Source organism: Noviherbaspirillum album (assembly GCF_035916955.1).
GTDB classification, from domain to species: Bacteria; Pseudomonadota; Gammaproteobacteria; order Burkholderiales; family Burkholderiaceae_D; genus Noviherbaspirillum; species Noviherbaspirillum album.
Genome location: NZ_JAWIIV010000027.1, coordinates 1 through 89774 on the forward strand (window position 1 = coordinate 1; position 89774 = coordinate 89774).

Annotated in this window: 95 protein-coding genes and 2 pseudogenes; 31 read left to right on the plus strand and 66 right to left on the minus strand. The window is 54.4% G+C overall.

Annotated elements, in window-relative coordinates; all coding sequences use genetic code 11:
- Window positions 1-478: transposase (locus RY831_RS23835; RefSeq protein ID WP_437126322.1), on the minus strand; the 478-nt coding region annotated here is incomplete at its 3' end.
- 89 nt (window positions 479-567) lie between these two features.
- Here RY831_RS23835 and RY831_RS23840 point away from each other — a divergent pair.
- Window positions 568-876: a hypothetical protein gene (locus tag RY831_RS23840; protein ID WP_326508871.1), complete on the plus strand. Its 309-nt coding sequence runs from the start codon at window positions 568-570 to the stop codon at window positions 874-876.
- A gap of 42 nt (window positions 877-918) precedes the next feature.
- On the plus strand, window positions 919-1218 hold the full coding sequence (locus RY831_RS23845) for a hypothetical protein (protein WP_326508872.1): 300 nt from the start codon (window positions 919-921) through the stop codon (window positions 1216-1218).
- Between the two features lie 114 nt (window positions 1219-1332).
- On the opposite strand, the gene RY831_RS23850 is transcribed toward RY831_RS23845, so the two are convergent.
- Entirely contained in the window at window positions 1333-1854 is a 522-nt protein-coding gene (locus RY831_RS23850) for a hypothetical protein (protein ID WP_326508873.1), read from the minus strand.
- A gap of 160 nt (window positions 1855-2014) precedes the next feature.
- Here RY831_RS23850 and RY831_RS23855 point away from each other — a divergent pair, with 160 nt between their 5' ends.
- The 5 genes and pseudogenes from RY831_RS23855 to RY831_RS23875 all read left to right on the plus strand — a co-directional run bounded on the left by RY831_RS23855 (window position 2015) and on the right by RY831_RS23875 (window position 6920).
- The gene (locus RY831_RS23855) at window positions 2015-2401 is read left to right on the plus strand and encodes a hypothetical protein (RefSeq protein WP_326508874.1); all 387 of its coding nucleotides are present in this window, start codon (window positions 2015-2017) and stop codon (window positions 2399-2401) included.
- A 136-nt stretch (window positions 2402-2537) separates the two neighbouring features.
- Window positions 2538-3146 (plus strand): hypothetical protein, encoded by a 609-nt coding sequence (locus RY831_RS23860; protein WP_326508875.1) that lies wholly within the window; start codon window positions 2538-2540, stop codon window positions 3144-3146.
- Between the two features lie 231 nt (window positions 3147-3377).
- Window positions 3378-4508: an AAA family ATPase gene (locus tag RY831_RS23865; RefSeq protein ID WP_326508876.1), complete on the plus strand. Its 1131-nt coding sequence runs from the start codon at window positions 3378-3380 to the stop codon at window positions 4506-4508.
- A gap of 522 nt (window positions 4509-5030) precedes the next feature.
- Window positions 5031-5717, plus strand: coding sequence for a L5-gp82 domain-containing phage-derived protein (locus RY831_RS23870; RefSeq protein ID WP_326508877.1), 687 nt, complete (start codon window positions 5031-5033; stop codon window positions 5715-5717).
- A 204-nt stretch (window positions 5718-5921) separates the two neighbouring features.
- Window positions 5922-6920 (plus strand): annotated as a pseudogene (locus RY831_RS23875) (DUF3150 domain-containing protein).
- A 75-nt stretch (window positions 6921-6995) separates the two neighbouring features.
- On the opposite strand, the gene RY831_RS23880 reads toward RY831_RS23875, so the two are convergent.
- The gene (locus tag RY831_RS23880; RefSeq protein WP_326508878.1) at window positions 6996-7628 is read right to left on the minus strand and encodes a helix-turn-helix domain-containing protein; all 633 of its coding nucleotides are present in this window, start codon (window positions 7626-7628) and stop codon (window positions 6996-6998) included.
- A gap of 320 nt (window positions 7629-7948) precedes the next feature.
- Between RY831_RS23880 and RY831_RS23885 the strand changes: the two genes are divergently transcribed.
- The 3 genes from RY831_RS23885 (at window position 7949) to RY831_RS23895 (ending at window position 13643) form a co-directional block, all read left to right on the plus strand.
- Window positions 7949-8911, plus strand: coding sequence for a hypothetical protein (locus RY831_RS23885; RefSeq protein WP_326508879.1), 963 nt, complete (start codon window positions 7949-7951; stop codon window positions 8909-8911).
- An 89-nt stretch (window positions 8912-9000) separates the two neighbouring features.
- Window positions 9001-11355: a DNA topoisomerase gene (locus tag RY831_RS23890; protein ID WP_326508880.1), complete on the plus strand. Its 2355-nt coding sequence runs from the start codon at window positions 9001-9003 to the stop codon at window positions 11353-11355.
- Window positions 11352-13643: an HD domain-containing protein gene (locus tag RY831_RS23895; RefSeq protein ID WP_326508881.1), complete on the plus strand. Its 2292-nt coding sequence runs from the start codon at window positions 11352-11354 to the stop codon at window positions 13641-13643. The genes RY831_RS23890 and RY831_RS23895 overlap by 4 nt, the downstream gene beginning before the upstream one ends.
- Window positions 13644-13729: 86 nt before the next feature.
- Here the strand turns inward: RY831_RS23895 and RY831_RS23900 are convergent, their stop codons facing one another.
- The 3 genes from RY831_RS23900 to RY831_RS23910 all read right to left on the minus strand — a co-directional run bounded on the left by RY831_RS23900 (window position 13730) and on the right by RY831_RS23910 (window position 16580).
- A complete protein-coding gene (locus RY831_RS23900; protein ID WP_326508882.1) occupies window positions 13730-14707 on the minus strand; it encodes a hypothetical protein in 978 nt (325 codons plus the stop codon).
- 67 nt (window positions 14708-14774) lie between these two features.
- Window positions 14775-15968, minus strand: coding sequence for a methyltransferase (locus tag RY831_RS23905; RefSeq protein ID WP_326508883.1), 1194 nt, complete (start codon window positions 15966-15968; stop codon window positions 14775-14777).
- Between the two features lie 141 nt (window positions 15969-16109).
- A complete protein-coding gene (locus tag RY831_RS23910; protein ID WP_326508884.1) occupies window positions 16110-16580 on the minus strand; it encodes a GNAT family N-acetyltransferase in 471 nt (156 codons plus the stop codon).
- A gap of 548 nt (window positions 16581-17128) precedes the next feature.
- Between RY831_RS23910 and RY831_RS23915 the strand changes: the two genes are divergently transcribed.
- The gene (locus tag RY831_RS23915) at window positions 17129-17533 is read left to right on the plus strand and encodes a hypothetical protein (protein WP_326508885.1); all 405 of its coding nucleotides are present in this window, start codon (window positions 17129-17131) and stop codon (window positions 17531-17533) included.
- Between the two features lie 342 nt (window positions 17534-17875).
- Entirely contained in the window at window positions 17876-18907 is a 1032-nt protein-coding gene (locus RY831_RS23920) for a hypothetical protein (protein ID WP_326508886.1), read from the plus strand.
- An 842-nt stretch (window positions 18908-19749) separates the two neighbouring features.
- Here RY831_RS23920 and RY831_RS23925 read toward each other — a convergent pair.
- From RY831_RS23925 to RY831_RS23960, 8 genes and pseudogenes are all read right to left on the minus strand, one after another.
- Window positions 19750-20118, minus strand: a complete 369-nt coding sequence (locus tag RY831_RS23925) for a response regulator transcription factor (protein WP_326508887.1) — start codon at window positions 20116-20118, stop codon at window positions 19750-19752.
- Window positions 20119-20228: 110 nt separating this feature from the next.
- Window positions 20229-20852: a cation efflux transmembrane domain-containing protein gene (locus tag RY831_RS23930; protein ID WP_326508888.1), complete on the minus strand. Its 624-nt coding sequence runs from the start codon at window positions 20850-20852 to the stop codon at window positions 20229-20231.
- 164 nt (window positions 20853-21016) lie between these two features.
- Window positions 21017-22648: an apolipoprotein N-acyltransferase gene (lnt, locus tag RY831_RS23935; protein WP_326508889.1), complete on the minus strand. Its 1632-nt coding sequence runs from the start codon at window positions 22646-22648 to the stop codon at window positions 21017-21019.
- 89 nt (window positions 22649-22737) lie between these two features.
- The gene (locus tag RY831_RS23940) at window positions 22738-23238 is read right to left on the minus strand and encodes a protein-disulfide reductase DsbD N-terminal domain-containing protein (RefSeq protein ID WP_326508890.1); all 501 of its coding nucleotides are present in this window, start codon (window positions 23236-23238) and stop codon (window positions 22738-22740) included.
- 1 nt (window position 23239) lies between these two features.
- Window positions 23240-23758 carry a signal peptidase II gene (gene lspA / locus RY831_RS23945; RefSeq protein ID WP_326508891.1) on the minus strand — a complete coding sequence of 173 codons (519 nt, stop codon included), beginning with the start codon at window positions 23756-23758 and terminating at the stop codon, window positions 23240-23242.
- A complete protein-coding gene (locus RY831_RS23950) occupies window positions 23748-24686 on the minus strand; it encodes a phosphatase PAP2 family protein (protein ID WP_326508892.1) in 939 nt (312 codons plus the stop codon). The genes lspA and RY831_RS23950 overlap by 11 nt, the downstream gene beginning before the upstream one ends.
- Entirely contained in the window at window positions 24683-27619 is a 2937-nt protein-coding gene (locus RY831_RS23955; RefSeq protein ID WP_326508959.1) for a heavy metal translocating P-type ATPase, read from the minus strand. Before RY831_RS23955 ends, RY831_RS23950 begins: the two co-directional genes overlap by 4 nt.
- Before the next feature lie 111 nt (window positions 27620-27730).
- A pseudogene (locus RY831_RS23960) lies at window positions 27731-28171 on the minus strand (heavy-metal-associated domain-containing protein); the annotation flags it as partial.
- A gap of 215 nt (window positions 28172-28386) precedes the next feature.
- Between RY831_RS23960 and cadR (RY831_RS23965) the strand changes: the two are divergent.
- The 4 genes from cadR (RY831_RS23965) to RY831_RS23980 all read left to right on the plus strand — a co-directional run bounded on the left by cadR (RY831_RS23965) (window position 28387) and on the right by RY831_RS23980 (window position 31306).
- A complete protein-coding gene (cadR, locus tag RY831_RS23965; RefSeq protein WP_326508893.1) occupies window positions 28387-28827 on the plus strand; it encodes a Cd(II)/Pb(II)-responsive transcriptional regulator in 441 nt (146 codons plus the stop codon).
- 100 nt (window positions 28828-28927) lie between these two features.
- Window positions 28928-29680: a helix-turn-helix domain-containing protein gene (locus RY831_RS23970; protein ID WP_326508894.1), complete on the plus strand. Its 753-nt coding sequence runs from the start codon at window positions 28928-28930 to the stop codon at window positions 29678-29680.
- A gap of 235 nt (window positions 29681-29915) precedes the next feature.
- Window positions 29916-30293: a hypothetical protein gene (locus RY831_RS23975; protein ID WP_326508895.1), complete on the plus strand. Its 378-nt coding sequence runs from the start codon at window positions 29916-29918 to the stop codon at window positions 30291-30293.
- A 149-nt stretch (window positions 30294-30442) separates the two neighbouring features.
- Window positions 30443-31306: a sterol desaturase family protein gene (locus tag RY831_RS23980; RefSeq protein WP_326508896.1), complete on the plus strand. Its 864-nt coding sequence runs from the start codon at window positions 30443-30445 to the stop codon at window positions 31304-31306.
- A 170-nt stretch (window positions 31307-31476) separates the two neighbouring features.
- Here the strand turns inward: RY831_RS23980 and RY831_RS23985 are convergent, their stop codons facing one another.
- The 32 genes from RY831_RS23985 to RY831_RS33275 all read right to left on the minus strand — a co-directional run bounded on the left by RY831_RS23985 (window position 31477) and on the right by RY831_RS33275 (window position 58262).
- Window positions 31477-32499 (minus strand): arsenic resistance protein, encoded by a 1023-nt coding sequence (locus tag RY831_RS23985; RefSeq protein ID WP_326508897.1) that lies wholly within the window; start codon window positions 32497-32499, stop codon window positions 31477-31479.
- Between the two features lie 271 nt (window positions 32500-32770).
- A complete protein-coding gene (lpdA, locus tag RY831_RS23990) occupies window positions 32771-34207 on the minus strand; it encodes a dihydrolipoyl dehydrogenase (protein ID WP_326508898.1) in 1437 nt (478 codons plus the stop codon).
- A 33-nt stretch (window positions 34208-34240) separates the two neighbouring features.
- A complete protein-coding gene (locus tag RY831_RS23995) occupies window positions 34241-34951 on the minus strand; it encodes a thiol:disulfide interchange protein DsbA/DsbL (RefSeq protein ID WP_326508899.1) in 711 nt (236 codons plus the stop codon).
- Window positions 34952-35237: 286 nt separating this feature from the next.
- Entirely contained in the window at window positions 35238-35987 is a 750-nt protein-coding gene (locus RY831_RS24000; RefSeq protein ID WP_326508900.1) for a cytochrome c biogenesis CcdA family protein, read from the minus strand.
- Between the two features lie 42 nt (window positions 35988-36029).
- Window positions 36030-36635, minus strand: a complete 606-nt coding sequence (locus tag RY831_RS24005; protein WP_326508901.1) for a TlpA family protein disulfide reductase — start codon at window positions 36633-36635, stop codon at window positions 36030-36032.
- A 22-nt stretch (window positions 36636-36657) separates the two neighbouring features.
- Entirely contained in the window at window positions 36658-37509 is an 852-nt protein-coding gene (gene ccmI / locus RY831_RS24010; RefSeq protein WP_326508902.1) for a c-type cytochrome biogenesis protein CcmI, read from the minus strand.
- On the minus strand, window positions 37506-37985 hold the full coding sequence (locus RY831_RS24015; protein WP_326508903.1) for a cytochrome c-type biogenesis protein: 480 nt from the start codon (window positions 37983-37985) through the stop codon (window positions 37506-37508). Before RY831_RS24015 ends, ccmI begins: the two co-directional genes overlap by 4 nt.
- A complete protein-coding gene (locus tag RY831_RS24020; protein ID WP_437126323.1) occupies window positions 37982-38509 on the minus strand; it encodes a DsbE family thiol:disulfide interchange protein in 528 nt (175 codons plus the stop codon). The genes RY831_RS24015 and RY831_RS24020 overlap by 4 nt, the downstream gene beginning before the upstream one ends.
- Window positions 38506-40464, minus strand: coding sequence for a heme lyase CcmF/NrfE family subunit (locus RY831_RS24025; RefSeq protein ID WP_326508904.1), 1959 nt, complete (start codon window positions 40462-40464; stop codon window positions 38506-38508). Before RY831_RS24025 ends, RY831_RS24020 begins: the two co-directional genes overlap by 4 nt.
- A gap of 9 nt (window positions 40465-40473) precedes the next feature.
- The gene (gene ccmE, locus RY831_RS24030; RefSeq protein ID WP_326508905.1) at window positions 40474-40920 is read right to left on the minus strand and encodes a cytochrome c maturation protein CcmE; all 447 of its coding nucleotides are present in this window, start codon (window positions 40918-40920) and stop codon (window positions 40474-40476) included.
- Window positions 40904-41098, minus strand: coding sequence for a heme exporter protein CcmD (gene ccmD / locus RY831_RS24035; RefSeq protein WP_326508906.1), 195 nt, complete (start codon window positions 41096-41098; stop codon window positions 40904-40906). Before ccmD ends, ccmE begins: the two co-directional genes overlap by 17 nt.
- A complete protein-coding gene (gene ccmC, locus RY831_RS24040) occupies window positions 41095-41832 on the minus strand; it encodes a heme ABC transporter permease CcmC (protein WP_326508961.1) in 738 nt (245 codons plus the stop codon). Before ccmC ends, ccmD begins: the two co-directional genes overlap by 4 nt.
- Window positions 41832-42515 carry a heme exporter protein CcmB gene (gene ccmB / locus RY831_RS24045; RefSeq protein ID WP_326508907.1) on the minus strand — a complete coding sequence of 228 codons (684 nt, stop codon included), beginning with the start codon at window positions 42513-42515 and terminating at the stop codon, window positions 41832-41834. Before ccmB ends, ccmC begins: the two co-directional genes overlap by 1 nt.
- On the minus strand, window positions 42512-43180 hold the full coding sequence (ccmA, locus tag RY831_RS24050; protein ID WP_326508908.1) for a cytochrome c biogenesis heme-transporting ATPase CcmA: 669 nt from the start codon (window positions 43178-43180) through the stop codon (window positions 42512-42514). The genes ccmB and ccmA overlap by 4 nt, the downstream gene beginning before the upstream one ends.
- Window positions 43181-43810: 630 nt before the next feature.
- Window positions 43811-44167 carry a hypothetical protein gene (locus RY831_RS24055; RefSeq protein WP_326508909.1) on the minus strand — a complete coding sequence of 119 codons (357 nt, stop codon included), beginning with the start codon at window positions 44165-44167 and terminating at the stop codon, window positions 43811-43813.
- A 73-nt stretch (window positions 44168-44240) separates the two neighbouring features.
- Window positions 44241-44882 carry a GTP cyclohydrolase II gene (gene ribA / locus RY831_RS24060; RefSeq protein WP_326508910.1) on the minus strand — a complete coding sequence of 214 codons (642 nt, stop codon included), beginning with the start codon at window positions 44880-44882 and terminating at the stop codon, window positions 44241-44243.
- A 10-nt stretch (window positions 44883-44892) separates the two neighbouring features.
- Window positions 44893-46386 carry a cation transporter gene (locus RY831_RS24065; protein WP_326508911.1) on the minus strand — a complete coding sequence of 498 codons (1494 nt, stop codon included), beginning with the start codon at window positions 46384-46386 and terminating at the stop codon, window positions 44893-44895.
- Window positions 46387-46568: 182 nt separating this feature from the next.
- A complete protein-coding gene (locus tag RY831_RS33270) occupies window positions 46569-46694 on the minus strand; it encodes a cation efflux transmembrane domain-containing protein (RefSeq protein ID WP_437126327.1) in 126 nt (41 codons plus the stop codon).
- Window positions 46695-46855: 161 nt separating this feature from the next.
- Window positions 46856-47242, minus strand: a complete 387-nt coding sequence (locus RY831_RS24070) for a flagellar basal body-associated FliL family protein (RefSeq protein WP_326508912.1) — start codon at window positions 47240-47242, stop codon at window positions 46856-46858.
- A gap of 70 nt (window positions 47243-47312) precedes the next feature.
- A complete protein-coding gene (locus RY831_RS24075; protein WP_326508913.1) occupies window positions 47313-50417 on the minus strand; it encodes an efflux RND transporter permease subunit in 3105 nt (1034 codons plus the stop codon).
- Window positions 50418-50420: 3 nt separating this feature from the next.
- Complete coding sequence (locus RY831_RS24080; RefSeq protein ID WP_326508914.1) at window positions 50421-51545, minus strand: efflux RND transporter periplasmic adaptor subunit; 1125 nt, start codon at window positions 51543-51545, stop codon at window positions 50421-50423.
- A complete protein-coding gene (locus RY831_RS24085; protein ID WP_326508915.1) occupies window positions 51545-52114 on the minus strand; it encodes a hypothetical protein in 570 nt (189 codons plus the stop codon). Before RY831_RS24085 ends, RY831_RS24080 begins: the two co-directional genes overlap by 1 nt.
- Window positions 52111-53334: a TolC family protein gene (locus RY831_RS24090; RefSeq protein ID WP_326508916.1), complete on the minus strand. Its 1224-nt coding sequence runs from the start codon at window positions 53332-53334 to the stop codon at window positions 52111-52113. Before RY831_RS24090 ends, RY831_RS24085 begins: the two co-directional genes overlap by 4 nt.
- A 94-nt stretch (window positions 53335-53428) precedes the next feature.
- On the minus strand, window positions 53429-53785 hold the full coding sequence (locus RY831_RS24095) for a hypothetical protein (RefSeq protein WP_326508917.1): 357 nt from the start codon (window positions 53783-53785) through the stop codon (window positions 53429-53431).
- A gap of 52 nt (window positions 53786-53837) precedes the next feature.
- Window positions 53838-54176: a DUF3703 domain-containing protein gene (locus RY831_RS24100; RefSeq protein WP_326508918.1), complete on the minus strand. Its 339-nt coding sequence runs from the start codon at window positions 54174-54176 to the stop codon at window positions 53838-53840.
- A 24-nt stretch (window positions 54177-54200) separates the two neighbouring features.
- Window positions 54201-54794, minus strand: a complete 594-nt coding sequence (locus tag RY831_RS24105) for a methyltransferase family protein (protein WP_326508919.1) — start codon at window positions 54792-54794, stop codon at window positions 54201-54203.
- Between the two features lie 3 nt (window positions 54795-54797).
- A complete protein-coding gene (locus RY831_RS24110) occupies window positions 54798-55445 on the minus strand; it encodes a cation efflux transmembrane domain-containing protein (protein WP_326508920.1) in 648 nt (215 codons plus the stop codon).
- 119 nt (window positions 55446-55564) lie between these two features.
- On the minus strand, window positions 55565-56224 hold the full coding sequence (locus RY831_RS24115) for a DsbA family protein (RefSeq protein WP_326508921.1): 660 nt from the start codon (window positions 56222-56224) through the stop codon (window positions 55565-55567).
- Complete coding sequence (locus RY831_RS24120) at window positions 56221-56658, minus strand: disulfide bond formation protein B (RefSeq protein WP_326508922.1); 438 nt, start codon at window positions 56656-56658, stop codon at window positions 56221-56223. The genes RY831_RS24115 and RY831_RS24120 overlap by 4 nt, the downstream gene beginning before the upstream one ends.
- Window positions 56655-57248: an SCO family protein gene (locus RY831_RS24125; protein WP_326508923.1), complete on the minus strand. Its 594-nt coding sequence runs from the start codon at window positions 57246-57248 to the stop codon at window positions 56655-56657. The genes RY831_RS24120 and RY831_RS24125 overlap by 4 nt, the downstream gene beginning before the upstream one ends.
- A gap of 14 nt (window positions 57249-57262) precedes the next feature.
- Window positions 57263-57727: a copper chaperone PCu(A)C gene (locus RY831_RS24130; RefSeq protein ID WP_326508924.1), complete on the minus strand. Its 465-nt coding sequence runs from the start codon at window positions 57725-57727 to the stop codon at window positions 57263-57265.
- Between the two features lie 136 nt (window positions 57728-57863).
- Window positions 57864-58262, minus strand: coding sequence for a DUF2946 domain-containing protein (locus RY831_RS33275; protein WP_367576102.1), 399 nt, complete (start codon window positions 58260-58262; stop codon window positions 57864-57866).
- 154 nt (window positions 58263-58416) lie between these two features.
- Here RY831_RS33275 and cadR (RY831_RS24135) point away from each other — a divergent pair, with 154 nt between their 5' ends.
- The 4 genes from cadR (RY831_RS24135) to RY831_RS24150 all read left to right on the plus strand — a co-directional run bounded on the left by cadR (RY831_RS24135) (window position 58417) and on the right by RY831_RS24150 (window position 60160).
- On the plus strand, window positions 58417-58863 hold the full coding sequence (gene cadR / locus RY831_RS24135; RefSeq protein ID WP_437126324.1) for a Cd(II)/Pb(II)-responsive transcriptional regulator: 447 nt from the start codon (window positions 58417-58419) through the stop codon (window positions 58861-58863).
- A gap of 18 nt (window positions 58864-58881) precedes the next feature.
- Window positions 58882-59292: a toll/interleukin-1 receptor domain-containing protein gene (locus RY831_RS24140; protein WP_326508925.1), complete on the plus strand. Its 411-nt coding sequence runs from the start codon at window positions 58882-58884 to the stop codon at window positions 59290-59292.
- 494 nt (window positions 59293-59786) lie between these two features.
- Window positions 59787-59924 carry a hypothetical protein gene (locus RY831_RS24145; RefSeq protein WP_326508926.1) on the plus strand — a complete coding sequence of 46 codons (138 nt, stop codon included), beginning with the start codon at window positions 59787-59789 and terminating at the stop codon, window positions 59922-59924.
- 11 nt (window positions 59925-59935) lie between these two features.
- Complete coding sequence (locus tag RY831_RS24150; protein ID WP_437126325.1) at window positions 59936-60160, plus strand: hypothetical protein; 225 nt, start codon at window positions 59936-59938, stop codon at window positions 60158-60160.
- A gap of 498 nt (window positions 60161-60658) precedes the next feature.
- Here the strand turns inward: RY831_RS24150 and RY831_RS24155 are convergent, their stop codons facing one another.
- Window positions 60659-61144 (minus strand): hypothetical protein, encoded by a 486-nt coding sequence (locus RY831_RS24155; RefSeq protein WP_326508927.1) that lies wholly within the window; start codon window positions 61142-61144, stop codon window positions 60659-60661.
- A gap of 161 nt (window positions 61145-61305) precedes the next feature.
- Window positions 61306-62574, minus strand: a complete 1269-nt coding sequence (locus tag RY831_RS24160; RefSeq protein ID WP_326508928.1) for an HD-GYP domain-containing protein — start codon at window positions 62572-62574, stop codon at window positions 61306-61308.
- 386 nt (window positions 62575-62960) lie between these two features.
- Here RY831_RS24160 and RY831_RS24165 point away from each other — a divergent pair, with 386 nt between their 5' ends.
- Both RY831_RS24165 and RY831_RS24170 read left to right on the plus strand, forming a co-directional pair.
- On the plus strand, window positions 62961-63290 hold the full coding sequence (locus RY831_RS24165; protein WP_326508929.1) for a DUF4148 domain-containing protein: 330 nt from the start codon (window positions 62961-62963) through the stop codon (window positions 63288-63290).
- Between the two features lie 64 nt (window positions 63291-63354).
- The gene (locus tag RY831_RS24170) at window positions 63355-63585 is read left to right on the plus strand and encodes a hypothetical protein (RefSeq protein ID WP_326508930.1); all 231 of its coding nucleotides are present in this window, start codon (window positions 63355-63357) and stop codon (window positions 63583-63585) included.
- 180 nt (window positions 63586-63765) lie between these two features.
- On the opposite strand, the gene RY831_RS24175 is transcribed toward RY831_RS24170, so the two are convergent.
- The 15 genes from RY831_RS24175 to RY831_RS24245 form a co-directional block, all read right to left on the minus strand.
- Window positions 63766-64179, minus strand: coding sequence for a hypothetical protein (locus tag RY831_RS24175; protein WP_326508931.1), 414 nt, complete (start codon window positions 64177-64179; stop codon window positions 63766-63768).
- A gap of 271 nt (window positions 64180-64450) precedes the next feature.
- Entirely contained in the window at window positions 64451-64774 is a 324-nt protein-coding gene (locus RY831_RS24180) for a DUF4148 domain-containing protein (protein ID WP_326508932.1), read from the minus strand.
- 550 nt (window positions 64775-65324) lie between these two features.
- Window positions 65325-65522, minus strand: a complete 198-nt coding sequence (locus RY831_RS24185; RefSeq protein ID WP_326508933.1) for a hypothetical protein — start codon at window positions 65520-65522, stop codon at window positions 65325-65327.
- Between the two features lie 67 nt (window positions 65523-65589).
- On the minus strand, window positions 65590-66027 hold the full coding sequence (locus RY831_RS24190; protein ID WP_326508934.1) for a DUF411 domain-containing protein: 438 nt from the start codon (window positions 66025-66027) through the stop codon (window positions 65590-65592).
- Window positions 66028-66098: 71 nt separating this feature from the next.
- Entirely contained in the window at window positions 66099-66554 is a 456-nt protein-coding gene (locus RY831_RS24195) for a c-type cytochrome (RefSeq protein WP_326508935.1), read from the minus strand.
- On the minus strand, window positions 66551-67390 hold the full coding sequence (locus RY831_RS24200) for a sialidase family protein (RefSeq protein WP_326508936.1): 840 nt from the start codon (window positions 67388-67390) through the stop codon (window positions 66551-66553). Before RY831_RS24200 ends, RY831_RS24195 begins: the two co-directional genes overlap by 4 nt.
- A 157-nt stretch (window positions 67391-67547) precedes the next feature.
- A complete protein-coding gene (dsbD, locus tag RY831_RS24205) occupies window positions 67548-69485 on the minus strand; it encodes a protein-disulfide reductase DsbD (RefSeq protein WP_326508937.1) in 1938 nt (645 codons plus the stop codon).
- 27 nt (window positions 69486-69512) lie between these two features.
- The gene (locus RY831_RS24210; RefSeq protein ID WP_326508938.1) at window positions 69513-70109 is read right to left on the minus strand and encodes an SCO family protein; all 597 of its coding nucleotides are present in this window, start codon (window positions 70107-70109) and stop codon (window positions 69513-69515) included.
- Between the two features lie 11 nt (window positions 70110-70120).
- Window positions 70121-70870 carry a copper chaperone PCu(A)C gene (locus tag RY831_RS24215; RefSeq protein WP_326508939.1) on the minus strand — a complete coding sequence of 250 codons (750 nt, stop codon included), beginning with the start codon at window positions 70868-70870 and terminating at the stop codon, window positions 70121-70123.
- Between the two features lie 149 nt (window positions 70871-71019).
- Complete coding sequence (locus RY831_RS24220) at window positions 71020-71427, minus strand: copper-binding protein (RefSeq protein ID WP_326508940.1); 408 nt, start codon at window positions 71425-71427, stop codon at window positions 71020-71022.
- A 101-nt stretch (window positions 71428-71528) separates the two neighbouring features.
- Window positions 71529-71738 carry a hypothetical protein gene (locus tag RY831_RS24225; RefSeq protein ID WP_326508941.1) on the minus strand — a complete coding sequence of 70 codons (210 nt, stop codon included), beginning with the start codon at window positions 71736-71738 and terminating at the stop codon, window positions 71529-71531.
- Between the two features lie 91 nt (window positions 71739-71829).
- Complete coding sequence (locus RY831_RS24230; protein WP_326508942.1) at window positions 71830-75003, minus strand: efflux RND transporter permease subunit; 3174 nt, start codon at window positions 75001-75003, stop codon at window positions 71830-71832.
- The gene (locus tag RY831_RS24235) at window positions 75000-76529 is read right to left on the minus strand and encodes an efflux RND transporter periplasmic adaptor subunit (protein WP_326508943.1); all 1530 of its coding nucleotides are present in this window, start codon (window positions 76527-76529) and stop codon (window positions 75000-75002) included. Before RY831_RS24235 ends, RY831_RS24230 begins: the two co-directional genes overlap by 4 nt.
- 165 nt (window positions 76530-76694) lie before the next feature.
- Window positions 76695-77999, minus strand: a complete 1305-nt coding sequence (locus tag RY831_RS24240; protein ID WP_326508944.1) for a TolC family protein — start codon at window positions 77997-77999, stop codon at window positions 76695-76697.
- Window positions 78000-78104: 105 nt separating this feature from the next.
- Window positions 78105-78515 carry a hypothetical protein gene (locus RY831_RS24245; protein WP_326508945.1) on the minus strand — a complete coding sequence of 137 codons (411 nt, stop codon included), beginning with the start codon at window positions 78513-78515 and terminating at the stop codon, window positions 78105-78107.
- A 356-nt stretch (window positions 78516-78871) separates the two neighbouring features.
- Between RY831_RS24245 and RY831_RS24250 the strand changes: the two genes are divergently transcribed.
- From RY831_RS24250 to gorA, 4 genes are all read left to right on the plus strand, one after another.
- Window positions 78872-79237 (plus strand): copper-binding protein, encoded by a 366-nt coding sequence (locus RY831_RS24250; protein WP_326508946.1) that lies wholly within the window; start codon window positions 78872-78874, stop codon window positions 79235-79237.
- Window positions 79238-79487: 250 nt separating this feature from the next.
- Window positions 79488-80162 carry a heavy metal response regulator transcription factor gene (locus RY831_RS24255; protein WP_326508947.1) on the plus strand — a complete coding sequence of 225 codons (675 nt, stop codon included), beginning with the start codon at window positions 79488-79490 and terminating at the stop codon, window positions 80160-80162.
- Window positions 80159-81568: a heavy metal sensor histidine kinase gene (locus RY831_RS24260; protein ID WP_326508948.1), complete on the plus strand. Its 1410-nt coding sequence runs from the start codon at window positions 80159-80161 to the stop codon at window positions 81566-81568. The genes RY831_RS24255 and RY831_RS24260 overlap by 4 nt, the downstream gene beginning before the upstream one ends.
- Window positions 81569-81775: 207 nt before the next feature.
- On the plus strand, window positions 81776-83155 hold the full coding sequence (gorA, locus tag RY831_RS24265) for a glutathione-disulfide reductase (protein ID WP_326508949.1): 1380 nt from the start codon (window positions 81776-81778) through the stop codon (window positions 83153-83155).
- A gap of 179 nt (window positions 83156-83334) precedes the next feature.
- On the opposite strand, the gene RY831_RS24270 is transcribed toward gorA, so the two are convergent.
- Complete coding sequence (locus RY831_RS24270) at window positions 83335-83781, minus strand: MerR family transcriptional regulator (RefSeq protein WP_326508950.1); 447 nt, start codon at window positions 83779-83781, stop codon at window positions 83335-83337.
- A 117-nt stretch (window positions 83782-83898) separates the two neighbouring features.
- On the opposite strand from RY831_RS24270, the gene RY831_RS24275 reads away from it, so the two are divergent.
- From RY831_RS24275 to RY831_RS24290, 4 genes are all read left to right on the plus strand, one after another.
- Complete coding sequence (locus RY831_RS24275; protein ID WP_326508951.1) at window positions 83899-84081, plus strand: hypothetical protein; 183 nt, start codon at window positions 83899-83901, stop codon at window positions 84079-84081.
- A gap of 176 nt (window positions 84082-84257) precedes the next feature.
- On the plus strand, window positions 84258-84524 hold the full coding sequence (locus RY831_RS24280; protein ID WP_326508952.1) for a DUF2933 domain-containing protein: 267 nt from the start codon (window positions 84258-84260) through the stop codon (window positions 84522-84524).
- Between the two features lie 48 nt (window positions 84525-84572).
- On the plus strand, window positions 84573-87092 hold the full coding sequence (locus tag RY831_RS24285) for a heavy metal translocating P-type ATPase (RefSeq protein ID WP_326508953.1): 2520 nt from the start codon (window positions 84573-84575) through the stop codon (window positions 87090-87092).
- 9 nt (window positions 87093-87101) lie between these two features.
- A complete protein-coding gene (locus RY831_RS24290; protein ID WP_326508954.1) occupies window positions 87102-87476 on the plus strand; it encodes a cupredoxin domain-containing protein in 375 nt (124 codons plus the stop codon).
- Between the two features lie 541 nt (window positions 87477-88017).
- Here the strand turns inward: RY831_RS24290 and RY831_RS24295 are convergent.
- On the minus strand, window positions 88018-88275 hold the full coding sequence (locus RY831_RS24295; protein WP_326508955.1) for a hypothetical protein: 258 nt from the start codon (window positions 88273-88275) through the stop codon (window positions 88018-88020).
- Window positions 88276-88350: 75 nt separating this feature from the next.
- Entirely contained in the window at window positions 88351-88791 is a 441-nt protein-coding gene (locus RY831_RS24300; protein ID WP_437126326.1) for a four-helix bundle copper-binding protein, read from the minus strand.
- A 467-nt stretch (window positions 88792-89258) separates the two neighbouring features.
- Here RY831_RS24300 and RY831_RS24305 point away from each other — a divergent pair, with 467 nt between their 5' ends.
- Complete coding sequence (locus RY831_RS24305; RefSeq protein ID WP_326508957.1) at window positions 89259-89549, plus strand: hypothetical protein; 291 nt, start codon at window positions 89259-89261, stop codon at window positions 89547-89549.
- The last annotated feature ends 225 nt before the right edge of the window (window positions 89550-89774 follow it).

An 89774-nucleotide genomic window follows, 5' to 3' on the forward strand; every position in this document is an offset into this window, starting at 1 on the left:
CTTCGTCGGTGATGGTGGAAATCAGGTCTGGCGACACTTCGGTGCCGTACAGCTCCAGTAGATGGCCCTGGATCTCCCGGACCGTCATGCCGCGGGCGTACATGCTGATGACATGATCATCGAAGCCGGGCATGCGCCGCTGGTGCTTGGCCACCAGCTTGGGCTCGAAGCTCGAGAGCCGGTCGCGCGGCACATCAAGCTGCAGTTCGCCACCCGGTGCCAGTACCTTCTTGGGTGATGTGCCGTTGCGGTGGTTCTTGCTGGCTTGGCCTTCGTTGTCCAGGTGGTAGGTCAGTTCGGCGGCCAGCATGCGCTCGGCCAGCATCTTCTTGAGCTGCCCAGCCAGTCCGGACTCGCCAAGGATCGATTCGGCATCCTTGTTCTGCACGGTGGCCAGCAACTGATCAATCAGTTCGACAGGGAACGGTGGCGGTGCTTTCTGCTTTTTAGGCTTCTTGGTAGTCATTGCATCGGTCATGGAACATCCCTTTCGGTATTATTTCATGACCCCGCTTTACACAGAAATTCTGACAGGCTCAGATACGCCCAGACTGTAAAAGGTATTCAATGAGAGTTTCGATAGCATTAGTAATTGCGTTCACTTCATATTCCGGTGTCGCAAGCGCACAAACAATTCCACTCTATTGCAAGGATTACATCGTCTTAACCGAAACGGCTGTCCAACAGCGCGATTCGAAGATACCTAAGGCTAAATCACTCCAGTATCTTGGCAGCGATGATTTCATGACTAATCGCGACAAGAAGGTCGTTGGCCAAATGATTGAGCGTGTGTATCAGAAGCCGAACGAGGGCCTTGCTTACCACGTTGAACAAACAAAAGGCGAGTGTTCGACCAAACTTTCTAAGGCGCGATAATCCGTCCTGCCGCCAACGTCTCCGGTCGAGGAAATCGATACTATGAGCTTCGGTGAAAATCAACCGCTTCTAGATGCGACCACACTTCCGTTATACGAAACCTCCGATCCGGAGGTCATAGCTCGCTTCGGCGCTTCTGTACGAGCTATCGTCATGAGCAACACAGATTATGCGTATCGATATCGACACCTCGCCGCCAAGCATAAGATGATGCCACCTCCAAGTCACTCGCGCATCTTCGCCGGTTATCTCGTGGTGCGGAAACTGGGGCGCAAGGATGAGTACGAGACTTGGATGCCTGATCATGCCTTTGACGATTTATACGTGTTGCGGGTGGCATAGTCGTCATCCGAGTCTTCGCGATAGCTGGCTTGCGGCTATGGATTTACCTAACACCTATACCCGCCCGGCATTGAGTACAGCAGTCCATCCATCGGTCAAGGGACTACGAGGCAATCAAAACGACCGGTTGAGTGGTGGTATTTTGTTGAATGCAAATGCGTACTCGGTAAGCGCTACCTTCTCAACTAGTTCGGCAAGGTATGGGAAACCTGCACTGTTTTTCAACGCAACCGTGTAAATCACCACTTCGCCTTCGGCAATTGCGTTCCTTATCTCCGGAGCAATGTAATCGCAGTTCCGAGACCATTTGTGATATTTGAACCGGGGTACACATTCGACGCCTTTGACGCCAGGCTCGTATATCGAGCCGAGGTGGTGCCAAACCCGCCCGCCGATGTCTTTTTGACTCTTTCCGATGTACCAAACGTCATTCGGGTTGTCTTTTGCATCGATGCGCCATTCCCCTATACCGGGACGTGTGTATAGATAGAGGCCACCAGCTGCGCCATTAGGGACTTTCGAGCCACGGTCGTGATTGGGATGCCATGGCTTTCCAAACTCAACCTCGATCGGTCCGAGCGCAGAGTCCCGCTGCGCCAGATTGACGATCGTTTCGTAGACTTGCCGAACTGTCATTATCTTCTCTTGAATACCGTTCCCTCAGGTCAGCATTATGGCATTGCGCGTTAGCAATAACACATCGACCGCCATCATGGAGCTTATAGACGCTAGTAAGTCATCACCGGAGACCATGAAACGCAATCACGCTGTTTCTTTCTTCTGGAGATAACACACTATGAAAATCGCACTTTCACTTATTGCCCTTGCCATGTCGATTAGCCTCACCGGCTGCGGTGAGCAGACCATTGAACTGGTTGGGTACCACACTTCCGTAGCTCGCCCCGCGGCCTCGATAATTGTCCGCGGTGACAAGGGCGTTCTTACTGTCGAGAACAGCCCGCTAAACCATTTCCCCGAGGCTGGAAAGCAATGGGAGCTTGATACCGTCAAGATGCCGGGCCGGTTAGAACAGCTGGCGCCGGCATATCAGTCCGCAACAATGCGCATCGCGCATCTGAAAACGGAGTTACAGTTTGTTGGCGCCGCCGGATATCTACTCTGCCTCCCATGCAGTAGCATAGGTTTGCCGACAGAATGGCACTTTGCTTCCAAGAAAACGTAATTCACCCACCAATATAACCACCATCAAGCCACCCTCTCATACGAGATGCGGTAGCTTTCTTCACTTCTGTTTCTCATTACCTCGTATCCGGCCATCCCAGCATGTCGCTGGACGACCATACCTAAAGGAGAAACACATGGCTACCACAGTCGTTATTCAACGAGTCCGCGAACCTAGCAACGACGAGTATCCCGATCTACCTGCAATCTGCGATGTAACTCTGCTGCAGGGCTCCGTCAGCGAAGCCGCAAGGTTGATGGAAGCTGGGTTGGGTGCATTTTTCGATGTCCATGCATTCAATGTCACGATCGTTGATGACACCTCATTGACCTTTCGTACCTTCGAATTCATTAACCCCGGCAAGACCTTCACCTGGTCGCTTTCCTATCCAGTTGAAATGCTTGTACAACAGGCCCAAGCGCGCGTTTTCAATGTCATCGAACGCCACATGCTCCTCGCCAGATTGGCGCATGCTGACACGCGGCTGCATCCCTTTGCGCATAGCCATAAAACGGCCAAAGCCGCCGGGGAAGCTCCGGTAATCATGGACCGGAATGGGCATGCCATAGAGATCGGCGCCACGTGCAGATACCTGAGTCAGGCAACGGGGAGGGAAGGTACTGGATGGGTTTGCGATCTCTCCGAACATCCCCTGCGACCCATTTCGGTCCGTCCGGACGATACGATCGGCTATTGGTCTGTTGGGATGATGTCTTCCGAGGTCGAACTGCTGCCTTCGCTCTAAGCGCCATTCCCCATCTCGGTAAAAGCACAAAACGTTCTTTCGGGCCCATCTAACAGATGGGCCTTTCTATTGGCTACAACGCTTCCAGCGGCCAATAGTGGCGGAACCCGCTTCCCTTCTATTCCAATGTTCGCCATTTCCGACTACCAGGCTTCGCGAGCCATAGGTACTTCACGTGACTTACTAACCCCACTCAGGAACCCCGTGGGATAGTAACCACGGGGATGTAACATGGATACAATTATCAAAAAGACAGTAGAAGAGGTATTTGGCATTACCGATAGCCAGTTTCAGCGCGCCGCCGTGCGTATCTTCCCGTCCTCTCCCGCAACACCCAAGGCGATCAACGGCTTTAAGTTCACAACGGACAGCCTGCGCCGACTAATGATCTGGTCCGCCTCGGCCTCCATTCCCGAAGGTCATTTTGACGCAGTGATGAAGCGCAATCTGATGATTTTCGGCCCGACTGGCTGCGGCAAGACACAGTTGCTCAAGGAGTTCTGCGCCAGAACCGGTCGGCCAATGTTCCGTTATCAGTGCAGCGAAGATTCAGAAGTCTCCCAGCTGTTCGGCACTTGGAAGCTGTGCAAGCCAATCGCCAAGGATGATGTCGATCCCGAGGCAGGGTTGCTGGAGAAAGGCGCTCAGGGTATTGCCAAGGCAATCGAGCGACTTGCCGTCACTGTCAAGCGAATGACCGGTGTCGGACCTGAAATGACGTTCGTCGACGGCCCGGTGCTTCGTTGGGCCAGAACGCCAAACGCCATTCTTCTGCTTGACGAGTGGGATCAGCTGTCGCCTACGGTCGCCATGAGCTTGAACGGCATTCTAGACGGAGATGTCATCGAGGTGCCGGAAACGGGCGAGCGTATCGCCATTTCAAAAGGGTGCTTGATCGCCGCAACAGGCAACACGAACGGCCGCAATTCTGCTGGCGGCAACGGCGGAAGCGCTGCTCTTTATAAGGGGGTGAAACGGCAAAACATCGCCTCTCTTGATCGGTTCTTCGTCATCAACGCGACATACCTTTCAGAAGCAGAGGAGAAAGAACTCCTCGAAAAGCAGGTCAAAGTACCGCCTGCAGCCGCAACTGCAATGGCCAGCCTGGCAGCCAAGATCCGCTCGCAGTTCATGGGCCTCAACGAGGATGCCGGCGCCAACGGAGAGCCTCTTGAGTTCACGATCACAACGCGCAACCTGCTCAACTGGGGCATGGCGTGGCAACTGCTGACGGTCACCGGTATGGACCCTCAATCGGCCTTCAAGGAATCCCTCAACATGACTTTGCTGGATTTTGGCACCACAGCCGAACGAAAGGCTGTCCTCGATGCTTGGGACACCATCATCGGTGACAAGATCTAACAGCTCCGCAATCTAACCCACCCCTGGCCATCAAACCGGGGGTTTCTTTTTTTGTGGCGAATTATGCATCCCTGTTGATCATAACGAAGTACAAGGCGTCGTCAAGGAATCGTGACTTGACCATACCTCCCTTAACTATTGGAGCGCCACGGGATAGTAACCGTGCCGTCTTGCACATGTTTGATCATCAGTTTCATGCGTTGCCAGAATCAAACGTGTCGTTACTCGATCAGCATGCCTTGCAAGGTATGGAATTGGACTTACCACCTTGCATAAGCGGGTTGGTAGCGACAGAGCTGGAAGTAGAAGAGATTCACATCTTCCCCGTCGCCGAGTGATACACGACCCACGCCCACCCACACCCCGCTACATGCGGGGTGTTTTTTCGTCCAACGTCCTGCCTTCCACCTCGATGTTTGCCATACCTGGACGTAACGTCAAACCAGCAACGATCTTGGACGCCACAACGGCACAAACACTTTACACGTGGGTAGCAACGCTACGCACAGAAAAGGACAAACTATGCGAAACAGCCTCAGTACGCTAGACGGCTTCGATGACCTGTTCGGATTTACCACCAGGTCTATCGATTCCAATCGGCGCCCGACCATCATTCAGGACACCGAACACCCGCTCTATCAGCAACAAACAGTAACGATGGCCACGGATGACGAGGTCGCAAATGCACTGGCTTCCGACGCGACTAGCAAGCGCATCATGGCGAAAGGGTTGATGCCGGCGGAGGGTCAAATCGTTGGGGTTCGCTTGAACCTTAACATTATCAAATCCAAAGGCGTGGCAGTGCAAACCATCCACTCGGGCAATAGTTCTAACGGTTACATGCGCGGCAGGGGACTCTACAATGGCTCGGCGCTTGCATATCTGAAATACGCTTGCCTGATTGACGCCTACTTCAACGTCAATCAGGTGGCCAGGGAAAAGATTGCTTCCGCTGCTGAACCAAAACACTCAATGGCATCGGTCGACGGTACGTTTTCACTGGCAGAGCCGAGTTTTGACGGAGTTGAGATTCGATTCGATCCAAAGCGCATTCATCTCTTCTGTGACGCAGATAACCGGCCTATCCAATACGCGCAATTCGTTACGGTCTACGCCAGCCGCGTTTACGCACGTGGTCGTCTGGTTTTTTACGATGAAACGACGGCACCAGCCAAGGTCGGCGTTTCGCCAAGTGCGGTAAGGTTCTAGCCTTCTCTCACGGACCATCCCAAGCCCTCACGCCCGCGCAACCACCGCGGGCGTTTCTCATTCTGGCCCTACCGCGCCGAGTGATCCTGGACGAATCCGTCTCGGTGTTATTCATTTCACACAGCGAGGCCTAAGCAATGTGGCCCTTTCTTTGACATCTAACAGGAGCTGTCCGGAACCTCCGGATTGAAAACTATGAATGAAATGCAAATATTGGACGACGTCGTTCTCATCGACGTAATCGTTGGCGGATCCACTGGCGAGCGCACCGTCGAGTCAAATGACTTCATCCGTGAGGTGGGACGCATGCTCCCGAAAGGGACCTTCTCTTGGATCTCGAAGTATCGGTCCGAAGCCAAACGGGAAATTCTCAAAGTCGGCGTCGCCCGCAAGGTCGATACCCGTGTCATCGGCTACTTTGTACCATCGAAGTTCGCCAAACAGGTTTCGGAGAAGCTGTTGTCTATCCGTGAGCAATTTCTGGTGGAAAAAGCTATCTTCCTTCAGAAGGTCCCGACGCTCATTGAAGAATAGGCGTCCCATCCTACGAACGCGATCGCCAAAACCAGCGGGGTGCTCCAGGCCGACCTGATCCGCTTGCACGCGCCGCGTCCCTCGGAACTCGATCGCATGCTCAAGTTCGCAATGTCGGCAACGATGGTCAAATCCGCGGGTGTTTTCGGCGAAGCTGACTCATTAATCACCGAAGTCAAAGGCTTAGCAGGGCAGGCCGCTGCAGAAATTGCGGACGACATCAAGGTGTCGTGGAAAGGTCCAGCAGGAGGAAAAACGACCTCGCGGGTACTAGGTTTGGTTCGTCGTATCAGGAACAAAGCCGACGCAATGGCGATTCTGTCTCCTAAGTTCACCGACCTGCGCGACATGTGCGACAAAGTGATCCAGGCAGTGCCTGCAACAGGAACGATCGAAGGCATTGAGTTTCTTCAGGTGTCTGCGCTGCTTGAGTACTGCAGCAAGCCTGAAAACATCTTGACGGTTCATAGCGTTCCGTTCGATCCGCTCGACGTCGTTGTCCTAGAACCAGAGAGCCAGGTCGTTTCCGACCCGGGAACTGTTCAAATGCCTCTTGAAAGCCTTTCTCTCATCTTCGGCACGGCTGATTCCATCCCGCCGTCCGTTGAGACCCCTACGCCCCCGCCACCATCCGTGGCAAACACATCGGCAGCCTTCCTTGAGTTCTAGTAGCTCAGGTTCCTAAAACAACAACGCCTCAGAATCCCAAAGGATCTGAGGCGGTTTTCTTTGTAGCACGACGATTTAGAAAGTCTTCTTGGTCTTGACCATCTTCTCAGCTAGATCAGGATTTTCGACTTCTGCACGACGTAGAAGCGATTTTTGGTACACCGTCTCATACAACATGACAAAACCTGTCTTGGTCGGAATAGACAGCGAATCCCACTCCTTGGCCGTCGGTGCCCAAGCTGCCCAAGATGGATCGACCTTCATCTTCTCATAGGCCGCTTTGAGGTGTGCGTTCATATCGCCAGGGAAGAAGTCCGATGGTTCCAGATAGTCTGCAAGAACCATGACTTGGACGATAGGAATATCGAGGAATTCCGCGATCCGTTCCATCTTGCCCTTGTCGAGCGAATTCATCTTCCGATGGCCATTCGTCAGCGAATTCCAGTAGATCGGCGTGATGCCCATAATGTCGGCGATATACCTATCACCGACACCGAGTTCAGCGATGCGTTGCTTAAGTCTTGCAATCAGGCGAAACCCCGGAACACGCAACTTCTTACTGCCGTACCCTTCCGGGAGGAGGTCCTCTTGGTTATCTTCAACCTCCGGTTGCGCAGTCACTCGGGTCTTTGCACGTGTCTGTTTGGTAGCAGTTTTCGGGGCTGGGGCACCGCCCGCCGCCGTTTTGTTCGTCGCCTGTCGAGGCATAACCGATCCTTTTTATCCCAAACGACACTGGTCTCCATTTCCGCCGGCTATGCACCAACGGTTGGGCATACGAGTGTCGCATTCTGTATTCCCAGTATAGCAAACGTAATTCTATACATTTATGTTGATTTTGCAAGATTTGGGCCAGCCAAGGGCGGCGAGCACGTAGATAAGGAGCCCTATTCGAGCAGGCCAGAAAGCGGAAAGCCTGATCTGGCAGTAAACGTCAATCCTGTTAGTATTGTTTATAATCGTTTGCGGTTATTGGTAGCTGTTATGTATAATATTTCCTAGCAACTACAATCGGAAGGAGTGTTCCCTTGCTGCCCTTAGACGCCAAACGCAATACTGAATCGTATTCCTACCCTAACGGGATGTTGAACATCGGCTGGATTGCCGGCGTTCTGCGGCATCCAGGAAACGGTACCTGTTTCATTCAACAGACCGCATCGGAAAATCACATGATTCCGATCGAGTTCGATCCCCGCAAGTCGCCGATCCCGAGGGATGTCAAAGAATTGGACATCGTCATGGCCTACTGTCACGTCATTGGATTCAAGGACGGTGACCAGCGTTCTCTCCGCCTTCGCGCGATTCGCTTCGAGGCCGCGAATACCATGCACATGGATAAGCGTTTCATTGAGGATCTCGTCAAGAAATGGGAGACCAAGGTGCACGACGCTGCCAAACGTACTGCTACGCCAGAAGCTATCAAGGCATTACAAGCCGCACAGCCTCAGTCAATCCAAGAGCGCCTCAGCGCTTTCGATTGGCGCGTCATGCAAATGAACCGCAACGCCTCGAATCAGGTACGTTTGGCCGGTTTTGTGCAGGCTAAATCACTTGAGCGCAATCGTGTGATCGACGGTAAACCTGTCAATGACCGACTGATAGTCCTGCTGCGCCAGACAGAAGATCCTGATAAGTGCATCCCGATCCGGTGGTATTCCCGTAACCTTGAGCCGCTCGCGAATATGCTGCGCCGCGGCCTGCCGATTTCGGTCTCGGGCGAAGTGCGATTGGACGTGAAAGCAGTAGGTGCACCTGATCCTGAGACCGGTGTCGCACCTGTCTCCAAAGTGCCATTCATTCAGGCAAAGGACTTGCCGGGCCCAGTCCCTCCTGACTCAGATCTCATTCGTATCGACCCCTGGTGGGCTGTTGAACTTTTCAACAACCTCGGCAAGCCGACAGCGCCGGCTGCTCCAGTGCAGGATGAGGCCGCCAAGGCTGCTGACTTCGCGGCTCAGTTCCAGTCGGCGAATACACAGCCCACCACTTAAACAACGCAGCAGTAGACCATCGATCCAGCCGGCGCTTTCACGAGCTCACGGCTGGATTTGCATTTTTGCCCCTACGTCGGAGCATACATTTGAGTAAAACGCTGATTATTGCGGAGAAGCCGTCGGTTGCGAAGGACATTGCGGTTGCCTTGGGAGGTTTTCAGAAGGAGAAGACTTGGTTTGAGCGCGAGGACGCCGTTATTTCATCCGCAATCGGGCATCTCGTAGAGCTTGATGTACCTGAGGCCGCGACTGGCGGTCGAGACCTTTCAAGCCTACCTGTGGTTCCCGACAAGTTTGGCTTACGTGTCATTGAGCGTACGAAAGACCAGTATGCGTTGCTTGATCGCCTCATGCGGCGCAAGGACATCACCACTGTCGTGAACGCCTGCGATGCAGGCCGGGAAGGCGAATTGATTTTCCGCCTTATCTATGAAATGAGCGGCTGCCGCAAACCTACCAATCGGATGTGGCTCCAATCCATGACGCCCGGTGCAATCCGTGCAGGTTATGCCAATATGCGGCCTGGTCATGAGTTCAATGCATTGGCAGACGCCGCGCGTTGCCGAGGCGAGGCTGATTGGCTCATAGGTATCAATGGAAGCCGCGGCATCACGAAATTACGGGAGAAGGAGACCCGTACTGCTGAGCAGATGAATGCCGGAAGGGTCCAGACCCCGACATTGGCGATTCTTGTCTTCTTAGAGCAAACAATACGTAATTTTGTGCCCCAGGACTATTGGGAGGTGCATGGGACCTTCGGCGCCAAAGCCGGAAACTACGATGCAAAATGGTTCAACCCACAAGCGAAGGAAGAGGGCGAGGAAGGTTCCTCATTCCGCATCCTTGACCAAGCCAAGGCCGCGTCCATTCTCAGCAAATGCGTTGGTGTGGTACCGACGTCTGTCATTGACACGAGCAAACCGCAATCACGGGCCGCGCCACGACTATTTGACCTGACATCTTTGCAGCGGGAAGCAAACAAGCGCTTCAAGTACTCCGCAAAGAAGACGCTCGACATAGCCCAGGCTCTCTACGAAAAACATAAGGTGACGACCTACCCGCGTACTGACTCGACGGCGCTGCCCGAGGATTATGTCGGCAAGGCTGCGGCCGTCATGAAGTGCTTCAGCGGGACAGGCTATGCGCCCCTCGCAGACAAGGTGATTGAAAATCAGTGGGTCAAGCCAGACAAGCGGATCTTTGACAATGCCAAGATTTCGGATCACTTCGCAATTATTCCCAATGGGCAAAAGCCCCAGAATCTTGACGCGCACGAATCAAAGATTTACGACTTGATTGTACGTCGGTTCCTCGCTGCGTTCTTTCCACCAGCGATCTATGAACAGACGGTGCGCATCACGGTGGTCTCTGACGAGTGCTTCAAATCGACAGGTAAGGTGTTAATGACTCCGGGTTGGCTGGAAGTCTATGGCACTGATGTCGACGATGACACCAAGACCCCGCGCCTGTGTGTGGTTGATCGAGGTGAGGTAGTCAAGCCTATCAACATGTCTGTAAAAAGCCTCAAGACCAAGCCACCCGCCCGCCTCACCGAGGCGACTCTGCTCAGTGCAATGGAGAGTGCTGGCAAGTTTGTCGACGACGATGACTTACGTGAAGCCATGAAAGGCAAGGGCCTTGGGACCCCCGCCACCCGAGCATCTATCATCGAAGGCCTGCTGGCCGACCAGGATAGCAAGGGCAGGCCGAAAGAACCGTATATCAGGCGGGACGACAACCACCTGGTACCGACCGGAAAAGGAATGGGTCTTATAGACTTTCTAGTGCAGAACAATATTGAGGTACTTACCTCACCGCGCATGACAGGCGATTGGGAGCAAAAGCTGCGGCTGATGGAGCAAGGTAAGTATTCCCGACCGTCCTTCATGGCCGAGATCGGAAATATGACTTCCGAAATTCTGAAGGTCATCAAGGCCAAGGCATCAACAATCGTTCCTTCTCCCGAGGCGTCGCTCTCCACATGCTGTCCTCTTTGCGCCGCCGACCTCGCTGCGAGCGTGCGCACTATTGATTGTCAAGCTGGATGCGGCTTTCAACTGTGGCTGTCGATTGCCGAGAAACAGCTAACCCTGGAACAGGCCAATACGTTATTGCGTGACCGCGAGCTTCCGGTTATGAGCGGCTTTTACAGCAAAGCTAAAAAGAAGAAGTTCTCAGCTGGACTTTCCCTCAACGATGAAGGGAAGGTGACGTTCGTCTTTCCAAAAGAAGGTGAGACGACGAGCGAACAGGGCACTAAAAGCGGCGAGCCTGTTGAATGTCCGACTTGCCATAAAGCTATGCGTCGTCTCAAAGGGTCCAAAGGTCATTTCTGGGGATGCTCTGGCTATTCAGAAGGCTGCCGCACAACGATGGACGATCGAGACGGTAAAGCTGTTCCGCGCCCCACCTCGAAACCTTCAGTCACAACCTTTCTATGAGAATCTACAACAATCCTATCGTCAGGGACATCATCATAGTTGCAGGATTCTGGTGGTGTGTCCTGAGCGTCCATCTTGCATATCAGGTCTATGATTCCAGCTATTCACTAGTCGAGAACTATGAATATTATGTGAGCCTTTTTGCTGGCACTGCTTACCATATGAAAATGTGGTTCGCGGGAGCGGTCGTAGGCGCCATCTTCGGTCTGTGGATTATCCTTTTCAAACGCACACAAGCCTTGAATAGAGTGTCACCATCGTCCTATCTAGGTATCCATACGACGATGGGAAAGGTTCCCTTTCTGGCCAAGGCTGCCCCGCGCGTGAAAGGCAAGAAAGTATTGCCTGTCACAAGCAAGGTCATAACGGGCTGGCTAGATGCTAACCGTGTGAAATACCCTCATCATGTCGCGATGTTCCATGCGATATGGGAAACGTTATCCGCGCAGCCAGACCACCCTGCAAGTCCCTATCGGGGTGGCCATGGGGGATTGAGGCTTTGGCAGCATTCCCAAAACGTGGCAGAGCAGGCGCTCCTGCGGGCGAAGGACTGGAAATACGAGGGAATCTTTTACAAGGAGCGTCGGCAGCGTTCGCTCATCATCCCGAAGCGCGATCCAGATTACCTGTTCAACGCCAACGATCCCTTGATTCCTCTCATCGCAATTGCACACGATTTGGGAAAGCTGGAGGTCTACATCCCTCAGCCGGATGGGTCCATAAAGTCGCTGGAATCAGGTAAGGGCGGCATACGTCACGACGCGCGTTCCGCACAAATGCTTTCCCGAATCCCTGAGTTCTGGGCCATTCCTTCAGAAGACAGATGGGCTCTGGGAAGGGTCGTTGCGCAGTACCACAACACGCTAAAGATGCGGGTCGATAAGTCTGGTGCCTGCTTCGATGACCGCATTGGATCGCTCGTGCAATTCCTACTCGACGTTGACCAAGCGACTGGAATGATGGAATCTGGCGCCAAGGAAGGTAGTGAATTGGTCATTACCGACGAGGACGTCACAAAGATCTACACCGCATTTGTTGAAATCGTCACCGAGCATGGGCGCATTAACGGCACCGGCGACAAACAAAAGGATAAGCACATCAAGATAGGCCAAAAACACGATGGCATAATCTATATCCGAGAGCAGCTTATAAGAGAACTGATTCTCAGCAAAATCGGCCTGTCAAAGGAAACGGGACCTGCGAAATTTAAGCCTACGATTGCGCTTCTACAAGCGTTGGAACAAAAGGGGCTGTTTTATGCCACTGTGAACGGGGTCGATTTCCGAGATTACCTCCCCCTCCAAACAATTGCATTCCACGACGAGGCAGGCAAGTTTCTGGCAAGATGGCGCCATGTCATCGGTATCCGTCTTCATCCCGGCGCTTACGACCTTATGCCCTTGTCACGGTTACCGAATTGCACGTCGAAGGTTCGAGTTCAGGGCCACTTTTACGGACACCAGCCGCATGTCAAAGGCGACATACAGCTGCTGGAGATGCTCCGTGCCGCTTTCGGACAAGATATGCCAGAGTTGGGTGAAGATTGTGACGATCCTGTGGTTGATCCTGACGTGGATATCGGAGATACCTCAGCATTGTCTATTGCCCCTGCGGGTCAACCCAGCACCATTGCAGCAACGCCAAAGCCTACAACCATAGCTGTAACACCACCAGTGGCACCTGTCGGCGAAGAGCCAGAGGTAATCCTTGACTCCGTTGTTGTTCCGCAAAAGCACGCCACACCGATGATGGAACACCAAAGCCATGTTGATGACATACTCGGAGACTTACCTGCGACTGTCACGAACATTGATATTTTTACTGGTCGAACGTTACCTGCCTCATCGTCGGCAAAAACGGCAGGGCTTGAAACCGTGGTGGATACGGCAGGTAATTCGGTTACGCCTCCGACTGCGAGCGTACGTCCGCAGCTTGACCCCTTCATTGCAGCTTCTAAACCGATGGAGATGCATAAGGACAGAATCGACGAGTATGAAGCAAAGTTTAGTAAGTCGTTGGACGCTTGGAACAGTCGCAAGGTTGAGTTCTTCAGTGGAAGACGGAAGGCTCCAAAACGTAGCGCCGATTCCTTCGTTCAAATACAAGAGGCTATCGCAAACGGTCAGTTGTTTGTTCTTCATACCCATAACGGTAACCGGTATGTGGAGCTATCAAAGGTAGAAGCGCTATTTCCCGAAATCGATATCGGGAGCCTTCTTGAAGCACAACGTGTCACTAAGGTTGAAGTAGCGAACATTGTCGCACTCGGCGTGCCAGAGAGAGTATAGGTAATCCAGAACGGCGCCAGGGAATGCCTGTGGCAGCCTCATAGAAAAAGCCCTGCAGGCAAATGTGCATGCAGGGCTTTGAGATTTTATTGAATGCGCGTCACAGTGATAACGCGATTCATATCTGACACACGTACAGATTTTCCGACAGCGAGCAGGGCGACATCATACCGATCTGCGTAGTTGTACCCATTGGATGCACAGAAGTGGTTCAGAGCCACATCAAATGGAAGACTGGTCTCAGTTTCTCCTACTGCCTCACATCGGTACACACGGCTCAAGGTAGAGTCTTGAGCGTCTTCCGCCATGGCCATGTCAAGTAGTCGTTTGGCATCGAGGCTATCCCAATTCCAATCCTCACCGCCTGCGTGATAGAACATCATCTCTGCCACACCGGTACAGAGCACGGAAAACTCAGGCTCTTCGCCTTCGAACGGTGGCGAACCGACCGCCTGGATATGCCACGCAACCAGCTGTTCCGCAGACATCCTTGACGCATTCTGCAGGAACTGAAACTGCGTGATGGTAGGCTGGTATGAGTCGTTCAGTGCTTTGACGTATTCATAGTCTTCTGATTGACCAATATCGCTGATGTACTCCATATCTTGGTTATAAAGCGTCAAGGAAAACCGGGGCCTTCCTTTTATCTCTCGCTTCGATGGGTCTTTGTAATCAATCCAAAGCCGTAGGAAATAGCCGTTCCATAGCTTGCGGACAAAGGAAGGCATCGTATCGTTATGCCAGCTTTCGTCGGTAAAGCCGTCAGGCAAACAGACATCCAATTCGCCAAAGGAAGCAAATTCGCGCTGGTAACGCGGCATGTCTGCCAATGGCACTGGGGACTCGGCTATCGGTTCACCGTCGCGATAGGCCTTGGATAGCTGTATCGGGATACACGATATGTCATCGGCGCAGTACCATCCCGCCGTAAGTCCGTATTGGATAGCATGTCGATCGAGACCATCAGACAACGCCTTCTTTGCGCTCTCCGTGTCTTTCCCGTACGCCTCAAATGAGAAGTTCGAGGTTTCCAAGGCTGCTTTGTAGAAATGCACAGTTTCCATACTTTCCGTTTTTCGTTTGGTTTTGTTTTTGAGGGAAGGGCGGCCCGATAAAGGCCGCGCATTTACATCAGAGGGGTTTTTGCAGGACAACGGTGATCGTCCTGACGAGGGTGCCACTGCTGCGGAAGGATCCTTCCGGATTGTCGTAATAGCGGCCGTAGGCACGGACGAAATCACGGAACTCTGTGGTTCGGCGGTCCTGACGATATGCTGCACCGGCAGCCATGATCGAAGTGAGCTTGCCGCCGGGCGCCAGGAGATCCCAAGCGTGTAGAACGTGCTTTATGTCGGCCTGCTTTGCGAACGGAGGGTTCATGCAGATTGCATCAAACCTTTGTTCCGTCACGAACGCCATGAAATCACCCATGACTGGATCGAAGCCGAGCGTTCGCAGGACATCGACGTTCTGTTGCTGCAACTCGACCGTTGTTACGTTGCCGTGACCAGTAATTGCTGCCAGTTCGACTGCAATATTTCCTATGCCGGCACTGGGCTCGAGTACAGACATGCCCGGCGCAATTCCTGCCTCGCGCACCAGGTTGAGCACCAGTTCCTTGGGCGTCGGAAAGAAGCCATGATTATCTGGGCGCTCGTACGTGCCCGTCTGAATTACGTTATCTATCAGGTCAGCAGGGTCGTTAGCAAACACGTGTCCGCCAGCCTTTCTATTCCATTTGCCGCCGATGGCCCGCAAGATCCTGTCCACCTTGGCGTAAGAACCGCGGTCAAGCTGCCGATGGAACTTCACGACAGTCCCAATGACTTCTGCTTCGGAGAGCAGGCCGATTGCACCCTGGTCGAGATCCGCAGGGCTCTGCGGGGAAGAAATCAATGGGTCGGGTCGAACGCCAAGTCTCAACTCGATTGTCTCGAGCGTGGGGCCTATCTGATCTATCGACGCCGAAACAGAGGCGACCGAGTCGGGCCCGGACCGCTGATGCGACAAAGTTTCGGAAAGCTCTGCTGCAATCTCAACCCAGTTGACCTCTCCTTCAACCCAGTACGAGAGGAACAAGCGGCGGCCCATGACTCCCGCGCGATCGTCATCATCGTTGACGACCTGAACTGAAGTGAAATAGCTCGCAAGCTTGACCGGATCAATGTCACCGGTGGCATTAGCGAACATGGACAGGTTTTGATGGATCTTCGCCTCCTGACTGATATAGAGCGAGGCGCAGTACGTCGCAGAATTACTGTAGCCCTCGTAGCGCGGAGCGGCGGCGGCTTTGACTGCATGAACTTCCTGAATTGCGTTTTTCATAACATCTCCTGAGTAGTGATCGGACTGCCAAGGTCCGGTATGCGTGGCTCTAGGTGATGGGTCACATGGACAAGCAATCAGGCAAAAGAAAACGCCCTCGATCCGGGAGGAAGGAGGGCGTCTTGTGGCGATTTGGGTTGTTTAGACTACTGAGGCGATACACCCTGACGACTGAGGTGTATGAATGACCTTGCCGCATTCTCGAAGCTCAATGCTGAAGCATTCCCGTCGTAGCAGGTGTTGGAGGTACAGTTGTCCCCAGGCCGAGTAGCCGCTGACATCGAGCGCTTCCAAGCCACTGTCTTTCACGTAATCCCGGATCGCCATGACTAATCTGGTGGCCAGTTTGCGATTCTTGTACTCCGGGTCAACGGAAAGGTAGCTCAAGGTAAGCGCGTCAGGCTCAAGATTTTCAAGGCAACATGCCAAGGCTACGATCTTGTCCGCATGCTCAATACAGAAAAAGATCTCTCCACCGAACAAGACGGTAGAAAAATACTGAAGCCGTGTCGTCATCGACTCGGCAGGGGATTCTCGAACGTTCTTCGCTTCGCCGGCACCATACCTTGCCATGAAGGCGTTGCCGTCGAGTCGGAACACGGGTGTTTCCATGACATCTCCTTTGATAGGTAAGCGGATTACTGGGAAAATTCAGCAAACCTCGCGAGAGAGTGATGCACCACATCGAACTGCAAGCGATGCCTCGCCCATAGCCGCCCAACGTTGTTCCGGGATATATGCGGGAACGGTCGATTGTTTGCCTGCCTTTGGCGCGTCGGTCAGCTAAAGGCAAACACTGCTACGATGTTGTCTTTCCTGTATCCCTCACTTGTGATGTCAGACGTACCCCTAAATATGCCGGCAAAGACGGTATACAAGAAAGGCGACTTACGCCGTATGCTTAGCGTACTCGGCGCCATCGCTGAGTTAGAACATGCGACGCTGATCCGAATCGCCGCCAGGACGGGCCTTTCAAACAAAACCGTTACAGCGTTGATCGAACAGGCTCGGGAACAAGCGGGGGTCACTATCGAGAAGGTTGGTCCTCAATACCGAATCTCCGACTGGGGATTGGCAATCCGGCCTGAGGGTGCCGCTAGTGCGTTGACAGGTGCGTTAAACGCACCTAGCATAGGGAGCACTTAGTTGTTAGGATCATCATGGACCCGTTCACCGTCACCAGCGCGACAGAACTCGCGCCTTCGCTCGATACTCTTCGAGCCAAGCACAGATTAACAGCGCGTTATGGGATCTACCGTAACCGTCTCACAGACAATGCAACGCGACATGTGAGAGAAGATCTCCCATACCAAGGATTGACCTACAACGAAGCGATTGCCATACGGGACCAGCTTGATGCAGCGGCCAAAGCAGCTGCGGGGAACCCTGCTTCTTCATGGGGTTTGACCATGCACTTTCTTCGACTTGGGGTGATCGTACTTTGCATGCAAATTAGTGCGCTTCGCATTAAGTTTCTCAATCAAATCAATAACTTAAATTTCATTCCATTTTCTGGCTGTGTACTTTTTGTGTACATTGGTGCGGTTTTGCTTGAGAATCCATGACGGAAACCGGTGTTATCTCGTTTAGATTGTGTGCAATTAAATGGCGCGTAATTGTTATTATGTAAAATGCTTGAGTAGATAGGGCGTACATGGCATGTCCGCGATGGTCGTTCTATATTCATCAAGCCTGAAGTCAGCGGACAAGAAAGTACATCATGAATGGGCAAGAAAGTCCGAATATATTCTTGAGGGCATAGTTTTCGGGGCATTCGGACTTTGTTGCCCACTTCATTTCAGTGGACAGAAAATTTAGACTTTCTTGCCCGTTTTCGGCCACAAATCTTTCGACGGTAGTTTAATCATCCAACGGTTCGACGATAGCCCCAAAAACCAGCAAATTTTATGGATGAAGCCATAAATTTGGTAGCAATTGGGTTTAAACCATCATTATCACCGTTTAAAATAGGAATTCCTCCAACTATTGCTGACGCACGTTCGCCAGCCTGCCTAATGATCACAATCAGCACATCCAAAGGCCTTATAAAGGTAGAAAACTGGGATGAGATTCAAAACCGCTTCGGGTTCGTAAAGGATCTCGACGCATCAGCGCACAAACTAGACACCATCATTGGGCGCTATAAGTTTGAAGATAAGGTTGCTTGTGGTCTGTCGCACTGTCGTACTCTGCATTCACGAGGGTACATCGTAACGACCAAAGATGGTCACGAGACGAACATTGGCAAAGACTGCGGCAGGAAATACTTCGGAGTGGATTTCGAGATTTTGGCTAATCAATTCGACCGCGACCTCACCGAACAAGAAAACAGAGAATTTCTCTGGAATTTCAAGCTCCGGTTGCCAGAGTTGCGGGCCCGTATTGAGGCGATGCGAAAAGGAGCCAAAGGTGCAGATTGGGTGCATAGATATAGTGATCTACTGATTACTCCTTCCACGCGTTGTCCGAAAGAGATTTCCAGACAAGTAGCTGACATGGTGAAGACCAAGTCTAATTCCCTCATCATTTCACGGGAAGCTACGGAACAGGAGATCCAGAAAATGGAGAACGATCAGAAGAAGTCTTTACCAAGACCGCACTATGTTCATGAGACGATTGCCCAAATAGCAGGCCTCGAAGCACTATACCCGGAGAACAATCTCAAAAAGCTGCTGGTGCTGGACTTGGAAGAAAACATCAAGGCTCTTAACGACCTGAACATCGATCTACTGTCATTCGAGCAGTTAAGTCGTTGGAAACGATGGGCAGGAACAGTCGAGAATGTGCTTGAATCGGCAGCGTCCATTGTCAGTACAGGGCACGTACTTCTGACTTATAAAAATCTCAAGCCTCTTGTCAATGTGTTGACTGACCACCGTGAGATTCCGTTTTTCGAGGGTTTCCTCGCGGCCCTCAACGGGACACCGGTACATAGCTAAGGATTTGCGAGGCTTTTAGATTGGCGAATGGTTTAAAGGCCTCGTAGCTCTAGTGATGTTCCACAGTCACTTATTACAAAAGCCGCCTTGGTGGGAATTGGTAGCAACTTCGGCCGGTTTTTTGTGCGTTTTATCCAATTCGTAGTCCTTTTATGCTTTTCAACAGTTTTTAATAAGAACCCGTAACAGGCGTCATAAAACCTTCAAAGGTTAGTGGATACTTCTTTCTTACGCCAGAATTAGTGAAGGACTTTACATAAGGAAACTTCTATATTTTTTTACTTGCTGGCTCGCCCCAAGTTACGGCACCTGTCACCATTGGCCAGGTTGTCCGCATTAGAATCGCTGCTTAATTCCTGATCCAGATGAGTCGGTTTAATACCGGCCTCCCGCCATACCGAAGATTTACAGCGTATCGGCATTTTGCCTGCAATTGCAACTGCTCTTGCTCATCCAATTGAAACATCTTGTTCCGATCCAACTGCCAGCCTGCACGTTTGAGCAGCACGTGGATCCGTCACTAGCCATACCCGCACGCGCCAGCACACGATTTCACGCATGCGCTACCTCAGCGCCACCTACGGCTCGTTCAAGCTTGAGGACTACTGAGTGCAGCTAAAGCAGGGCGACAGATCCAATACCGTAGTCTTAAATTCTCGTCGCGGTACTGTCATGGTCGGTGCCATCGTGAGATGACCGACTGACTGTGAGGGTATCTTTGTAGTTTTCCGAAAGCCGGTACTTGTATTCCTTCGGCTAAATGGAAGCACCTATCCGGTCCGTCAATGCTTCCCCATTGATGATCCCCCCACAAATCAACGAGTGAAAGCTTGCAATTCATATTAGCTAGGGTGACGCTGTACCAGCGCTTTCAGCCGTGCCTCAAGCTCAAATAGCGAGTACGGTTTGACGAGATAATCGTTAGCTCCAACGTTGAATCCGGCAGCGATATCCGCGTCCATATCACGGGCAGTCAGCATCAAGACTGGAGTTGCGATGCGGTGTTCAGAGCGTAATCTTTGGCACACTTCCAAACCGTCCAAATCTGGAAGAGAAAGGTCCAGAAGGATTGCATCATGATGTTTAGCTAGAGCGCGCCTGAGGCCGATGGTGCCATTGTGTGCAACGTCCAATTTATAGTCTAGTGGCTCTAAATATGCTGCTAGGTTGGCAACGATATCTAAGTTATCTTCGATGATCAGAATATGCATGGGTTTAACAACTCCTTTACATCAAATTGTAACTTGCCTGCAACTATTGCAGTCGCTTGGCGGTAAGCCCGATGCGTTTTCAATATTCGACAGCCGTCTTTTGCAGAAAACTAGTTCGCGGCCTTGTCTGCATCACTGGCTTGCTCCAGGATCTCTTTACCGCCCAAAAAAGCCACCACGACGACCACCAAGCCAATAAGAAGGTCTGGGATGGGGGATTTGAAATACATGACGGCCAAGCCCGAGAGGGCGATGCCCGCGTTAGAGTACATGTCATTGGTGGTGAACACCCATGACGCTTGTAAATGCACACCTTCCCGCCGATGCGAACGCAACAAACGCAGGCAATAAAGATTGGTTAGCGCATTAGCGATCGCTGCAATAATCATTATCATGCCTGCGGGCTCTCCTCCGGAGAAAAACCGGCGCATCACTTCGATCAGAAGCCCGAACGACAGCACGAACAGAAATAGTGCCGACAGCCGCGCGACACGTGTTTTGGCAACGATAGTACGACCAACTGCGTAGACACTAACCGCATAAACAAGACCGTCCCCAAGATTATCGAGGGCTGCGCCCATCAGGCCTGTGGAATGAGCAAGCAAGCCGACGATCCCAATGACGATGGCCTGTCCAATGTTAATAAAGAGTACCTGCATTAGCGTCCTACGCTGTGCGGCATCTCTGGCATCCAATGCAATCTCACTCTCTTCGTCATCTCGTTTCTTATCCATTGCCATCCTTCATGAATGCCACTATTGATCAAACTTTCCACATGCCGCCCCGCCCCTGCTGCCAACGTCATGCATGCCTGAATTAGTAAATCGCCGGCTGCCTCATCGTTCCCCTTAGCAGATTGCAGATGTAACGCCTCTCCTTCTCTTATCGGCATTGGCGCTCAACTGCCTGGATCACTGGAGCGCGCCGCTGTGCAACGCGGCACTGCACGCTTGATTCGATGGTGCCACTTTACAACCACAAGCGCCAAGGCACCGAGCAAACCGGTCGCGGCAAACAGGTGGGCTGGAGTGTTGCCAAACCTGACAAACGGCGTCCTACCAGCGCGACCATGCGCCATGGCGTTCACGATCGACGCCTTATGCGCCGGCGCCTGACGTACCACTCGGCCCCGTTCATCAATGACCGCGGTGGCGCCTGTGTTCGTCGCCCGCAGCATATAGCGCCCCGTTTCGAGCGAACGCATTTGTGCTATTTGTAGATGCTGAGGGATCGCCAGGGAGTCACCAAACCAAGCGAGGTTGCTCATATTTACCAGCAAAGAAGACTGCGGAAGCGCAGACGCCAACTCTTCGCCGAAGACGTCCTCAAAACAAATATTGATAGCAACTTTTTCACCGGCCAATGACAACACGGATGGTGCAGGGTCGCCGGCCGACATATCACTAAAAGGAATCTGCAGAACCTTTAGCAGCCCGCCCAATATTGGCTTGGCCGGAATATATTCTCCGAAAGGCACCAAGTGCCGCTTACGGTACGTCTGCACCGCAGAGACACCCGTGCTGATGGCACTATTGTAGTATCGGCCATTTGTTTTCCCTGTGGTCCGCTCCACGACGCCTACAATGATATCGGCCTGTCGGCGCCGCGCGAAGTCGGCAAGATGCTGTCGGTATGCTGCCGGAATCTGGTCGGCATACAAGGGTAGCGCTGTTTCCGGCGTTACAATCAGTTTGCCGGTGCTTTGTTCAATCAGCGAGCGATATGCGTTCAACGTGTATTCCAGCTGCTCCGGCTGCCATTTCAGGTCCTGCGCAATATTGCCTTGAACAAGTGACACGGGAATGGGAGCACCTGAGGGAGTCGTCCAGGCGATTAGCTGCAATAACGCGCCTCCGCCCCAGATTGCGCATAGTATTGCAAGCAGCGACAGACGCGCTCGGGCCGACGCAGGTGACAAAAACGCATACGCCAGCATTGACCCGCTGGCCGCAACAATGGCGGATAAGCCGTACACACCCACGATCGGAGCGAATCCGACGAGCGGACTGTCAGGGACCTGCGAATATCCGACTGCAAGCCAGGGAAAACCGGTGAACAGCGTACCCCTCAGCAGCTCCGACGCCACCCATATCGATGGCATGACAAAAAAATATACAGCCTGTGACCTGTGGCGAACCAGCCAGCCAAGGACGCTGGCGAAGGCGATGAACAGAGCCAGATACGCACAAAACAAAGTTGTGATGACGACCGCAGCTGCGGTGTTTAATCCTCCATACTCGTGCAAGCTGACATAGACCCAGCTGACGCCAGTGCCAAACGTCCCCATGCCAAAGACAAAACCTACCAGCCCTGCAGCCCGCATTGACTCCTGTCGGGCTACAACAGCAAACAGGACGGCAAGAGCCAGGACCGGTACTGGAAAGGCATAGAAGGGAGCGTATCCTAGCACCGCGAGCATGCCAGCCAAGAAGGCATACGTGCTCCCGCGCACCAAACTAAGGCCTTTAATCTTGTTTATGCACGCACCTTGTCGTTTGACACACTGCTGAATGGCATTTGCGTGAATCATGCACACCTTTTGGCATTTGTTTACTGGTCAACTCTGGCATAGTGTGCCGCCGGCATCGAGTGTTGGTTTCCTCAAGGCTGCGTGTTCGGCTAACGCTTTGCCTCAACCGGGAGGGCCTTGGTTTCAGGCGGATAGCAAACACCGAGCAATTCATAACAGCCCTGGTATTTGGCGATAATGGCTGGTACGGCGCCCTTCCCTTCGAGATGCACCGTGACGACAAACGGCTTGGTATAGACCTCGGAGCGGCCAAACGTTTTGTCTTGCTTGATAACTCCCGGCGGGTAATCGATACGGCTAATACGTACTCCCTGTGCATTCTGAAGGGAGATAGCAAGACGTTCCCTGTACAGGTAATAATTCGGCCGTATCGAGTAATCCACGGCAATCCTTGTCGCATCCATTTGCCGTACCTTGACGCTGAAGGCTTCATCCGGCGAGACCGGTTCCGGCACACGTCCTGTTATCTTTTCGAATAGTGATGGAGTCTGTGCGAATGCGGTCGGAGCTACAGTAGTCAACGCCGCTGCACATAGTGCCGCTTGTAGCAACAGTCGCAGGTCACAGTGGGTAGACAGGCACGCTTTCATATCAGGTTTTCTCCAATTTCGGCGTCTCGCGCAAGGTGGCAAGTACCATGAGGGCAGCACCGCAGACAATTCCAATATCTGCGATGTTAAACGCTGGCCAATGCCACCCGCCAACGTGGAAATCCAAATAATCGACGACATAGCCGCGCAGACCACGGTCAAACGCATTGCCAAGCGCCCCTCCAAGAATCAAACTGTAGGCCACGGCCTGCAATTCCGGTAGCGCTTTGCGTAGCTCCAATGCGAGCCATATTGAAATGACGCAGGCCAATACGATAAAGAAGTATCGCTGCCACCCACCAGCATCGGCGAGAAAGCTGAATGCAGCGCCAGGATTACGGGCGTGCACCAAGTTGAAGAAATCTGTGAAAGGAATGGCTTGGCCATATGGCATCCAGTTATGGACAGCCGCCTTTGATCCCGCGTCCAATAAAAAGACCAGCAGCGCTACGACATACCACTGCAAGAACTTTCCCGTTGGGTTGTTACCGCGGGTGATTGTATAGACTTTATTGTTCATGATGTTCCTTAAGAATCGGCCGAATCCCAGTCGATTCGGGAGCCGGTTTAACTGTATTCGGGCTAGCGCTTTCCGGACTGCAGGCCGGTAGACGGCCAAGCAAGTGCACAACCGGTACTACCGCGATTCGTATCCCTTGTCCACGTATTTCGGCCCAATCGCTGCGGGCGATTGCCACCCGCAGCATCCACAGGTGCGCGACGAAGTGCGGGCCCAGTAATAAATGACCGGCGATATGTGCCTGCTGAAGCAAGGCAAGGGACCGGTCCAGGTTGCCCGCAGCGAAGGCAAGCTTCGCCTGCACGAGGAGGCGGTGGAAGTGAATTTGCGACGCGAGGAAATTGCCATCCTTGGGTAGGCGTAGTACCAGCCGGGTTGCCAACCATGCCGAGACCATCCCGATGAGCGCCCCGGTCACGACATCTGTTGGGAAGTGAGCGCCACTGGCAATACGTGACCAGCCCACCCAAACGGCGAAGATGGGCAGGATGCCACGGTACGCTGGTCGAAACAGTGACCAGAGTACCACGGACACCAGGCCGGCATAGCTGGCATGCCCGCTTGGAAAACTGTAGTGATCGGATGGTAAGCCGATGACACGTACTTCAGCGCCGAGGACAGTCAACGGGCGGGGATAGTCAAATCCCAGTTTCAATGTGGCTACAATACACCACGCCAGAACATAGCCGGTCATCAGGCGTCTGGCCGTCCACTGCAGTTGCACCGCTGTGTCATGCTGATGCCAATCGCTGGCCATCTTTGCGGTCAGCAGCAATATGCCTGCCAGAACCGGCATTGCCGCGTAATCGCCGACGGCATTTCCAATGGCAGCAAAACTGTCAGTAAAATCGCTTCCACGCTGGTTGATTGCCTTGAACAACGCCAGGTTCCAGCCATGCCAATCATAAAGCAGCGCCTTCAGGCTCATTTACGCAGCAATCGCAATCCATTGAACACCACCAGCAAGCTGGCGCCCATATCGGCGAATACAGCCATCCACATGGTTGCATGGCCGGTGAACGTCAGAATAATGAAGATCGCTTTGATGGCCAGGGCCAGGACGATGTTTTGCGTCAGGATGCCAGAAGTGGCACGGGATAGACGCACAAAGGAGGCCACCTTGCGCAAATCGTCGTCCATCAGCGCCACATCTGCCGTTTCAATTGCCGTATCGGTCCCCGCGGCACCCATCGCAAAGCCGATATCGGCCTTGGCCAGTGCCGGAGCATCATTGATGCCGTCGCCGACCATGCCAATGGTGGCACCGCGCTGGCCCAACTCTTCAACCACACGCAATTTTTGTTCTGGTAGCTGGTTGCCGCGTGCATCATCGATGCCGACCTGCCGAGCGATCGCAAGCGCAGTATGTTCATTGTCGCCAGTAAGCATGATGGTTTTCACGCCAAGCTCGTGCAGCTCCGCAATCGCCTGCTGACTGGTTTGCCGTACCGTGTCAGCCACACCAAAGAGTGCCAGAACGCGGTCTGCATTGCCTAGCATGACCGCGGTACGGCCCTGCCGCTCTAGCGCTTCGACCTTGCTCGCTACTTCCTCGTTCAGTTGGCCACGTTCATTCGCCAGGCGTTGATTGCCAAGCCAATAGGACACCTGATTCATCTTACCTTCAACACCACGCCCCAACAACGCGCGAAAATCATCGACCTCCAGGTGGGCGGCGGATTGTGCGTCGCCATAGGCGGCTACCGCATGGGATACCGGATGGTCTGAACGTGAGGCAAGGCTGGACGCAAGAGCCAACACCAGGTCTGGGCTCGAGGCTAGCGGTTGATATTCGGTCACGCTCGGCTTACCCAGCGTGATGGTTCCGGTCTTGTCGAGTGCCAGCCAATTCAGCTTGCGGCCTTGTTCGAGATAGACACCGCCTTTGATCAGGACGCCCTTGCGCGCGGCTGCGGCCAGACCGCTGACAATCGTCACCGGGGTGGATATGACCAGTGCACACGGACAAGCGACCACCAGCAGAACCAGTGCTCGGTACACCCAGTCATACCATGCTTGCCCAAATGCCAGCGGAGGCACGACGGCAACTAACAAGGCGACAAGAAAAACTGCCGGCGTATAGACCTTCGAGAACTGATCGACAAACCGCTGAGTCGGCGCCTTTGTTCCCTGTGCTTCTTCGACTGCATGGATAATGCGGGCCAGAGTCGTGTTGTCCGAACGTGCAGTGACTTCGAATTCGAAAGACCCGGCTTCGTTGATGGTACCGGCAAAGACAGGATCGCCGACTCCCTTCTCCACCGGTACGCTTTCACCGGTAATCGGTGCCTGATTAATCGTCGACTGGCCACTGACGACTTTGCCGTCCAGCGGGATGCGCTCGCCCGGCCTGACGCGAACCTGCGCGCCAATGGCAACCGTATTGGCGCTAACCTGCGTCCAGGAACCGTCAACCTGACGTACCGTTGCCGTCTCCGGTGCCATATCCATCAACCCGCGAATGGCGTTACGTGCCCGGTCCAGCGATTTTTGTTCGATCAACTCAGCAAGGGCGAACAAGAACATGACCATTGCCGCTTCCGGCCACTGCCCGATGATCAATCCACCGGTGACCGCAATAGACATCAACGCATTCATGTTCAGATTGCGGTTCTTGACCGCAATCCAACCCTTCTTGTACGTGTCCAGTCCGCCGGAAAAAATCGCTCCAAGCGCCAGCGCGATGACCAACCAGTTGGTACCCCCGTTAACCCAATGCACGACTTCCGCAGCCAATGCGGAGGCGCCGGAAAATGCCATCGGCAACCACGCATAACGAGACACTGGCGACCTTGCTTCGTTCTCGCTTGCAACCACGGAGGACTTTTTCTCCGCCGCAAGCCCAATCTCCTGTAATGCACGCATGGCGGCATCCAATGCCTCCGGTGCATGCGTCAGGGTCAGTGTGCGCTGCATCAGGTTGAACTGCATATCCTCGATGCCAGGCATGCCGGTGAGGCGCTTGCGTATCAACGCCTCTTCGGTCGGGCAGTCCATCTTCGAAATGACTAAGCTCGTTCGCGTGCCACGGTTGCCTCCAGTAACTTCTTGCGCTTTCATCCCGATGCCTGACAAGGCCTTCATCAGAGGTGCGGTGGATTGCATCGTGTGGCTAACCTTGAGGGTGCGCTGCATCAGGTTAAAATCCAGTCCCGTAACGCCAGACATCTTGCCAAGGCTTCCACGTATCAAGGCTTCTTCGGTCGGACAGTCCATGTTCTCAATACGGAACATCGTTTGCCTGTCGCCCGACTTCATGGTCGTCGGCCGACTCAGGGAAATGGCAGTCATGCCTGTGCAGCCACAGGAGTCTGCAGGAGACATGTCGCTGCTGCAGTTTGAAGCTTCCCCGCTGCCTGGCTTGATATGCCTGTCTGAGCCTTCCTGCGGTGCAAAGCCGATGCCGGTTAATGTCTGCCTCGCCCGTGCCAGCACCGCCGCTGTACCAGTCAATGTCAACGTACGTTGCTGCAAGTCAAATCTCAATGCATCGAGGCCAGGCTGGTTTTTCAAGGCGTCCCTTATCAGGCGCTCCTCGGTCGGGCAATCCATATTCGGAATAAACAACGTTGCTTCTTCATTCGTCAACGAACTTGTTACCTCGGACGCCTCTTCCGCGTTCATGCCCACCGCCGACAATGCGGAAAGCAACGGTAATGGCGATGGCAGCGTATGGGATACTGTCAGGGTACGCTGTTCCAGATCAAACGTGAGTTCGTGAACACCGGGGATATTTCCTAGACCATTGCGTATCAGCCGTTCCTCGCTGGGGCAGTCCATGTTGAAAATTCTGAACGAGGTCTTGGTCAAGGGTGCTTCCACAACCGGCTTCACCGAGCTTGATGCCGTAGGATCTGCCAATGAGGAGGTGCAAGTGGCCGCGCAGGCGGGGACCTCAGCGCTGTTCTGAGGTTGTGGCGCAAACCCGATATCAGCGAGCGCTTGCAAAATTCCATTATCCGCACCAAGGCTGTGGGTAACGACAAGGCTTCGTTTTTGCAGGTCAAATTGCAGGGCCTCGATCCCGGCCATCGTCTCAAGGCGTTTCCGGATCAACCCTTCTTCATTTCTGCAATCCATGTTAGGAATGAAGAAATTCGAAGTCACGGTGTTACCCGCCTTTGTGCCAAGTTCTCTGGCTTTCATGCCAATGTCAGACAGAGCGTCGAGCAAGGGGGCAATTGAAGAAAGGGTATGTGTTACCTTGAGTTGGCGTGCGGCCAGATCAAATTCAAGCGCCTCCATCCCTGAGACAGTCGCAAGTCGCTTCCGGATCATGGTTTCTTCAGAGCGGCAATCCATATTTTCAATATGAAATAGTGCCTGCTTCACCACGAGACTGCTATCCGCATCCGCTGTACCAGTGCAGCCACAACCGCCTGCAGTACTTTCTTTCGATATGCAATTATTCATCTATTAACTCGGTAAAGGCATAATTCATGCTGCCATTTAAAACCATGAAGCAGCTTCAAGGTCAAGCATCATTTCAAATTGAGCACTTTCGATCTCTATCCGTATGATATATATAGGATTTCTCAGCATCAACAGATCGTTAGAGTTCGTCAGCCGCTCTTGACTTTATCGTAAAAAACTATAAAGTGATTACAAGCTTTTGGTGGAGATGACAGGTGGCAACGGATCATTTGAAGATCGGCGAATTGGCAAAGCGCGCTGGGTGTACGACAGAAACCATTCGATATTATGAGCGACATGGACTGCTGCCTGCGCCGTCGCGCACCGATTCGAATTACCGGATGTACGGCAGTGAGCACATCGAACGTCTTTCGCTGATACGTCATTGCCGTTCATTGGATATGACGCTCGATGAAATCCGTACCTTGCTACGATTTCGCGATGCCCCCAATGAAAACTGCGCTGATGTGAACGCGTTGCTGGATGCGCATATTGCGCACGTCCATGCCAGAATAGAAAGCCTCAAAGCGCTCAAGGTACAACTCAAGGAACTGCGTCGCCTGTGTGATGCCACCAACGTTTCCAAGCATTGTGGCATCTTGCATGATTTGGCGCATGAAGCTACCACACTTGCCCGGTTGAAGACGGTGGAGTGAACGGTATTACCGGTGACCGGCGTTATCAGTCTCTTTAAGCTACTGCGTCGGTGAACCGAAAAAATGAGCTAACGGCTTGGTTAAGATTGGATGACTGGACATGGCCAAAATGAATTGGACCGGAAGCGCCTGGCTTCGTCCAGGACTTGGCGTATTTCGTGGCAACGCTGGAGACAATGCTCTTCATGCGCATTATGCACATCAAGTCGCAATCGCTCTCGAAGGTGAAGTCGAGGTAACATTGGCTGCCAGCCGTCTGCGGGGCGCTGGCATTGTGATTCCAGCCAATATACGTCACCAATTGGCACCGCAAAAAGTATTGCTTATTTACCTCGATCCGACCAGCGCGTCTGGACGTGCACTATTTGCTGAAGCAGGCCCGCTGCCAAAAGCACTCCCTGCGCCATACTGCAAAAAGCTTCTGACTGCGGCCCAGTCGCAAGCATTCCTACAGCAGGCATTAACCGGTTCATTCAGCACAACTGCGCCTTCAACGGTCGACGAACGGCTTGTGGCAATTGTGGCCAAGCTGGAAGCGTCACTAGGCTCTGGCATCGATGTAAATCGGGACGCACTCGCGGCAATGGTCAATCTCTCCCCTAGCCGCTTTTCACATTGGTTCGTCGCCCAAGCTGGCATGCCGCTTCGGGGGTATCGGAAGTGGCTCCGACTGCTTCTGGCCCTCAACAACGTGGCACAGACCGGGCATTTGACAGAGGCCGCACACGCCGCAGGGTTTGCAGATTCGGCGCATTTTTCCCGAACCTTCCGGCAAATGTTCGGCATCAGTCCCATGGCTGCGTTGCAGCAAGTGTCGCTGCATGCGGAGGCTAGTAGTGGGGTCGTCAGCTAGCAGCCGCACCAACACCAACCTGCAGAGTCCATTTATAGTGGACCTTTGTTTTACAATGACTCCATCATCCGTTTGCAAGAGCTTTTGGTCATCATCGACGAAGCTGATTCCCACTATTGCTGCCCGCACGTTCTAGGGAAGCTGACGTCTAAAAATTAGATACCGGCTTGCTTCCAAAATCGGATAGCATTTTATATTTGGCTCGCATGTGCCGGCGGTCGTGAAAGGACATGTGATGGGATTAGTTCGTCAATCGATCATAGCCAGGCTTACCGCGTTGATACAGTGTTTCTGGCGCATGGCCGTGCCATTCTGGCTTTTTCGCAACGCAGCATATGGCACGCCGGAGCAGCGTGCGGCCAATTATCGATACAACCGTTCCTGCCGTCACCGACTTCCCTTCTATATCCTGAAGTGGATAGGGATTAGCGTCTGCATGATGCAGATAATGCACCTTCTCTCAGCGCTGATGGCGATGACCGTAGCTGATAGCTGGGCACACCTGTTCGCGACGATTACTTGCATGGTTGCCGGCGTTGGATTCGCGTTTGCATGTGCGATGCTTTCCCTTCTTGTCGGCAGCTATCTTTATCTAATCTGCGTCAAACGCTAGGCCTTTATGGCAGGACTTCACAGCGATGCAAGAGCCGGGGACAAAATGAATCGGGATCGGGAAGCGGTCTTCCCCGACAATTAGCTCTTTCGTTCAAGATATTGATCTGAATGCGGTTTACCCTTGTCGTGTACTGATAAGGGTAAACAATGAAATATTTGACGATTCGCTGGCTGAGTTATCCCGTGATCATGGTTGCCATCGGCATTGGCATTACGTATGCGATTGCAACCGGGCTGTCCTATTGGCCTTGGGTACCCGCCCTAGCCCTGCTTGGCATCGCCTGTGTCGCCGTTCTGGAACGCATTCAACCCTATGAGCGTGCGTGGCTGGTGGATCACAAAGACAGTCGTACCGACCGCATTCATTTCGTAGTGAATGCGACCGTACTCTTTGTCAGTATCGAGTTGTTATCAGTATTGCGTTCGTTGGCTGCCACTGGCAGCGCGTGGCCGGTGTCATGGCCGGTCTGGGTCCAAATACCAATTGCGATGATCATCATCGACTTTGGATTGTTCTTCATGCATTGGCTTAGCCACCGTCACGAATATCTATGGCGCTTCCATGAGGCGCATCACAGCAGTATGCGGCTTTACTGGCTGAATGGGGAACGGCGACATCCGCTCCATGCGGTAATGATGGCCTCACCCGGCTTGCTCTTCATCCTCCTCGCGGGCGCGCCGCCTAATATCATAGCGGCTGGTTTGGCGATTCTCTCTGTTCATCTCGCATTCCAGCATGCCAATCTCGACTACTCTGTCGGCATCTTCCGACATGCTCTCGGCGTTGCTGAAACGCACCGATGGCATCATAAGAAAGAGTACGAAGACGCGCAGGTCAATTTCGGCGAGATGCTGATGATATGGGACCACTTATTTGGTACGTATCACAACCCAGTACGGCGGCTTGGATTTGACGAGATCGGAGTACATGATCCCAATGCCCCTGCCACGTATCAGGGGCAGTTACTGCGGCCGTTTATACGACCACATGCAGCGCGCGATGCGATGTGACACGCCCACTGGAATTGTCAAACCAAGGCGACGTGAGGAGCAGCATCAATATCAATGTATTGAATAACGAATGATGATGCGCACAGCAATCTCTGCTTGTTACTCCCCTAACCCTTTCCAAATACCCCGCTCGCAATGATGACGTGGTACGACGGCCAGCGCCGGCTTATTTAAGGGGCTGGCCGTGTCTCTGCGTGATCAATGCGGCCAAGTCTTGCAATCAACCGTACATAAATCAGCTCGCTCATCAGCTCTACCAATGTTTGCGTGACAACGATTGCTGGCAAAACAGGTATGGCCCCGGGCACAGCTAACGCAAGCGGCAAAACGACGAGTGAATTACGCGTTCCTGCACTAAAGGAAACAGCACGCCCGGTGATTGAATCTAGACGGAAAAGCCAGGCGATGCCCCACCCGATCAAGGGAGCGAGCACCGCAAAGACAATGTAGAACGGCATTACGATCAACGCCACCTCGGTCGCGGAGCCAAGCTGTGGTAACACCGATGCAACAACAATGAATAACACAAGCGCTGTGGCCGGCACCGGCAAGAAGCTTAATGCCATTCCCACTCGTTGCCCAGTCCAGTGTCGAGTTGCCCAAATTTGCATGACGCCGGCGAGTACAAGCGGAACAGCAATCAGCCAGATGAAGGCATGAACGAAGGGACCAGGCTGGACCAATGCTGCAGCTTCGGCGCCGAGGAACAAACCGAGATAGATTGGTAGCAATGCCATTTGCATCACAAGAAGTGCCGGTGTTGCCGCCAGCAGCAGGCGGGCATCGGCTCGTCCTAGTTGGGAGAATGTCACCACGTAATCAATGCAAGGCGTCAGTAGAACCAGCAGCACGCCGAGGCGCACCAAAGGTTCAGATGGCAGGAACTGCATCATGGTCACTACGAGAAAGGGAATCGCCAAAAAGTTCGTCGTGAGCAGTGCAGCAAGAAACCGGGCATGGGCAAAGGCACGGCCAAGATCGGCCAAGGGTACCTGCAGGAACGTTACAAACAACATAACAGCGAGAGCGGGATTAATGGCGTTTTCGAACACGGTAGTGCCAGGTAGCAGCGATGCTGTCAGCATGGCCAAGACCACTGACGCAAGATAAATACCGACTTGCTGCTTCTCGAGGAGCTCTTTCATGCTATTTCTGTATCTCGTTAACGCCGCAAAGACGATCGCTTCGGTCATGGCCATCGATGCAAGGGCAAAGTGTGCATCACGACGCCTCATCGTTGAAGCGGCTCAGATTAGCCCTTATATCTTACCCACTGCTTCTTGCCCTTGGCGGGCCACCGCAGTACGACAGGCGGTATGCACCACATAAAACACTGCATCAGCGACAGATAGCCACATTTTGCCTCGGTAGACTCGTCGCCATGCGTCAAGTGACCGTGGCGGACGAAGAACACTCATTTATGTCCTTGTCCGCGCGACCGTTTCAAACCGGCTCGGGGAAGGTTCACATGTTCAATGCCCGGTTATCGACCGCGAGTGCCGCTTCCCTGATCGCCTCATAGAGCGTTGGATGAGCGTGGGAAATCCGGCCGATGTCTTCAGATGACGCAACAAATTCCATCGCCATCACGGCCTCCCCGATCATTTCGGAAGCGTAGGTACTGACGATGTGTACGCCAAGTACCCGATCGGTCTTCGTGTCGGCCAAAACCTTGACGAAACCTTGCACGTCACCGTTTCCGAGTGCTCTTCCGTTGGCGGTGAACGGGAATTGTCCCGCCTTGTAAGAGACGCCTTCCATTTTGAGTTCCTGTTCGGTCTTGCCCACCCATGCGACTTCAGGGCTGGTATAGATGATCGACGGGATGGCGCCGTAGTTCACATGGCCGGCCTGACCCGCTATGATTTCGGCCACCATCACGCCTTCATCTTCAGCCTTGTGAGCCAGCATGGGGCCACGCACGACGTCACCAATGGCATACACATTGGGTAGCGCAGTCTTGCAGTGCGCATCGACATCGATGAACCCGCGTGCATTGACTTTCAGGCCAATCGCGCCAAGATTCAAATTTTCCGTGTTCGGCACGCGGCCGATAGCCACCACGAGCTTGTCGCATTGGAAAGCCCGCTGCTGGCCTTCACGGTCCGTGTAAGTGACCTGAACGGAGTTGTTTCCTGTTGTGACTTCGCCAATCTTTGCACCGAGTTCAAACTTCAACCCTTGGTTGCCTAGGATCTTAAACAGCTCCTTGGACACCGCTGCATCACAGCCGGGAAGGAAATCTGCCATGGCTTCGAGGACGGTCACGTCAGCGCCAAGACGCCGCCACACCGATCCAAGTTCGAGTCCAATCACCCCCGCGCCGATGACACCAAGTCGCTTGGGGACCTCGGTAAAATCGAGCGCCCCCGCATTGTCACAGATCGTCACATTATCGACTGGAATCCCGGGCAAGTGACGCGCTTTGGATCCGGTCGCAATAATGACATTTTTTGCGTTAATCACGTCATCGAACCGCTTGCCCCGCACTTCGATCCGAAAGCCAGCGTCAGTTTTCGCACTGAACCTGGCGTGGGCCTTGATAAACGTCACCTTATTTTTTCGAAACAGGAATTCGATTCCCTTCGTCATTTTGGTAACGATACCCGCCTTGCGCTCTACCATTTTCTCCACATCCATCGAGACCCCGTTGACCGAAATCCCATGGGCAGCTACATGATGGACAATTTTTTCGTATTCCTCGCTCGACGCGAGCAAGGCCTTCGACGGAATGCAACCGACGTTTAGGCATGTGCCACCCGGACGGGGATCACCGTTCGGATCGGCATAGGGGTTGGCCTCAATGCACGCCACCTTCAATCCCAGCTGACCAGCGCGTATGGCAGCAATATACCCTCCCGAACCGGCCCCAATGATTGCTATATCAAACTGGTTTTCCATGTGGTTCTGTCCTGTTCAATATTCGTACATGCCCTACGGCTTCTTGTTCCCTACCCCACCAGCAGGTGCGAGCGTACTATTGCTGTTTTTTGCAGCCTGGGTCACCAACCAGTCCATGACCTGGAACGTCGCCGCATGCAGTGCCGATTCAGGCTGGTTGCGCAGGCCGGCTCCAACAATCGACGGAGAAGTCAGGTATTGACCACCGATAGCGATTAATGGCACACCATCAACTCCATACGCATTCTGCATTTGTGTCGCACGACTGACCTTGGCTTGCACCCCGAACGAGCTGTACAAGTCCATAAATTTTTGTTTATCAAGGCCCTGCTTGACTGCCCATTCTGCAACCTTGGCGTCCGTGTCCAGCCGGTTGCGCTCAACGTGAATGGCTTGGAAGACCTTGCCATGCAACTGATCGAGCTTACCCATGCCCTCCAAGGTGTAATACAACTTTTGCTGAGGTACGAAAGAATCACGGAAAGCGACCGGCACGCGTTTGAACACAATCTGGTCCGCATTCTTTCTTGCCCATGCAGTGAGGGGTTCATCGAATTCGTTGCAGTGCGGACACGAATACCAGAAAAATTCTGTCACCTCCACTTTATTGCCAGAATCAATAAGCTGTGCCTTTGGCAGAACGCGGTAGTCGGTCCCCTGCTGCGGGTTGGCAGGTGCGGCGTGAACAGGTATTGCCATGATTGAGCAGGCGAGGACAGCAAGCAGATTACGAAGTAAGCCCATGGAAACTCCTTTGCATGAATAATGACGTCGGGACGGAATGGTTAGCAACCAACATGTTTGTGCAATACTTAAACGCCATTGGATAATGGCTTTATGCCAGGAAAAACAGTCCAATAGCCTGCGTTAGGGTAGCAAGTAACCAGCCAAACCTTGTCGCGAACCCACCATCGTAAACGTTGTAGCTGGCATAAGGTCAAGGACTAGTCAAAGGTTATAGGGATCGTTGCCGACGCGATTCTTATCGTCTTCATGCGCGAAAAATACCGCATCTCGGAAAGGGGGGCCGCTATCCTATCCCTCCAAGTACGGGAAAAGTCTTGAGTAGCCATACGGCGAAACGCATTAATTGACCGCTCGCTACCGCGATCCCCATCACTACCATGATGATGCCGGTAACAATCTGCAATATGCGCCCCGCTCGCCGCAATGACCCTAGCCGCTTGGTGAAAGTGGTCATAAATAACGCGGCCAGTAGAAATGGGACCCCTAAGCCAAGCGCATAGACGCTAAGCAGAAGCATGCCGCTACTCACACTGCTGCTAGTCGCGCCAAGCGCTAGGATTCCCCCAAGCACCGGACCAATACATGGTGTCCAACCGAACCCGAATGCCATGCCCAGAAATAGTGCTGGCAAGGGACGACCACCGTTGACGGATGGATTGAAGCGGTAATAGCGCTGAACCCAAATAGGGGCTTTTACCGCCCCCATGACTACCAGACCGGCTGCTGCAATTGCGATTCCGGCGATAATATTCAATTCATAGCGATAGGCGAGGAACAGGCGCCCGATCGTCGTGACACTGGCCCCGAGTGCAATAAAGACGATCGAGAATCCGGCGACAAAGCATCCACTCAGGCCCAATGCCCGCCAACTTGCAGTCGCCCCGCTCTGCCCAGCATGGGCTATCGGAACTGTTCCGCCAGCGATATAAGACAGATAGCCAGGTACTAACGGAAGCACACACGGCGACAGAAACGACGCAATGCCACCGACAAATGCCGTCAGCAAGCCCGCTATTGAAAATTCAAGCAACATGAGCCGCTCCAGAAATGATGCCTTCCATTCTTAGTCCTCCAGTTAGTTTTTCATGGGTGACACGTTAGTCAGCTCGTCAATCAGCGCTTTCACTTCGGCACTGTCCCATTCAGCAGGACCAAGGGCGCGGCCGACTTCCCGACCCTGCCGGTCAATCAACAAGGTCGCCGGGACTGCGAACGCACCGAGTGCCGCGGATGCACGGGCATTCGAGTCAAAATATCCTTTCAGCGTCTTGACCCCGATCTCCCGGTAAAACGGTCCCACGAGAGCTGTGTCGCGATCGATGGACAAGGCGACAACTTCGAACGAAGGTCCGCCACGCTCTGCATTCAGGCGATCGAGCGAAGGCATTTCTTCACGGCAAGGTGGACACCAGGTTGCCCAGACATTGAGCAGCACAACCCGGCCACGGAAATCCATAAGAGACAAGGTCTTGCCGGCATCGTTGAGAAAGGAAATGTTTGGGATCTCCCGGGGAGTCGCCCAACGCAAAAACCGTTGCTCTCCAATTTTGATGGTTTCACTCGCTTCGTTGCTTTTGACCTCGCTCGTCGTGGCCTCGTATCGCAGTGCCACCGTCAAGCCTGCCGAAATACCCACAAGAGCAGCCAGGCTCAGCAAGCTCTTTTTTCCAAGTCTTCTCATACCAGCACTCGTTCAGTGTTCGTTATCGTGGTGGCTCGCCAGGAACCTTCTTTGCAGCCCGTGCCTGTTGGATGCCGTCTTCAATCGTACGCGCCTCATCCGACCCTGGAGGCAGCTGCGCATGTAACCTCTGCCAGTAATCGATCGCTGCTGCATAGTCGGCGCGTGCGAACGCGGCGGAGCCTGCCAGTGCGAGAGAAAATGCATGGGTCGGCTCCAGCCTTAGTGCTTTCTCAGCCAGCTCGGTCGGCTTACCGCTCAAGTTACCATCGCTATTGATAGCAAGTGTTTCTGCGTATTCAGCGAGCAACTGAGGGTTGTCATCAATAGCCTTTCCGGCTCTCGAAAAGGCAGCTGCGGCGTCCTCATGACGGCCCATCACCCGATAGGAGCGCGCCAGCATGATCCACCCGTTCGGGTCGCCTGGATTGCGTTGCAGTTTGCCCTCCAGTGTCGCCACCATTGCTTCTATGTCGGCGCGCGACACGGGTGGCGGACGCTGCGTTCCGGATTGCAGCGCATTGGGTGTTCCGGTCAATGCATAGAGTGTGAATGCGGCCAGCGGCAGCACGGCGGCGAGCGCTACGGCTGCCCCCTTTGCGCGGTACGTACGCTGCACCGTGATGGGGAGCGTGCCTGTCTCCTCCAGCACGCGGCGATGTAACTCGCGCTTCGCCTCTTCATAGTTTTCTGGCGTCAGCATGCCGCTGTCCCGATCCCTTTCCAGCTCTGCAAGCTGATTACGTAGGACTGCAGTATTGACGGCATTTCGTTCGACGCTACCGTCAGCCGGCACCCGCCAGAGTACCGGGAACAAGCGCAGTACGACTCCAGCTACTAGTGCTGTCGCAATGAGCAAGAATTGAATATTCATGATGATAGGTCACGGTCTCCGGTAGGCTGCAGCAACGCCTTGGCATGCTGCACGTCTTGTTCGCTCAAGGGATCACGGGGGATGCGTTGGTTACGCCGGCGCAGATACATTATCAACGCCAGGCTGCTGGCCACCAACAGAATTGCCGGTCCAAACCACAGCAGCCAGGTAATGGGTTTCAAGGGTGGCCTGTAACGCACGAAATCGCCGTACCGATCAACCATATAGGTCAGGATATCCTGATTGCTTTTGCCAGCTGCAATCTGTTCGCGGATCTGGCGCCGCAGATCGACTGCCAGATCGGCTCGTGAGCCTGCAATGGATTCGTTCTGGCAAACAAGACAACGCAGTTCGGTCGCGATATCGGCAAGACGTTGCTCGGCTACGAAGTCTTGTCCCTGCTCTACCGCGGCCATACCGGCCCAGGCAGGCATGATGAATGCGCAAAGCAGCAGCAATTTGCCTAAACATTTCATTGCCGAAGCTCCTTTATTAGGGGCAATAAGTGGCTGCGTACTGTCTCGGCAGTGATCGGGCCGATATACTTGAACCGGATCACCCCCGCAGCGTCGATCACGAATGTTTCAGGCACACCGTAGACGCCATAGTCAATGCCTACGCGTCCCTGGGTGTCAGCAACCGAAAGTACATATGGGTTTCCATGGCGCTTGAGCCATTCAAGCGCATCATCACGTGCATCCTTGTAGTTTAGTCCCACGATGTCGATTTCTTCGCCGCGAGCCAGATCAAGCAATACAGGATGTTCTTGAAGGCAGGCCGCGCACCATGACCCCCACACGTTGAGCAGCCACACTTTGCCGCGCATGGCGGATGGCGTAAAGGTCTGATCCGGTGTAGCAAGGCGCGTCAGCTCAAATTCAGGCGCCGGCTTGTTGACTAGCGGTGATGGGACCTCGCCAGGTTTCAAGGTCAGGCCCACTGCAAAGAAGGTAACGAGCACGATGAAGCCCGCCAACGGCCACATGAAGCGGTTCATCATGTCGCTCCCGCGGCTGCAAACGCGGCAGACCGCGCCTGAACTTTCAATCGGTAGCGCCGGTCGAGTACGGCAAGCAAGCCACCTAGCGCCATGAGCACACAACCGCCCCAGATCCAATCGATAAACGGCTTGTGATGAACGCGCACGCTCCACGCGCCTTCCGTGAGCGGCTCGCCAAGCGACACATACAAGTGTCTTAAGCCGTTGACATCAATTGCCGCCTCGGTCATCGGCATAGCGGAGGATGCGTAGGTTCGCTTTTCCGGATGGAGCATGCGTACAGTCTGACCGTCTTTCGACAACAGGACATCACCGACCGAGGCAACAAAATTGGTCCCATTGACCTGCCGTACGCCAAGCAGCGTGATGTCATAGCCACCTACTTGTATGACAGTGCCCGGGGCCATCTTCACATCCTTTTCCGTTTCATAGCTTGTCACAAGTGTCACGCCTGCAACAAAGCAGCCGATGCCAAAATGGGCGAGATGCATGCCAAGCCAGCTGAGCGGCTGCTTCCATAAGCTGCTACGGGTTGCACGCACGCGGCCGACCACACCGGCAATGACACTCGTGGCAATCCAGATCGCCAACCCGAGACCAATGGCAGTCATGATTGACCATCTACCCAGCATAAACGGCAGGCTGGCGCCACCAACCAACGCAGCCGCGCCAGGCCAGCGCAACTGTGTCAGCATGCTGCGCCACTCGGCGGCTTTCCAATGCGCTACCGGACCAAACGCGATCAGGAGCAAGGTCGGCACCATTAGCGGAACGAATACCGTATTGAAGTACGGGGGACCAACCGACAATTTTCCAAGGCCTAGCGCGTCGATAAAAAGTGGATAGAGTGTGCCAAGCAGGACGGCAGCGGCCGCAACCGATAACAGCACATTATTCAGCAAGAGGAGCGTTTCGCGGGACAGGAGCTGAAAGCGGCCACCCAGGCCAACTTTCGGTGCACGCAGCGCAAACAGGAAAAGCGAGGTGCCGACGACAATGCCCAACAGGATCAGGATGAAAACACCCCGGCGCGGGTCGGTCGCAAACGCATGAACAGAGGTCAATACACCTGAGCGCACCAGAAAGGCGCCCACTAGCGACATGGAAAATGTGCTGATGGCGAGAAGGACTGTCCAGTTCTTGAAGCTGCCCCGCTTTTCAGTCACTGCCAGCGAATGAATCAGCGCCGTACCGACCAGCCAGGGAATAAAGGAGGAGTTCTCCACAGGATCCCAGAACCACCAGCCTCCCCATCCTAATTCATAGTAAGCCCACAAACTTCCCAGGGCGATGCCTAGGGTAAGCCAGACCCAGGCGGCGGTCGCCCAGGGGCGCGACCATCGCGCCCACGCCGCATCCAACTGACCTGTGAGCAACGCCGCAATTGCAAAAGCAAAGACCACCGAGAAGCCGACGTACCCCATGTATAACATCGGCGGATGGAAAATCAACCCGGGGTCCTGCAGTAGCGGATTCAAGTCCCGACCTTCCAGTGCGGCAGGCAGCAGGCGTTCAAAAGGATTGGAGGACAGTAGAATAAATAGCAGGAAACCAGCCGATATCAAGCCGAGCACACCCAGCACCCGTGCGACCATCACGTCGGGTAACTGGCGTGATAGCACGCTTACCGCGCAAGCCCAGCCGGTCTGCATCAGCATCCACAACAGCAGCGACCCTTCATGTCCACCCCAAACAGCTGCCATCCGATACACGAGGGGCAACTGCGAATTGGAATTGTGTGCGACATAAGAAACAGAAAAGTCCTTGGTGATGAACGCCCACGTCAGACATGCGAAGCTGAGGCATACCAGCCAAAACTGGACGCGCGCCGAAGGCCGGGCGTAGGCTATCCAGGCACTTTGCGATCGGGCGGCGCCGACGAGACAGAGCACCCCTTGGGATAGCGCCACAAGCAACGTGAGAATAAGGGAAAAATGACCAATTTCTGGAATCATGATGACACGCTAGGGGTTGACGATTGTGGAGGCCTTGTTGGCCTGATCGAGCGCGTGCTGTGCCTCAGGCGGCATATAGTTCTCGTCGTGCTTCGCGAGCACTTCCTTGGCCCGGAACACGCCACTCGCTTCCAGCATGCCTTGGGCCACGACGCCTTTGCCCTCACGGAACAGATCCGGCAGAATGCCGGTGTAAATTACGGGCATGTCTTTAGCGGTGTCGGTGACGATAAACTGCACGCTGAGGCCATCGGCTTGTCGTTGGACGCTGCCGGGGCGCACCATGCCGCCGATGCGGAAAGTTCGCTGTTGTGGAGCCTCGCCTGCGCTGACTTGAGTCGGTGTATAGAAAAATACCAGATTGCTCTGGAAGGCGTTGAGCACCAAGGCCGCTGCCACGGCCAAGGACACCAGGCCCCCGACAATAATGGCTGCGCGCTTATGCCGATTTTTCATTGCAACTCTCCTTATGTAATGTGCTTTCCTGCCGGACGCTTGTCATTGCGGCACGCCGCCGCCGGCGAAGCAAGAGAGGTTCGGCAATCATGCAAAGCGCTGTGACGATGAACGAGCCCCAGACGTAGACTCCATAGCCGCCCATCGCAAAAAATTCCCCAGTTGTATTCCAGTTCATTGGTGAGCCCCCAGCCAATCTGCATGCCCTTCTCTTTCGACGATGATGCAACGCACCCGTACCAATGCTACCGCCGCCGCGTACATCCAGCAGGCGAGGGCCATGAGCAGCATGCCGATAAGCATTGGCATAGCCATCGAGGGCGCCTTAGTAAGGGACACTGATGCCCCCTGGTGCAGCGTGTTCCACCATTGCACGGAGAAATAGATGATCGGAATATTGATGACTCCAACTAGGGCGAGTACCGCGCCCGCCTTGTCGGCACGACGGGGATCCTCTATCGACGCTTGCAATGCGATGAAGCCTATGTACAGAAAGAGCAGGATCAGTTCCGACGTCAGTCGTGCATCCCAGACCCACCAGGCACCCCACATCGGCTTGCCCCATAGCGCACCTGTCCACAACGAAAGAAAGGTGAACAGGGCTCCCGTCGGCGCTAAGGCGGTAGCCATCATCCCTGATAACCGGCTATTGAGTGCCAAGCCTACGGCTGCCCAACCGGCCATGACTAGGTAGATGAACATGGACATCCACGATGCAGGCACATGAAAGAAGATAATCCGATAGCCTTCCCCTTGCTGCGCATCCGTCGGTGCAACAAAGAAGCCGACATAAAGCCCGAGAACGGCAGATACTGCCGCAGCCATCGACAGTAGTGGGATAAGCTTCCCGGCCAGCGGATAAAAGGTTCGTGGCGATGCGTAGGCAAACCAGTTTATGAAAGGTCTGTTCATCATTCGATGGCGATTCTGAGTGCGATTGTTGTAACGAGTGGTGAGAAAAATGCGGACACGATGAGGATGGCGCCGAGCAAAGACAAGTGCGCACCTGCGTCCAGTCCGTTGGAGTGGGCTTCGACGGCGCCAGCGCCAAATATCAGTACCGGTATGCAGAGCGGCAGCACCAGCAGCGCCACCAGCACGCCACCTCCACGCAAGCCGAGTGTCAGTGCAGCGCCTACCGCACCCAACAGGCTCAGGATGGGCGTGCCAAGCAACAAGGACAGCGCCAGGACGACAATCGACTGCGAAGGCATATCAAATTGCAGTGCAACGAAAGGGGCGAGCACGGTAAGCGGAAGCCCGAATAGCAACCAGTGGGCTGTCACCTTTCCGATAGCGAGAACCGGCAATGGAACTGCCGTCAGGCACATCTGTTCGAGCGTGCCGTCGAGATAATCCTGTTCAAACAACCGGTTCAGCGACAGCAGCGAGGCCAATAGCGCTGCTACCCAAAGCACACCCGGAGCGATTTGCCTCAGCGTGTCAGCCTCCGGTCCGATACCTAGCGGAAACAGGCTGGCAATAACCACATAAAAGGCCAGGCCGGTCACGGCTTCGGACTTGCGCCGTACAGCGAGACGCAGATCACGTTCAATGATCGCCCGTACAGACATCAGTATGCTTACCTGATTCATGAGCCTAACCGGCATGTTTGTACGGAACCGGTCAACGCAATGTCCTGATGACTCGTCAGTACGGCAACGCCGCCATGCTGAAGATGAAGATCAATGACGTGCGACAGCCATGTCACGGCATCGGCATCAAGTGCGGTGAGCGGCTCATCGAGAACCCATAATGGACGCGGATCCAGCAGCAGTCGTGCAAGCATCACCCGCCGTTTTTGGCCCTGGGATAGCGCTCGCGTAGACAAACACTCCCACCCGCCAAGGCCGACGTCTCTTAATGCGCTCCTCACCATGGTCGTGCTGACGGCACGGCCGCTCAGCGCCGCAGCGGTCATCAAGTTCTCCTCGGCGGACAATTCATCCTTCAAGCCATTGAGATGGCCACAGTACAGGAGCTGACCGCGGTACTCGTCGCCTAGCTGGCGAATCGGCGTGCCATTCCAGTACACTTGACCTGAGGTGGGACACGTCAGGCCCGCCAGCATGCGCAGCAGACTCGTCTTACCGCTTCCATTAGCTCCCTGCACCAGCAACGCCGTCCCAGCACTCACTCGCAATGTCAGATCTTGAAACAAGCGACGTTTGCCTCGTTGACAGGACAATCCACTTGCAACCAGCATTGGCAGCTGTGTCGAATCGGTGGGTAATTGGGTGGTATCGGCATAACTAGCCATGACAGTCCGCCCATTTCATCGATTTCATCGGTATCCATGGATAAGGAACGCAATTCCCCGCACTTGCGACATGCTGAAGTTGCTCATTAATGCAGACCACACGTGCTGGAGAGGACGTGCACTTGCCGCGTGGCGCGCGCACGTAAGTTGTGTTGATAGATGCCATGAATGACTACGGTTGCGTTTTGTATGGATGCGCGGAACTGAGCGACCTCTAAAGGTGGCCAATCCTGCCCGGCGATCTGTCGACGTGACGCTCGAGCTTCACCGCCGTTTTTTTCGCTTTCGGCGTTTAGCTTCGGCGCCTAGGTTGCGTTTTCGTGAGTCCGGTTTGCGTGTTTCCGTGCGCCCCGCCCTACTCCACAGAGCCGCGATGCCAACCAGGAATATGACGACAACTATGAGAAAGGCAAAATATTCGGCAAACGCAGGTGGAATCCGGCGTCCTGTAAGGTCGTACATGGTTGCTTTCACCGTTAAGCAGCAATGGTCGTAGCCAATGCTACGGCGTTACAGTAATGGCGAACGCGCTCACGATTGGCATGACGCGCAAGGCTGTTCACTTACATGGCAAGTACATGGGACATCACCGCAGCCCTGCCTTACAGCGGTACCGGCAGACGATACGAGTCAGATCGAATAGATGAGCCACTGAGGGCGTTCAGGGCGCTCAATAAACACGGATAAAACATGTCGCTGTTCCCACGCGTGAGGAGGGCAACCACCAGAGAATAAAGGCAATCTGCCAGAAATGGAAAACAGCGCCGTGCTGCCGGCATTGCAATTAGTACAATCGACATCCGTCGTTAGCGAGGAAAGTCCGGCCTTGTTATCTTCGTTGTCCGATTCTTGGTGTGCTTGTGCGGTATAGTCGATGCACATCTGACTGCTTATCGGAATCTCTTGCTGGCAATAGGCGTCCACCGCAGCCCAAGTTGTCTGGAGCGGGAAGATCAGAAACGCAAAGAGAAGAAGCAGGTTTTTCATCGCATCGCAATTGTGCCATAGGCTCGTGCTGCAACCAAGAAGCTTGAACGGTACCGGCACACACTACGCTCGTTCAGGCGAGGTCCAGCAAGTGGCCAAGCTTATCCTGTTTGGTGCGCAGGTACGATGCGTTAGGCCCGGTAGGTGTCGTGAGGACAGGCACGCGCTCGTCGACCTGTACGCCATAGTTTGCCAAGTCTTTCACCTTGTGCGGATTGTTTGTCATTAGCCGTATCGAGCGTACGCCCAGATAACGGAGAATATGTGCAGCAACTTGGTAGTCGCGGGCATCGACCGGGAGGCCAAGCTCGAGGTTGGCGTCCACCGTATCTCGCCCCTTGTCCTGCAACTGGTATGCACGAATCTTATTGGCAAGGCCGATACCGCGCCCTTCATGTCCTCTCAGATAGACGACCACCCCTTGCCCTGCTTCGGCAATGCGCGACAGTGCGGCATCGAGCTGGCTGCCGCAATCACAGCGTATCGAACCCAACACGTCGCCGGTCAAGCATTCGGAATGCACGCGCACGAGCAAGCGCTCGTGCCCATCCAGATCTCCTTTGACTATTGCGACGTGTTCTGCTGGCTCGCCGACCAGCTGAAACACATGGATGTCAAACTCCCCATGCCTTGTCGGCAGACGCGCCGATACGCTATGCTCGACGACGCCGTCCGAGATGGCTTGGGTTGTTTGTGGCGCTAGAATGCTATTCATATTCTTACACTCATCTCAGTTGCAAGATCCTGCGGGCGCCGTTCATTACAATCAGGCCGATGACGGTGCCGATAACAAGATCCGGATACGGGGATTGGAACCATGCGACCATAACGCCTGCAGCAATCACGCCAAGATTTGCAATAACGTCGTTGGCGGAAAAAATGTAGCTTGCTGTCATATGCGCCCCACGGTCCCGCTTCTTTGAGATCAGGGCAAGACAAATCACGTTCGCAATAAGCGCGACGAGACCTACGCCCATCATTAGCCCCGATTCCGGATCGCTACCGAAGAAAAACCGTCGTACGACCTCGCTCAGGGCACCTACTGCCAAGAGCAACTGTAACCATCCTGCCAGATGTGCGGCCCGGGCCTTCATCGTGGCGGCCCTGCCAACAGCGTAGAGGGCAAGGCCGTAAACGGCAGCATCGGCAAACATGTCAAGAGAATCGGCTATCAACCCTGTCGACTCAGCAAACAGGCCCAACGCCAGCTCGATGAAAAACATGATCCCGTTGATGGCTAGCAGCATACGCAGGGTACGCGCTTCCGCGGCGTCTTCCATATCCTTGGTTGGTACCGCCGTACGTGCAGATGGCATCGCCGTCGATCCGTACAAGGCCGCCCCGAGATTAAGCGGGGTAAGTCGCTGCAGGATAGCTTGCGGATCGCCTTCGTGTTCGACGTTGACCTGCCGTTTCGACAGATCGAAGGAAAGCGCGCGCACATCGGGCAGGTCATTTAATGCCATCCGTATCAGGTTCTCTTCCGATGGACAGTCCATCTTGGGTACCGTAAAGGTGCTCTGAAGGACTGCGCGGCGATCCGCCGTAGACGGGAGGACACGGGTTTCCTTCAAACGCACACCCAATTTCAATGGCTGCAAACGGCTTAGCAAGCCCTCCGCGGCCCCCTGATGTGTTACCGTTAATTCCCGCTTGGTCAAGTCGAAGTTCATTCTGTCCACGCCGGGCATGTCGCCAAGCGCCATGCGTATCAAGTTTTCCTCAGACGCACAATCCATCTTCGGTACCGAAAATATGCTTTCTTGATACTCGGAACTGCCAGACTCCTGCTGGCTTTCCGATCCGCGAAGTGTTGCGCCCAATTTCAGCGATGCCAGCCGTTGTAACAATGGCGCCGGTGCACCGTAGTGAACCACTTGCAGTTCTCGCTTTCCCAAATCAAATGTCAGAGATTGAATGTCGCTCTGGTGTGCCAGCGCCATCCTGATCAGATTTTCCTCGGAAGGACAATCCATTTTCGGTATCGAGAACGTGCTTTTCTGCAATACGCTCTTGTAACTTGTAGCCATATTGTTAGCGACCGGTTGTCCAAATACAGAGAGCATAAACCTTGAACCAGCTTTAAGGTCAATGAAAAATTCGACGTTACGATCATTACCATGAGTAAGCTTTATCAGTCCTGTCGCGCACTTAGTTCCCGTTCGTTTCGGTTTCGCAATGACAACCAACATAAATGCCGAACGTTCAGCCGAAGTCATCGATGGAAAGCAACAGCTTGAAGGCTCCGCATCGTCCCAAGGAGGGAGGGTATGGTGACATATTGGAAAAGTCGCTGCTCTTGTTGCCATTACTAACTAAGAAGTCGTTTGTATAACTGCAGTCAAGCGCGTAAACGTGCCTGCGGACTCCGTGATGTGGTGCAATAGGCCGTTCCGAAAGCCTACGGAGTAACCAAGCCGAGCGACATCGAGTCGCCCAAGTCATGTACTGCATCACTCAAAATTGCGATGCTGTTTGTGTATAGCCCGCCAATCACCTCGATAATCGTGAAGGCAAGGTCGAGCAGAAAAGCCGTCCTCTAATTCCCGCTGCTTCCATGTGCATGACCATGGTCATGATTACCGTGTGAATGTCCGCCAGCCATATTTCCCTCCGATGAGTTGGCACCTCCCCTGACTTACAAGGCGGGGAGGCGCCAGCGCAGAATGCCTACACAGGCTTCGCTCCTTATCTCACTGTGAAGCGAACACTTTGAGCTGGTTTACCTTCCAATGTCACAACTGCTACTACCTTCGTGCCTTTTTCGACCTTGTATGTGCCCTTTGCCTCCAGCTTGTTTTCACCGGCGGGAATCAGGGTCGCTTCCGACTTTTCGCTCCCGTTCAGCAAGGTTACCTTGGCAGACGCACCCTTGGTGCTCACTTTTTTCCCATGGTCGTCGATATAAATGGCAATGTTGTCTGGCTTGGCAACGAGTTCATACTGCGTGCCTTTGACTTCGGCGAGCACACCACCGTACTGCGGATTCTCGCCAGCATGGGCGCCTTGTGCGAACGAAGGTACAGAGACCAGAAGGGACATCGATGCGAGCGCTGCTGCAAATACTTTTTTCATGGTTTTCCCTTTCTACGTGGAACAGAACATGATTGGCCGCAGCGTGTTCCACACGCGCTGCGGCCTTTTACTAGAACGCTTCCTTTCCACTTTCCGCGACCAGTGCTTCTGTCGGCTTGCGGCCAAACATCCAGAACATCACTGGCGTCAAGAACGTATCGAGGATGGTCGAACTGATAAGTCCAGAGAAAATCACCACCGCGACTGGATGCAAGACCTCGGTGCCCGGCATTTCTGCTTCAAACAGCAACGGAGCGAGAGCAAAAGCAGCAACGAGCGCGGTCATCAGAACCGGAGTCAGGCGCTCGAGCGAACCACGAACAATCATCTTCTTGTCGAAGGATTCACCCTCGAAAGCGCAGAGATTGATGTAGTGGCTGACCTTCAGGATGCCGTTCCTTGTCGAGATGCCTGCCAGCGTGATGAAACCGATAAGCGCGGCAATTGACAGCGGTTGGCCGGAGAGCCACAGTCCAATTACCGACCCGACGAGTGCTAGAGGGATGTTCGCCATAATCATCAGCGTCAGTTGGGTAGACCGGTATCGGGAATACAGCACCAGAAAAACCATCACAGCCGAGATGAGCGACAACATCGAAATCAGGCGGCTTGCTTGTTCCTGTGCCTGAAACTGCCCATCCATCGTGACGAAATACCCTTCCGGCATCTTCGTCTCCGCGACAACCTGGCGGATGTCGGCAACAATTTCAGATAGCGGGCGTTCCTGAGCGTTGGCTGACAAGACGATACGACGGCGCCCATCATCTCGAGAAATTTGATTCGGACCGTCCGATTCTTCGATGGTCGCCAGCTTCTCCAGGGGTACGCGGCCATTTGGCGTGTCGATAAGCAGTTGACGTAGACCGTCTACTGACCGAGCCGTCTCAGGCAGACGCAACATCAGGTTGAAGCGTCGATTGCCTTCGATGACCTGAGTGATGCGTTCTCCGTCGATAAGGGTCTGCAGTTCTGCTGTAAGCATGGAAGGTGCGATGCCGTACTGCTCCGCCCGGTCATAGTCCACACGTACCTTGATTTCCGGCGTCAGCACCTGCTTTTCCACTTCTAGGTCGGCTATGCCGGGGATGCGTGAGAGGGCCACGCGTAGCCCCTCGGCCTGACCCCGGAGCGTGTCCAGGTCATCGCCAAAAATCTTGATAGCGATTTGGGCACGTACCCCGGAAAGCATGTGGTCGATACGATGAGAGATAGGCTGACCAATGTTGACCGCGGCGGGCAATGTGGAGAGCCGCTTCCGGATATCGGCGTAAATTTCCTCCTTAGTTCGGTCTGACGGCTTCAGATTCAGGTCGAGCTCGGATACGTGGACGCCTTCCGCATGTTCGTCGAGCTCAGCACGCCCCGAGCGTCTTCCGACGTACGCAACCTCCGGAACCTGCTTTACAAGCCGTTCCGCCTGGCTAGCAAGGCGGACGGTTTCGGCAAGCGTAGTACCAGGATTCAGTCGCAAGCCAATGAGTACCGACCCTTCGTTGAATGGCGGCAGGAACGTCGTCGGGAAGAATGGAATGGTTGCTACGGCCAGGACGACGGCTACGCCCGCAGCCGCTAGAAGCACTTTTCCGTGTCCCAGAGCCCAAGTTAGTCCACGCGAATAGCGTTCCTTGAGCCAGCGCACCAGTGCCGGGTCCCCATGGTCCAGCTGCTTCATGCCCGGCAGCAGGTAGTACGCCATAACCGGTGTCAACGTGACAGACACCAGCATCGAGGCCAGAATCGAGACAATGTAGGCGATACCCAGTGGCACGAACAACCGTCCCTCCATGCCAGGCAGGAAAAACAGCGGAACGAATACCAGGACAATGATGACCGTGGCAACGACAATTGCAGACCGTACCTCCAGCGTCGCTCTGGCTATCAGTTCCACTGGGTTGAGCCGGTTTGCATGCCCACGCTCCAGCTTCAGCCTGCGAAGGACGTTTTCAACACCAACTACCGCGTCGTCAACCAACTCGCCAATGGCAATGGCCAGACCGCCCAACGTCATCGTATTGATGGACAGCCCGAAGTACTTGAAAACGAGTACCGTAATTAGTATCGAGACCGGAATCGCGGTCAGCGAAATCAGCGTGGTCCTGAAGTTGCCGAGGAAGAAGTACAGGATGACGGCAACAAGAACAGCAGCAGTTATCAGCTTACTCTGAAGGTTGCCAATGGATGACTCGATGAAATTCGCTTGCCGGAAGGTGACTTGTGGAGTCTCCATGCCGGGCGGCAGGCTTTTCTTCATCTCAACCAGTGCATCCTCTATCTGAAGTGTCAGCTTGACCGTGTCAGCATCCGGCTGCTTCTGTACACCCAAGATGACGGCGGGCTTACCGTTGTAGCCGGCGTCGCCCCGCTTGATTGCCGGCGCGAACGTCACATCTGCCACTTGCTTCAAAAGAATCGATTGGCCATTCCTTGCGGTGAGTGGCAGTCGCTGCAAGTCCTCCAACCGAGAGGTACGGCCAATATTGCGGATGAGGTACTCCCGAGCGTTCAGCTCGAGAAATCCACCACTCGTGTTAGCCGCGAAACCCTTCAGCGATGCTTCAACCTGCTCGACCGTAATGCCAAGGTTGGCCATTCGAGCCGTGTCAGGCTGGACTTGGTACTGCCGTACTTCACCTCCAATCGGAATGACCTGCGCGATTCCGGGTATTGTCAGAAGACGCGGCCGAAGCACGAAATCTGCGTACTCGCGGGTCGCCATGGGCGAAATCTTCTGCGGATCAATCGGGATTGCGATGAGCATGATTTCGCCCATCACCGACGAGATTGGTCCCATTGAAGGCGTAATCCCTTCCTGCATCTGCTCCCGGACTAGATTCAGTCGTTCGGACACCATTTGGCGAGCCCGGTAGATATCCATTCCCCAGTCGAACTGGACATAGACGAATGACAAGCCGACGGACGACACTGAGCGAACCGCAGTGACGCCAGGCATACCGTTCATTGTCGTCTCAAGCGGGAACGTAATAAGCTGTTCGACCTCCTCCGGTGCCATACCGCCGGCTTCGGTCATCAGGGTTACCGTCGGACGGTTCAAATCAGGGAATACGTCAACCGGCATCCGCACCAGCGTATAAGCGCCATAGACCATCAATACGGCAGCCAACGCTAGGACAAACAGGCGATTTCTCAGGCCTGCATTCACAAGGTAATTGAACATTGATTACCTCACCTGATTGACCAGCGGAGCACCTTGAACGACCACGCGTTCGTTACCCTTCAGGCCGCTTGTCACCGTCACTGTATTCGCGTCCAAGGGGGCAAAGCGAATCGGACGCTGCACAAATCTCTCGGCGCCTTCATGCACCCAGACAATGTCCTGATTGCTCGGGTTCTTGACGATAGCGCTGGCTGGAACGGCGACACCGGGGACGGTGGTTTTGGACTGGGCGATGACTTTTATCGGCTGACCAACCGTCAGTACAGGCAGTACGCCGTCCTTGACAGGACGTGTACGAAATTGGATTGGAACCGTCTGTTCCCGCAGAGTCCGGCCTGCGCCGACGAATTCGAGAGGAATGGACTCGCCCGAAGTCGCCCGTGCCGTGGCCGTTGCGATGTTTGTTGCAAGAGTGGCGTCGTGTGCCACGGCCTCCACTCGCAATCGACTTGGGTCGACAATCTCGAACAGAACCTCTCGTGCATCGATGACTTGGCCAGCAACGACATTAGCTGCAGAAACGACTCCTGATACTGGTGCGGTCAGCGCCTCCGTTGTCGACAGGCTGCCGCCAATGGCTGTTAGTCGCTCCTTTGCGCTTGCCACTTCCGCCTCGGCCGCCTCGATTTCCTTTTGCGGCACTGTGCCCTCTAATTGCTTCAATCGAGCCAGACGCTTTTCAGCTAGAGCTCTTGTCGAACGAAGCTCTGCTGCCTGAGCCACCTGGTTCGCCCGCTCAAGAGACCCAGTTGACGGTCGCACGTAGGCAAGCACTTCACCCTTGCGAACAGTTTGGCCCAACGACGGGAGGCCCTTGGGGCCGGGCTCTACACGGCCCGCCACCATCGGCTGGACCTTACCACCTGCGTTGGGGTCCATAACGACTCTTCCGACGAGTTCGAAGGCTTGTGGGTGCTCCTTGCCTTCGGCGACAATGGTCCGTACTGCAAGCTGTCGCTGGGTGATTTTTGGAAGGAAGACGCTTCCATCAGGAAGACGCTTCGGTCCGTTGGAATTGGCAGCTCCCTGGGGCTCATCTCCATGGTCGTGGCCGGGACCTGCATAGGCACTGACAGAGAAAGCGGCGGCAAGAAGCCCCACCATGATGGTTTGAGATACGTTTTTCATTATTTCAGTCCTCCAGCATTGCGCGACAATTTCCAGCGGCGAACACCGAGTGTTAGGAGCGCAAGCACAATTAAGGCAGCAGCACCGAATCCAATTCGTTGATACAGGGGGCTTGAGGCGTCATTGCCATGCGCATGGTCTTCTCCGGCATGACCATCAGGAATAACCAGATTCGCGGCAAGGATGTCGACCTCGTCGCCTGCAGTGACAGTCAGCGTGACCGGGTATTTGCCAGGCTTCTCGAATGACTTCACGACAAACTTGTAGTCGCCGCTGTCCTCATGAAACTCGCCAACTGCCTTTGTCGACCCACTTTCGAGCTCGACTTTGGCCTTTAGGACCGGGGCATTGTCGGCATACTGGTCAACGAACACCGATAGCTCGTGGCCATCGAATACGCCTACAACTTCAAAGAGGTCTGAGTGCGCTTCAAACCGAGGAGACACGGAACCGGACGAAGCCACTGGCGCTTCGTCGCCGTGGTCATGTCCAGGTCCTGCGATAGCTGTGCTGAATGAAAATGCCAAAGCCACCAGTGGTATGGCGAAACGAGAGAAGAGTCGGTTCATGGGATGAGCCCTAGTGCTTGGTTGAGCTTGGAAATAGCGCGCCCGACCTCGAGTCGTGCACGGGTGAGTGCGAGTTCAGCCTCAAAACGGTCGTTTTCGCTGCGCAACCGGGTCGGAAGGTCCAGTTCGCCTAGCTTGAATGCCTTGGCATAGAGTCCTTGCGTCTCCGAAGCTAACTGGAAGCGTTCTTGTGCCAGGGTCTCTATCGCCTTTGCCTGTTCGAACTCCGACTTTGCAGCGTCAGATTCGGCCAGGAGGCGTTCATGTTCCAGCGACAAGGCGGCCTGTGCCTCGATGAGCTCTGCATTGGCAGCGGTAACGCGAGGCGCATTGCGTGCTTGAGTAGCGAGTGGGATACGCACGGCAAAACGTACCGATTTGTCATATCCATCCCCTCCGGCCGGGCGTTCCCGGACGAACCCCAGAGCGACTTCTGGCGCGTCACGCCGCTCAGCGCTCGCCTGAGCCAGACGTGCCTGTCCAACTTCTACGGCAGTGTTGGACGCAGCAAGCAGCGGATGGGGCGACGAAACTTGTCCTGCATCAGGCAGCGCCTCACCCGTCTCAGGAACTTGGGCAAGACCAGTGAGTGCCGTAAAAAGCCGCTGAGACCGAAGGGCTCGAGCCTCTGCCTCAGCTGCCATGGCTCGGGCAAGGCGTTCAGCGACTTGAGCCTGGTTCAGGTCGGCTCGCGCCAGGTCGCCGGCCTTGAACCGCCGTGCTACATCTTCCAGGAGCACCCCTGTCTCGCTGACCTTGCGTAGTGCCACATCGCGGTCGTTCTGGGCGAAACGGGCTTGCCAATACGCTTCACGGACCTCGCCTGCTATCTTCAGTCTGGCCGCAAGGGTTTTGGCATCAAGCTGGGTCGTTTCTGCTGCAGCTAGCCGCTGGGCGGCATTGCGCGTCCCTGGCATCCAGAGAGGAACCGCAATTTCTGCCTCAATCTCCCGCTCACCGCGGTCTTGATTGAATCTGTCGGTCCGTTGGGACAGGCCAATGCTCGGCGCCCCGGGAAATAATGAGGACGCGGCGCCTCGTTTTGCTGCTGCTTCATCCAGGCGAGCGTGAAGTGCGCGTGCTTCAGGCTGCCGGGACCAGGCAGCTTCGACAGCGTCTTTGAGGGTTGGGGGTGCAGCATGGGCAGCGCTTGCGCCGCCCATAAAGGCTACTACCGCCAGTTTGCATAACAAACTAGAGGACGAACGAAATCGTCGCATTCAGATTCTCCTAAGTGAATAAAAACCAAGGGGAATCCGGCGGATACGTTATCTGCGGGAAATAGCTAAGCGTAGATTGAGGTGGTCCGCCGGATTAGATGGCGGAGAACCATTTAGGCTTTTCGGGTCTGGAAGATGCTGTGGATATGAATTGAGAAGTCGCGTTCACAGGCGGTCCCGCTACCGGCCCTGCGTGAGGCGTGTCCAAGCTGTAAACAACCATCCCGCTGTACAGGCCGTGACAGTCGGCACAATCCGAGATTTTGAGAGCCGTTGAATCTTCGTCGGAATCCTGACCTACTTGGGCATGGTGGTGTTCCTGCTGATGCTCGTGATGGCCAAAGTGCTTTGCCGTGACCTCAGTCTCAGGCTGGCAGTACGCCGCAACCACAGCCCAGGAGGCCTGCAGCGGCATGACAAACAGCAAGAAAATGAGGAAGAGTTTTTTCACGGATGAAATCTTAACACTCACACGGAGGTTTTGGTACTAACTAAGGCTTTGTTCAGTCAATCAAGCGGCGCAGACTGTCATCGATCGGAACTCGCTTGAACATACTTATGTTCGTTCCTCCTGTAGTTCCAACGGGTACGACACCAACGGCTGAGCCGATTACCCCCAGCGCGATACGTACCGCTTGTCCTACGACCTCTACTGTCGACCGGCGTTTCAGGCCGATTTTGAGCATCCACCAGTGCGTCACTACATGCGGTACGACATGTCGTTGACCAAGTACGTGGGCGGTCTCCAGATGGCCAAAGGCTTGTCCCAGTCGCCCTTTCCTGTACAGGTCCATGGCTATTGCCATCTCCGAATCAAAAGCAAATTTCAGTTCGTTATTCATTGTCTTCTCCCCCTGGAGCCAGCATCAAACCCAACGCCGAGTCTTGTGCATATATTCTTCGTACTGCGCGCCATGCTGCTTTACCAAAAAGTCTTCTTCGAGCCTGACCTGAATCTGAATGAGAACATCGGCGGCTAGCGCCGCGGCGACCGTCACAGCATTAGGCCGTAACAACACCAGACTCAGCATGCTGAGGCGCATACCGAGAAATATTGGATTCCTCGAGTAGGCGAACAGGCCAGAAGTGACCAGATTGGTTCTGTTCTTCTGGTCGATGCCAATCCGCCAAGATTTTTCCATCTGGGTCTGGGCGATGACCGTCCACACCAGCGACGTGATGAGAAGCACCCAACCGGCCGCGCGCGCTTCCGAATGTGCCAGCCATTCGAGCGTGCCAAGCATTCGGTCAGTGTCCGCCCAGAATGCTTGGACGACGACATAGAGGCCTAGGCCAACAAGGACGAAGCGAAAGCCTGACGTGACGAACCCGTAAGCAACGTCACTCGACGGCAGAACGTACGGATTGAGTCCCGTTTGACGCCATACCCGAACTGACGGCCAGACAAATGCCACGGCAAAGTAAGTCAGGAACAACAGCGCAAGAAGAATTCGTTCCATGTGTCACCTCGGACGAGCAACGACCTGGATGATTGGCTTGCGAGCCATTTCAGCGCGTGCCTGAGTAATGACCGTACGTGCTGCCGACAAGCCCAAGACTCCCATAATGGCCGCCACCACGATGTCTGGCCATCCTGCTCCGGTACCAAACACCCCCAGCGCAGCAAGCATCACGGCGACGTTGCCAACCGCATCATTCCTTGTACAGAGCCAGACCGAGCGCATGTTGGAATCCCCGTTGCGGTAGGAGAACAGAAGCACGGCAACCAGCAGGTTTGCCAAGAGTGCAACAAAACCGATGGTGCCCATCGTCACATGTGCCGGCACAGTTCCTGTGGCTGCGCTCCATAGTGCTGCCCCAAGGACGAATAGCCCATAGCCTCCCATAGTCAAGCTCTTGATGAGGGCTGTTCTGGACCGCCAGATTGGTGCCATACCAAATACGAAGAGGGATACAGCGTAGTTAGCCGCGTCCCCGAAAAAATCGACCGCGTCGGCCAGTAGAGAGACAGAGCCGGCGGCCCACCCACTGAATAATTCGACGCCAAACATCCCGGCATTGACCGCCAGCGCAACCCAGAGGATGCGGCGGTAAGTCGGGTCAACAGGTGGTTTGTCGGAGGAGCAACCTCCAGAGCAGCAAGCAGACATATCACATTCCTTTCATACGTATGCCTATTAAAAACCCTGTAGTCACTCTATGGTCAAGCATTTTCTTCAGGACGGAGGCCTAAGCGGCGGAGGTTGCGTTATCAAATCGTCAAAAAGCGTTATTTTGCGCTTGCGGCTTTGGCCAACTCTTCATCGACCAGTTTTTTCAGATGGTCAGGGCCGAACTCTGGCAAGGGCCGACCATTCACGAAGAACTCAGGCGTCCCCCTGACGTTGAGCGCCTTGACGTCTTCCATGTCTTGCTGAACCAGCTTCGTCAACTCGGGCGATTTCATATCTTCTTTGAGGCGAGGAACGTCGAGTCCAAGCCTTTCGAGATGCGGCCAGACGCGGTCAAGCTGAGCAGCATGGCCGTGTGTCCAGTCAGGTTGAGCAGCGAGGAGTGCTTCGAGCGACTCCCAGTATTTTCCTTGTTTTCTCGCTGCCTCAAGTACCTTCACAACTTCGTCGGCGCCGGTATGGAATGGTGCGTAGCGGATGGTCAGCCGAATCTTATCCGGACTCGATGCCATTATCTCTTTGACGAATGGATAGAAAGCTCGGCAAGACTCGCATGCCGGGTCCAAGAATTCAACGATGTGAACTGGTGCGTTTGCATTGCCCAAGGTCGGTGAATGGAACCGCACAAGCGCTTCACTGTTTTGCGAGGTGGCCTGAGTAGCTTGTTCAGCTTTTTTGTTCTGATACGTGTTGATTCCGAGCGCAAATGTGACCGCCAATATGACGGCAGTCACAATAAAGATAGTCTTTTGTTTCATTTGGAAGCCTTGAAATGAGTAGTGATGAGCAGTGCAGTGATGGCAGCGAATGCTGCAACGGAAAGCATCGGTATAGTCAGGAATCCGAACCATTCGATTTGCTCCTGCGAGCATGGCACGCCTTGTGTGCATGGCGTCATTGACTCGGCAATAACGCCTTCAGCAACCAGAAGGTGGAACACTGCAATGCCCAAGCCGATAAGTGCCAGCGGAAATGCGTATCGCACCACTTTTACGTCCACAGGGAAAAGGCCTGCAGCAAGGACAAGTACGAGCGGGAACATGCAAATGCGCTGGTACCAGCACAGCACGCATGGTGTCAGACCCATGACCTCACCTAGGAAAATCGCCCCAAGGGTGGAAACCGTTGCCAAAACCCAGCTCAGGAATACCAAGGGCCATAAGGAAGCTTTTATGTCTGTTGATGCCATCATGTTTTGAGCAGCGTTTTGAGGTCTTGTACGATGTCTTCGGCTGGCTGGGCATCCCTGAAAAACAGGCGAAGGCGGCCCTGCGGGTCAAACGCGTAGGTTTGGCCGGAATGGTCCACCGTGTAAAAGCCGTCTTCATTTGGCTTCTGCAGCACGCGAATTACCTTGAACTCCTTCGCCGCAGCGTCAACCTGTTGCTCAGTTCCAGTCAAGCCAAGGAACGACGGGTGAAAGGCGGGAACATACTTGGCCAGCAGCTCCTGCGTGTCCCGTTGCGGGTCCAGCGTGACCATCAGCACTTGTACCCTTTCAGCGTCCTTGCCAAGCTTTTCCATGGCTGAGGCCAGCTTCACCATTGTCGTCGGGCAGACGTCGGGGCAATTGGTATAGCCGAAGAAGAGGACAACGGCTTTGCCCTTGAAATCAGCAAGAGTCCGCGGCTTTCCAGTATGGTCTGTCAACTGGAATTCCTTGCCCCACTCGCCGCCGGTAATGTCCACCGACGCAAACTTCTGGTCAGGGATGCTCTTGTTGTCACATCCAAGCAAGACGGTGCCAGCCAGAAGCAACGCTGCTGCATATCGAATTTTCATGTGCGACCTCCGCGTTACTTGCCAAGTGGCCGGACTGGCACTGAGACGACTGAAGTGTTCCTCACCTTTTTGGCATCTTCGAACGTCAGCTTCACTGTCAGGTTTTCACCGGCCGACAACGGTTTTTTCAGGCCGAGCAGCATCAGGTGCAAGCCGCCTGGCGCGAGCTCGACGGTTTGCCCGGCTTGAATGGCCAGCTCACCGTGCTCCCGCATTTTCATGACGCCATCATGGTGATGCATGGTGTGAACCTGAACGTCCTTGGCAACCTCGGTCTGAATGTCGACCAGACGCACAGCATTGGAACTGCTGACTTTCATGTACACGGCTCCGACCGGCTGCCCTGGGACAGTCGCACGTGCCCATGCATCAGTCACCGAAACGTCGGCAAATGCGCTTGAGGTCACACTGGCAAGTAATGGGGCGAGCAATAAAGTTTTCATGGTTTCAAAAAAGTGAAATTTGAGGATGGGCGTCAAGCCTGCGGTAGGTCGCGCGCTCAGCGCCCTGCGTAACAGAAGCAGCCAGAACAACCGCAACTAAGATGGCGGAAGCTTGGTTCATAGGCGTAGCTACCCCGCCCTAACTACCTGAGCGGGAGCACTGCGAAGAAAATCAAGAATGCGTAGGTGGGGCGCGAGATTGTGCGGGCGCCCATGTGAACAAGGGTCGAGGCGCCTGGTAGAAGAGGAATGGGCGGGGAAAGGAAGCTACTGTGTTCAATATGGCCGACACGGTAGCAGGGACTGGTCCTGGCGTATCACTGTGGATTCTGCAAAATGGACAGTCTTCAAAATGCTGGTCATGTTTGACCGTCGAGAACGGCTTCAAGGTGCCTTCGTAAGGAACACTAACTTGCTTGACTCCCGAGGCCGTGCAGATTTCGACCGTCTTCGGTGATGAACGACTTTTCGCAGCAAAGGCGTGCGAAATCGACGGCGCAAGAGCGACCAGCAGGATGGCGAGCAATGCCATCCATGCAGTCAGGAGTCTTGTGTACCGAGTTGTTCTCATTTTTGTATTTTATCGCACCCGTTCTGTTGAGACCTCCGAACAGACCTCAGTGGTGCTCGGTCACAAGCGTAGTTGCAATCCTCTCTATGGGAAATAGACGCAACCAATTTGACGTACAATGTCCGTAGTAACTACGGGGTTTCGGCAAGGGAGGATGAATATGCGTATCGGGGAACTGTCAAAACGTACAAGTTGCGACATTGAAACTATCAGGTATTACGAGAAAAGCGGTTTGTTGGCAGAACCGGGAAGAAACAGTAGCGGATACCGTGAATATGCGACGGAGCACCTCGAGCGACTCCAGTTCATCCGCCACTGCCGTTCGTTGCAGCTGAGCTTGGCAGAAATTCGTGTGCTGCTTGACCTGCAAGCCAACCCTGCTTTGGGATGCCAGAGCGTCGATGAGCTCCTTGACGGGCACATTGCGCAAGTGCGCGAACAAATGGCTGCTTTACGTACTCTTGAGCAGCAACTGGTCAAGCTCCGCAAACAATGCCAAGGGCCACATTCAGTTGAGGAATGCGGCATATTGCAAAATCTGAACGAAGCGGCTGAAAGTCATGAATGTGCTTGCCATGATGACGGCGATAACACTAAGTAATTGAAACAGGAATCACGGATGGCAACAGTTTTCTTCTCATATAGCCACGTTGACGAAGCGCTCAGAGACAAGCTCGAGGAGCACCTGTCGATGTTGAAGCATCAGGGCCTCATCGAATCTTGGCATGACCGGCGTATTCTCGCTGGGTCCAACATTGACGATGAAATTGATGAGAATCTCGAGAAGGCGGACGTCATCCTTTTACTCGTGAGTTCTAGCTTCATCGCGTCGAGCTATTGCTATGGTCGAGAAATGAAGCGTGCAATGGAGCGGCCTCACGAAGGAACGGCTCGAGTCATTCCAGTGATTCTTCGCACATGTGACTGGCACCCAGCCCCGTTCGGAAAGCTATTGGGCGCCCCCAAGGACGGTAAAGCAGTAACCACTTGGCCGGACCAGGACGAGGCTTTCACCGACGTAGCACGATAGGTCCGCCAGGTAGTTACACCAGCTACTACTAGGAGGGAAGTGACACAACCGGCTTCGGCTACCGGCGCTCGTCAAGACGCTTTCCTGGCATCGCCCGCGAGACCCGCATCGGCGGCCGCACAGGAACCAAGCCTCACCCCGCGCTCCAGCAACCTCCGTCTGAAGAAAGAATTTACGGAGTTCGACCGTGACCAGTTTCTCCTCGATTCCTTCGAATACATGCCGCGCGCAATGAACCACCGCTCGATCCCGCCACCCTCGCCGGCCGCTCATCAGAAGCGTTGGGCGGCAGTGTACTGTATCCACACCCCGCCACGCGTTGGCAATGGTTCGCGGACCAGCCGATTTACACCATCTGGCGAAGAAACCGCGAACAACTCGACGACGACAGCCAAATCGAGTGGCGGGGTGAAGGTGCGTTGCTGGGGCGCCCACATGAGGCGGTTGCATGGGCTCCGCTTGATGCAGCAGGCTGCGCATTCCTGGACACTTGTATGGCCGGACGTCCGCTGGCTGATGCGGCGGCCGCTGCACTCAGCATGCAGCCGGACATCGACCTTGCCCAACTTCTTGCAATGCTGCTCAATAACGGCGCATTCGGCCATATTGACATCGCCCACGACCACCTATAGAAGGAGCTATCATGAACCACGCCACCGCGTCCGAGGCTGCCGTCGCCACCACCGGCGGCTTTCGCGGACTCTGGAATTGGCTTGCCGACAGATTGAAGAACCTAATCAATCACACCACGCTGGCGCTGATCGATCGCTTCGCGATCGCCGCGACCTTTTTTTATTCGGGCCGCACCAAGGTAGACGGTTTCCTGACCGTGCATGACGGCAGTCATCCAGATCTTCGTCTATCCTGATGCATGGCCGACGCACCTGTCGTGGGCTGGGCTGATGCTTTATCTCGCTGCCCACGGTGCCGGGAAAGCCTCGCTCGACCAGACGATTGGGCTTAAATAGGCGAACATCACGTAGTTCAGGCCAAGACCAACTCCATGGCGCGGTTTGCGTGCATTCGTTAATGCCGTAATTTCGCTTGTAGTGGCTTCACTTGCAGCTTTTGCTGCGCATTGCTTTTGCAACGATTATTGCGTGCTTTCCCTTCGTTACTGCTCTTCCAAAACTGGCTTCGAAAGTCCGCTGGTTGAATCGGTCGTTCTCTGCGACTGCAGTTGTCACAGCTATTGACACTATCGTACTGGCATCAGCCGCCATGCGGGCTTTGAACCTGTATCTGCCAGTCTGACCCAATAAAAGGCATAGGTGAAATACGACCCCGGCAAGGTACGGCCGCAGGCCTTGCTTGAAACACTGCGCCAAATGGTTTATAGCGTCTCTGAACCGTGCAAGCTAAATCCTTATGAAGACGACGAACGAGACTTGATACCAATTCTTTTGAATCGTAAGGCGACAATATAAAAGATTATTGGAGGAAGGACGAGCATTTGCATAATCGGAGTAATGCCAATATCCAGCCCTGGTATCAACGGCATAGCATTCGTATAGCTCCATCGCTGAAGGACGTGTACTGCGCCCCATTCGATGACAGCTGCGAGAATCAGGCCCGTCAGCAGCATCGCCCTATAGCCGCCTTTTCCGGGGTCAACGAACCAATCTGCTCTCTTAAAAATAGCCCAGCCTACCGCGTAAATAATCCACAGGATGATGCCGTCGCCCAAACTGGCGACAAAACAATGCCACCAGATACTTTCCCAGCTGCTCATTCCCTCGAAGAGAAACCCTTGTCCCACTTCCCAAACATAATTCACTACAACCGAGATGACGAACAGCCATGCACAGATCGAAAGCAGGCTGGCGCGAGACTGTCTGAATGTGGAGGTCATTGGCTTTGCGTCAAAAGAGGAAAGCGGACATATATTAGTAGACGGCTAACTCTAGCATGAGACTTTGTAATCCGTAATTCGAAAATGGTTGGCCAAGACCAACTGGTTACGCTTAGCCGTTGGGATACGAAGTTTCAGGGTAACCTGAGGGTTCCATCCCTTCAGGCTTCGATATTTTCAAAGAAGAAATATTTCTGTACCACCTGTTGCGTCATGTGCATGACGTCGCGATCCGAGCAACGCGTGATGAGTTCGTCTATTTCCCGTGCAATCGCCTCGAATTGGTCAAATAACTCAGGATCAAAATGGATTGAACGTCCTTCACGCATGATTTGCATGGCCGTCTCAAATGGAAATGGCTCTTTATAGGGCCGCTTTGTGCGCAGTGCGTCGAATACATCAGCGATGCAAAAAATGCGTGCTGCCAGCGGAATAGCCTCTCCCCGCAAGCCTTTTGGATAACCGCTGCCATCCCATTTTTCATGGTGCCCTTCAATTACTTCGCGAGCGTATGCAAGCATACCCACATCTCCCGCAATTTGCCCGCCAATTGCGACATGCTCGCGCATTACCTCTAGCTCACGCGGATCAAGTTTCCCGGGTTTGAGCAGGATGGCGTCCGGGATGCCAATTTTGCCGACGTCGTGCAGAAACGAGCCGGCAATCAGATTGCACATCTGTTCATTGCTTAACTGTGCCGCCTCACCAAGGCGCGCCGCAATCCAAGTCACCCGGTAATTGTGGATGCCGGTATCGGAATCACGCTTTGCAATGGCCCGGCCCAGCGCTTCCAATACACCCATATGCCCTTGCATTATCAATTGCGCGTTTCGATAGTTCGCAAGCGCCAGATTGGTTAGCAAGGGAAATTGAACGATTGTTGCAAGCAGCACAGCGACCGCGGCGACAACGCCGGATAGCAATGCCGAATGGTGGATCGTTTCCAATTCCACTGGGTGGACTTCACGTATGGCTTCCAGATGGCCTAATACCTGCCCGTCAGCTGTGGAAAGCGGAACAGAAACACGTAGCATACGCATGCCCGAAACCGCCAGGCTCTCATACGTATCCGTTCCGGTAGACACTACAGCCGCACGTGCAGCAATGGCTTTCGCAGTATCCGTATAGCCGGGTTGTACGGCGCTTGCGATCCTCTGCCCATCTTCATCGTAGACCGAGATCATGGCAAAAAGGCCGCCAACCATGTGTTGGACCTCCGTTGCAATTGCCTCGTTTCTTTGTTCGGGCGGCAGTTCGATAGCGCCCATGTGCAGTCCGCGCAGCGCTTCTGCAGTCAACACGCGCGCCAGTCCCTGTTCCGCTATGCGTTGGTGCTGCCAATAGGAGAGTGCTGCCGCTGAGAGGATGATAAAAATGGAAACGGGCGCTACTCTTGCAAGCGCCTTTTTAAGAATTTTATGTATGCGCATGTCAGTTCCGTTGGCTTCCCCGTTCAAGGATAATGGAATCCACAGCGCAAGACAAACGCGCGCCAAAAAAGTCACGTCTCGTATAAAAATATTGTGGCTAATGTTGATAGATATATGCACGCCGCATCTGGTTTAGCTGCTGCAAATACCTCGATGCCGCCGCGCAGGCAAACCCAATATCAGAGGGATGAAATCGACTGACATCAATTCCCCCATACATCGGGAATGATGGTACTTCTGGGCGGTGGGAAGGCGTCTCGGTCGTCGTGCAGATTACAGACATTTAATTTTTCCGTCACGTTGCTGTTTGGACCGGCTCGCTACACTGCATGCATGGATTGAGCTTACTGGCTAGTCCACTTCCCCGACTACAAAAGGAGTGCAGCATGAAATCGAAAAGACTGATATCCGCCGTCGCTGGCCTGGTACTGATTGCCGGAATGAGTTCAAGCGCTTTCGCAGACGACAAATGGCAGGGCGACCAAGGCTCAAACTGGTTGGAGCACGTCCAGTCGACCAAGTCGCGGGCCGAGGTACTTGCTGAGCTGGAGCAGGCCCGCAAGGACGGTTCGCTCAGGGTTGGTAATGGAACGACCTATCCTCCGCAGCCAACAGCTGTCAATGGCAGAACCCGGGCGGAAGTACAGGCAGAAGCAGTGCAGGCAAACCGTCAAGGAAATCGTAACATTAACTCCATCTATTTTGGTGGTGCGTAACTGGCTCATGGCTGTTAACCGCGGAAGGCTGCGATAGCGTTCTTCCGTACTCAAGGAGTTTGATATGAAAAAGATCATCGCCACCATCACCGGCGTAATCGCGCTCGGCGTCAGTCTATCGGCGGCTGCAGGACCCGACTGGGCACTTATCGAACAGGCGCGTCAGCAAAATGCTCGCCTTGTTCAGGTCCAGGCTACACAGTTCGGCCAAGCCGATGTTCAAAAGCAAAAGGAAATGAACCGCACAATGGAAGATATGATGAAAGAGTGCACGCAAATGATGAAAAGTGGCTGACTCGCCTCCGCTATCGAAACTGCTCGGCGTCGGACCTATGGATCCCGACGCCGAGCAAACGCCTTTGGGTCTAGGTGAGGGATTTCCAGTATTGAGTAACGTATGACAAACGCCTTCACCTCAAGACTGGACTACACCGTACGTCATTAAGGCAATAGCGACCTCACCAAGGATCATTCCCTACTGGCCGAACACCAGTGCTTCCATCGAGGCTCTTTCCTCTTTATCGGGGAACCAGGTAAAGTCCTCGCCCAACTCGGCACGCAGTTGCTGGATGGTCGAGTCCTCACCGCTATCCATCTCTTGCGATGCCATCACGGCTGCATAAAATGCATGGTTTGCCGCGATTCCATGACGACATTTTGGCCAATTGATGTGCCCGTCCCGGTCAAATTCAAACATGCTATAAGTCTCATTGTCGATCTTCCCCAGACCTCCATCGCAAGTTTCCACATACCAGTCCGCAACACGTACCGTTTGACCAGCATATTCCGGTACGCTTCGCTCCCCGCGCACCAGTTCGACATATGCTTGATGGACTATCTGCCTGACTCCCGCCGTTTCGGAGACAAAAAATATGATACTTTGGCGCATTATTGGACCTCTTTTGGTAAAGGATTACGGAAAGAGATAGGACCAAGACTAGGCTATCCGATGCGACCAGCCGATGGGGCTAGGCAAGGCATCGCGCCTTGAGCGAATGCGACGCGCACATTTGTCCAATACGCGTCATTCTAACCTGCGGCTACGGGACAGGAAATGACGGAGCCCGGTGATCGCCTACTGGCGTGGTAGGCCATGCACCGGACCGTCCGTTCCTGCTGAGACCACGCAGAGACACATTCCAAACGTGGCCCTGCAAGGCTTAGCCGCCAGAATACATATTGTCTGTTGCGCCAAAGCCGGCGGATCGTGCATTCGCGACTCCGGCCTCGGTAGCCGTGCGACCGGCAACAGATTTATCTGCGGTGGCCTCTGGATAGAACGGACTGGCACCAACGCGCCACCCCTGCGCGCTCGCGCGCTTCAATTCGGCAATGACTTCAGTCCGCGTTTTAGTCGATTCACGCGCGGGCTCCTGCTGACCGTAGTTGGCTTCACTTGGCCACCGATGATCGGCCATAGCGCTGGACGATGCACCTACAAAAACCAATGCGGCGATAGCAACGGATAGTTTATTCAGCTTCATGATGCGCTCCTTATAGTGTAAAGGTTGTTTGGATCTCCTTCACGTTACCGATCCATGCGCATAAGTGTATGGGCCAAGCCTCGACAGTGCGGTGACAGCTTAATTACATCTCTGTCAGGCTCGATAATCGACGAAAAGACCGATTGCCCCAGCGTGGACATTGATTGCGCGTTATGCCGATTCGATGCATTGAAGGAGGCATCGCCAAAGTAGCGCGCATGCCTATGTCCTTCGCTGAGTGCGCATGCGCGCGAGCCGTACGTATGGCTGTTGATACCGCGATACCTGCACATGTCGTCCAGAATCCACGGTAGAACTACCCGCGCCAAGAGGGAGTGAACGAGTGTCATCTTCTGTGTACGATAAATCGCACCATGGCAATCGTAAGCATCTGTCCCCCATTGCTCGACCCGCATCGGTCCTTCAATTTTTAGGGTCGACAACCGTTGGGCGGGCTGGCTGGCCTGCCTGCCTACTTGTCGGCTACCGTACAATGACAGAACAAAACATCGACAAAACATGTCTCCCACCGCATGCCAGGAGTTCCAACCTACTGTGGCGGATCTTGACCCGTGGGCAACCTTGTCAATTCAGCCATTGTCTCTTGAATGGCGGAACTGTCTTCCTTCGCCGCCAGCACCTCCAGCGCACGTAAAAGATGCTCGGCGACTTCCATATTGTCTTCCTCGTATGCGCGCTTGCATGCTGCTAAAACGTCGTCTCCGAGGGTAGGCTTCTGATTGTCCATCGGTTGCACCTTTCATCTATCTGTTCATGCATCATCGGACTGCTACGACGGGCCCAACTCATGCCCCCTAGAAGCTGGCAAAGATCTTTGGCGCTGAATCGGGCGTAAGATAGTAGACGTGAATGGGGGCTTTCTTATTGCCCGGCATACCTGGCGCGCCAACCGGCATTCCGGGGACCGATAAACCTTTAATCGGCATCTTTTCTGCAAGTACTTTTTTGATTTGATTTGCAGGAATGAGTCCTTCGAAAACATACTTACCAATTGTGGCAGTGTGACAACCTTCCAGATGTTCGGGAACACCGTGTTTCGTCTTGACGGTTGCCATATCATTGGTGTTGATCATCTGCACTGCAAAGCCATTTTCCTTGAGATGATCCGCATAGACATCGCAACAACCACAATTCGGGTTCTTGTATAGTTTTACCGGCACTGCGGCGGCAAGGGCCGGTAACTGCACGGCAACCAGCATGGCTGCAGCCAGCGTTCTTTTCAAAATAGCCATTGTCATTATCCTCATAATATGTAGACGTCGATTAAAAGCGAACGGCCTGCCGACTGCACCTTTTGCAGACATTAGCGCGCGTCCGGTGGAAAGGGTGTTTTGCGGCTTTCGTCGCGCTGAATGCGCCTTTGCTCTGGCGTCCATAGGGTTTTCAGGTACGTGATCACGGCGCGTATTTCGCCTGGATCCAGCACATCGGCATACGCCGGCATCGTCAGCCGCGGTGTCTTGTTGAATGGGTCGCGCCAGCCGTTGCGGATCGTTTTGTAGAGCATGCCATCCGCATGTTTCCAGGTATGTCCGCTAGCGTCGTGCGGCGGAGCAGGTAATTCACCGAGTTCGTTACGCGTCTGCCAGTTAGGTTGCCCCTCCCCGCGCTCGCCATGACACGCTGCGCAGTGCTGCTGATAGACGTGGCGTCCACGTTGCACATCCTGATTATTGAGCTTGTCCTTTTGAGCCGCCCCGGCATGCAGCGGTGTGGTGCAGATTAAGAAAAGCATTGCAAGATACCGCAGGCAAGTCATTCCATCTTCTCCCAGGTTGCTCCACGATCGGCGCTGCGGAACAATTCCTTTTTGTCTGCGGCATAGACGTATCCATCGGGCGCGGCAATCAAGGCGGTCACACTGCCAGGTGCAGCAGGTAACGCCGTCCATTGTTCACCGCCGTCAGCACTGACGAACAACCCGGTACCGCTGGAAGCGTAGACACGTTCCGGCTGCGTTGGATCATACGTCACAGACGAATAGCCGACTTCGCTGGTGCCAGCCCTGTGCCATCCACAGAAGCAATCCATGGAGCGCCAGACGCCCTTAGGCGTCGCCGCAAACAGCCATCCAGTTTCCATGCTTCCGGCCATATTGGAATGAATGAACTGGGTGATGCCCTGGCGTGGCCCGCTATCCATCAAGCGCCAATGACGGCCGGCATCCTGGCTTCGGAAAATGCCCTTGCCATCTACATAGGCATAGACGGTTTCCGCTTGGGTGGAATGCGCTGTCACCGCGCGAACTTTCCCCTTTGGCAAGCCCTTGTTAGCCATGACCCAGTTCTTGCCTCCATCATTACTGCGCCACACTCCGGAATCGGCCCCGGCAACAAAAAGAAGGCTCGGGTCGTGCACCGACACCGCAATGTCAGTCACCCTGCTTTTCGCAAGGGATGGCGGCAAGATTTGCTCGTGCCAGGTGTGCCCTTCATCCGTACTCGTATGGAGTGCATTAGGCGTGGCTTTCAGCAGCATTTTGGTTGGCGCCTGGTAGTCAAGTGCGACGACACGTTTCTCCGACGCGGCTTCCATGGATGCACTCGTCGCATGTGCCACACCATGGGACAGCATCGCCGCAATGACAATGGTCATGCCAGCCTGCCGTAAGACCGTGCGTAACGTCGGGTACGTCCCATCTGACGGTGATGTGTTCGCCTGCTGAGCAAACCTCTGGGGTGCCTGCGTCGCCAAGCTAAGCCTTGACGTGTTCAACGAGCCTACTTTTTTCATGACAAATGTTCCTTTGTGTTTAATGGAGTAATTGAGCGAGCAAACCGGCAAAGCGGTCTGCCTCCACAAAACCGATGACGCGTGTGCCCGCAATTTCCTGGCCGGAGAAGTCAAAAAACAGGATTGCCGGTGGACCGAACAGGCCGAATCGGGACATCAACTGCTTGTGCTCGTTGGAGTTTGCAGTTACATCCGCCTGCAATAACACGGCATCCTTGAGTCGGCTACGCACGACCGCATTGGAAAACGTCTTATGCTCCATCTCTTTGCAACTCACACACCAGTCGGCATAGAAATCCAGCATCACCAGTTTCCCCGTGCTTTCACGTAGTTTTGCGTCGAGTTCGTTCACGCTTGCTATGCGATGAAATGCAAGCGGCGCCGCTTGCGGCGGTTGCATGCCGTTGACAACGTTATCAAGCGGACGGGAGAATTCGCGGGCGCCGCTGCCAGCGCCAACGAGGTAGATTGCACCGACCAGAAAGCTGGTCACACCAATCCCCTGACGCAATCTTCCACTCGCTCTAGTGCCACCGGGTGCAGCAATAAAAGCGCAAAGATACACGGCATATCCGACAAGAATAGCGCCAGCCAATGCCATGCCCAATACAGGGCCCATCAACGGCAGGGCAATCCAAACCGCCGTACCTAGTAGCAATAGACCTAGGAACACCTTCACCGCTTTCATCCATGCCCCGGAACGAGGCAGGATGTTGCCGAGGGCGGTTCCCAAAGCCAGCAATGGAACGCCCTTGCCTAGCGCCAGCGCAAATAGGGCGCTTCCGCCCAGCACGACGTCTTGAGTCTGACCGATGTAAAGCAGTGCGCCTGCCAGCGGTGCTGCAATGCACGGACCCGCAATCACTGCTGCCACTGCTCCGGTGACGAACACCCCGAGACCAGAGCGCGCACCGGCATGTCTTTCCTCCCCTGCCAGGCGGCTTTGCAGAAATGACGGCATCTGCACTTCATACAAGCCAAACATTGATAGTGCTAAAGCAACGAACAGCAGCGCCATAACGCCAGTTGCCCATGGCGTCTGCAACGCCGTTGACAGTAGCGTGCCACTTAGGCCGGCGGCAACACCCATGGCGGCATAGGTGACCGCCATGCCTACGACGTACGCCAACGAAAGACAGAAGGCACGGGCTTTGCTCATGCCTGGACCTTGGCCTGCAATGACACCGGAGAGTATTGGAAACATGGGCCATACACAGGGAGTCAGTGACAGCAAAATACCGAATCCAAAGAACCCGAGCAGTACCCAGGCAACATTCTCACCGTGTAGCATCGCCACGCTTTTTCCAGCGTCAAGCCACTGCGGCATCCGATCGGCAGCAGCACCAGGGTCTTGTGCATAGGTTGGCTGCAAAAAGGACTTACTTCCCTTTACGCTATCTGCTGTGTCTACCGACATGCTCCCCGTGGTGGCCAGAGCAGGTAGCGTAAGGTCGAACGTCTTTTCATTAGGTGGATAACACACACCGCCGTCCGAGCATCCCTGATAGGTAAAGTGCAGCTGCGCGACTGACTTCTCGGTGCTAGCTCGCTTAAGTAGTACCGTCGCCTCGAATGGGGCATGGAAGACTGCAACGCTACCGAACGTGGGATCTGCCTTGGGCTGTCCGTCTGGCAGCCGCACCTCTTGTACGGTAATGCTGGATGGTGCTCTAACTTGAAAGCGGATGCGATCGCGATAGAGGTAATACCCATGAGCCGGCTTAAATTGAGCTACCACGGTCGAGGCATCATGCACCCGTACACTCACCGTAAAGGCCTTTTCAGGCGGCAGAAGTTCTGGCTCGGGCTGGAAGTAGCTCAGCAATCCTTGAAGTGCGGGCAAGCCTGGTGAACTGGCGCCCGCAAGGGTAGACCTTGACGACGGCAGGGCCGCGATGGATGAGGCGACGGCAACTTGCTGAAGGTTCAGCAGCACGACGAACACCACCCAGCGCATGAGGAAACACCTAAATCGCATGCCGGTTCACCCCTTTAGCAGTGTGCGCAAGTCCTGCACCAGCATATCCACGGAGTGTTCGTCACTGAAGAACAGGCGCAGTCGCCCTTGCGGGTCGAACAAGAAGCTAGGTCCCATGTGGTCGACCGTATAAAATCCACTAGTGTCGGCTGGTTGCTGTTTGAAGTACACCTTGAACTCCCTGGCTGTGCGCTGCGTCGTCAGCTCATCGGCGTACATTCCCAGGAATGTTGGGTGAAACGCCGGAGCGTATTGCTTCAACACCTTCGGCGTGTCTCGACTCGGATCGAGGGTGACGAACAATACCTGCACCTGCTCGGCATCCTTGCCCATTTGCGTAAGCGCGGTGGAAAGCTTGTGCAGGGTCATTGGGCACATATCGGGACAGTGTGTGTAACCAAAGGTCATGATCACCGCCTTGCCACGGAAGTCGGCAAGGCTTCTCGCTGCCCCCTGATGGTCGGTCAGTTGAAAATCGCGGCCCCAAGGGCTGCCGGTAATGTCAACCAGAGAAAATTTCTGGGCAACCGGCTCGGTCCTGGTGCAGGCGGCGATCAGGACGAGAAAACCAGCCAGTAGGGCTTTTTGTATAAGCGCGTTCAAGCCTGCTTCCTTTATTCGTGGCCGATTGGCCGGATGGGCACGTCGATCGTCGATGTGACTTCCGTGTGTGTCTCATCCACAAAGGTGAATGCAAGGGATATTTTCTCCCCTGCCTTGAGTGGCTTCTTAAGCCCAAGCAGCATCAGGTGCATCCCGCCGGGGGCTAACGCCAGCACCTCATTCGCAGCGATCTTCAGCTCCTTGTGCTCGCGCATCTCCATTACGCCTTGATTCATGCGCATGTTATGTAGTTGCACCTGCTTCGCCGCTTCCGTTTCAATTCGCACCAGCGCCACGGGAACTGCACTGGCGATAGTAAGATAAGCAACCCCTACCGCCTGTCCGGGCACGGTTGCCCGAGCCCATGCCCCAGCAATACGTATGCGAGAAGGAGACGAAACGCCGTGACTTTTTGCCGGAATCGCTCCATATATAGCAGGCGCCGCGATAGTCGCTGGCGCCAAGCTCCACAAGAACCCTAGCATGGCCACGGCAGCGGCCGGCGCAAAACCTGTTAAGTAGTACAAGGAAATTCCTTTTAAGTTGATGTGCTCGCGCAATATGGCATGCCGATTCAGTGATTCTGGACCGGGCTCCTTGAGCCACACCACTGTTCCTGGTAAGCGCCAACCGGTCAGCGCTTGGTGCCCTTCTTCCGTCGTCGCGCTCTCAGCTGTGCCTGTTGGTCGCGAGACTTGCGGCGGCGGCACCAGAAGCTCCAAAAAATAAAGCCCAGCATTGGCACCGAGGTAATCACCCATAGCAGGAAAGTGATGTTGACCACTTCCATCGGTACCCACCTGCCCATAAAGTGCATAAAGCCTCGCTATCCTGAGGAAACCATGACATCCTGCGGCGCCATGCGTCGGCGCTTGACATTAACGCTACCGACGCATGGCACTGCGAAGCCTTACTTCACGGATGTGACGACGTACTCCGACCCTTGCTTAACGAACTCCACTTGCACTTTGTTGCCAGGGGAGAGCTTTTCAAACAGTGCCTTGTCCTTGACCGAAAAACCCATCGTCATGGCGGGCCATTTGAGGCTTTTGATCGGCTCGTGGGAAAGCGTTACGGTTCCTTTGGCTGCATCAGCGCTTTTAACCGTAGCGCTTGCCATATGTGATTCACCTTGCTTGTCCGAACCTTGTCCCTTCATGTCCATGCCTTTCATGTCCATGCCTTTCATGTCCATGCCTTTCATATCGCCATGTGACTTGGAATCCATCGGCATGTCTTTCATGTTTCCTGACTGGGCAAATGCCGCGCCGGAAGCGGACAACAGGAGCGCGAGGGTGATCTTGGCAAATTGATTCATTGTTGTTTCCTTCAAGTTGTTGGTGAGGCGGATACTGCATTAGATTTATGCCAGTGCCTGGATCGCTTGGCACCAGCCACTGGCTCATCGTGCTTTTGCACTTACTTGCTGGCCTTGTTCATCATCTCGGCACAGCTTTTCATCATTTGTTCCATGTCCTTGCTGGTGTCTTGCGGCTGGCCATTTTGCTGCTGAGGCGCCTGATTTGAGTTTCCTGTTTGTGTCAATGTCTGCAGGTCTCGTCCGGCGATAGCCGACAGGGACAACGTTGCTAACAATGTCGCCAGTAATGTAGTGAGTGTGTTTTTCATTGCAACATCCTTGTGAAAATAATCGTAATGACTAATAGACTAGGCGGTTGATGCAGTCGTGCTAACCGCACGGTCACCACTGGTAAGCCGGTCAGGCTGCCTTGAGTTCTTCGCCCTCCTCCTGTGCATGACGTTGTGCCTTACGCAGTTCCCGCCGCCGCAACAGCAGATAGACAGCCGGGACCACGAACATGGAAAGCAAGGGCGCAGTGATCATGCCGCCGACCATTGGGGCGGCAATACGCTGCATGATTTCCGAGCCTGTTCCGGTTCCGTACATGACCGGGATTAAGCCCGCGATAATGACCGCTACCGTCATCGCCTTGGGACGCACGCGCAGTACCGCACCCTCGCGGATGGCCTCAAGCAAATCGGCTTCGCTCGCCCTGCCGAGTGCGAGCCGGTCTTCCCACGCATGCTTGAGATAAAGCAGCATGATGACGCCAAATTCGGCCGCGACGCCAGCAAGTGCGATAAAGCCGACGCCACTTGCCACCGACATATTGTGTCCGAGTAGCCAGAGCAGCCAGATGCCGCCGGCCAAGGCAAACGGTAGCGTGCCCATGATCAGCGTGGCTTCATCAAAACGGCCGAACGTCATAAACAGCAAGACGAAAATGATCAGCAGCGTGGCCGGCACGACGACCTTGAGCTTTGCGGCGGCACGCTCAAGGTATTCAAATTGGCCGGACCAGGACAACGAATACCCTGCAGGCAGTTGGACTTCCTTCGCCACAGCCTGCTGCATGTCGGACACGACCGACCTCAGGTCACGGCCACGGATGTCGACATAGATCCAGCCCGACAGGCGTGCGTTTTCACTGCGCAGCATCGGTGGACCATCGTTGATCCGGATGTTGGCGACGTCACCCAGACGAATCTGGGCGCCACGCTCGGTCAGTACCGGCAGCTGCCGCAGCTTCTCAACCGAGTCGCGCACCTCCCGCGGGTAGCGTACGTTGATCGGGAAGCGCTGCAGACCCTCAATCGTCTCGCCTATGTTGTCACCGCCGATGGCCGCCGAGACGATGCCTTGCACGTCGGCGATGTTCATACCGTAGCGTGCAGCAGCATCACGGTTGATGTTGACATCGACGTAACGCCCTCCGGTGAGTCGTTCGGCGAGCGCGGAGCTTACCCCGGGAACTGCCTTCACGACCCGCTCAATCTCACCGGTGATACGGTCAATTTCCTGGAGGTTGGTTCCCGCGACCTTGATGCCCACCGGGCTTTTAATCCCGGTTGCCAACATGTCAATGCGATTGCGAATTGGCGGCACCCAGATATTGGACAATCCCGGCACTTTGACGACGCGGTCAAGCTCCTCCACCAGTTTGTCGGGGGTCATGCCCGGTCGCCATTGATCCCGTGGTTTGAACTGGATGGTGGTTTCAAACATTTCGAGCGGTGCTGGATCGGTCGCCGACTCGGCGCGACCCGCCTTGCCGAAGACGGTCTTTACTTCCGGGACGGTTTTGATCAAGCGATCGGTTTGCTGCAGGAGTTCCGATACCTTGCCGGCAGACAGCCCGGGTAGCGCGGACGGCATGTACAGCAAGTCACCTTCATTGAGTGGCGGCATGAATTCGCCTCCCAGTCGGGTCAACGGTACGACCGTCACTGCAGCGATCACTGCAGCGACCACGAGCGTCATCTTCGGAAAGCGAAGTACTGCCTCAAGAAGGGGCCGGTAAAGCGCGATGAGCAAGCGGTTGAGCGGATTCTTCTGCTCCTCCGGAATACGTCCGCGGATCAGGTAGCCCATCAACACCGGAATCAGGGTGATGGCCAAGCCGGCCGCTGCTGCCATTGCGTAGGTCTTGGTAAACGCTAATGGCGAGAACAGTCGCCCCTCCTGCGCCTCCAACGTAAAGACCGGGATAAACGACAACACGATAATGAGTAGCGAGAAGAACAACGCAGGTCCGACTTCCGCCGATGCATCCCCAATGACGCGCCATTGCTCGTCGCCGGTCAGTTTCTTATCCGGATTGGCATGGTGCCATGCCTCGATATGCTTATGCGCATTCTCGATCATCACCACCGCCGCATCTACCATGGCGCCAATGGCAATCGCAATACCGCCCAACGACATGATGTTCGCGTTCACGCCTTGGTAGTACATCACGATATAGGCAGCGAGGATACCCAGTGGTAGCGAGATGATGGCCACCAGCGCAGAACGAATGTGAAAGAGAAAAATCGCACAAACAATCGCCACCACGATAAATTCCTCGATCAGCTTCTCCTCGAGGTTGGCCACTGCACTTTTAATGAGTCCAGCGCGGTCATAAGTCGGCACGATTTCTACGCCTTCCGGCAAGCTGGGCTTGAGCGCTTCCAGCTTGACCTTAACGGCGTCGATGGTTTCCAGTGCATTCTTGCCGGAACGCATGACAATGATGCCCCCGGCGACTTCGCCCTCACCGTTAAGTTCGGCAATACCGCGTCGCATTTCCGGTCCGAGCTGGATACGCGCAACATCACCCAGGCGCACGGAGACGCCCGCATTGGTGGTCATTAAAGGGATCTTGCGAAAATCGTCCAGTGATTGAAGATACCCGGAAGAGCGCACCATGTATTCGGCCTCACCCAGTTCTAGCACCGAGCCCCCGGTTTCCTGGTTGGCCTTTTGTACCGCTTCAATGACCATTCCATGCGGGATGTTGTAAGCGCGCAGCTTGTCAGGGTCGAGCACGATCTGGTATTGCCTGACCATGCCGCCCACGCTTGCCACCTCGGATACATTGGGTACGGTTTTTAGCTCATACTTGAGAAACCAATCCTGCAGCGCGCGCAGTTGCGACAGATCCATCTTGCCGCTGCGGTCAATCAACGCATATTCATAGACCCAGCCCACGCCAGTGGCGTCGGGGCCGAGCGACGCCTTGGCTTGAGGCGGCAGCCGGGACTGGACCTGGTTCAGGTATTCCAGGACGCGTGAGCGCGCCCAGTATGGGTCGGTACCATCCTCGAACAGGATATAGACAAAAGAATCACCGAAGAAAGAGTAGCCGCGCACCGTTTTGGCCCCCGGCACCGACAGCATGGTGGTGGTGAGCGGATACGTCACCTGGTTTTCCACAATCTGTGGTGCCTGGCCTGGATAGGTAGTCCGGATGATCACCTGCACGTCGGACAAGTCGGGCAACGCATCCACCGGGGTACGCATCAACGACCACGCGCCCCATGCGGTGAGCATGACGGTGGCCAGCAGCACCAGGAAACGGTTGGCGATCGACCATCGAATCAACTTTGCAATCATTTGGCCGCTCCTGCGGGCTTGGTCGGCATGGTCATGCCGTCTTTCATCCCACCCTTTGCGCCAGACGCTGGGGCCGCACCAGACGGGCTAATGGACGCCACTTCGTACGTGCCATCCTTGAGGGGGCGAAGCTCAAAGGTGACGGTGTCGCCTTCCGCGACACCTTTCGGCAGTCCTTGCGCGGGCAGCTTGAATCCCATCGTCATTGATCCCCACTGCAAACTGGGGATCGGTTCATGCGAGAGGACGATTTCGTCCTTGTCGATGCTTTCGACCTTTCCCTGTCCACGATGAAGCGAATCGCCGCCTTGGGCGCCCTTTTCGGCTGCGGGTGCCTCTCCCATACGCGTGATGGTTCCCTTCAAGCTTGCTTCCGAGTCGATCAGGAACTGCCCCGAAACCACGACTTTCTGACCTGCGTCCAGCCCCTTTCGTATTTCGGTCTTGCCGTCCGTTTCGATACCGATTTCCACCTCGGCTGGAGTGAATTTCCCGTCGCCTTGCGCAATCATCACGACGCTGCGCTTACCCGTCTGGATTACAGCTTCACTAGGCACTGTCAATACTTCTTCACGCGCATTGGGTGTGAAATTGACAGTGGCGAACATGCCGGGCACGAGCTGATTGTTCGGATTGGCGACTTCCACGCGCGCCTTGATGGTGCGGGTAGTGGGATCGACTTCCGGCAAGATCGCATTGATCTTTCCTTTGAATACACCGCCGGGCAAGGAGGGCGTGCGTGCCTCGACCACATTGCCGGGACGCACCCGTGCCGCGGCGTTTTCTGGAACCTCTGCGTTGACCCACACGGTCGACAACCCATTGATGCGGAACAGCGGCGCGCCTGACATGACCGTCATGCCTTCACGCACCGCCAGTTCTGCAACTACTCCCGAGACAGGCGCGGTTAAGGTCATTCTTGCCTGGACCTTGCCCGTCGTCTCCACTTGACGGATATGGTCGTCAGTCATGCCTGCCAAGCGCATCCGCTGCCGTGCCGCATCAACAAACGTATCCGCGCCGGCACCGCTCATTCGCTTGACCGACAGGTATTCCTCCTGGGCAGCGACCCAGTCGGGAACGTACAACTGGACCAACGGCTGTCCCTTGCGAACCGGATCAAGCGGCGCCCTTACGTACAGGCGCTCAACAAAACCATTGCTACGTGCCTGCACCATGACGAGGTCGCGCTCGTTGTAGGCAACACTTCCGACTGCCTCAACTGCCGCTGACAAGTTCGATTTAGTCACCTCCGCCGTGCGTATGCCGAGGTTTTGCTGCACTCGCGGGCTGATCGAAACGCTGCCTTCGTCCCCAGCATCTTCGGCGTAGACAGGCACGAGCTGCATGTCCATGAAAGGTGACTTGCCAGGCTTGTCAAACTTTTGTCCGGGTACCATCGGGTCGTGCCAATACAAGACCTTTTTTCCGCTTGACGGATCGACAGAGCCTCCCCCCGCCGTGTTGCCGGCGGCACCAGCTGTTGCTGTTGCAGCATCACTCGTTGCGGGCGCTGCTATTTTCATGCCTTGATCCATGCCGGCCGAATACAAGCCATAGCCACCGGCCCCAATAGCACCGGCCGCGANCTGCTATTTTCATGCCTTGATCCATGCCGGCCGAATACAAGCCATAGCCACCGGCCCCAATAGCACCGGCCGCGACCAGCGCGAGCACAATCACTTTCGCTTTCATTTGAATTCCTTGGATTGAGTTGCAGAGATGTGGCTTGAGCCGTTATCCGGAAACAGGAAGTTAAGTTCTGCCCATTGCCGCGCTGTTTCGGCTTCGAGCTGCAGCGCCTCAAGGCGCACATCGATCTCGTTGCGACGTGCCATCAGCACATCGGTCAAGCCTCCTTTGCCGCCGCGGTAAGACGCCAGCGCAGCGAGCGTGCGCTCCTTGGCCAACGGGACCAGTTCCTGGTTATAACGGGCAAGCCGCTCGCGTCCGTTCTCCCACTCATTGAACATGGCGCGCGTTTCGGCCACATGCGCACGCAGCATGTCATCGCGTTCCGCCCTCACCTGCTCCACCATCGCGAGTTTGGCCGTAAGTTCCCGGTCCTGACGGTTTTTCTGATCCCATTGCAGGGGCACCGACACACCGAACGAGATCATGTTGTCGTAAGCAGAGCCCCGCTGCTGATACATGACTTCCACGCTCCAATCCGACTTCTTGTTGGCTTGCGCCAGTTTCGCTTCAGCCGTTGCCATGGCTTCCTGCTGATTCAGAATGGCGATGCGTGGATGATGGGCAAGCTGGGTATCGAGGCTGCCGGCGTCAAGCCGAACAGTGTCCATGGCCGGCTTGCCAGCAAGCTGCAAACTACCGTCCGCGCCGACCCACCGGGCCAAGACCACTTTTGCATTGCTGATTCGGCGGTTTATCTGGCTAGCACGATCGTGATAGGTGGCCAATGCGCTTTTCGCTGCAAAGAGATCGGCCTGATTGCCGCGGCCTGCTCGGTAAGCGCCTTCTGCAGCTTGAATCTCGAACTCGGATTGCGTCGCATTTTCCGCGATCACCGCAGCCATCGCTTCGGCATAAAACCGTTCCAGCCAAGCCAATGCGGTATCACGCTGAATATCCGCAACCGTGGCCGTCTTCTCCGCCGCAGTCTTGTCCGACTCCCGCTCAAAGCGCTCAGCACGGTATTTCCGCTTGTCCGCACGTGTAACTTCCTGGGAGACGCCAACGTAACGCATGGTCATGAAATCAGCACCGAGGCGGAATCGGTCGGCTCCGTTCACCGGCAGGTTGTCGACCCCGGCTTTCAACATGGGATCAGGCAACTGACTTGCTGCTACCGCCATTTCTTGCGAGGCGGTAATAGCATAGTCCTTAGCCTGTAATTGGCGTGAACGTTCAACCGCCAGTTGCTGCGCTTGGCCTAGCGTCAGCGTTGCTCCGGCTGCCAACGCAGTACCGGAAGTGGCGATCAAAACGGTAAGGAAAGCGATCCGCGGAAATGCCCGGCGAATCGCGTGACGCATCGAAGCGTGCGCAGTACAAGGGGATGACATAAAATCTCCAGATGGCAACGAACAGCACTGGATCCGCCCATGCGGACACAGCGACGATCTACGCTATCTGGAGAGTTAAATTCTGAAGCAGCAGTTTCGAATCGAGAGCGGAGGCGCAGTGGCACGCGCCATTGTTCCCTCGGCGACAATAGAGGGATTGGAAGGAACAGAAAGGTGAAGCGGTGTTATCACAGCCAGAAGCTGAGCTGGTACGAAGGACATTACGTTGGGAAGCTCTGGTTTGTCCAGAGACAGCTTTCCCTTGTGACTATCCGCTTGACAAAGATTAGGTTTTTCGACGTCCACCCCATCGCAACCAGACATACCTTGCATGGTATTGTCATTGGCAACCATGTTCATTGCGTCGCCGCCACTTCCTATTTGTAATGTCGGACAAGCGTAAGCAGCCACAGCGAACTGCATGAACAGTACGCTGAAGAGCGCTACAAGCGCCGCAACAAATCGGGATGGACGTGGTTTCTTCATGACGCAGAAATAGACAGCTTCTTTATCCTATGCATTACAACCGTAGTTTGTCAAGCGCCCTACTTTATTACTCCAAACTTTGGCACTGTTGACTGTACGGAAATTAAGAGCTCTTTTCCGAGAATAATCTTTACAGTCTTAAGCTCAGTGACGGACTATACCGGAAATTTCACTCAAGAATTGCGTATTACAAACTTGTAATCCAGCTGTCAGCATGTCGCCTCTTGTCGGGCCTTATAGTTTAGCCTTGAGGGGGCATGGCAATCGGCTCCTCCAGTAAAACGGCATATAAAAATCATGTCGATTGTTCCCAAACTCACTCTGCGTCGATCGCCAATATTTGCATAAGGCTCTAAATGATGCGTTCCCTTTTTCCATCAGTTTTTCTTGTCCTGACGCTAGTTATCTCGTCGATGGTTGGAAACACGGCGATGGCGGCAAGCAGTAGCGATATGGCGCAAACCACCGCCAGCAGCGTCACACGTGCAGCACCGCAAAATTCCTTTTCCCATGGGGAAATACAGGAGATCAACCGGCTAGCAGCGAAAGTGACTATCAAACATGGGGAACTCAAAAATCTTGACATGCCCGCCATGACTATGGTGTTCCGCGTGAAAGAGCCTAGCATGTTGGAGCGCTTGAAGGTTGGAGACCAAGTAAGCTTCATCGCCGAGCAGATAGGCGGTCATCTTGCGGTTGTTGCCATTGAACCTATGAAATAAGACAACGCTAAATGCATAGTTGCTTTTCAGGGCCAAAGTGCGGCCATATCAACAAGGTGCCGCCGTTGCACAAAGGGACCCATCATAGACTTTCCAAAGCCGTTTCGATAATAGCCCCGTTAGCAAGGGATCCCCAGGCGTCTGAGGCTAGGAACATTTGCATTAACCTAACACCTGAAACATGGCAATCTCTCTGTTTAAGAAATTGCAGCGTTTCGGATGTATGGATCCCTGCGTTGGAGATTGATGGATGAAAATTTTGATCGTAGAGGACGAACCGCGCGCAGCCGAATATTTGCGGCAAGGTTTGTCGGAGCATGGCTACATCGTGGAAGTGGCGAATTCGGGTACTGACGGCCTGCATACCGCCATTACTGGCGATCACGACCTCGTTCTGTTGGACATCATGCTGCCAGGGCTGGATGGCTTTGCTGTGCTATCGGCACTCCGAACCGCCAAGCAGACGCCGGTCCTCATGTTAACGGCGCGTGGCAATACAGATGACAAGGTGAAGGGATTTGATTTGGGAGCGGATGATTATCTGGTCAAGCCGTTTTCGTTCCCCGAACTGCTGGGGCGGGTGCGCGCACTGCTCAAGCGTGGTACACAAAGCGCGCCGGAAACGGTTCTGTCCTGTGGCGACCTGCAGGTCGATCTGCTCAAGCATCGGGTCGTTCGTGCAGGAAATACCATTGACCTGACCCCGAAGGAATTTGCCTTGTTGGTACTGATGATGCGCCGCGCGGGCGAGGTCCTCTCACGCACACAGATTGCTTCCCTGGTATGGGATATCAATTTCGAGTCCGACACCAATGTAGTCGAAGTCGCCATACGCAGGCTTCGAGCAAAAATCGATGAGCCCTTTGACACGAAGTTGATCCATACGGTGCGTGGCGTGGGTTATTTGTTTGAGCATCGCCCATGAAGTTCGGCAGCCTTGCTTTCAAACTTGCGCTACTTGTCGGTATGCTCGGTTTATTGCAGGCCATCGCTGTCTTTGCGTTCTCTTATTTCACGATGTCTCGCTCACTGGACGAACAACAACGCGATGCCCTGCGCGACACGTTAATCGAGGCGCGTAACCTGCTCGACCAGGAACCGAATCTCGCTGCAGTTAACGAAGCCGCGCACCGCGTCGCTGACCTTCTCGATCGCCATGAAGATATTTACCTGGCAGTGGCTGACGCCAGCTCTGAGAAGCGGTTAATCGCCTTCAGCTCGATCGCAGTGGAGTCGCTGCATCGCTTGAAAAACGATATCTGGGCCCGCGATGCCTTTCTAGAGTGGCGCGCACAGGATTCAGGCAAACCCATGTTATCAATCGCTTCAGCAAGTGCGGTTCGTGATGGCGGAGAGTATGTGATGGTACTGAGCGTGGACCGGTCACGCGACCAGCAATTGCTTTCCGGGTTTCTGCTGACTGCACTTACTGCAGCACCGTTTGGGCTGGCCGTTGTTTCCATTGGCGCGTTGGTCATTGTCAGTGTCGGTTTGCGGCCATTGAACCACTTCCGCGACGCCGCCGTCTCGGTGACGACCAAGCATCTGTCAAAACGGATCGACCCTAAGCGCCTTCCTTCGGAGCTGCTTCCGATGTGCGCAGCATTCAATGGCATGCTGGATCGCCTGGACGACGGCATTCAGCGACTGTCGCAATTCTCCGCCGATCTTGCACATGAGATGCGCACTCCGGTGGCTACGCTACTGGGGCGGACCCAAGTGGCATTGTCCCAGCCGCGCACTCACGAACAATTGCTAGAACTGCTGGAAGGCAATGTCGATGAGCTGGAACGCTTGAGCCGTCTGATCTCTGACATGCTTTTTCTGGCTTCCGCCGAGAACGCCCAAGCCGTCCTTGACGAGGTCCAGCTCGACCTGCTGCAGGAAACCCAAAAAGTCATCGAATATCTTGAGATCGTGGCGCTCGAGCGCGACATCTCCTTTGAGTTGGGCGGCCAGGGATCTATCATGGCAGACCGTGGCCTTGTGCAAAGAGCCATCACTAACCTGCTCTCCAATGCAATTCGTTACGGCAGCGCGCGCAGCCAGGTGCTGATCCATGTGGAGACTCGCGCAACCGAAGTTGCGCTCAGGGTCATCAACCATGGGCAGGACCTCTTGCCTGAGCAGCGAAACAAACTCTTTGATCGTTTTTACCGTGCGGACCCCTCCCGCTCACGACAAGTCGGCGGCACGGGACTCGGACTGACCATTGTAAAGGCGATTATGAGCTTGCATCGTGGTAGCGTCAGCGTGTCCAGCCCAGACCCGGGTACGATTGAATTCGCGCTGCATTTTCCTCGCGATGCCCACGTGGGTGACACGACGTGATTGATGTCAGGTGAGGATCGGAAGTCTCTCTGACAGTATGCGATTGCGAGTGCTCAGTAATAAAAGCGCCAGGCGGTCGGGATAACTTCGGCTTGCGAAGCACAGGCAAGGTGCGCTCGTTGTCCAGCGAGTTCGCGCAAGAAATCAGTCTCGACGATTGATCGAAACACGCAATAGGATAGGCATTACTGCCAACAAGGAAAGCCCATGAGTGAGCATTTTGACTTGATTACCATCGGTGGCGGCTCCGGCGGTGTCGCTGCTTCCAGAAGAGCAGCAGCCCATGGGGCACGTGTTGCACTGATTGAAAGTGATGCGCTCGGTGGCACCTGCGTCCATCGCGGCTGTGTTCCAAAAAAGCTGATGATGTATGCGGGACAATTCAGGTCTGCCTTCGATACTGCCGCAGCATTCGGGTGGACGATGGAAAATGAACAATTCCATATGGAAACATGGCAGGATGCGAAGAATGCGGAGCTCGAACGCCTCGATAAGATCTATCAGCAGATGCTGCAAAGTGCGAACGTCGAACTCATTAACGGTCTTGCTCAGATCACGGGTCGCGGACGTGTCCGCGTAGGCGCGCGAGAACTGAGTTGTACCCACCTGCTCATTGCCACGGGTGGACGGCCATCCGCCGCGCCCATTGCGGGGCTGGAACATGCCGCCACGTCCGAAGACATGCTTAATAGCCGGACCGTGCCCAGGCGAATGGCGGTTGTCGGGGCTGGTTACATTGGAATGGAATTCGCCAGTATCTTTTCCAGGCTGGGTAGTGAAGTCAGTGTCTTTTTCCGGGACCATTCTCCGCTACGCGGCTTTGATCACGATCTGCGCATCCGATTGAGTCAAGCGCTGGAAAGGGCCGGACTCACACTCTATGCAGGCTCCAATATGGAGTCGTTGACGCGTAGCGGAAACGGCTACTTGTTACAGGTCCGGGGTAAGGAGCCAATGGCGTTCGATGCGGTCCTGAATGCGACTGGGCGCATCCCTAACACCGAAAACTTAGGGTTACAGTCGATCGGCTTGGAATTGGGGCCAGGCGCGGCCATCCCGGTGAACGACTATAGCGCGACAGTCGTTCCAGGTGTGTATGCGGTCGGGGATGTCACCAACCGGAAAAACTTGACCCCACTGGCTATTGCCGAAGGACGCGCCTTCGCGGATACCGTCTTTGGCGGCCTCGACATCCCGTTCCAAGCTACTGAGGTAGCCACCGCCGTCTTTACCGAGCCATCCATCGGTACTGTTGGATTGACAGAGAATGACGCCGCCCAGCAAGGTGCACTTATCATCTACGAAGCCGACTTCAGGCCGATGGCCACGGCATTTGCCCAACGCAGCGACCGCACTTATATGAAACTCGTGGTCGATGCCGCAAGTGATCGGGTACTGGGCATCCATATGATCGGTAACGACGCACCGGAAATTATTCAAAGCTTGGCTGTATCATTGCGCGCGGGCGTCACCAAGCGGCAATTCGACCAAACCATTGCCATTCATCCGACCACGGCCGAAGAGTTTGTGTTAATGCGTGAACCGGCAAGGCGCGTGCCGGCCGGAAAAACGACGTTCCCACCATAGAGCGGATTGAAGCATGTCGCAATTACAAGGAATTAAACTAGTAGTCACCGGCGTCATAAAAATAACGGCTTGATTACAGTTTTGTAATCCTGACCCTGGTCGACGAACTAATGGATTTCATTGCAACCTAATTAACTGTTTAAGCTGAATCTCACGCACAGGTCATCAATGGATGCTGGCTAATGTCCGCAGACTGTTCCACTTTCGTCTTCATCTCTGGTGAACGCCGTGATGATAGGACATGGTTGGGCTCTTCCGGTCGCTTCACATTCGTTAACGAGCCAAGCCAGCAATTGCTCCATGTGTTGGAGATCGGTGATTTTGTTACGGATTTGCGCGAGACGGTCAGCGGCGACTTTCCGTATTTCATCCCGGTCCTCTCCGTCCTGAAGCTTAAGGAATGTTGCTATTTCATCGAGCGAAAATCCGAGTTCTTGGGCGCGCTTGATGAAACGGATACGGTCTACCAGTTCGAGAGGATAAACGCGGAATGCGCCATTCGTGGCCTTCGACAGAGGCAACAGTTGACGTTCCTGATAGTACCGCACGGTTTCAATACCGACGTTCGCAGCACGGGCAAGGCGTCCGATAGTAAGCCCTGACGGTTTTGTCACATTTTCTGTCATTTGAAAAAACCCTTGACTCTGGGGTTGGGGACAGACTCTATGATACATCTGTCTGCTGCATTGAGCGAAGCAAGCCGCGCAAATAAGCGAGACATTTCTATCTATGAACAATGAGGAATGAACATGAAGATGCAATCTCCGATTCTCAAGGCGTTGTTGTTCGTGTTTGCCGCGCTTGGTCTGATGACGGTTATTAGTGTCATTGCAATGATCTTCATGCATTCCAGCATGATGTCCATGATGGGCTCGCCGGCTGAAATGGCTGATGCATGCAAGACCATGATGAGCCGATTGCTGTAGTGGCCACAAGCAAGTCGCACCTCCTTTTCATCATTTATTTACCAATATGACATACAGCGGTGCGCTGGTAAGTGAGCGGTACTCGGTTTTTCGAACAACCACCTTGTGTACTAGGCGCTGACAAGCGCTTGCGGTTTATACGAGTGTAGAAACTATCAACTTAGAGAAGGAAGCAAATGATGTGTAATACCAAAACCATGTTGAAGATTGGCCTTGTATTGTTGGGCATCGTTGGCATCGCATACGCGGCATTACCGGAATTCCGCACCTGGATCTTGGCGGCTTCCCCGTCGTTGTTGTTCCTGCTTTGCCCTTTGTCGATGCTCTTTTGCATGAAGATGATGCATGGCCAAAACGGCCAGAGCTGCGCGACGTCCGGTAGCGAGCAGAAGACGCAGCAGCCTCCATCGCTGACGACTGATATTGCCGAACGAAAGCATTAACCACCAACGCGCAGTGGCATGCCACTGCTCTATCCTTCCGGAGCAATCATGGCAAGTGTCGTACCTATTTCCAACCGGTTAGAACCAACTTCGACGGAACGCATTGACCTTCCCATTAGTGGCATGTCGTGTGCCAGCTGTGCTCGCCGCGTCGAAAAACAGCTCAGTGGTGTACCCGGCGTGCAGCGCGCCGGCGTCAATTTCGCAAGCTCTCGGGCGACGGTCGAGTACAACCCGCAACAGGTTGGTATTCGCGATCTGCTCGATGAAGTCAGAAAGACGGGTTATGAAGCTGCCGGCAGCGCAAAAGCCGAATTTGTCGTGGATGATTCAGCGCGCCCTTCGGGCTCAAGCGTCCAGCTCGAGGGCCACTTGAACAGCCAGGCCGGCATTGTCAGCACGAACTTCAACTTGGCGACCAGAACAGTGCGGATCGACTATCTGGCTGACATCGTTGATCTCGGTACCATCCGAAATGCGATCCAGTCGTTTGGGTACCAGATTACTGATATGCCAAATGAAGAGAGCAAGGACGACGAAGCCGGGAACTCGGAAGAATATCGATCCTTGCGCCGCAAGTTCTGGGTTGCCGCCGTACTTTCATTGCCCGTGCTTGTCATGGCAATGGCACATGGCCGAATAGCGTTACTCGATTTTCCGGGCATGAACTGGGTGCAGCTTGTTCTGACCACGCCGGTGGTTTTCTATTCCGGCTCGCAGTTTTTCCGGGGAGCCGTCGCAGCGTTCCGCCATCGCGCTGCAGACATGAATACCCTCATTGCGATTGGCACCGGCGCGGCTTACGTGTATTCCATCGCGGCCACGGTAATGCCTCACTGGTTTATCGGTACTACTGGCGCGGCAATGGAAAAGATGGACAGCATGCAAGTGCCGGTATATTTCGAAGTTGCATCGATTATCATCGCCCTGATTGTGCTCGGGCGGCTTCTGGAATCACGGGCAAAGGGCCAGACTTCGGATGCAATACGCAAGCTGATGAGCCTGCAGGCAAAGACGGCGAGAGTGTTGCGCAATGATCAGGAGCTGGATATCGCCGTCGAGGAAGTGGTTCCGGGAGACATTGTGATAGTGCGTCCTGGAGAAAAAATACCGGTCGATGGTATCGTGATCGATGGAGCCTCCGCGGTCGACGAATCCATGCTTACCGGTGAAAGCCTGCCCGTTGAGAAAAAGGTCGACGACGAAGTATTCGGATCCACTCTGAATAAAACCGGCGCGTTCCGCCTGAGGGCTACCAAGGTAGGCAAGGACACTGCATTACAGCAGATAGTGCGCTTGGTGCAGGACGCGCAAGGTTCCAAAGCCCCGATTGCCCGTCTTGCCGACGTCATTAGCGGTATCTTCACCCCGGTGGTGTTATGCATTGCCGTCGCAAGCTTTATGGTCTGGTTTGTCGTTGCACCGCTGGACATCCGGTTTGCCATGGCATTGTCCGCATTTGTCACGGTGCTCATTATCGCCTGCCCTTGCGCGTTGGGTTTGGCCACGCCTACCGCCATCATGGTAGGGACTGGAAAAGGAGCGGAGAACGGCGTATTGGTTAAAGGGGGCGAATCGCTCGAAACCGCACACAAGCTACAAGCGATCATCCTCGACAAGACCGGTACCATTACCCGAGGCAAACCTGCGCTGACCGACGTTGTCGTCGATCCCGCGTTTGGCCAGCTTGGTGAAAACGAACTCTTGCGGTTGGTGGCCTCGGCCGAACGCGGCAGCGAACATCCGCTGGGTGAAGCGATCGTGCAAGGCGCACTGGCACGTCATCTTCAACTGACCAACGCTACGTCATTTGACTCCGTGACTGGCAAAGGCGTCACTGCGGTGGTCGATGGGCGACAGCTATTGCTCGGCAATGTCCGGCTGATGCAAGACCGCGGGATCGAAGTCAGCAGCGCACAAACCGATGCAACACGACTTGCCAGTGAAGGAAAGACCCCGATGTACGTGGCCATTGATGACCGGTTCGCAGGGTTAGTCGCCGTCGCGGACGAGATCAAGCCCGAGTCGAAAGAAGCGATCGCCGCCATGCAACGGCTAGGCCTGGAAGTATTGATGGTGACAGGCGATAACCGCCGCACAGCCGAGGCAGTCGCAAAGCAGGTAGGCATTACCCGTGTGTTTGCCGATGTGCTGCCGGAAGGAAAAGTGGAGGTGATCAAGCGTCTGCAGCAGGAAAAGAAAGTCGTTGGTATGGTGGGCGACGGCATTAACGATGCTCCCGCGCTCGCGCAGGCGGATGTTGGCATCGCCATCGGCACTGGCACCGACGTGGCCATTGAAGCATCCGATATTACCTTGCTCAAAGGAGATTTGCGCGGCGTGGTCACTGGCATTGCCCTTTCACGTGCAACCATGCGCACAATCAAGCAGAACTTGTTTTGGGCATTTATTTACAACGCACTTGGCATACCGGTTGCTGCCGGCCTTCTGTACCCGTTTACCGGCTGGCTGCTCTCGCCAATCATCGCAAGTGCCGCCATGTCGCTGTCGAGCGTTTCAGTCGTGGTGAACAGCCTGCGCCTGCGCCAATTCAAACCAACAACTTAAGGAGGATGTATGGATGCGTTTGAATTATCAGTCGTCGCAGGCGGCGTGCTTCTCATTGCCTTCATTCTTTGGTACTTCTTTGGCGAGCGCAAAGCAGTAAGCGCACAAACAAGTGAAAGTGGTGTACAGGAGATACGGGTTACTGTAAAAGGCGGCTACTCGCCCGACTTGATTGTGGTGAAAAGGGATAAACCGGTACGACTGGATTTTTACCGTGACGAAAACGCTTCCTGCAGCGAGCAGCTGATAATCGGCGACTTTGGCATCGCCAAAGCCCTTCCCGCGTTTAAAACCACGCCGGTGCAATTCACTCCAGAACGGCCAGGTGAATATACTTTCACCTGCGGGATGAATATGATGAGAGGCAAGATCATCGTCACATAGCCGCTCCGAACTGGCCGACCCACGCAGTAGTATCTCCTCCCACCTAGTGAACACTAAAGAACTCGTGTAGCAAGATCGTATAGCGTGCGCTGCTCGTCGTACGCTATACAACTGCGCTGCCCATTAGAAAAGCGTGTTGTTTTCGAACTGAATGGCCGCAGCCTCCGTAGCTCATCATCGCCATGTCGGACAGGCTGGTTGCCAGCCAGACTACAATTGTATTATTGCCTATAGGGCAAACTTTTTAGCCCTAAATACGCGTGTTCCAAGCGCTCTTCATCATTGCCGGAGCGATCCATAGTCTCAAGCGCTCGTAACAGATGTTCAGCCGCCTCCAACTCGCCGTCGCAGCACGCGCGTTCATACGCAGCCAAAATGTCGTCACCCAACGTGCGTGGCAATGTACCCATGATATGCATCTCGCCGAAACGGAAATCCAAAATATGAGGCCTCGAACGACTTCTTCGCGAGTACAGGTTCGTTGCCCATTTTAGAAGGGGCACGTCTGCCCTCGCAAAGAATGCCCGCCAAAGCAAAACGATTAGCTCGGTTGCCGGAGCTTCGCTTTCGGCTCCATCATTTGATGATGTCGTTGCATCATTTCCATATGTTTCTGACGCATCTCTGGAGTCATTTGGCTCATATGGGACATACACATCTCCATCATTTTCTTATCGCCCATCATCGCCATTGGCATCGCACTTTTGGAATCTGCCTTCTGGGATGTGGTACCCATAGCGCAGCCAGCCAATACCACTACCGCTAGCAGAGAAATCGACGACTTCATTGCGTATTGCATTATTACCTCCTGAATTGTTCATAACATGTTTCAACGAGGCGGTGACGGAGCGAATGCGCTCCGTCCAAAGACCACTTAGTGGGCCGCCATTCCAACTCCAGTCGCGCTTGCCCCTGAGCCCGCTCCCATCATCTGCCGGCACAGCTGTGCGCAGCGACGGCAAGCGTCGGCGCATCGCTGGCAATGCTCCATCTGGTGCTTCGAGCATTCATCGGCACATGCATCACAAATGTCGGCACATGTCTGGCATACGGCACTCGCAAATTCGCTCTCTCGCGCCATATAGCTTGCAGCTAACCGGCAGATCTGAGCGCAATCAATGTCCAGCGCAATGCAACGCGCCATCATCTTCACATCAGCTTCCTGCAAGCAGGAGGCTGCACAAGTGTCGCAAGCATCTGCGCAGGTATTGCAGGCTTCGATACAGGTTTCATACTGTTGCTGGGCCATCTTGATCTCCTTTGAAACAATTGGGGTTGAAAGATACCTGGGCCCTCCCTTATGTATGCGCGACATGATTCCCTAGCATCGCGCCCTTATTATTCAATTCCGACTTCTAAGCACTTGTGACGATATTCCCATCGCCATCTGCTAGTTATTCGTTAAGACGAATTTACGCTTATCTGCCCTTCCTTTAACAGAGTTATTCAGCTTCCCGCAGTGGCAGAAAGCAGGTGCTGGCAAAGGAATCCCTTTGGCGAGCATCAAGTGTTAAGAACACTAAGCCATGAGGAGCGAGACGTAGAGTGACCGGATCGTCGATGTGAAATTCCGGTTACTACACTTCCTCGTTTACGTACACTGTTGTATCTAGCCATAACAAGCCCTTTACTCGGGACAAGCCATTTCGCTAGTGACCTTTGTGTAAATGGAAGAGATGCAGTTAAATGCGCAGTCGACGCGTGGAAAGATACGGTGGATCGCTACCAGGGATTTCGAGAATGTGAGATCTCGGCCGGGCACGGTGGGGTGGAGGCATTGATATGAACATCAATGTGATAGAGACTGTCGTTGGAGGTGTCACCGCCGGTTCTGCTGCAACTCGATCAAGAGCGACTGCATCGCCGGACTGGAATAGCGCACAGTGCACCGGATTGGCCTTGTCCATCTCGGCGCAAGGAAGTTCCTTCACCATGTCTGGCATTGCCGGCATCAGCAGCTCCGGACAAGCGTATGTAGCCATGGCAACTCCAGACGACAGAAATGTCATGAGAAGAGCACTAGCGATTAGCCGGAAGAATGTGGGGAAGAATTCGCGCATCGAAACCCATTAGTCTGACCCATAGTTGCCATACCGAACAATTTGTTGGCACTCCTTAGCGGATGCCAACACATATTTGGAGTCGAAGAAGCACAAACAGTTGCGAGTTTTTTAAGCATTCCATTATCTTCTTTTTACTGGTATCGAGAGACGCTATCTGGAGCTAGTGTCAAGACTGGTGTATGGCGGCTTGAAGGATAGCGGCGTCAGGCGGCGAGTTTTTGCTGTTCCGGTGGAT

What these genes read in the sequence shown, in the direction of transcription:
- RY831_RS23840 (WP_326508871.1), top strand. Translation starts at nt 568, where the DNA reads ATGAGAGTTTCGATAGCATTAGTAATTGCGTTCACTTCATATTCCGGT.
- RY831_RS23845 (WP_326508872.1), top strand. Translation starts at nt 919, where the DNA reads ATGAGCTTCGGTGAAAATCAACCGCTTCTAGATGCGACCACACTTCCG.
- RY831_RS23850 (WP_326508873.1), bottom strand. Translation starts at nt 1,854, where the DNA reads ATGACAGTTCGGCAAGTCTACGAAACGATCGTCAATCTGGCGCAGCGG.
- RY831_RS23855 (WP_326508874.1), top strand. Translation starts at nt 2,015, where the DNA reads ATGAAAATCGCACTTTCACTTATTGCCCTTGCCATGTCGATTAGCCTC.
- RY831_RS23860 (WP_326508875.1), top strand. Translation starts at nt 2,538, where the DNA reads ATGGCTACCACAGTCGTTATTCAACGAGTCCGCGAACCTAGCAACGAC.
- RY831_RS23865 (WP_326508876.1), top strand. Translation starts at nt 3,378, where the DNA reads ATGGATACAATTATCAAAAAGACAGTAGAAGAGGTATTTGGCATTACC.
- RY831_RS23870 (WP_326508877.1), top strand. Translation starts at nt 5,031, where the DNA reads ATGCGAAACAGCCTCAGTACGCTAGACGGCTTCGATGACCTGTTCGGA.
- RY831_RS23880 (WP_326508878.1), bottom strand. Translation starts at nt 7,628, where the DNA reads ATGCCTCGACAGGCGACGAACAAAACGGCGGCGGGCGGTGCCCCAGCC.
- RY831_RS23895 (WP_326508881.1), top strand. Translation starts at nt 11,352, where the DNA reads ATGAGAATCTACAACAATCCTATCGTCAGGGACATCATCATAGTTGCA.
- RY831_RS23900 (WP_326508882.1), bottom strand. Translation starts at nt 14,707, where the DNA reads ATGGAAACTGTGCATTTCTACAAAGCAGCCTTGGAAACCTCGAACTTC.
- RY831_RS23905 (WP_326508883.1), bottom strand. Translation starts at nt 15,968, where the DNA reads ATGAAAAACGCAATTCAGGAAGTTCATGCAGTCAAAGCCGCCGCCGCT.
- RY831_RS23910 (WP_326508884.1), bottom strand. Translation starts at nt 16,580, where the DNA reads ATGGAAACACCCGTGTTCCGACTCGACGGCAACGCCTTCATGGCAAGG.
- RY831_RS23915 (WP_326508885.1), top strand. Translation starts at nt 17,129, where the DNA reads ATGGACCCGTTCACCGTCACCAGCGCGACAGAACTCGCGCCTTCGCTC.
- RY831_RS23920 (WP_326508886.1), top strand. Translation starts at nt 17,876, where the DNA reads ATGGATGAAGCCATAAATTTGGTAGCAATTGGGTTTAAACCATCATTA.
- RY831_RS23925 (WP_326508887.1), bottom strand. Translation starts at nt 20,118, where the DNA reads ATGCATATTCTGATCATCGAAGATAACTTAGATATCGTTGCCAACCTA.
- RY831_RS23930 (WP_326508888.1), bottom strand. Translation starts at nt 20,852, where the DNA reads ATGGATAAGAAACGAGATGACGAAGAGAGTGAGATTGCATTGGATGCC.
- lnt (WP_326508889.1), bottom strand. Translation starts at nt 22,648, where the DNA reads ATGATTCACGCAAATGCCATTCAGCAGTGTGTCAAACGACAAGGTGCG.
- RY831_RS23940 (WP_326508890.1), bottom strand. Translation starts at nt 23,238, where the DNA reads ATGAAAGCGTGCCTGTCTACCCACTGTGACCTGCGACTGTTGCTACAA.
- lspA (WP_326508891.1), bottom strand. Translation starts at nt 23,758, where the DNA reads ATGAACAATAAAGTCTATACAATCACCCGCGGTAACAACCCAACGGGA.
- RY831_RS23950 (WP_326508892.1), bottom strand. Translation starts at nt 24,686, where the DNA reads ATGAGCCTGAAGGCGCTGCTTTATGATTGGCATGGCTGGAACCTGGCG.
- RY831_RS23970 (WP_326508894.1), top strand. Translation starts at nt 28,928, where the DNA reads ATGGCCAAAATGAATTGGACCGGAAGCGCCTGGCTTCGTCCAGGACTT.
- RY831_RS23975 (WP_326508895.1), top strand. Translation starts at nt 29,916, where the DNA reads ATGGGATTAGTTCGTCAATCGATCATAGCCAGGCTTACCGCGTTGATA.
- RY831_RS23980 (WP_326508896.1), top strand. Translation starts at nt 30,443, where the DNA reads ATGAAATATTTGACGATTCGCTGGCTGAGTTATCCCGTGATCATGGTT.
- RY831_RS23985 (WP_326508897.1), bottom strand. Translation starts at nt 32,499, where the DNA reads ATGACCGAAGCGATCGTCTTTGCGGCGTTAACGAGATACAGAAATAGC.
- lpdA (WP_326508898.1), bottom strand. Translation starts at nt 34,207, where the DNA reads ATGGAAAACCAGTTTGATATAGCAATCATTGGGGCCGGTTCGGGAGGG.
- RY831_RS23995 (WP_326508899.1), bottom strand. Translation starts at nt 34,951, where the DNA reads ATGGGCTTACTTCGTAATCTGCTTGCTGTCCTCGCCTGCTCAATCATG.
- RY831_RS24000 (WP_326508900.1), bottom strand. Translation starts at nt 35,987, where the DNA reads ATGTTGCTTGAATTTTCAATAGCGGGCTTGCTGACGGCATTTGTCGGT.
- RY831_RS24005 (WP_326508901.1), bottom strand. Translation starts at nt 36,635, where the DNA reads ATGAGAAGACTTGGAAAAAAGAGCTTGCTGAGCCTGGCTGCTCTTGTG.
- ccmI (WP_326508902.1), bottom strand. Translation starts at nt 37,509, where the DNA reads ATGAATATTCAATTCTTGCTCATTGCGACAGCACTAGTAGCTGGAGTC.
- RY831_RS24015 (WP_326508903.1), bottom strand. Translation starts at nt 37,985, where the DNA reads ATGAAATGTTTAGGCAAATTGCTGCTGCTTTGCGCATTCATCATGCCT.
- RY831_RS24020 (WP_437126323.1), bottom strand. Translation starts at nt 38,509, where the DNA reads ATGATGAACCGCTTCATGTGGCCGTTGGCGGGCTTCATCGTGCTCGTT.
- RY831_RS24025 (WP_326508904.1), bottom strand. Translation starts at nt 40,464, where the DNA reads ATGATTCCAGAAATTGGTCATTTTTCCCTTATTCTCACGTTGCTTGTG.
- ccmE (WP_326508905.1), bottom strand. Translation starts at nt 40,920, where the DNA reads ATGAAAAATCGGCATAAGCGCGCAGCCATTATTGTCGGGGGCCTGGTG.
- ccmD (WP_326508906.1), bottom strand. Translation starts at nt 41,098, where the DNA reads ATGAACTGGAATACAACTGGGGAATTTTTTGCGATGGGCGGCTATGGA.
- ccmC (WP_326508961.1), bottom strand. Translation starts at nt 41,832, where the DNA reads ATGAACAGACCTTTCATAAACTGGTTTGCCTACGCATCGCCACGAACC.
- ccmB (WP_326508907.1), bottom strand. Translation starts at nt 42,515, where the DNA reads ATGAATCAGGTAAGCATACTGATGTCTGTACGGGCGATCATTGAACGT.
- ccmA (WP_326508908.1), bottom strand. Translation starts at nt 43,180, where the DNA reads ATGGCTAGTTATGCCGATACCACCCAATTACCCACCGATTCGACACAG.
- RY831_RS24055 (WP_326508909.1), bottom strand. Translation starts at nt 44,167, where the DNA reads ATGAAAAACCTGCTTCTTCTCTTTGCGTTTCTGATCTTCCCGCTCCAG.
- ribA (WP_326508910.1), bottom strand. Translation starts at nt 44,882, where the DNA reads ATGAATAGCATTCTAGCGCCACAAACAACCCAAGCCATCTCGGACGGC.
- RY831_RS24065 (WP_326508911.1), bottom strand. Translation starts at nt 46,386, where the DNA reads ATGACTTCGGCTGAACGTTCGGCATTTATGTTGGTTGTCATTGCGAAA.
- RY831_RS24070 (WP_326508912.1), bottom strand. Translation starts at nt 47,242, where the DNA reads ATGAAAAAAGTATTTGCAGCAGCGCTCGCATCGATGTCCCTTCTGGTC.
- RY831_RS24075 (WP_326508913.1), bottom strand. Translation starts at nt 50,417, where the DNA reads ATGTTCAATTACCTTGTGAATGCAGGCCTGAGAAATCGCCTGTTTGTC.
- RY831_RS24080 (WP_326508914.1), bottom strand. Translation starts at nt 51,545, where the DNA reads ATGAAAAACGTATCTCAAACCATCATGGTGGGGCTTCTTGCCGCCGCT.
- RY831_RS24085 (WP_326508915.1), bottom strand. Translation starts at nt 52,114, where the DNA reads ATGAACCGACTCTTCTCTCGTTTCGCCATACCACTGGTGGCTTTGGCA.
- RY831_RS24090 (WP_326508916.1), bottom strand. Translation starts at nt 53,334, where the DNA reads ATGCGACGATTTCGTTCGTCCTCTAGTTTGTTATGCAAACTGGCGGTA.
- RY831_RS24100 (WP_326508918.1), bottom strand. Translation starts at nt 54,176, where the DNA reads ATGAATAACGAACTGAAATTTGCTTTTGATTCGGAGATGGCAATAGCC.
- RY831_RS24105 (WP_326508919.1), bottom strand. Translation starts at nt 54,794, where the DNA reads ATGGAACGAATTCTTCTTGCGCTGTTGTTCCTGACTTACTTTGCCGTG.
- RY831_RS24110 (WP_326508920.1), bottom strand. Translation starts at nt 55,445, where the DNA reads ATGTCTGCTTGCTGCTCTGGAGGTTGCTCCTCCGACAAACCACCTGTT.
- RY831_RS24115 (WP_326508921.1), bottom strand. Translation starts at nt 56,224, where the DNA reads ATGAAACAAAAGACTATCTTTATTGTGACTGCCGTCATATTGGCGGTC.
- RY831_RS24120 (WP_326508922.1), bottom strand. Translation starts at nt 56,658, where the DNA reads ATGATGGCATCAACAGACATAAAAGCTTCCTTATGGCCCTTGGTATTC.
- RY831_RS24125 (WP_326508923.1), bottom strand. Translation starts at nt 57,248, where the DNA reads ATGAAAATTCGATATGCAGCAGCGTTGCTTCTGGCTGGCACCGTCTTG.
- RY831_RS33275 (WP_367576102.1), bottom strand. Translation starts at nt 58,262, where the DNA reads ATGAGAACAACTCGGTACACAAGACTCCTGACTGCATGGATGGCATTG.
- cadR (WP_437126324.1), top strand. Translation starts at nt 58,417, where the DNA reads ATGAATATGCGTATCGGGGAACTGTCAAAACGTACAAGTTGCGACATT.
- RY831_RS24140 (WP_326508925.1), top strand. Translation starts at nt 58,882, where the DNA reads ATGGCAACAGTTTTCTTCTCATATAGCCACGTTGACGAAGCGCTCAGA.
- RY831_RS24145 (WP_326508926.1), top strand. Translation starts at nt 59,787, where the DNA reads ATGGCCGGACGTCCGCTGGCTGATGCGGCGGCCGCTGCACTCAGCATG.
- RY831_RS24150 (WP_437126325.1), top strand. Translation starts at nt 59,936, where the DNA reads ATGAACCACGCCACCGCGTCCGAGGCTGCCGTCGCCACCACCGGCGGC.
- RY831_RS24155 (WP_326508927.1), bottom strand. Translation starts at nt 61,144, where the DNA reads ATGACCTCCACATTCAGACAGTCTCGCGCCAGCCTGCTTTCGATCTGT.
- RY831_RS24160 (WP_326508928.1), bottom strand. Translation starts at nt 62,574, where the DNA reads ATGCGCATACATAAAATTCTTAAAAAGGCGCTTGCAAGAGTAGCGCCC.
- RY831_RS24165 (WP_326508929.1), top strand. Translation starts at nt 62,961, where the DNA reads ATGAAATCGAAAAGACTGATATCCGCCGTCGCTGGCCTGGTACTGATT.
- RY831_RS24170 (WP_326508930.1), top strand. Translation starts at nt 63,355, where the DNA reads ATGAAAAAGATCATCGCCACCATCACCGGCGTAATCGCGCTCGGCGTC.
- RY831_RS24175 (WP_326508931.1), bottom strand. Translation starts at nt 64,179, where the DNA reads ATGCGCCAAAGTATCATATTTTTTGTCTCCGAAACGGCGGGAGTCAGG.
- RY831_RS24180 (WP_326508932.1), bottom strand. Translation starts at nt 64,774, where the DNA reads ATGAAGCTGAATAAACTATCCGTTGCTATCGCCGCATTGGTTTTTGTA.
- RY831_RS24185 (WP_326508933.1), bottom strand. Translation starts at nt 65,522, where the DNA reads ATGGACAATCAGAAGCCTACCCTCGGAGACGACGTTTTAGCAGCATGC.
- RY831_RS24190 (WP_326508934.1), bottom strand. Translation starts at nt 66,027, where the DNA reads ATGGCTATTTTGAAAAGAACGCTGGCTGCAGCCATGCTGGTTGCCGTG.
- RY831_RS24195 (WP_326508935.1), bottom strand. Translation starts at nt 66,554, where the DNA reads ATGACTTGCCTGCGGTATCTTGCAATGCTTTTCTTAATCTGCACCACA.
- RY831_RS24200 (WP_326508936.1), bottom strand. Translation starts at nt 67,390, where the DNA reads ATGACCATTGTCATTGCGGCGATGCTGTCCCATGGTGTGGCACATGCG.
- dsbD (WP_326508937.1), bottom strand. Translation starts at nt 69,485, where the DNA reads ATGCGCTGGGTGGTGTTCGTCGTGCTGCTGAACCTTCAGCAAGTTGCC.
- RY831_RS24215 (WP_326508939.1), bottom strand. Translation starts at nt 70,870, where the DNA reads ATGGGTGATTACCTCGGTGCCAATGCTGGGCTTTATTTTTTGGAGCTT.
- RY831_RS24220 (WP_326508940.1), bottom strand. Translation starts at nt 71,427, where the DNA reads ATGAATCAATTTGCCAAGATCACCCTCGCGCTCCTGTTGTCCGCTTCC.
- RY831_RS24225 (WP_326508941.1), bottom strand. Translation starts at nt 71,738, where the DNA reads ATGAAAAACACACTCACTACATTACTGGCGACATTGTTAGCAACGTTG.
- RY831_RS24230 (WP_326508942.1), bottom strand. Translation starts at nt 75,003, where the DNA reads ATGATTGCAAAGTTGATTCGATGGTCGATCGCCAACCGTTTCCTGGTG.
- RY831_RS24235 (WP_326508943.1), bottom strand. Translation starts at nt 76,529, where the DNA reads ATGAAAATAGCAGCGCCCGCAACGAGTGATGCTGCAACAGCAACAGCT.
- RY831_RS24240 (WP_326508944.1), bottom strand. Translation starts at nt 77,999, where the DNA reads ATGCGTCACGCGATTCGCCGGGCATTTCCGCGGATCGCTTTCCTTACC.
- RY831_RS24245 (WP_326508945.1), bottom strand. Translation starts at nt 78,515, where the DNA reads ATGAAGAAACCACGTCCATCCCGATTTGTTGCGGCGCTTGTAGCGCTC.
- RY831_RS24250 (WP_326508946.1), top strand. Translation starts at nt 78,872, where the DNA reads ATGATGCGTTCCCTTTTTCCATCAGTTTTTCTTGTCCTGACGCTAGTT.
- RY831_RS24255 (WP_326508947.1), top strand. Translation starts at nt 79,488, where the DNA reads ATGAAAATTTTGATCGTAGAGGACGAACCGCGCGCAGCCGAATATTTG.
- RY831_RS24260 (WP_326508948.1), top strand. Translation starts at nt 80,159, where the DNA reads ATGAAGTTCGGCAGCCTTGCTTTCAAACTTGCGCTACTTGTCGGTATG.
- gorA (WP_326508949.1), top strand. Translation starts at nt 81,776, where the DNA reads ATGAGTGAGCATTTTGACTTGATTACCATCGGTGGCGGCTCCGGCGGT.
- RY831_RS24270 (WP_326508950.1), bottom strand. Translation starts at nt 83,781, where the DNA reads ATGACAGAAAATGTGACAAAACCGTCAGGGCTTACTATCGGACGCCTT.
- RY831_RS24275 (WP_326508951.1), top strand. Translation starts at nt 83,899, where the DNA reads ATGAACATGAAGATGCAATCTCCGATTCTCAAGGCGTTGTTGTTCGTG.
- RY831_RS24280 (WP_326508952.1), top strand. Translation starts at nt 84,258, where the DNA reads ATGATGTGTAATACCAAAACCATGTTGAAGATTGGCCTTGTATTGTTG.
- RY831_RS24285 (WP_326508953.1), top strand. Translation starts at nt 84,573, where the DNA reads ATGGCAAGTGTCGTACCTATTTCCAACCGGTTAGAACCAACTTCGACG.
- RY831_RS24290 (WP_326508954.1), top strand. Translation starts at nt 87,102, where the DNA reads ATGGATGCGTTTGAATTATCAGTCGTCGCAGGCGGCGTGCTTCTCATT.
- RY831_RS24295 (WP_326508955.1), bottom strand. Translation starts at nt 88,275, where the DNA reads ATGCAATACGCAATGAAGTCGTCGATTTCTCTGCTAGCGGTAGTGGTA.
- RY831_RS24300 (WP_437126326.1), bottom strand. Translation starts at nt 88,791, where the DNA reads ATGTCGCGCATACATAAGGGAGGGCCCAGGTATCTTTCAACCCCAATT.
- RY831_RS24305 (WP_326508957.1), top strand. Translation starts at nt 89,259, where the DNA reads ATGAACATCAATGTGATAGAGACTGTCGTTGGAGGTGTCACCGCCGGT.